Consider the following 113,148-nt stretch of genomic DNA (forward strand, 5'->3'; position numbering starts at 1 on the left):
GCTCCTGGCCGGGTTCATCGCCCAGACCGGCCTCATGATCTCCGAGCCGATGTAACGCTCGGCTTTCTCGCTCAGTAGTACACCGACACGTATCCGCCGGTGGCCCCGCTGTCCAGCCCCTTGATCGGGTAGGACTTCAGGAACGCGTAACTCGATCCGCAGCCGGGCCTGGCGGCGCTCGCCGCGCTCGCCGGGAGGGCGAACGTGGCCGACGCGCCGATGACGGCGGTCAGGGCGACGACGCCCGTAAAGAGTTTCTTCATGATTCCTCCCTGTAGGTCCGGTCCGGGCTTGACGGGATGGCCCACGTTCACCCCGTCCCGCACCCGGAGGTCAGCAACGCTCGCTCGTGGAGGCCTTCGGGTCGTTGGAGTCGGGGAACGGCCCGTACCCCTTCCAGCCGAGTGCCCGGGTGCACTGCGACAGTGTGCTCGCGCCGTGCGACCACAGTTCGGTGAACCGGCCGCTGTTACAGCTGGGGTCCTCCACGGTCGTTCCCCCCGAGGAGGACCGGGTGGTGACCGCGGCGCACGCGTCCCACGAACTGTGGCTGTTGCGCCAGTCGGTCCAGACGTAGACGTAGGCCCAGTTCTTGTTGCATCCCTTGAACTGCTTCACCGAGGCGAACGTCCGGCCGCCGGAGGTGACGTGGGCGGTCGTCCCGATCTGCGTCACGCTGGAGCAGCGGGGGTTGGTCTCGGCCTGGGCCGATCCGCTGAGACCGGCCAGCATCGGCAGGGCGAGGACGCTCACCGCGATGGCCTGGACGAGTTCTCTCTTCATCACGCGTACTTTCCGGTCGGGAGCGGGAGAGGCGCCTACCACCGTTCGCCGTCCGTACGACGGCGAGGCGGGGTGGGCAGAAGCAGCGTGGACCGGAACGCTTCACTTTTCCTGCACGGGGCGCCGGCGGGATCCTGCACGATCGCTGTACGCGTCACCGGCCGGTGAAGTCGCAAGTCAGGATCGTGGACGCTAGGGAACGACGTTCACGTCGAAAAAGATGCCGGACAGGTGAGGCATGAAGGGCACTCCCTGCGCGTCGATCATCTTCCAGTAGACCTTGCATCTTCCCGGCGTCGATCGCGCCTCGACGGACACGTTTATCAGCACCGGCTGGCCGGGGTCGGTGTCGCGGAGCGGTATCGAGGTCGGCGAGTCGCACCCGTCGGCTCCCGGCTGGAGCGGCTGGCGGGCCAGCCTGCGACCGCGCCAGGGGACCGAACCGGTGTTCGTGATCTTCCAGGTCTTCACGAACCGCTCCCCCACCTTGACCTCACTGCCGTCGGGGTAGGTGACGTCGGCGTCCAGCCGCGAGCTGTCGCCGGGAATGGGCCGTTTGGGACTGGGAGACTGCTGCGGGACGCCGGTCGCGACGGCCCCCGCGGGTGCGCCGGAGCGCGCCTGCTCCTGGAGCAACCAGTACCCTCCGGCCCCTCCGAGCCCGAGCAGGCAGGCGAGGCCGGCCAGGGTGACGGGAGAGAGCCGGCGGCGGGACGCCCCGGTCCGCTCGGGCGGCACGCGGCCGGGACCGAGGCCGGAGCCGGAGCCGGAGGCAGGGGCGGGGCCGGAGCCGGGGGCGAGGCCGGCGACATGCTCTTCGGAGGCCGCCGTCGCGTTTCCCCTCTCCGGCAGGAGCGTCACCGGCGCCGAAGGCCCCGCCACGTCCGCGCCGTGCTCCGCGACGATCTCAAGATGCAGGCGGCGGAGTTCGGGCCGGGGGTCGGTTCCGAGCTCGTCGGCGAGGGTCCTGCGGAGCCGTTCGTAGACCGTCAGCGCCTCGGCGGATCTGCCGATCATGTGCAGGGCCCGGACCAGCCGAAACTGCAGGGACTCGCGGAGCGGGCTCCGCGCCACCTCGTCCGCGAGCTCGGCGACCAGGGTGGCCGGGACGTTCGCCTCGTCGAGACAGAGGTCCGCGTACGACTCCATCGCGGACAACCTGAGTTCTTCCAGCCTCGCGACCTGGATCTCGACACAGGGGGTCGGCGGCACGTCGGAGAACGGCTTTCCCCGCCAGATCGCCAGTCCCTCCCGCAACGCGAGCGCGTCACCTCGGGAAAGGGTCTCCTCGAAACGCGCGACGTCCGTACCGGCGTGGTCGAGGTTCAGTTCGTACCCGCCGGAGCGGCTGACCAGGACCTGCCCGGCCACCTCCGCACGGGCGATGGAGCGGAGTGTCGCGCGCAGCCGCGAGGCCCTCACCTGGACGGCGTTCGCCGGATTCGCGGGAAGCCGATCCTGCCAGAGGACGTCGGCCAGGTGCTCGTTGGTGATCAGCCTGCCGGGATGGGCGAGCAGTTCGCCGAGAAACGCCCTGTCCTTGGCCGCGCTGGGAGCGACGGATCGCCCGTCGTGCACGATTTCGAGAGGCCCGAGTACAAGAAACTCCACGCCGGGAGTCTCCCATCCGGCGCGTCCCTGAAAAACCCTACGAAAACGGTGATGGCGGAGACGAATAATCGCCCCGCCATCACGCCCGGGTGGTTCAAGGGGACTCGGGAGACCCGGGGCGTTCGGGACGCTCGGGACGCTCGGGAGACGTGGAGCGCTCCGGAGGCTCGGGAGCCTCGGGCCGCCGGACGTAGACCGGGGTTCCCACCGGCGTCATGTCGAAGAGCGCCTTGGCGTTGTGGAGCGGGACCCGGATGCACCCGTGGGACGCGGGATGCCGGGGGACCCGCTCCGAGCCGTGGAAGCCGATGCCCTCGTTGAAATAGATGGTGTAGAACTGGTCTCCCAGTGGCCCGCTGGTCCATCCGGGTGTCCGGAACCAGGCGCGGAAGTCACCGGTGGGCGTGACGGCGACCCCGCAGTTTCCCTTCTTGCAGTAGTGCTCGCCGTTACCGGTCGAGATGTGCGAGACCAGCGCGGGCCTGCCGTCCCTCCACGCCGTGAGCAGCTGGCGGCGCAGGTCGATCTCCACCCTCGTGGGCGCCCCGTACGACACCAGCGGCCGCAGGCGCGCGGGGCGGGAGAGCGCCCTCCAGGTCTGCGGGTCGACCTGGTCGGCGGGAGGCAGCCCGTTCGCCTTCTGGAAGGCCCACACGGCCGCGCGCAGCGCGGGATGGTACTCGTCGCTGAGATCTCCCGGCTCGAATCCCAGCCGGTCGAGGCGCCGGTGGACCTCCCGGACCTGGGCGCTCCTGTCGCCGGGGCGAAGGAGGGGAAACCGTGACAGCGGGGTGTGCTCGGCACGGGGCGCGGGAGGGCGCTCATGGGGAATGGGCAGCCCGGAATGCCGCGACGACATGACACCGGTGTTCACGACACCGAATGGCAGGCACGCGGTGAGCACGAGGGCCGAGTTCGCGACCAGGAAGCACTTGATGGTTCTCCGCATTTTTAACGCCTATCCGCTCTCGGGCGCGATCCGTCAGAAGGAATACGAGTACTTGCGGTCCTCTATCGCTGCGCGCACCAGGCCGACGGCCTCCTGGGCGCAGCCCCAGGAGAAACTGAACCCGGCTCCGCCGTGCGCGAAGTTGTAGACGACCTGTTCCTCGTCGTCCCACTCAAGACAGACGTTCTCGTTCCGGAACGGCCGCAGCCCCACCCGTACCGGCTCGTCGGGATCCAGCCTGGCGTGTCGCAGCGCTGGCATGAAGGCCAGGCATCGCTCGTACATCTCCCGCACGGGCCGGTGGTTCTCCAGGTTGATTCCGGTGTCCCACTCGTCCTTCTCCGCCAGTCCCCCGAGAACGAGGAGCCTCGGATTGCGCGGCACGATGAAGACGATGTCCTGCTCGTCCTTGTTCTCCTCGTCGTGGGAGACGCAGTGGGCCTCGCGGATCCGGCGCCCGCGCAGCCCGTCGTTGCGGACCCGTACCAGCGCACCGCGCAGCGGGTACATGCCGATGCCGCGGAGCCCGGCGGTGCCGAGACCCGCGCAGCAGACGATCACCTCGGCGTCGAAGCGGTCGAGGAGCTCGGCCTTCCGCTCGGCCAGCAATCCCTCGACCCGGTACCGCTCGACCCGCACACCGTGGATTTTGACCTGCCGCATCAGCCAGGCCATGTACTGGTCGGTGTCGATCATGGGCGCCATGTGCGAGTACGCGTCGACCACGCCGTAGTCGGGGCTGACGCCGTTGCGCTCGGCGAGCGACGGGTCGCGGACGAAGCCGCGCACCTTCCCCGCGAGTTCCTGCATCTTGTGGAGATCGTGCGGGCTCTCCTCGACGGGGTGCTTGAAATAGAAGTTGGACCTTCGCATGGACACCCCGGGAACCCTGGCCCGGGCCAGCTTCTCGAACATCTCGTACGAGGTGACGCACCAGTTCTTGGAGCGGGCGAGCGAGATCTGGTCGTGGTGGTAGCCGCACACGGCGGGTGGCCACTCCCACAGCGCTCCCGCGACGACCGAGACGATGTCGGGGGCGAATCTCTCCGCGATGACTGTGACGCGGAACCCTTCCCTGGCCAGGCACAGCGCGCTGGTCAACCCGCTTACCCCGGCCCCGACGACAAGTATCTTCTCTGAATTCGCGCGCACCTGGGAACGCCTTCTTTCCGGATCCATCCAGCTCGATCACTTTTCGGCGTGACCGACCGCGGGAGGCCGTCACGACGAACGCTGAAACCCCTCCACAGTAAATCGGGCACCGGCGAATCCCAGAATGGCGGCGAACCCGGTATGGGAGAGGACCGGCCGCGAGCCGATGGGAAATCATTACCGATCGAGGAAACAATCTGGATTGAACGGGGAAAGGCAGCACTCGACCTGAATGCTCCTATGACGAACCTCTGGCCGCGTGCCAGATTTTCATCACCAATCCACCGATCCACCCGGGCGAATATTGACACCTCCTTCGTGGAGCCCCGGGTGTCACGGTGGGCCGACCGAGGTCACAGCGGGGTGAATTGCCTACGTTGCTCTGTGGGCTCGCCTATATGCCCTCGGTGGGATTGTTGAGGGCAGGTGAAGGGTCGAGTCGCACTTGTAATAGAACGTGGTGACTAAACAGTGGACAGTGATGACATATACCAATGCGCACGCGCCCTCCGGCACCCCTGCGGCCGGGCGAGGCGCACCCCAGGCCCTCGCGCGGGCCAGGTCTTTCCCATCGGCGGCGGACGGCCGCCGAAGCCACCCGCGAGAGATGCCCAGAAGCGGACATATAGCCTTATTGCCGACGAAATGTCGCGCCCAGCGCGACCGGCGCGAAAAGGGTATGACAGCGGCCCCGCGCGACGACAGGATGGGGCGCCATGACCGACACACGCGTTGACCCCGCCTTCGTCGCCGACGAGAGCACCATGCTGCACTCCTGGCTGGACTGGCACCGGGAGACCCTGGCCGTGAAGTGCGCCGGGCTCTCGGACGAGCAGCTCCGCATCCGTTCCGCCGAACCGTCCACGCTCTCCCTGCTCGGCCTGGTCCGCCACATGGCCGAGGTCGAGCGCAACTGGTTCCGCAACGTCCTCAACGGCGAGGGCGTCGCCCCGTTCTACTATTCCGACGACGATCCCGACGGCGACTTCGACACCCTGGAGACCAGCACGGCGGAGCAGGCGTTCGCCCGCTGGCGGGGCGAGGTCGCGCACGCGCGCGAGCTGTCCGCCGGGCTCCCCATGGACACCATCGGCAAGAGGCAACGCAACGACCACGACGTCTCGCTGCGCTGGATCCTCGTCCACATGATCGAGGAGTACGCCCGGCACAACGGTCACGCTGACCTCATCCGCCAGCGAATCGACGGGGTCACCGGCGAGTAGCGCCGCCAACCGGGCACGGACGCCCCGGTGAGGACGGGCCGGCGGGGAAACGGGAAGACGGCCGGGTCAGCCCGGGGCGGAGGTCTCCGCGAGAGTTCCGGCGAGTGTTTCGGCGATCGCCCGGTCGAGGCCGGCCAGGTTCGCCGGGCGGGCGATGGCGGCCTCGGCGAAACGGCCGAGAAGCCGGGCGAAGGCCTCGCGGTCCGGCTCGTCCCAGTCGGCCATCAGGCCGTCCAGGTAGGTGCGCCGGTGGCGGATCACCACCTCCAGCACGCGGCGGCCCCGCTCGCTCAGCACGAGCCGGGCCCGCCTGGCGTCCACGGCCGACTCCTCGCGCTCCACGAACCCCGCGCCGACCGCGTCGTTGACCAGCCTGCTGGCGGTGGAGGGATCGACGCCCAGCTGCTCGGCGACGGCGCCCACGGTCACCTCGGGCACGTCCAGGTCCAGCTTGTGCACGGCGTGCACGACCATCACGTTCGACATGTGCACCGGCCGCTGCGGCTCCCCGGCCCTGCGGGCGCGCAGTGGCCGCGACCAGATCCGGCGCAACCGGAACAGGGCCACGTCGACCACCGCTCCGGGCGTCCCCCCGCCCGCCGGGGCACCGGCGGCGTGGATGCCCGGCCCTTCGGAGCCTGGAGTGAACACGGAACGGGCGGGCATGCTGGTCTCCCGATTTTGTCGAATCCCCCGGCTTCGGGCAGGGGAGGATCTCAAGGCGTCACCCTAACCCCTGCGGGCGGGTGTCTCGCGCGGGACGTGCCGCGCCCGGGGGCGCCTCGTCGACCCGTACCGGGGCGGGAGGCGGTCAGCCGGACAGGCGGACCGGGTTGACCAGGTCGGCGTACATCAGCAGGCCCGCCATGATGATCATCAGGAAGGCGATCGCGTAGGTGAGGGGAAGCGCCTTGGCGATGTCGACGTGGCCGGGCGTGGGGCGGCGGGCGACGCGGGCGAAGCCGCGCTTGAGGCCCTCCCACAGGCCGCCCGCGATGTGGCCGCCGTCCAGGGGAAGCAGCGGGATCAGGTTGAACAGGCCGATCGCCAGGTTGAAGCCCGCCAGCAGGTTGATGAAGACGACGATCTTGTTTTCCAGCGGGATCGAGGCGGCGGCGATCTCACCGCCGATGCGGCTGACGCCGATGACACCGATCGGCCCGTTCCTGTCGCGCTCGTCACCGGAGAAGGCGGCGTGCCAGACGCCCACCATCTTCTCGGGGAACCTGAGCAGCGAGGCGGCGGTGGCCGAGGTGAGATCCCCCATGTGCGCTGCCACCGCGCCGAAGCTCTGCTGCTCGATGACGATCTTCGGGCTGACCCCGAGGTATCCGACACCCTTTTCGATCTTGCCGGGCTCGTCCAGCGACTCGCGGTCCTGGGCGATGAGGGCGGCGTTGACGGTCAGATCCTGACCGGCCCGCCTGATGCCGATCGCGATCGGACCCGCGCCGTGGTCGCGGATGGCCCGCGTCGCGGCGTCCCAGCTCGCGGCGGGCCTGCCCGCCACGGACACGATGACGTCTCCCGGCCTCAGCCCCGCCACGCTGGCCGGGCTGGGCCTGTCGGCCGCGGTGCACTCGGGGTTCTTGGCGTAGTCGGCGGCGGTCTTCACGCACTGCGGGATCGAGGCGATCTCGGTCTTCTGCGTGGGGATGCCGAACCCCATGAGCACGACGCCGAACAGGACGAACGCCAGCACGAAGTTCATCGCCGGGCCGCCGGACATGATGATGACCTTCTGCCACCAGGGCTTGCGATAGAAGACCCGGTCCTCGTCGCCCGGCCGCACGTCCTCGAGGGCCACGTCGCGGGCGTTCTCGATCAGGCCCTGCCAGGGGCCCGTGGAGACCGAGCGCACCTTGCCGGGGGCGTCGGTGGGCCGGGGCGGCAGCATGCCGATCATGCGGATGTAACCGCCGAGCGGGAGCCACTTGATGCCGTACTCGGTGTCGCCCTTGCGGCGCGACCACATCGTCGGGCCGAACCCCACCATGTACTGCGTGACCTTGACACCGAACAGCTTGGCCGGCACCAGGTGGCCGATCTCGTGCAGCCCGATCGACACCATCAGCCCCACAAGGAAGACGATGACCCCGACCACGGAGAGCCAGCTCACAGGTTCATACCCCCATCGCGGTTTCACCGACAATGCCCCATAAGAGGTTAGCCCAAGTATCCGGCCCCCACGCCGCCGCGGAAGGCGGCGTTCCCGGCCGCTCTACCGATCGGGCCGTTTGCGCTCTCTTCACCGATCGGACGCACTCCGTTGACATTCAGCGATCACACGAACACCCTGTGATGAAGGTGAGGCGGGAGAGAGGAGCGTTTTGATCGGGATCCTGGTTGCCGAGCATCTTCCCCTGGTCCGGCGCGGCCTGGTGGCGACGCTGGAGAACGAGAACGACATGAAGGTGGTGGCCGGCGTGGCCGCCGGACAGGACGTGCTTCCCGCCGTCCTGCGGCACGAGCCGGAGACGGCGGTCATCGATCTCGACCTGCCGGACGTCAGCGGTTTCACCGTCGCCCTCCGGCTGCACGAGGAGGCCCCCGGCTGCCGGATCCTCCTGCTGTCGCGCGACCCCAGCCCGGGGCAGGTCCGCCGGGCCTTCGCCGTCCACGCGCTCGGGTTCATGAGCCTGGAGGTCGGCTCCGAGCAACTGGCCCACGGCGTCCGCCAGGTGGCGGCCGGCCGTCGCGCGGTCGACTCCGAGCTCGCGGTGGCGGCCCTGAGGTCGGCGGACAACCCCCTGACCCGCAGGGAGCTCGACGTGCTCCGGCTGGTCGCGCAGGGGGCCAGGTCCAACGAGATCGCCGACCAGCTGTTCCTCTCCGTGGGAACGGTCCGCAACCACCTGTCGCGGATCATGTGCAAGACCCAGGCGCGCAACCGTCTCGACGCCGTACGCATCGCCGGCGACTCCGGGTGGCTCTGATCCCTCCTCGGCTCCCAAAGGCCCCGGGAGACGTGCCGTTCGGGAAAACGGTGAGACGCGCCGTTCAGGGGCGCCAGATGAGGATGAGGGCGCAGTCGTCGTTGTGGCCCGCCGACATGGAGGCGACCAGGTTGCGGGCGCCGTCGCGGAACCCCGAGGGCACCAGGCGCTCGGCCTCTCCCAGCAGGCGGTCGAGGCCCGCGTCGATGTCGCGTCCCGGCTGCTCGATCAGGCCGTCGGTGTAGAGCATGAGCGCGTCGCCCCTGCGCAGCATCCCCTGGTCGGCCTCGCAGTGCAGGTCGGGCACGACGCCGAGGACGACCCCCTTGGCCGGGGAGACCCGCCACGTCCCGGTGCCCGACTCGAACTTGACCACCGGGGGGTGACCGGCCGAGGTGATGACGTACTCGCCCGTGACGAGGTTGAGCCGCAGGTGGACCGCCGTGACGAAGCCCTCGGCCTCGCGCTGGCGGTGCAGGTAGGTGTTGCAGGCGGGCAGGAAGTCGGCGACCGAGCCGAGCAGCCCGCCGAAGGCGCCCGACAGCAGCAGTGCCCGGGTGCCCGCGTCGACGCCCTTGCCCGACACGTCGACCAGGGCGAGCTCCATCGTGTCGCCCTCGCGCACGGAGACCAGGAAGTCTCCACCGAAGGAGGAGCCCCCGGCCTGCTTGAGCACGACCTTGGAGCCCCACTCCTTGGGCAGCGGGGGCAGGTCGCTCTGGCTCTTGAGACGGTCGCGCAGCTCCAGCAGCATCGCGTCGCCGCGCAGGCCCTGCACGCCGAGCTTGCCGCGGGTGCGGGCCATCAGCGCGGCCAGCACCGCGGTGAAGCCGAAGGTGACCAGCAGGCCGGGACCGATGTGTCCCACCCCCCGCACCACGGCCACGTAGATCAGGGAGACCGCGACCGCGCACAGCAGCTTGACGAGACTGTTCAGCCGGAGCTGGAGCCCGGCCACAAGGGTGACCGGGATCATGAGCGCCGGGGAGAACCACTCCATGGAGACCCTTGCGGCCAGCCCGCCGATCAGCAGGGTCAGCAGGGTCAGGGTGATGAGCAGGTTCCGGTCGCGCGCCAGGGGGCCGCGCCGCAGGAAGCGCACGATGGGGACGAGAAGCGGGACACGGACCAGGAACGCGCGGAGCGCCGGAGGGAGCAGCGGCACCGGACGGGAACTCATGATGCGCTCGACTGTATCTGGCTATCCCCCCTTTGGGCAGCCCACTTGACCAACGCCTTGATCATTAAGCAGGGATATTAGATGGCCGGAACTGTTTGTCCCCTACTACCGTTTGGAAGATGACTCTCAGCCTGCGCCCGATCAGCGAAGCCGAATGGTCCGCTTGGAACACCGTGGACGAGGAGGCGTTCGGCGTCGCCGTCCCGGAACACCGGCAGGAGATCTTCAGGCGCAACCTCGAGTTCGACCGCTCGCTCGGCGTGTTCGACGGCGACCTGCTCGTGGGCACCACCGCGGTGTACAGCTTCAGCATGAACGTGCCCGGCGGCCCGATCCCGGTCGGCGGCGTCACCGCGGTCGGCGTGCTGCCCTCGCACCGCCGCCGGGGCGTTCTCTCCTCGCTGATGACCCGCCAGCTTTCCGACCTGCACGAGCGGGGCGAGGCGGTCGCCGCCCTCTACGCCTCCGAGGCGGCCATCTACGGGCGTTACGGCTACGGCAGGGCCGCGGACTGCATGGTCTTCCGGATCCCCACGGCCGACGCGGCCTTCACCCGGCACGCCCCGGTCGATCCCGCCCTGCGGCTGCGCGTCGTCAGGCCCGCGAACGCCAGGTCCGTCTTCGAGAAGATCTACGAGTCGGCGTTCGAGGAGCGTCCGGGACTGTACGCCCGCACGCCCGCACGCTGGGACGGGGTGCTGACCGACCACGAGTCCGACCAGGGCGGCGCCGGCCCGCTGCGCGCCGTCATCGCCGAGGACGACGGCGGCCCGCGCGGTTACGCGCTCTTCCGGATCAAGGCCTCCTTCGACGACCACGACCTTCCCGTCGGCGAGCTGCGGCTCAAGGAGCTGTTCGGCCTCGATCCCGCCGCCTACGCGCTGCTCTGGCGGCACGTCCTGGACCGCGACCTGGTCTCGCACGTCGCCGCCCAGAGCCGGCCCTCGGACGACCCGCTGATCCACCTGCTGGCCGAGCCGCGCAAGCTCCACGCGCTCTGGCTGGACGACCTGTGGGTCCGCGTCGTGGACGTCGAGCGGGCCCTTCCCGCCCGCCGCTACAGCGCGCCGGTGGACGTGGTGATCGAGGTCGAGGACGCCCTGTGCCCGTGGAACGCGCGCCGCTGGCGGCTGACGGCCGACACCTCGGGCGCCCGCTGCGCGCCCTCCGACGACCCCGCCGACCTGACCCTGCCCGTCTCCGTGCTGGGCGCCGCCTACCTGGGCGGGCGGCCGCTGGCGGCGCTGCTGGCGGCGGGGGTGGTACGGGAGACGCGTGCGGGGGCCCTGCGGGAGCTGTCCACCGCCATGTCGTGGGACCCCGCCCCCTGGGCCGGTCTGATCTTCTGACGACGCCTCAGGCGGCTCTTCCGATCTTCCGGCGGCGGCCACGACCACAGCCGTCCCGGCCGGAGCCGCTCAGACCCGCTCGGACCGATCGGACCCGCCCGGCCGGACCCTCTCGGGCGGGCCGGAGCGGGTTATGGTGGCTGGCATGGCACTGCAGAGCTTGCAGATCACCGCGATCACCGCGATGCGGGCGCGAGACGTCTCACGCCCGTCGCGGGATCAGCAGGAGGCCGCGGACCGCCGCCCCCTGCGCGACGAGACGCCCCGCAAGGAGCCCGCGCGCAACGGGGGCAACGGGGGGCGCCGGGAGCCGTCACGCGGGGAGCCCGCCCCCCGCGAGCGACACCGGTGAGGGCTACGGCAGCGAGGGGAGCTGGCCGATGGTCTCGTACGAGGTGAGCTGCGCGATCCTGCGGTTGTGCCGCTCGGCGCCGGAGTAGGTGGTGCCGAGGAAGACCTCGACGAACCGGATCGCCTCCTCGGGCTCGTGCATCCGGGAGCCGACGCTGACGACGTTGGCGTTGTTGTGCTCGCGGGCGAGTCTGGCGGTCTCCTCGCTCCAGGCCAGGGCGGCGCGGACGCCGCGCACCTTGTTGGCCGCGATCTGCTCGCCGTTGCCCGAGCCGCCGATGACGACGCCCAGGCTGCCCGGGTCCTCCACGACGCCCTCGGCCGCGCGGAGCACGAACGGCGGGTAGTCGTCCTCCTCGTCGTAGACGAAAGGACCGCAGTCCGTGACCTCGTGGCCGTGCTCCTTCAGCCAGGAGACGACACGGTTCTTGAGCTCATAGCCGGCATGGTCGGCACCGATGTAGACGCGCACCCGCCCAGTTTCGCAGGTACGCGCGGGCGGCTCTACCCGGCCCCCGGCTAGAGTAACAGCCGCAATGCTTACGTAACCCTTACAAGAGAGAGCCCCCACATGCGTGACATCCGAGTGGTCGGTGACCCTGTCCTGCGCACGCCCGCCGAGCCGATCACCGGCTTCGACCGCGACCTGCGGCGCATGATCGACGAGATGTTCGAGGTGATGTACGCCGCGCGGGGCGTCGGCCTGGCCGGTCCGCAGATCGGCGTGTCGAAGCGGATCTTCGTCTACGACTGCAGCAACCGCAAGGGTCATGTGATCAACCCGCAGCTGACCGTGGACGACGACGCCGAGGTCCTCGACGAGGAGGGCTGCCTGTCCGTCCCCGACCGCGGCACCGGCACCCCGATCTACGCCAGGACGCCCCGGGCCGCGGGGGTCACCGTGACCGGCCTGGACCGGCTGGGGCGGCCGATCCGGATCAGGGCCCGCGGCACGCTGGCGCGCTGCTTCCAGCACGAGACCGACCACCTCGACGGCAGGCTCTACGTGGACAGGCTGGCCAAGGACGCCGCCAGGAAGGTCCTGCTCCAGGCGCCCTGACCCCTCGCGGCCGCCGGGCGGCCGTCAGAGCTGGACGGCTTTGATCTCCAGATACTCCTCGAGCCCGAACTCGCCCAGCTCGCGGCCGAGGCCCGACTGCTTGTAGCCGCCGAAGGGCGCCCGCGGGTTGAACTGGCCGCCGTTGACCGCCACCTGGCCGGTGCGCAGCCGCCGGGCGACCGCGACCGCCCGTTGCTCGCCGCCCGCCCACACCGCGCCCGCCAGGCCGTACGGCGTGCCGTTGGCGATGGCGACCGCCTCGTCCTCGCCCCGGAGGTAGGGGATGATCGTGAGGACCGGGCCGAAGATCTCCTCCTGCTCGATCACCATCCCCGGCTCCACCCCGGCGAACACCGTGGGCGCGACGTAGAAGCCGCGCTCCAGGGGCCGGTCGGTGCCTCCGGCGACCAGCCGGGCGCCCTCCTCCTGGCCCCGGTTGATGTAGCGGACCACCCGGTCGCGCTGGGCCGCGGACACGAGCGGGCCGAGCCTGGTCCCCTCGTCGAAGGGGTCGCCGACGGTGTATCTGCCCGCGGCCTCGACGGCGAGACGGACGGCCTCGTCGTACTGGTCGCGATGGACGATCATGCGGGTCCATGCCGAACAGGTCTGGCCGGAGTTGATGAAGGCATTGGCCACCGTCGCCTTGACCGCCGTCCCCAGGTCCGCGTCCGGCAGGATCAGGCTGGCGGACTTGCCGCCGAGTTCCAGGGCCACCCGCTTGATCGTCTCGGCCGCGAGCACGGCGACCCGGCGCCCGGCCCGGGTGGAGCCGGTGAACGACACCATGTCCACCCCGGGATGGGAGGCCAGGGCCTCGCCCACCACCGGGCCGTGACCGCTGACCATGTTGAAGACCCCGGCGGGCAGTCCGACCTCGTCGAGGATCCCGGCGAGCGCGAAGGCCGCCAGCGGCGCCACCTCGCTGGGCTTCAGCACAACCGTGCAGCCCGCGGCGAGCGCGGCGCCCACCTTGCAGACGACCTGGTGGAGGGGGTAGTTCCAGGGGGTGATGGCGGCGACCACCCCGACCGGCTCCCTGAAGACGCGGGAGTTGCCGACCTGCCCGCCCTCGAAGTCGTAGGTCTCGGCCAGCTGGGCGTACGAGGCCAGCACCCCGGCGGGCATCAGCGTGTGCACCCTCATCGCCACGCCGTACGGGGCGCCCATGTCCGTGGCGATGATCCTGGCTATCTGGTCGGAGCGTTCTCGTATCAGGTCGGCGGCCGCGGCGAGAATTTTTCCCCGCTCGGCGGGGGCCGTCGCGGACCAGGAGGGGAAGGCCTCGCGGGCGGCGGCCACGGCGGCCTCGACGTCGGCGGGCGTCCCGGCGGGAACCCTGTCGATCAGCTCCTCGGTCGCGGGATTGATCACGTCGATGCTCTCGCCCGACGCGGACGACTGCCAGGCTCCGTTCAGATAAAGGTGACGCATGCCCTCATCCTGGCGTGCGTGCCGTTGTTACGCGAGGGCGAGCGTGGCGCGACTCCCATACAAAAATGATCTTTGTACGGGAGCACAGCGGGTCGCGCGCCGAGCCCGGCCGGAGCCGCCGCCCGCCGCGGTCGCGCACGGCGGGCGGAACGGATCAGTCGAAGATCGGCTCTCGGGTCCTGGAGCGCTTGAGCTCGAAGAAACCGTCGATGCCCGCCACCAGGCGCACACCGTCCCAGAGCTTGCCCGCCTCCTCGCCCTTGGGGGCCGGGGAGATGACCGGGCCGAAGAAGGCGACGCCGTCGACGGAGATCACGGGGGTGCCGACCTCCTGGCCGACCCGGTCGATGCCGTCGTTGTGCGAGGCGCGCAGTGCCTCGTCGAACTCCGTCGAGTCCATCGCGTCGGCGAAGGCGCGGTCGAGCCCCGCGGCCTCCAGGGCCTCCTCGACGGTCTCGCGGAGCGTGTCGAGCTCCCTGATCTTGCGCTGGTTGTGAAAACGGGTGCCAAGCTCGGTGTAGAGGCGGCCGACCGTCTCGGAGTCGTACTTCTCCTGCACGGCGGTGACCACCCGGACCGGGCCGATGGCCCTGGCGATCATCTCGCGGTAGGTGTCGGGGACGTCCTTGTCCTCGTTCAGCACGTTGAGGCTCATGATGTGCCAGCGCGGCTCGATCGGCCGCACCTTCTCGACCTCCAGCAACCAGCGAGAGGTCATCCACGCGAACGGGCAGAAGGGATCGAACCAGAGGTCGACAGGGGTCCGCTCAGTCATCTTTTCCGGCTTCCTGATCGTGAGGCTTCTTCGGTAGCGACAACCCGGATGGCGGAGTTCCCTATTCCACAGGTGGACTATTACCTTGACATGCCTCTTTATCCTCGGCCTTGGGTATCAGCCCGCAGACTGATGCGAAGCGGCGGTCCGCGGCCTTACATGGCAGGATTCAGTCACCCCTTAGCAATGGAGCGGGGGAAGTTGTGAAGAGGGAGCGGTAGTGGCAGGCAATCTGACCCGTGACGAGGCGCGCGAGCGCGCACGGCTGCTCAGCGTGCAGTCCTATGCGGTGGAGCTCGACCTGACCGAGGGTGAGGAGCGCTTCGAGAGCGTCACCACGGTCCGCTTCACCAGCACCCGCCCGGGTGCGGGGACGTTCGTCGATCTGGCCGGCGCCAAGGTGCGCAAAGCAGTTCTGAACGGCGTTGAGCTGGACGTGGACGGCTACGACCCGGAGACCGGGCGGCTGCCGCTGCCGGGCCTGGCCGAGACCAACGAGCTGCGCGTGGACGCCGACTGTTCCTACAGCCGCACCGGTGAGGGCCTGCACCGCTTCGTCGACCCGGTCGACAAGAGCGTCTATCTGCACAGCCAGTTCGAGACGGCCGACGCGCACCGGATGTACGCGTGCTTCGACCAGCCCGACCTCAAGGCGGCATTCGAGCTGACCGTGCTCGCGCCGTCCCACTGGGAGGTCATCTCCAACGCGGCGCCCGACGCGGCCGAGGAGCTGCCGGAGCACCGCGGCAGGCACGGCGCGCTCCAGGCGGCCAAGCGCTGGCACTTCCCGCCCTCCCCGGTGATGTCGACCTACATCACCGCGCTGTGCGCGGGGCCGTACCACAAGGTGACCTCCGAGCACGACGGCATCCCGCTGGGCCTGTACTGCCGGGCCTCTCTCGCCGAGCACCTCGACGCGGACAACCTCTTCGAGGTGACCAGGCAGGGCTTCGACTTCTTCCACAGGATCTTCGGCCTCCGCTACCCGTTCGGGAAGTACGACCAGCTCTTCGTCCCCGAGTTCAACGCCGGGGCGATGGAGAACGCGGGCTGCGTGACCTTCCTGGAGGACTACGTCTTCCGCTCGCGCGTCACCGACGCGGTGATCGAGCGCCGCGCCGAGACGATCCTGCACGAGATGGCGCACATGTGGTTCGGCGACCTGGTCACCATGCGCTGGTGGGACGACCTGTGGCTGAACGAGTCGTTCGCCACCTACGCCTCGGTGCTCTGCCAGGCCGAGGCCACCCGCTGGGGCCAGGGCGCGTGGACGACCTTCGCCAACGTCGAGAAGGCCTGGGCCTACCGCCAGGACCAGCTGCCCTCGACCCACCCGATCGCCGCCGACATCGTCGACATGCAGGCGGTCGAGGTCAACTTCGACGGGATCACGTACGCCAAGGGCGCCTCGGTCCTCAAGCAGCTCGTCGCCTACGTGGGCCTGGACAACTTCCTGGCCGGGGTCCGCGACTACTTCAACGAGCACGCCTGGGGCAACACCACGCTCGCGGACCTGCTGGGCGCGCTGGAGCGCACCTCGGGGCGCGACCTGTCCTCCTGGTCGAAGGAGTGGCTGGAGACCTCCTGGGTCAACACGCTGCGCCCGTCGTTCACCGTCGACTCCGAGGGCCGTTTCCTGGAGTTCGACGTACTCCAGGAGGCCCCCGCCGACTACCCGACGCTGCGCTCGCACCGCGTCGCCATCGGCCTGTACTCCACGCGGGACGGCGAGCTGGCCCGCGTCAAGCGGGTCGAGCTGGACGTCGTCGGCGCGCGCACGGCCGTGACCGAGCTGGTCGGCGAGGTCCAGCCGGACCTCGTCCTGATCAACGACGACGACCTGACGTACGCCAAGGTCAGGCTCGACGAGCGGTCGCTGCGGACCGTGACGGAGGGCGGCATCGGCAGGTTCACCGAGTCCCTGCCCCGCGCGCTGTGCTGGTCGGCCGCCTGGGACATGACCCGCGACGCCGAGATGACCACCCGCGACTACCTCACCCTGGTCATCTCCAACATCGAGTCGGTCACGGACATCACGGTCGCCCAGACCGTGCTCCGCCAGGTCCGCCTGGCCGTCCAGCAGTACGGCGCCCCCGCCCGGCGCGCCGAGGGCCTGGCCCGGCTGGCCTCCTCGCTGCGCGGCCTGGCCGCCGCGGCCGCGCCCGGCTCCGACCACCAGCTCGCCTACCTGAACGCGCTGTCGGCCGTGGCCACCTCCACCGAGGACCTGGCGTTCCTGAAGGGGCTGCTGGACGGCGAGACGGTGCTCGACGGCCTCACCGTCGACGCCGACCTGCGCTGGACGCTGACCGGCGCCCTGGTCTCCGGCGGCCTGCTCGGCGAGGAGGACATCGCCCAGGAGCTGCTGCGCGACGCCACCGCGACGGGCGAGCGCTCCGCCGCGCTCTGCCGCGCCGGGATCCCGACCGCCCAGGGCAAGGCGAACGCCTGGGCCGCGATCACCGAGGGCAAGCTGAGCGGCGCGGTGCTCCGCTCGACGATCGCCGGCTTCATGGACCCGCGCCACCCGGACCTGCTGGAGCCCTACGGGGCGAAGTACTTCGAGGAGATCGGCAGGATCTGGGCGTCCTGGAGCTCCGACAGCGCCCAGAACTTCGCGAACGGCTGCTACCCGGCGCTGAACATCTCCCCCGAGACGGTCGCCAGGACCCAGGACCTCATCTCGTCCACCCAGCCGCCGCACGCCCTCAAGCGCCTGCTGCTCGAAGGGGCCGACAGCATCGGCCGCGCCCTGCGCGCCCAGGCCAAGGACGCCTCGGCGGCCTGAACCGGTCGCGGGTCCGGTCACGGTGCCCGGCCAGGTCGCGAGACCGGTTCCCGCCCCGCGACCTGGCCCGGCCACCCGGCCGGGCCCGGTCACCGGGAGGCCGGGAGACGCACCACGCGGACGCCCCTCGCCGTCACGGCGAGGGGCGTTCCGCCGCCCGGGCCACCCGTGGTGAGGCCTTGAGTGGTTCCTGGGAAACACTGATAGAAATAGTCATCAAACGCGGGAAGCACCCCGCGTCTCGCTTTATGGAGACACCGGTCCTGTCGCTCATGGGTCATGAGAGGGTAATCACGTGGAATCGGCGCGTGACCTGCTCATCTCCCTGGCCCGGAGATACGCGTTCGGTGACGTCGGAGCCCTCGCCTCCGGCGTCGTGAAGGACGCGGGCAACATCGAGGCGGCGTGCGAGTTCGGCCAGCGGCTGCTCTCGCTCGACGCCGAGGACTTCGCCGCCGAGGCACGGGCCGTGCCGAGCGACCTGAGGCGGCGGGCGCGGGCCTGCACGATGCCGCAGACGCCCCGCGAGCAGCCGCGCGGCGCGCTGGAGTCGCTGCGGCCCGCGTACGGGCTGCTGCTGGAGGTCATCGCGGTCAGGTGGCACCGCCGCGAGCTGAGCCCGATGGTCGCCGCCGTCCACATCGCCAGCGAGTATCTCCCGCTGCTCGCCTTCGAGCCGGTGCTCGGCAGCGCCGGAGACCCGGTGCGCTGGCCGGAGGGGCTCACCGCGCCGGGCAGCAGGTTCGGGGTGATCGGCGACCGCGACTGCGACCACACGAGGGCCGAGCAGTCGGCCGTCAACCGGACCCTGCGCGTGGCCGGTGAGCCGGCCGAGGGGTGGCGCGCCTACTTCGACCGCCAGCACAGCCAGGTGGCCGGGGCGCTGGCCACCTGCGTGGCCGACTGCCGCAACCCCTGCACCGCGATGGACTGGGTGGAGCCGGGCCGCCGCGACGACCTCGCGCTGCGTTCCCGGGTGGCCCTGGCCTTCGCCGAGACCCCGCTGGTGCGGTTGCGCCACGCGGCCCCGGTGGGCCACGGGTTCGGGGTGCCCTCCCCCGAGGAGGTCACCGAGGCCTGGGAGCGCAGCCGGACCGTCCTGGCCAAGAACGGCGTGGGCGGAGAGGCGTCCGAAGACGACGGCTTCCCGCTGCCGGGGTTGCCCGCCCTGTTCTCCGCCGTCGCAGGCGCCCCGGTGAAGCCCTCGACGCTGCTGGCGGACATCAGCACCTACCTGGTGAAGCTTCTCCAGCCCTGATCGGGCGGGCCCTCAGAGGGCGTTTAGGTATGGATTGTGGCCATAAGTCGCTCTTGCGTCCGACGGCCTTCGGGTTGATTTGCACCTTACATGTGCCTTCGCGGCCTTCCGGGTGCCGACCTGCGTGCCCGTTTGATCCAGTTCTTGGCACTGGATTCCGTCTGGTTTGGCGATGGGGTGGAAGCTCCCAATTGATGGGAAGCTTCCAGGCATTTCAGGCCGTGCAGGTTGGTGATGAATACGACAAAGCACATCAAAATACCCATCGTAAATCGATGTCAAACGCCCACTCAGAGCCAGTTGTCGATGAGCACCGAGAGCGCGCAGCAGGTGATGGAGACCATCATGAGCAGGACGCTCCGGCGGATGTAGCGGTGCTTGGCGTCCCCGACGGCGTTGAGCCTCCTGATCTCCAGGACGATCAGGTCGACCCTGGCCTCGGCGTCGCGGCCGTGCGCGCCCGGCCCCACCCCGTATCCCAGCCGGGGGTCCGGCGCCGGCGGCGGCGTGTCGCCGGCGAACCCGCCGGGATAGAAGCGGCGCCGCTCCAGGGCTTTGCCCGCGAGCCCGGCGGTGCGGCGATAGAGGGCGCCGGCGAGCATGAGGATTCCCAGCAGCCAGAAGAACAGGCTCGTCCACCAGAGCCACTCGACCTTGCTGGACAGCTCGCCGGGCCTCCAGTGGCCGTTCAGCAGCCCGACGACGACGGCACCGGCGGCGGCACCCGTCGCGAACAGCAGGATGGCCGCCGTCTCGTCCTCCCCGCGGACCTTGCGGCGGGCGTCGGCGAGCGTCGCCTGGACGTAGTCGAGGATCCTGCCGGGCTCCCGATCCGCCGCGGACCTCCTGCGAGAACGACCCGTCAGCACGTCCCACATGATCCTCAGCACGAGCCGATTATCCGGGAAAACCATCCTCGTTCCGCCCGGACGGACCGCCCGCGAGATCACTTCCACCCGGCCGGGACCGGATCACGGGACCCGGTCGCGAGATCACCGGCGCCGCGACGCCTGGTCCGCGAGCAGCAGGACACCGGTGACCAGCCCGCCCACCAGGTCGCCCAGACCGAGCACCGCGGCCATCGACGTCGCCGCCACGCGGCACTCGGCGTCGGGCAGCCACCGCCTGGCCAGGGGGCCCGTGACGATCTCCAGGGCCCTGCCCCGCTGGTCCACGAAGACGAGCACGGCCCTGTCCGCGTCGGCGCCCAGCGCGGCGTGCAGCCGCTCGGAGAAGTGACGGCGCGGCCCGATCGCCGGCCCGAGATAGGCGGCGAAGCGCAGCCCCGTACGTCGTTCCGCGGTGCGCAGGGCCTCGCGGACATCGTCCCCCTGCGTCGAGGTCAGGGTGAGCATCTCCGTCACCTCACCTTCACCGGTTCAGCGATAGGTCGGCGATTCGCCGGTCGGCCGGGTCACCAGGCCGCCGACGCCCCTCCGGTGTGCCGTCCGGGCTCGGAGGTCTCCGCGAGCGAGACCCAGTCGACCTCCGGCGCCGGAGGCCGGGCCGGGCGCCGCTCGGTCAGCACGAGGACCGAGTCGGTGATCCCCCGCTCGCTGCCGAACGGTCCGCCCAGCCAGACAGCGCCCGCCGAGGTGCTCCTCGCGGCCCTGTCGCGCATCCTGCCGGGCATCGTCACGAGCAGGACGATGAGCAGGAACAGGCAGCCGGAGACTCCGACGAGAAAGCCGAAGACCTCGATCGCACTGTCCACATCTCAAAAGTAACCCGGCGCCGACCACCCGTCGAGAGCTACCAGACGGCGGGCCTGCGCTCGCCCCAGAAACCCCCTCGGGCGGCCTCGATCTGCGACGACACCGAGATCAGGGTGCCCTCGTCGCCGAACCTCCCGGCCAGCATCACGCCGATCGGGAGACCCTCGGCGCTCCAGTACAGCGGGAGGTTGACCGCGGGCTGGCCGCTGACGTTGTAGACGGCGGGGAAGGCGGCGAACCGCTTCATCCGCTCGAAGGTCTCCTCGGGGTCGTCGACGTCCTCGAACCAGCCCACGGGCCGGGGCGGCTGCGTCACGGTCGGGGTGAGCACCGCGTCGTACGGGTCGGTCGCCCGCAGGCCCAGCCGGGTGGCGAACTGCAGCGCCGACTGGGCCTGCAGGAAGTCGGGGGCGGGCGTGGCGAAGCCGCGCTCGCGCAGCCAGGCGGTCAGCGGCCTGAGCCTGTCCTGCTTGGTCAGGTCGACCGGGTGCATGCAGGAGAACGCGTACCAGAGCGTCACGAACCGCGGCACCATCTCGGGCCCGAACGGCGGGTCGATGTCGATCACCTCGTGCCCGAGCGCCGCCAGCTCCGCCGAGGCGTGCTCGTAGGCGGCGAGCACCTCGGGGTCCACCACGGCGCCGGGGACCAGCGGCTCGGCGTAGCGGGCGATCCGCAGGCGCCCGGGGTCGCGGCCCGCGTACGCCCCGAAGGAGCCGAGTTCGGGCGGCGGCGCGTGGTAGAGGTCGCCGGGGTTGTGGTGGGCCATCACGTCGAGCAGCGCGGCGGCGTCGGCGACGGTCCTGGTGATCGGGCCGTTGGCCGACAGGCCCGCCAGGTCGGGGATGACCGGCGCGAAGCTGATCCTGCCCCGGGAGGGCTTGAGGCCGAACAGCCCGCAGACCGAGGCGGGGATGCGGATCGACCCGGCGCCGTCGCTGCCCTGCGCGGCGGGGGCCAGGCCCGCGGCGACCGCCGCCGCCGCGCCGCCGCTGGACCCTCCCGCCGACCGGGAGAGGTCCCACGGGGTACGGCTGGGCGGGGAGACGGAGGTCTCGGTGTAGCACGGCAGCCCGAACTCGGGGGTCGCGGTCTTGCCCAGCATGATCGTCCCGGCCGCCCTGAGCCGCTCGACCAGGCTGTCGTTCACAGGTGCGACGAAGTCCTCGTAGGTGGCCGAGCCGAAGCGGATCGGCACGTCCTTGACGAGGTTGAGGTCCTTGATCGGGATGGGCACCCCGGCCAGGGGTGAGAAGTCCTCCCCCGCGAGCACCCGGGCCTCGACCTTGTGGGCCTGCTCCAGGGCGAGTCCGGGGGTAACCGTCACGTAAGCGCCGACCTGGGAGTCCAGGCGTGCGATCCGGTCGAGGTAGTGTTCGGTGATCTCGACGGGCGAGATCTCCCTGCGCCGCACGGCTGCCGCCTGCTCCAGGGCGTTAAGATCGTGAATGTGGGTCACGCCCCGCACAGTAGGCGCAGAGCACCCGGTTATCCAGAGCGAAAAGCCCCTAAGGTACCCGGTTCATAGCAGTGCCAAGCGGGTGACGGCGGTCACAAAAGTATGAGATACGCAATACTAGGCACCCCCAAGGACGTCAGCTACCGTGAGTTACGTGGATTCCGGTCAGGTACCAGAAGACGGTAACACTACGTCACCGATTTGGGTCAGTGACCGACAGGCCGAGGACCGGCCGACGTCTCGACCCGCCGCGCCAGCGTCTACGTACGCACCTGTCGAGCGCGCCTCGCTGCGCAGTCTCCTCGATCACCCGAAGTACCGCCACCTGCGCCGACGAGTGATCATCTCGGTCGGCGTCGGCGTGCTCGCGGGCGTCCTGCTGGCCAGCTGGCCGCTGGGCTTCACCGCCGCCGTGGTGGCCGCGATCGTCGACACGGTGCTTCGCGCCCGCTCCAACTCCTCGGTGCCCGCCTGGCGACGCGCCTCGGTCGCGGAGCGGCGCACGGAGATGCAGCTGAAACGGCTGGAGCGCGGGGGGTATCGCACCCTGCACGCCCGCGCGATCCCCGGTAGCGAGGCCCAGATCGACCATCTGGTCGTGGGCCCCACCGGCGTCTACGCGGTCGACTCCGAGAAGTGGGACAAGCGCCTGCCGGTCCGCGTCCAGTCGCACCGCAAGCTGTTCCACGGCCCGTTCAACCAGAAGCCCCGCCTCGACGAGGCCCGCTGGGAGGCCTCCCAGGCCGGAGAGCTGATCGGCGCCGAGCTGGGCCGCGAGGTCACGATCGTGCCGTCCCTGGCGATCTACGGCCCGGCCATTCCCTGGAAGGTCCTCAACGTCCGCGAGGTCGACGTATTCGACGGCAGTCGTGTCCGTAAATGGATCACCAAGCGGGAACGCTCACTCACCGACGCCGAGATCGACAGGATCTTCGAGGCCGCCGAGCAGGTTCTGCCCGCACGCTACCCGGAGAACTGATTCCGGCTGTCCCAGGAGCTCGTTTTCGCACGACCGCGCCTCCCCCGTCGGGACCGACGGGAGTCCGCCCCGCCACTGCGCCCCGGCCCGGCGACTCCCGTCTCCCCTCCCGCGCGTGCACCGGTCGCGGTCCGGTGCCCGCCTGGCGACGCGCCTCGGTCGTGGTGCGGGGCCGTGCGTGTGGGTCGTGGTGCGGGGCCGTGCGTGCGCGGGTCGTGGTGCCGGGGCCGTGTGCGCGGGTCGCGGTCCGGTTCCGTGTGCGCGAGTCGTGGTCCGGGGCTGTGCGCCGGTCGCGGTCCGGGGCGACGCCGGGTGCCCGGCTCCCCCGGTGGGACGTCGCGACACGCGGCGGGTGATCGAGGACCTTCCCTCGCGGGCGCCGCTCGCCCCGGGTTCGCCGGGCGCGGGGACCTTCGGTAGTGTCGGGGGACACCCTGGGCCCGTATCGGGCCCACCGGCCGCCGCCCCGGTGCCCACCCCGTGCCCCGTCGGCGTCCCGGAACCGTCCCGGTGACCAGCGCGGCGCCTCGCCGCCCCCGCCTAGCCGTCTCGTCTCGTCTCGTCTCGTACGTCGGTCACGCTCGCGACGGTGTTCACGAAACATCTGGTCACGGACCGGACGTCTCGCGGCATGGACAGGCGTCTCACGCACCGGGCGGTAGCCGTACCATTTGTAGACACGGTTTCGATGATGGGAGAAGCCTCATGCCCGCCCTCAGGTCTCGTACGGTCACTCACGGCAGGAATATGGCCGGGGCCCGGGCCCTGCTCCGGGCGACGGGCGTAGCCGGCGAGGACTTCGGGAAACCGATCATCGCCGTGGCCAACAGCTTCACCCAGTTCGTCCCCGGGCACGTCCACCTCCGCGAGGTCGGCGACGTCGTCGCCGGCGCGATCCGCGAGGCGGGCGCGATCCCGCGCGAGTTCAACACGATCGCGGTCGACGACGGCATCGCGATGGGCCACGGCGGCATGCTCTACTCGCTGCCCAGCCGCGAGCTGATCGCGGACGCGGTCGAGTACATGGTCAACGCGCACTGCGCCGACGCGCTGATCTGCATCTCCAACTGCGACAAGATCACCCCGGGCATGCTGCTCGCCGCCTTCAGGCTCAACATCCCCACGGTCTTCGTCTCCGGCGGGCCGATGGAGGCGGGCAAGACCCCCAACGGCAAGCTCGACCTGATCGATCCGATGATCGCCGCCGCCAACGACGCCGTCTCCGACGCCGAGCTGCTGGAGATGGAGGAGAACGCCTGCCCGACCTGCGGTTCGTGCAGCGGGATGTTCACCGCCAACTCGATGAACTGCCTCGCCGAGGCCATCGGCCTCGCGCTCCCCGGCAACGGCACGATCCTGGCCACCCACAAGGCGCGCAGGAAGCTGTTCGAGGACGCCGGGCGCCAGCTGGTGGAGATCACCCGCCGCCACTACGAGCAGGACGACGAGACGGTCCTGCCGCGCGCCATCGCGACCAAGGACGCGTTCGAAAACGCCATGGCGCTGGACGTGGCGATGGGCGGCTCGACCAACACGATCCTGCACATCCTGGCCGCGGCCCGCGAGGCCCAGGTCGACTTCGGGCTGAAGGAGATCAACGAGATCTCGCTGCGGGTGCCCTGCCTGTGCAAGGTCGCCCCCGCCACGGCGAAGTACCACGTCGAGGACGTCCACCGCGCGGGCGGCATTCCCGCGATCCTGGGCGAGCTCGACCGGGCGGGCCTGCTCCACCGCGACGCGTACACCGTCAACGGCGGCACCCTGGGCGACTACCTCGACGACTGGGACCCCCAGTCGCCGCGGGTGCTGCCCGAGGCGCTGGAGCTGTGGCACGCGGCCCCCGGCAACGCCCGCACCATCAAGCCCTTCTCCCAGGGCGCCCGATGGGAGGAGCTGGACCTCGACCGCTCCGAGGGCTGCGTCCGCGACTCCGAGCACGCCTACACCCGCGACGGCGGCCTAGCCGTCCTGTACGGCAACATCGCCACCGAGGGCTGCATCGTCAAGACCGCCGGGGTCGACGAGTCGATCTGGAGGTTCGAGGGCCCGGCCGTGGTCTTCGAGTCGCAGGATGACGCGGTCGAGGGCATCCTCAACAACAGGGTCAAGGCCGGTGACGTCGTGGTGATCCGCTACGAGGGACCGAAGGGCGGGCCAGGCATGCAGGAGATGCTCTACCCCACCTCGTTCCTCAAGGGCAAGGGGCTGGGCAAGGACTGCGCGCTGGTCACCGACGGCCGCTTCTCCGGCGGCACGAGCGGGCTGTCCATCGGCCACGCCTCCCCCGAGGCGGCCGAGGGCGGCACCATCGCCCTCGTCGAGGACGGCGACCTCGTCGCGATCGACATCCCCGGCCGTTCGATCGAGCTGAAGGTCACCGAGGAGGAGCTGGCGGCCCGCCGCGAGAGGCTCCTGGCCGACCTGGGCGGCTACCGGCCGCGCGACCGCCAGCGCCAGGTGAGCGCCGCGCTCCAGGCGTACGCCGCGCTCACGACCTCGGCCTCCACCGGCGCCTCGCGCGACCTGTCGCAGCTGTCACGCTGACCTGGGCTTCCTGTCGGGCAGAGATGCCTTACCCGACAGGAAGTTCGAAAAAATGTCGGTACTCAGACGTATTATCAGGGTATGGCTGATGTCATGAAGCTCACCGCCCCGCTGACGACCGCCGAGATCGCCGCCCTCGCCCTGTCGATGGCGCATCTGGGGTCGGGTCCGCAGGCCAACGCCGCCCGCAGCGGCCTGCGCCACGCCTTCGAGCAGATGGAGCTCGACGACGACATCGTCGCCACCACCCTGGCGACCCTCACCGAGCCGATGTCCGCCCCGACCGCCGACCGAGCCCGGACGATCGCCAACGCCATCACCTCGAACCTCGTCATCCGCCTTCACTACCAGGACGTCTCGGGGCGGGTCACCGTCCGCGACGTCGACCCGGTGACCTGCATGGTCCACCGCGAATACTGGTATCTCGTCGGGATGTGCCGCCTGCGCGGCGCGATCCGGGCGTTCAGGTTCGACCGGATCATCGCCACCGAGCCCACCTTCGTGCCGGCCCGACCGCACCGGGCCGAGGCGTTCCTGCCCTTCCAGGGCAAGCGCGCCGCATAGGCGGTCGCACGACGGCCGGGCGCGCGGCCGACCGCCGGGCAGGCGCGCGCCGGCCGGACTCATCCGATCTGCCACCCGGCGCCGATCGATCCGGGTGGCAGACCCCGGTGGCCGGTAGGGAGCCCGGCGGGGGCTCGGCCGATGGCGGTGCCTAACCGCAGCAGCCTCCGCCGCAACACCCGCCGCCGCCACCACCGGAGGGCCGGGGCGCGGCGGAGGAGCCCGCCGAACCGCCGGTCACGGCGACCGTGGAGAGCAGCTTGACGGTGTCGTCGTGGCCGTCGGGGCAGAGGGCGGGCTCGCCGGAGCGGGCCATCGGGCGGGAGATCTCGAAGGTGGACCCGCAGGCGCGGCAGCGGAAGTCGTATCGGGGCATGGCACCAAGGTTACCCAGGTTGCCCGGATCGCTCACGTGAAGGTGATGGAGGCGTAGTCGCTCACCGGCCGATAGCCGATCGCCTGATAGATCGAGTTGGACGTGGAATTGGACAGATCGGTGAAGAGCAGCACCTCGGCGGCGCCCTCGGCCCGGACCTTGGCGCTCACCGCGCTGGAGATCGCGGTGCCGTAGCCCTTCCCGCGAAACTCCGGGGGCGTGTAGACCGGGCCGACCCGCGACATCCCGCCGAGGGGTACGGAGGCCCCGGCGAACGCGACGGGTCGCCCGCCCGCCTCCCACACGACCAGCTCCCGCCTGGCGATCCGGCTGGCCACCAGCGCGGTCAGGTCGACGTGGGCGACGCCCTCGGCCTCGGCCTGGAACTCCTCGCCCCACCGGACCAGGAGGTCGAGATCGGCGGCGACGGCGACGCGGGAGGCCCCGTCCGCGTGGGAAACTGGGGAGACGAGCGCGTCGAGCCGGTAGAGGCGCTCGGCGCGGCGCCCGGCCTCGGGCCGCCACCACGAGGCGGCGAACGCCTCGGCCAGCGGGAGCGGCCCGCTCACCCCGGAGATCGCCCTCTCGGCCTCGATCAGCCGGGTGGCGAGGTCCGGCACGACGTCGGCGGGGATCGCGGGGAGCAGGAGGGCGTGGGGAGGCGTCTGGACGGCCGCCGCCACGACCTGGCCCTCGCGCTCCAGCCGCCCCAGCAGCGCGTCGTCGCCCCACAGGCCGCTGCGGATGGCACGCAGGACCGTGAGGGGAACGGTGTTGCGCACCGGATCCCGCAGCAGCCACGGCTCCACCACGCGCGTGTACGCCTCGACATCGGAGGTGAAGATCCATGTCATGAGGTGATTGTGCCGATCGGGGATCTTCTGTGCCAGCGGACACGGCCCGGCTGAACACGGACCGGCTGAACACAGGCCGACTGAACACAGGCCGGCTGAACACAGGCCGACTGAACACAGGCCGACTGAACATGAGCCGACGCCCGGCCATGGCGTGGCCGCCGCGGCCGGGCTCCGTAGGGTGGCCGCGGCGGCCCCGTCATCGGACCCCTGCCCTCAGGCCGCGCTCTCCGCGAGATAGGGCGCCCACTGGGGATCGCCGACGATGTGCGCGCCGATCAACCGCCAGTGGACGCCGCGTGGCACCACCGGGGCGACGTTGAGCGTCCATCCCAGTTCCTCCAGCATGCGGTCGGCCTTGCGGTGGTTGCACGTCGTGCAGGACGCGACGCAGTTCTCCCAGGTGTGGGGGCCGCCTCGCGAGCGCGGGATGACGTGGTCGATGGTCTCGGCCCGCTGGCCGCAGTAGGCGCACCGGTAGTCGTCCCGGCGCATCAGCGCGGTTCGGGTCAGCGGGATCCGCGACCGATAGGGGATCCGAACATATCTTCGAAGCCTGATCACCGAGGGAACGTCGAGCGTGCGGCTCGCCGAGCGGAACACGGCGCCCCGCCCGTCACGGTGCACGACGTCCGCCTTCTCCCTCAGCACGAGCACGACGGCCCGGTGCAGGGAGAGCGTGGTCAGGGGCTCGTAGGTGGCGTTCAAGAGCAGGACCTGGCGCATCAGCGGGCCTCTCCCGCCGCGCGACGCGTCAATTGAGGGGGCACGCCACTGCGTGCCCCGGCTGGCGGCCCCTCCTGGGGCCCGGGCGCTTCCGTCACGAGGACCTCCGCCGGACGGCCCAGCGGATGCTCACCACGGCACCGTCCTTCACCAAGTTTGGCTGCTGCAACGTAGTTCTCGCCACCCATAAATGACTGGAGAGACACCTGATACGTTTTATGCCCGCATTACCAGTTCTTAACTCCTCCTGCCGCAGATCAGATACGCCGCCCGCGCAATGGCGCCGTCTCCCGGCCCCGAGGTCGTAGGGTTCCAGCCATGACGCGACAGCCATACCCTCCAGCCAGCCGTCTTGAGCTCGTCGACGAGCTCCACGGTGTGCCTGTTTCCGACCCCTACCGGTGGCTTGAGGACCCGAACGATCCGGCGACGAAGGACTGGCTGGTGGGGCAGGAGAGACTGCTGGAGACCGAGCTGGACGCCCTTCCCCCGCGCGAGGGCTTCAAGGCCCGGATCGCGGAGCTGCTCGGGTCGGGGTCGATCGGCGCGCCGACGTGGCGCGGGGACCGGCGGTTCTTCATGCGGCGCACCCCCGGGCAGGAGCACGCCGTGCTCTACACCGTGGATCCCGACGGCACCGAGCGGGCGCTGCTCGACCCGATGGCGCTCGACCCGACCGGGCTGACCACCCTCGACTCCTGGCAACCCGACAAGGAGGGCCGCCTGCTCGCCTACCAGGTCTCGGTGGGCGGTGACGAGGAGTCGAGCCTTTACCTGATGGACGTCGCGTACGGCGACCGGATCGAGGGGCCGATCGACCGCTGCCGCTACTCCCCCGTGGCGTGGCTGCCGGGCGGCGAGTCCTTCTACTACGTGCGCAGGCTGCCCGCCACCGAGGTGCCCGAGGGTGAGGAGCAGTTCCACCGCCGGGTCTACCTGCACAGGGTCGGCACCTCCACCGAGGAGGACGTCCTGATCTTCGGTGAGGGCCTGGAGAAGACCAACTACTACGGCGTGGCGGTCTCCTTCGACGGCCGCTGGCTGCAGATCTCCGCCTCCAGGGGCACGGCGCCGCGCAACGACCTGTGGGTGGCCGACCTGCGGGCGTCCTCCCTCGCCTCGCCCGACCTGGTCGTCGTCCAGGAGGGCGTCGACGCCCAGAGCGCCCTGCACTTCGGCCGCGACGGCCGCCTGTACGTCTTCACCGACCGGGAGGCCCCGCGCGCCCGCGTCTGCGTGACCGACCCGTCCGACCCGCGGTTCGAGACCTGGCGCGACCTGATCCCGCAGGACCCCGAGGCCGTGCTGACGGACTTCGCGATTCTCGACGACCTCGACCGGCCGGTCATGCTCGTCGGCTGGACCCGCCACGCGATCAGCGAGATCTCGATCCACGACCTGGTCACCGGCGAGCGCGTCGGCGAGGTGCCGACCCCGGGGCTGGGCACCATCGGCGGCATCAGCGAGCGCCCCGAGGGCGGCCACGAGGCCTGGTTCGGCTACACCGACAACACCACGCCGCCGAGCATCCAGCGCTACGACGCCCGCACCGGCGAGACGACGCTCTGGGCGGCCTCCCCCGGCGCCGTCGAGGTGCCCGCCGTCAACACCGAGCAGGTCACCTACCGCTCGGCCGACGGTAGCGAGGTCCACATGCTGGTGATCTCCCCTCCCGGCGCCGAGGGCCCGCGCCCCACCATCCTGTACGGCTACGGCGGCTTCGGCATCTCGATGACCCCCGGATACTCGGCGTCCATCCTGAGCTGGGTCGAGGCGGGCGGCACGTACGCCATCGCCCAGCTGCGCGGCGGCGGCGAGCAGGGCGAGGAGTGGCACAGGGCCGGGATGCTCTCCAACAAGCAGAACGTCTTCGACGACCTGCACGCGGCGGCCGAGCACCTGATCGCCACCGGTGTGACCACGTCCTCGCAGCTGGCCATCTCCGGTGGTTCGAACGGCGGCCTGCTGGTCGGCGCGGCCCTGACCCAGCGCCCCGAGCTGTACGCCGCGGTGGTCTGCTCGGCGCCGCTGCTCGACATGATCCGCTACGAGCTGTTCGGCCTGGGCGCGACGTGGAACGTCGAGTACGGCTCCGCCGAGAAGCCCGACGAGTTCGCCTGGCTGCACTCCTACTCCCCCTACCACCACGTGCGGGAGGGCGTGTCCTACCCGGCGACGCTGTTCACCGTCTTCCAGTCCGACACCCGAGTCCACCCGCTGCACGCCTGGAAGATGTGCGCCGCCCTGCAGCACGCCCAGGCCTCGGATCGGCCGATCCTGCTCCGCAACGAGGCCGAGGCCGGTCACGGGGCCCGCGCGGTGAGCAAGACCGTCGAGCTGGCCGCCGACCAGCTCGCCTTCCTCGCCCACCACACCGGGCTGACCTCCTGAGGGCACGGGAGGACACGGCTCGGGCGGGCTTGGGGGCACCGGTCGGAGCGGGCGCGTCCGGGAGCCCGGGGCGCCCCCTCGACGGCCGCGACGGCCGGATTGTCGGGGGCGGCGGTTATGGTCGGGGCGTGCACGATGCCACGGTGGCCGAGGGCCTGACCTTCACGGAGAGTGAGCCGGGGGCCTTCCTGCGGCCCCACGTCACGCACCTGTCGGCCTACACCGAGCGTTACGCCGATCCCATGCCCCGGCGGCAGCCTCCGTTCGCCGGGGTCGTCATGATCTTCGGGTTCGGCGCGCCGCTCGCGCTGAGCGGCCCCGAGGGGTCCCGCCGGCTGGCCTCGTTCGCCGGGGGTCTGCACGACACCTATGTCGACACCACCACGGTCGGGATCGCCGAGGGGGTGCAGGTCAACCTCACACCGCTCGGGGCCAGGCGGCTGCTCGGGGTGCCCCTGCGGGAGCTGACCAACCGGGTGGTCTCGCTGGAGGAGGTGCTCGGAGGCTGGGCCACGGCCACGGTCGAGCGGCTGGCGGAGGCCTCCGGCAGGGCCGCCAGGATCGCCCTGCTGGACGAGGCGCTCAGCCGGCGCATCGGCGAGGCGCCGGTGTCCGACCGCCGCGTCGGCTGGGCGTGGCAGCGCCTGGTCGCCACCCGCGGCACGGTGTCCGTGGCCTCGATAGCCGCCGAGCTGGGGTGGAGCCACCGGCACCTGGTCTCCCGCTTCCACGACCAGATCGGGCTGGCGCCGAAGGCCGCGGCCAGGGTGCTGCGCTTCGAGCACGCCACCGGCCGCCTGCGGTCCGGCATGTCGCCGGCCGACACCGCCGCCGTTTGCGGCTACTACGACCAGGCCCACATGAACCGGGATTTCAGGGCCATGACCGGCGCCACCCCCCGGGGGCTGGCGTCGCCCCCGCGCGTCATCGGGTGATCAGGTCAGATTTTTCCAAGCCCCGCCGCTCCCGCCGGTGAGATCGTGGTGATCACCGCACGGGAGGAGAGAGCATGCGAACGGTGTATCCACTGGTCCGTTACCGCGACGCGGGCAAGGCCGTCGAATGGCTGGTCCAGGCGTTCGGCTTCGAGGTCCACGAGCTCGTCACGGCCGACGACGGGGGCGTCCGCCACGGTGAGCTGATCGTCGGCACCGGAATGATCATGACCGGTACGGGCGAGCCGGGTGGGCCGGGGATCTACGTCGTGGTCGACGACCCCGACGCCCACCATGCCAGGGCCGTCGCGGCCGGGGCGGAGATCACCAGCGGGCTGGCCGACAAGGACTACGGCTCGCGCGATTACGCCTGCAAGGATCCGGAGGGCAACGACTGGTATTTCGGAACCTACCGGCCCTGACGCCGCGACCTTTGTGCGGTGGTCCCGGCGCGGGGAGCGCGGCGCTTCCGGCGTAGCGCTTCCCGCACGGCACTTTCGGCGTGGCACTCCCCGCATGGTGCTTCCGGCGTGACGCTTTCGGCGTGGCGCTTCCCGCGCTGCGGCGACGTGCCGGTGTCAGGGCAGGCCGAGGGTGTCGCGGGCCGCGGCCACGGCGGCCTGGCCGAAGCTGATGCCGCCGTCGTTCGGCGGGACGGCGCGGTGGGTCAGGACCTGGAGGCCGCGGAGCCGGAGGGCCGCGGTGAGACCGTCCAGCAGCAGCCGGTTCTGGAAGACCCCGCCCGACAGGGCGACCGTGCCGAGGCCGGTGTCCTCGCGGAGCCGCCCGCACACCCGGGCTGTGGCGGTGGCGAGCCCGTTGTGGAAGCGGGCCGCGACGAGTGCCGGAACCGCCCCGGCGCGCGTGTCCTCGACGACCGCCCGGACGAGGTCCGCGACCTGGATCGTCACGAGCGGCCCCTCGTCGGCGATCCTGGCCGGGTAGGCGCCCCTCTCCGCGGGGTCGGCACACTGTTCCAGGGCGATCGCGGCCTGCCCCTCGTACCCGGCGGTGTCGCGGAGCCCGAGGATCGCCGCCACCGCGTCGAACAGGCGTCCGGCGCTGGAGGTGAGGGGGGAGTTCGTCCCGGCCTCGGCCACCGCGACCACCTCGTCCCAGCGCGAGCCGTGGCGGGCCCTGACCGGCAGGCCCTCGGGAAGCGTGTCGCCGTACGCCGCGTGCAGGTGGGCGGCCGCCATCCGCCAGGGCTGCCTGATCGCCGCGGTGCCGCCGGGCATCGGCACCGGCGCCAGACGCCCGGCACGGGTGAAGCCCACCAGGTCGGCCACCAGGAACTCGCCGCCCCAGATGGTGCCGTCGGTGCCGTAGCCGAGGCCGTCGAAGGCCACCCCGATGACCGGGCCGCTCTCCCGGTTGTCGGCCAGGCAGGAGGCGATGTGCGCGTGGTGGTGCTGGACCCCGGTCAGGTCCACCGATCCCGGCACCTCCAGGTCGAGGGCGTACTTGGTGGACAGGTATTCGGGGTGCAGGTCGTGGGCGACGAGCCTCGGGGTGATGCCGAGCAGGCGACCGAGGTGCTCGATCCCCTCGGTGAAGGAGCGCAGCGTCTCGTAGTTCTCCAGGTCGCCGATGTGGGGGGAGACGAAGGCGTGCCCCCGCCTCGCGAGGCAGAACGTGCTCTTCAGCTCGGCGCCGCAGGCGAGCACGGGCCGCGGGGCGGGCGGTGAGAGCCGCAGGGGCTCCGGGGCGTACCCCCGGGACCTGCGCAGCGGCAACGTCCTCCCCGGCGTGACGAGCAGCACGGAGTCGTCGGCGCGGACGTGGATCGGCCGGTCATGGGTCAGGAAGGCGTCCGCGACCCCGGCGAGCCGGACGAGCGCGTCGCCGTCGCGGTAGGCGATGGGCTCGTCGGAGAGGTTCCCGCTGGTGAGCACGTACGGGCGGGCGAGTTCGGCGGCGAGCAGGTGGTGGATCGGCGTGTACGGCAGCATGAGGCCGAGGCGGCGGTCGCCCGGCGCAACGGCTCCGGCCACCGCGGCGCCGGGTCGGCGGGGCAGCAGCACGATCGGGCGCTGAGGACCGGTGAGCAGCCGCTCGCCGTCGGCGTCCAGCTCGCACAGCGCCCGCGCGGCACGCAGGTCGGGGACCATCACCGCGAACGGCCTGTCCTGCCGGCGCTTGCGGGAGCGGAGCGTCCGGGCGGCCTCCTCGTTGGTGGCGTCGACGGCCAGGTGATACCCGCCGAGCCCTTTGACGGCCAGGACGCCGCCCGCTCGCAGCACCTTCACCGCCGCCTCGATCGGATCGGCGCCGCCGTTCGGGCCGGGGCCACGTGAGCCGTCACCATCCGGCCCACACGGGTCCGGATCGTCACCGGTACGACCGGCACCCGGGCGGTGAGCATCCGAATCCTCGCGGCGAAGGCCGCCGTCCAGCAGGCGGAGGACCGGGCCGCAGGCCGGGCAGCAGATCGGCTGGGCGTGGAACCTGCGGTCCGACGGGTCGAGATACTCCCTCTCGCACTCCCCGCACATGGCGAACCCGGCCATCGTGGTGGCGGGCCGGTCGTAGGGGACGTCCCGGATGATGGTGAACCTCGGCCCGCAGTTGGTGCAGTTGACGAACGGGTGGCGGTGACGCCGGTCGGCGGGGTCGAACAGCTCGGCCAGGCAGTCATCGCAGGTCGCGACATCGGGTGAGACGAGGGTGACGCGGTGGTTCCCCCCTCGGCTGGCCACGATGCGGAACCCCCGCTCCCCGCGTACCGGCATCGCGGTGGCCGTCACGCGGTGGATCGCCGCCAGCGGCGGGGCCTGGTCACGCAGGCTCACCTGGAAGCGCTCGACGTCACCGGGGTCCCCCTCGGCCTCGATGAACACGCCCCGGTCGTCGTTGCCCACCCATCCGGACACCCCCAGACGCCGGGCCAGGGAATGGATGTGGGGGCGGAATCCCACCCCCTGCACGATTCCCTCGATCCGGATCCCGACCCGGATCCGTGCCTGTCCCGTGCCCATCCCGCCTTCCTTCCCTCGCCCAACGGGAATGTCTCGGGGGCTTCCATGATCTGGACGGGAAGGTTACGTCAATGATCAGAGCTTTGCCGTTGGTTGTCGAGGCGAGGGTGTCGGGCCTGAAACGGCCAATCGTAATGTGGCGGCTACCGTGAAAAATACGGAGCGTCGATATGCCTGGCACACCGAGTACGCAAACAGCACCTCTTTCACCACCGGCCGTCATACCGGTCACGGAGGCGGCGGTCATCGCGGCCTTCGCGCGACGGGACCACGCCGGGCGCGCCCTGGCGGGTGACGTGGAATGTATCGCGTGTGCCGCCCGGGCCATGGCCGCCAGGTTCCACCTCGGCGGCAAGCTGATCGTGTTCGGCGACGCGGGTGCGGACGCCGCGCACATCGCGGTCGAGTTCATGCACCCGGTCGTCGTGGGCAAGAGGGCGCTCCCGGCGGTGGCGCTGAGCAGCGACGCCCCGGCGGCCGGAGGAGACGGCGGCGGGAGCGACGAGGACCGCCGGGACGGCAGGGGTGGCGCCGAGGTCTTCGCCCATCAGGTGCGCCACTGGGCGGACGCCTCCGACACGGCACTGGGGATCTTCCGCGACGGCCGGTGCCCGAGCGTCCTGCGGGGGCTGGAGACCGCCGGGGAACTGGGCCTGCTGACCATCGCCCTGACCGGCGACGCCGGCCGTAGTGGCGGCTCGGGTGGCGAGGCGACCGGCCCTCTCGCGGCCGATCGCACCACGACCGGGCATCAACCGGCCGGGCGCACCACGACCGACCACTTCTTGACCGGCCGGGTTCCGGCCGACCACGTCCTGGTCGCCGCGTCCGACGACCCCGCCGTGGTCAAGGAGGTCCACGTCACCGCCTACCACCTGCTGTGGGAACTGGTCCACGTGTTCCTCGACCGGCTCGGCCCGCCCGCGCGAGGGGCCGGCCGGTGAACGGGCCCGAGGACTGCACCGACGGTGTCTGCGTCACCTGCTCCGACCAGGCGCTGCCGATGAACGTGGTCAGGCTGCTGGAGGGAGAGCTGGCGATCGTCGACGCGGGCGGGGTCCTCGAAGAGGTGAGCGTGGCACTGGTCGACCCGGCGGTGGGCGACACCGTCCTCGTCCACGCCAGGGAGGCCATCGCCGTGATCGCGCACGGGAGTGCCAGGGGAAAGGACGACGATGAGCGCGCTTGACGGAACGCCCTCCGAGGGCATACGCGGCCTGTACCCCTTCCTGTACGACCGCACCGACCACAGCGAGCACGACGAGCACACCGGCCGGGCCGATGCCGGAACGGCGGAGGTGGCGGCGGAGGCCGTACGGTCGGCCGTGGAGAAGACCGGCGAGATCGTACGGCTGCGCGGGCGGATGGGTGCGGAGTCGGTGGCGGAGCTGGCGGCGTGCGCCGAGGAGATGGCCGCGCGGTTCGTCGCGGGCGGACGGCTGTTCAGTTTCGGCAACGGCGGGAGCAGCACCGACGCCCAGGAGGTCGCCACCGCGTTCCTGCATCCCTGCCGCGGCCCGGCCCTGCCCGCCCTCTGCCTGACCGGCGACGTCGCCGTGGTCACCGCGCTCTCCAACGACGTCGGCTTCGAGGTGGTCTTCGCCAGGCAACTCGCGGCGCTGGGCCGTCCGGGGGACATCGCCGTCGGCCTGTCCACGAGCGGCGGGTCGGCCAACGTCGTCCGGGCGTTCGAGGAGGCGGCCCACCGGGGCATGCTCACCGTCGGCCTGGCCGGGGGCGGGGGCGGCAGGCTGACCGAACTGTCCGGGCTGGGCGTCCTGGACCACCTGTTCGTGGTCCCGTCCTCCTCGGTGCACCGGATCCAGGAGGCGCAGACCACCCTCTACCACGTCCTTCGGGAGCTCACCTGGCACGCGCTCGGATCGGCGCCGATACCGCGGGCGCACAGCCCCGGGTGAGGGGCGACCCCCCATCCGCGCAAGCCCCCCTTCACGTTCCACAGACATTCACGAGGAGTGGGAGGGCGTCATGGCAGCGCCGACGGACGCAGCGAGCAGCAGACCTCAGGAGCGGGAAGAACCCGTCGTCCACATACTGTGGATCAACGCGGGGCTGAGCTGTGACGGTGACTCCGTCGCGCTCACCGCGGCGACCCAGCCGAGCATCGAGGAGATCGTGCTCGGCGCGCTTCCCGGGCTTCCCAAGGTGGCCGTGCACTGGCCGCTCATCGACTTCGAGTCCGGGCCGATGCAGGGCACCGACGTCTTCATCGAGTGGTTCTTCAAGGCCAAACGCGGCGAGCTGGACCCGTTCGTGCTGGTCGTCGAGGGCTCGATCCCGAACGAGGCGATCAAGCAGGAGGGCTACTGGTGCGGGTTCGGCAACAACCCCGAGACCGGCCAGCCGATGACGACCAGCGAGTGGCTGGACCTGCTCGCGCCCAAGGCGACCGCGATCGTGTGCGCGGGCACCTGCTCGGCGTACGGCGGCATCCACGCCATGGCGGGAAACCCGACCGGGGCCATGGGCGTGGCCGACTATCTGGGCTGGGACTGGAGGTCCAAGGCGGGGCTGCCGATCGTCAACGTGCCGGGCTGTCCGGTGCAGCCGGACAACCTCTCCGAGACGCTCCTCTACCTGCTCTACCAGGTCGCCGGGCAGGCGCCGATGATCCCGCTGGACGAGGCGCTGCGCCCGACGTGGCTGTTCACCCAGACCGTGCACGAGGGGTGTGACCGGGCGGGCTACTACGAGCAGGGCCAGTTCGCCACCGAGTACGGCTCCCCGAAGTGCCTGGTCAAGATCGGCTGCTGGGGGCCGGTCGTCCGGTGCAACGTCCCCAAGCGCGGCTGGATGAACGGCATCGGCGGCTGCCCGAACGTCGGGGGCATCTGCATCGCCTGCACGATGCCGGGCTTCCCCGACAAGTTCATGCCCTTCATGGACGAGCCCCCCGGCGCCCACGTCTCCTCGGCGGTGAGCGGCGCGTACGGGACGGTCGTCCGCGCGCTGCGCGGCATCACCCTGCGGACCGTCGACAAGGAACCGAAGTGGCGCCACAAGGGGCGCGAGTTGCTGACCGGACACAAGGCGTCCTGGAGCTGACATGACGACATCGGAGCAGAACCCCGACCTCGTGGAGATGGCCTGGGACCCCATCACCAGGATCGTCGGGAGCCTCGGCATCTACTGCAAGATCGATTTCAAGAACCGGCAGGTCGCCGAGTGCTACAGCACCTCGTCGATCTTCCGCGGCTACAGCATCTTCATGAAGGGCAAGGACCCGCGCGACGCCCACTTCATCACCAGCCGCATCTGCGGGATCTGCGGCGACAACCACGCGACCTGCTCGGTCTACGCGCAGAACATGGCGTACGGGGTGCGGCCCCCGGCCCTGGGCGAGTGGATCCTCAACCTGGGCGAGGCCGCCGAGTACATGTTCGACCACAACCTCTACCAGGAGAACCTGGTGGGGGTCGACTACTGCGAGAAGATGGTCCGCGAGACCAATCCCGGGGTGCTGGCGATGGCCGAGCGCACCGAGGCGCCGCACGCGGGCGACCACGGCTACCGGACCATCGCCGACATCATGCGCTCACTGAACCCGCTGGAGGGCGAGTTCTACCGCGAGGCGCTGGCGGTGAGCCGCCTCACCCGCGAGATGTTCTGCCTCATGGAGGGCAGGCACGTCCATCCCTCGACGCTCTACCCGGGCGGGGTGGGCACGGTCGCGACGGTGCAGCTGTTCACCGACTACCTGACCCGGCTGATGCGCTACGTCGAGTTCATGAAGCGGGTCGTGCCCATGCACGACGACCTGTTCGACTTCTTCTACCAGGCCCTTCCCGGCTACGAGGAGGTCGGCCGCAGGCGGGTGCTGCTCGGCTGCTGGGGAAGCTTCCAGGACCCCGAGCACTGCGACTTCACCTACGAGAACATGAGCCACTGGGGCCGCGAGATGTTCGTCACGCCGGGGGTGATCGTCGACAGCGGGCTCGTCACCAACGACCTGGTCGACATCAACCTCGGCATCCGGATCCTGCTGGGCAGCTCCTACTACGACGACTGGCAGGACCAGGAGCCGTTCGTCACCCGCGACCCGCTGGGCAACCCGGTCGACATCCGGCATCCGTGGAACCAGCACACCATCCCGCACCCACAGAAACGCGACTTCAACGACAAGTACAGCTGGGTCATGTCACCCCGCTGGTTCGACGGGGAGGACGCGCTCGCGCTCGACACCGGCGGCGGGCCCATCGCCAGGCTCTGGTCGACGGCGCTGTCGGGCAAGGTCGACATCGGCTACGTCAGATCGACCGGCCACAGCGTGCAGATCAACCTGCCGAAGACGGCGCTGAGGCCGGAGAAGACGTTCGAGTGGAAGATCCCCGAGTTCAAGGGGCAGCCGCTGTCCAACGCCCTGGAGCGCAACCGGGCCCGCACCTACTTCCAGGCCTACGCGGCGGCGTGCGCGCTCTATTTCGTCGAGCGGGGCCTGGCCGAGGTGCGGGCGGGCCGCACCCAGACCTGGGAGCCGTTCACGGTTCCCGACGAGGCGATCGGCTGCGGCTTCACCGAGGCCGTACGGGGCGTGCTCTCCCACCACATGGTGATCAGGAACGGGAAGATCGCCAACTACCACCCGTACCCGCCGACGCCGTGGAACGCCAGCGTCCGCGACGTGCACGGCACGCCGGGGCCGTACGAGGACGCGGTGCAGAACACGCCGATCTTCGAGGAGAACCCGCCCGCGGACTTCAAGGGCATCGACATCATGCGCACCGTGCGGAGCTTCGATCCGTGCCTGCCGTGCGGGGTGCACATGTACCTCGGCGGCGGCGAGGAGCTTCGCAGGGTGCACACCCCCCACGCCTTCGGCACCACGTGAGCCGACCGTTTCCCGGCACCGGAAAGGGGGCTCGGGCAGATGCCGCAAGCCCATGACGTCCGGGCGGCGGGCGATCGCGTCGAGGCGCTGATCGCCGACCTCGGCGCGCTGAGCGACGCCGTGACGCGCGCCAAGGCCGAGGATCTCGTACGGGCCCTCGTCGAGCTGTACGGCGCCGGTCTGGAACGCGTCGTCGAGATCGTCACCGAGGCCGAGGCCGCCGAGGTGCTGGGCCGCATGGTCGGCGACCCGCTCGTGTCCGGGCTGCTGGTGCTGCACGACCTGCATCCGCTGAGCACGGCCGAACGCGTCCGCGATGCCCTGGACACCGTACGGCCCTATCTGGGATCGCACGAGGGCGGCGTGGAGCTGCTCGACGTGGGCGAGGACGGGATCGTGCGGCTCCGTCTGGAGGGAGCCTGCCACGGCTGCCCGTCCTCGCTGGTCACCGTGACCGATGCCATCGAACGAGCCATCGCCCAGGCGGCGCCCGAGGTGTCGGGGGTGGAGGTCGAGGGGGTGACCGGCGGGCGGTCGGGGCTGCTGCAGATCCAGCGCCGCGCGCCCGGCCCGTGCCCGGTGTCGGAGCCGGTGTCGTGACGGCCACCGGGCTGCGCAGGTTCCGCGAGCCGCCCCCGGGGGGCCGGCCCGGCGGGCCGCCGGTGACGCTGTGCGAGCTGTGCGCGGCACCGGCGGGCGAGGAGCACGGCCACGTCGTGAACGTCGGGAACAGGGGACTGCTGTGCGCCTGCCGGGCCTGCTACCTGCTGTTCACCCGCGACGCGGGCGGCCGGGCACGCTACCGGGCCGTCCCTCGACGCTACCTTCACGCCCCGCGGTTCCTGCTGGACGCGGCCGACTGGGACGAGATGCAGATCCCGGTCCGCACGGCCTTCTTCTTCCGCAACTCCGCGATGGGCCGGACCGTGGCGTTCTACCCGAGCCCGGCCGGGGCCACCGAGTCGCTGCTCCCGCTGGAGACGTGGGAGCGCGTCCTGGCGGCCAACCCGGCGATGGCCGACGTCCAGCCCGACGTGGAGGCCCTCCTGGTGAACCGCCGCGCCGACGGGGGCTTCGCCTGCCACCTGGTGCCGATCGACGCCTGCTACGAGCTGGTCGGCCTGGTGCGGCGGCACTGGAAGGGCTTCGACGGCGGCCGGGAGGCGCGGGAGGCCATGGAGGGCTTCTTCGCCGGCCTGCGCGGGCGCAGCCGCACCGTACCGTCCGCCCGGGGCGGTGAGGACCGTGGATGAGCTCGCGTTCGACTGCGTGGACGTGCGGGCGGAGCCGTACGCGGCCTTCCCGACGCTGCTCTTCCGGCTGCGCGTCACCGAACCCTCCCCCGGCGGGGTGCACACCATCGCGCTGCGCTGCCAGATCCGGGTGGAGCCTCACCTGCGGCGCTACGGCGAGACCGAGGTGGAGCTGCTCGGCGACCTGTTCGGAGACCCGGCCCGATGGGGCGACACGGTGAAACCCCTGCGGTTCGCCGACGTCTCCGTCATGGTCCCGGCGTTCACCGGGAGCACCGAGATCGACGTACCGGTGCCGTGCGGCTACGACCTGGAGGTGTCGGCGGGCAGGTACTTCGCCGCCCTGGACGACGGCGAGATCCCGATGATCATGCTCTTCAGCGGCACGGTGTTCGCCAGGGCGCGGGACGGCTTCTCGGTGAGCCAGGTGCCGTGGCACCGCGAGGCCCGCTGCCGGCTGCCGGTGGCGGTGTGGCGGGAGCTGATGGACCGCTACTTCCCGGACTCGGGGTGGCTGCGGCTGCGCCGCGACACGCTGCGGGAACTCAGCAGGTTCAAGTCCGGGCGTGCCCTGGCGACCTGGGACGAGACCCTGGAACTACTGCTCAAGGAGACGCGGCGATGAGCGTTCCGATGGACATCGCGCGGCGGGTGGCGGACGCGGTGCTGTACGAGGGCTACCTTCTCTACCCCTACCGGGCCTCGGCGACCAAGAACCAGGTGCGCTGGCAGTTCGGGGTGCTCGTCCCGCCGGGGTTCACCGCGACCGCCGAGCATCCGGCCAACGTGACCGAATGCCTCCTCGAAGGGGCCGCGTACGCCGTGGTGCACCTGAACCTGCGTTTCCTGCACGTCAGGACGCGCGGCGTCGAGCGCGCCGAGGACGACGGCTACTGGCCGGTCCAGCAGCTGCGAAACGGCCACAGGACCTACCTCACCTTCGACGAGGCGACCGAGCGGGAGGCGGAGGTGATACTCCCCGTCGCCGGTCTGCTCAACGCCCCCGAGCGGGTGATCGAGATACGGATTCCCGGAGACCGCGTGGTCGAGCCGATCGTGGCGCCGTCCGGAGAGGTCATAGGACGCCTCGTCTCCGAGCACCTGCCGCTGCGCGCCGCGCTCAAGGTCTCCGCCGAGGAGATACCCGGCCCGTACGACCTGGTCAAGCTGCGCGCCCGGGTGGAGAACACCGACCCCTGGCAGCCGCTGGGCGCGCCGCGTGAGCAGGCGCTGCGGCACTCGTTGATCTCGGCGCACCTGCTCATCGCGGTGAACGCCGGGGCCTTCGTCTCCCTGCTCGACCCGCCGGAATGGGCGCGGCCCGCCGTGGAGACCTGCCGCAACGAGCACACCTGGCCGGTACTCGTGGGCGAGCCCGGCCACCGGGACGTGGTGCTGTCCTCGCCGATCATCCTCTACGACCACCCGGACATCGCGCCGGAGAGCCCCGGCCCCCTGTTCGATTCCACGGAGATCGACGAGATGCTCCACCTGCGCACGCTCACCCTCACCGACGAGGAGGCCCGGGAGGCCCGGGAGACCGACCCCCGGGTGGCCGAGCTCATCGACATGGTCGGCAGCATGCCGCCCGAGCTGCTGGAACGGCTCCACGGCGCGATCCGCTCGGTGGAGGCCGCCACCGGCCGGCAACCCTCCGCGCCCACGGAGGCGGGAGGCTCCCCGGACCTGGAGGAGACGCCCACCCCCTGGTGGGATCCGGCGAGTGACGCCACCGTCTCCCCGGAGACCGACAGCGTGACGGTCGCCGGAGTGGCCGTCTCCAGGGGCAGCAGGGTCAGGCTGGTTCCCGGTCGGCGGCGCGCCGACGCCCACGACATGTTCCTGACCGGCAGGACCGCCCACGTCGAGGCCGTGCTCCTCGACATCGACGGCGCCCACCACCTGGCCGTCACCCTCGACGAGGACCCGGGCGCCGACCTGCACCGATCGCACGGCCGCTTCCTCTACTTCGCCCCCGACGAGATCGAGCCGCTCACGGACGGATCGGCGCCGGGCGCTTCCACCGCCGCCGAGGTGACCGGGCACGGATCGACCGGGCACGGATCGGCGGCGGAACCGGCGACGGAACCCACGACGGAACCGGCGACGGGAAGGTCGGCCGCGGAGGGATCGGCCGGAGGGCCGCGGCTCGACCGCCCGCTCGGCGACGGGGAGGTGGGCGCGTGAGGATCCTGGTGGCCGGTGTGGGAAACGTCTTCCTCGGCGACGACGGCTTCGGGGTCGCGGTGGCCAGGCACCTGGCCGGTGCCGGTTCCGGCGACCTGCCCGGCGGGGTCGAGGTCAGGGACTTCGGCATCCGGGGCGTCCACCTGGCGTACGAGCTGACCGGAGGCGGGTACGACACCGCGATCCTGGTCGACGCGGTGTCGCGCGGCGGCCCGCCCGGCACCCTGTACGTCCTCGAACCGTCGGCGGGCGACGTACCGGGATCCTTCGTCGACGCGCACTCGATGACGCCCGAGACCGTGCTCTCGCTGGTGGGCGTGCTCGGCGGTAAGACCGGCCGCGTCCTGCTCGTGGGCTGCCAGCCCGCCGACATCTCGCCGGGCATGGGGCTCAGCGCGCCGGTCGCGGACGCCGTCGGCAGGGCGGCGGACCTGGTCGTCGAGCTCGCGGGACAACAGATCGCGATGGCGCTCGCCACCGCGGGCCACGAGGAGGAACGGACATGCTGAGACGTTTTCTGGCGGGGGCGCTGGTGGCGGGGGTGGCCGTACTGGTCTACCGGTCGCTCCCCGACATCAGGCGCTACATGAGGATGCGGAACATGTAGCGGACCCGCGCCCCGGACATCGTCCGGAGGACCGGGGACGCGCGGTTCGGCGGGACGGGCCGGCGCATGCCCCGGTGGACCCGTACGACCGCCGGACCATTTGGACGGCGGGGCCGGGCGGATCGCGTCCGATCACACCCCTGAGCGTTAGAGAGGAAACAATCGTGCACGAATTCGGGATCGCCGAGGCGATCCTCACCGCGGTGGAGAAGCGGGCGAACGGCAGACGGGTGCGGCGGGCACGCGTCCACGCGGGCGCCCTGCTGCGTATCACGGAACCGGCGATCAACCAGGCGTTCTCCTCGATCTCCCACGGGTCCGTGGCCGAGGGCGCCCACGTGGATCTGGTCATCGTCCCCGTGAGGATGACCTGCCGCTCCTGCGGGAGCACGTCCACCTCCGTCGACCCCTTCGCCCTCTGCGCGAAGTGCGGCGGCACCGATATCGACAGCGACGGCGGCGACGACCTCGTCCTCGAATCCATCCAGATGGCGGAGGCCTCTCATGTGCCTGGGAATTCCCGGCGAGATCGTGGAAATCCTGTCGGACCGTCCTGATCTGGCCATGGTCGACGTCTGCGGCGTCAAGCGCGCGATCAACATCGGCCTACTTGAGGACGAGCGCGTCGTACCCGGCGACTGGATCCTCATCCACGTCGGGTTCGCGCTGTCGAAGATCGACGAGGTGGAGGCCAGGGCCGCGCTCGACTTCCTCGAAAGCATCGGCCAGGCGTACGAAGACGAGATCGCGGCCCTCCGGGAATCCATGATCGAGGAGGGGTGAGGGCAGATGCGCTTCGTCGACGAGTACCGCGACGCCGGGAAGGCCAGGATGCTCGCCGCGCGGATCGCCGCGCTGTGCGAGCCCGGCCGCGACTACAAGTTCATGGAGGTGTGCGGCGGGCACACCCACACGATCTACAAGCACGGCCTGGAGGACTACCTGCCCGAGGCCGTCACCCTGGTGCACGGTCCCGGCTGCCCGGTCTGCGTCATCCCCATGGGACGGGTGGACGACGCCATCCACATCGCCGAGCAGCCGGACGTGATCATGACGTCGTTCGGCGACATGATGCGGGTGCCCGGCGGGAACGGCTCGTTCCTCGACGCCAAGGCGCGGGGAGCCGACATCCGGATGGTGTACTCCCCGCTGGACGCCCTGAAGATCGCCCGGCAGAACCCCGGCAGGCGCGTGGTCTTCATGGCCATCGGGTTCGAGACCACCGCGCCCTCGACGGCGATGACGGTCCTGCGCGCCGAGGCCGAGGGGATCGGCAACTTCTCGGTCTTCTGCAACCACGTGACGATCATTCCCGCCATCAAGGCGATCCTGGACTCCCCCGACCTGCGCCTGGACGGGTTCATCGGGCCCGGCCACGTCTCCACCGTGATCGGCTGCCGGCCGTACGGGTTCGTCGCGCGCGCCTACGGCAGGCCCATGGTGGTGGCCGGTTTCGAGCCGCTGGACGTGCTGCACACGGTCTACCGCATCCTCCTGCAACTGTCCGAGGGCCGTTCTGAGGTGGAGAACCAGTACTCCCGGGTGGTCCCGTGGGACGGCAACCTCAAGGCCCTGCGCGTCATCGGCCAGGTGATGGAGCTACGGCCGTACTTCGAATGGCGCGGGCTGGGCTTCATCTCGCAGTCGGCGCTCAGGGTCACGGAGCGGTACGCCGCCTTCGACGCCGAGCGGATCTTCCAGATCCCGGGCGGGCGGGTGGCCGACCCGAAGGCGTGCCAGTGCGGCGAGGTGCTCAAGGGAGTACTCAAGCCCTGGGAGTGCAAGGTGTTCGGCACCGCGTGCACCCCGGAGACGCCGATCGGCACGTGCATGGTGTCGTCCGAGGGCGCCTGCGCGGCGTACTACAACTTCGGCCGGTTCTCGCGCGAGCGCGTCAAGGAGGCGACCCGGAGGTGAACGGCGCGAAGGGCGGCACCGGGCGAGTCGAGGAGCACGACGTGCGGAAGATGGATCCTCCACGATCAGGCGACGGGGACCGGCAGATGCCCGACCTGAGGGAGGAACCACACGCCCCCCGGCGGACGCCGGACCTGAAAGAGGAGGCACGCGGCCGGGAGCAGCAGGTGCTGGACCGGATCGAGCGGGTGCGGCGGCGCGGGGCGCGCGTGCGGGAGGATCGCATCACCCTGGCGCACGGCGCGGGCGGCAAGGCCACGCACACCCTGATCGAGGCGGTGTTCCTGGAGTCGTTCCGCAACCCGATGCTGGAGACCCTGGAGGACGGCGCGGTCACCGGCGAGCTCGCCTTCACCACCGACGCGTTCGTGGTCACGCCGCTGTTCTTCCCCGGCGGCGACATCGGCGACCTCGCGGTCAACGGCACCGTCAACGACCTGGCCATGTGCGGGGCCCGCCCCCGCTACCTCTCGGCCGGGTTCATCCTGGAAGAGGGCTTCCCCGTCGCCGACCTGCGGCGCATCACCGCCTCGATGGCCGAGGCGGCGCGGGTGGCGGGCGTGTGGATCGTCACCGGCGACACCAAGGTCGTGGAGCGGGGCAAGGCGGACGGCTGCTACGTCACCACCTCCGGCATCGGGACGTTCGACCGGCCCGTCCGGCTGAGCGCGGCCCGCGCGCGGCCGGGAGACGCGGTCATCGTGTCCGGCCCGATCGGCGAGCACGGCATCACCGTCATGCTCGCCCGGGGAGAACTCGACATCGAGGCCGACCTGTACTCCGACACCGCTCCGCTCAACGCCCTCGTCGGCCTGCTGCTGGACGCCTGCGGCGGCGGTCGTGACGACGACGGACGTGACAGCGACGGGCGTGACGGTCACGGCGGCAGCGGTGCGGTGCGCTGCCTGCGCGACGCGACCCGGGGCGGGGTGGCGACGATCGTCAACGAGATAGCGGAGGCCTCGCGGGTCGCCGTCGTCCTCGACGAGGACGCGGTGCCGGTCCGTCCCGCTGTACGGGGGGCGTGCGAGCTGCTGGGGATCGACCCGCTCTACGTCGCCTGCGAGGGCCGGATGGTCGCGGTGGTGGCCGGGGACTCCGCCGAGGCGGCTCTGGCCGCCCTGCGCTCCCACCCGCTCGGCTCCGACGCGGCGATCATCGGGCGGATCAATGACGACCCGCCGGGACTGGTCCTGCTCAGGACCTCCTTCGGCGGCACCCGCATCGTCGACCTGCTGGTCGGCGACCCACTACCGAGAATCTGCTGACCACCGAGCGAACCCAGAGGTGCTGGACATGAACGACAGACGCGGATCCGGAAACAAGGGCCGGAGCGGCAAGGGCGAGACGAGGGAGCACGGCCACTCCCGCGACGTGGGCCACGCGAGCGAGGAGGTCGTACGCTCGGGCAACCGGGCCTTCGGCCCCCCTCCGGACGACAAGGGGCCGCCCCGCGTGGTGTCCGAGGCCGAGCGCAAGGGCGTTCCCCCCACCGACACCGAGGCCAGGTCCCCCCTCGGCGTCGGCACCAGCGAGAACCGCGGCGCCGAGAAGATCGCCTACCGGAGGAAGGAGAAGGGCCGGGAGAAGACCGGCACCGACGAGAGAGGACGCCCGTACGGTGTCTCCCACCCCGAGGACGTCACCGGCGTCAGCCCTCGGAAAGCCGGCAGGGAAAAATCCGTGAGCCCCTGAGTCCTCCTGCGGGTCTCACGGGTCTTGCGCCCGGGGAGCGGCCGGTCCCGAGACATCCGCCCGCTTCCTGGGCGAGACCCGGTCACCTCCGGCGTTCACCGGTTCCGGGAAACCTGTGCCGCCGGGCCGCGGGAAGACCCGGCCGCCGGTCGCGGTGACCGGTCGCCGCGCGCTAGCGGGGGAAGACGATCGTCTTGTGACCGTCGAGCAGGACGCGCTGCTCGGTGTGCCAGCGGACGGCACGCGCCAGGGCCTGGCACTCGACGTCGCGGCCGATGGCGGCGAGGTCGTCCGCGGAGTGGGTGTGGTTGACCCGGGCGACCTCCTGCTCGATGATCGGGCCCTCGTCGAGGTCGGCGGTCACGTAGTGCGCGGTCGCGCCGATCAGCTTCACGCCGCGGGAGTGCGCCTGGTGGTAGGGCTTGGCGCCCTTGAACGACGGCAGGAACGAGTGGTGGATGTTGATCACGTTGCCCGCGAGCTTGACGCAGAGGTCTTCTGACAGCACCTGCATGTAGCGGGCGAGGACCACCAGGTCGGCCCGGTAGTGGTCGACCAGGGTCAGGATCTCCTCCTCCTGCCTGGGCTTGGTCTCGGGGGTGATCGGCAGGTGGTGGTAGTCGATGCCGTACGACTGGGTCAGCGGCCGCAGGTCCGGGTGGTTGGAGACGACCGCGACGATCTCGATGTCGAGCAGGCCCGAGCGCATCCGATAGAGCAGGTCGTTCAGGCAGTGTCCGAACCTGCTGACCATCACCAGTACGCGCGGCTTGACGGAGATCTCGCGCAGCTTGAAATCCATGCCGAGCTCGGGGGCGAGCGCGGCGAAGGCCTCGCGCAGCTCCCCGTCGGGCAGCGGGGAGGCGAACTGCACCCGCATGAAGAACCGCCCGGCCACGGCGTCACCGAACTGCTGGCTCTCGATGATGTTGCATCCCCGCCCGGCCAGGAGACCGGAGACCGCGGCCACCACTCCGGGACGGTCCGGGCAGGACAGCGTCAACACAAACTCGGCCCTGGAACTCATGCCTTCACCCTTGAGCTTGAGAGGTCGGATCGTACGGTGCTTCCATCTGACCTGGGCAGAGTACAGCGAATCCCGCCGCCACACCCGGCCGTCCGGCACGTGGCGGACCAGGAGAACGCGGGCCACCGGAGGCACCGGGACGCCCGGGGCGCGGACCCGACGAAAGGACGGCGGTGGTACGGTCCCTGCCCTATGGACGCCCTTCAGCCGAACGACCGGCCCGCGGCCCGGGTGATCTGTGTGGACGGGTCCGGCCGGGTGCTTCTCATGCACTGGCGCGACCCCGTCGGCGGCCAGAGTCTCTGGGAGCCGCCGGGCGGTGGGATCGACCCGGGCGAGGCCCCCCTCGACGCCGCGCGGCGCGAGCTCACGGAGGAGACGGGCCTGCCGGGCGAGGCGGTGCTGGACCGGTGGGTGCCGGTGCGCCGGGCATTCCACTGGCTCGGCGTCCACTACGCCAAGACCGAGCGGTTCTACCTGGCCAGGTTCGAGGGCACCCCCGAGGTGGGCGCGGAGTCGTTCACCGCCGAGGAGGACATCACCTACCTCGGTTCCGGCTGGTTCTCACCGGCGGAGATGGCCGATCTCCCCGACTTCCTGGAGCCCCCGGACCTGCCGGATGTCGTCTCCCGGCTCACGCGGCTGGGGTGAACCGGCCGCCGGGTATGGGCAGACATGAATGGCCGGAGGCGGAAAACCGGTGCGGCCCTCGATCCCGCGGATCGAGGGCCGCGACCGTCAGAGGAAGATTCTCCCGGCAGGGAGGGATCTCATCCCTTGTGGATGGCGCTCGCGACGCCACCGAGTCTTGACACGCCGGTTTTGTGAACAATGATCTTTTTCATCGCACTCACCAGGGAATGGCGGTAGGTACGAAGAACAATTATTCGGATATCTCCGAAATAGGCAATACTTATTAGTAAAATATTCTAAAATAGAGATCACTTACTTAAAGAGGACATAGCGGCTATTAGGTCTTTTTCTCCGTAAATCACCACACACCCCCCTCGTTCTTCCCGGCGGATCTCGCGCCACCCGAACTTGCGATAGAGCTCCATCGCCGCGGGCTGATTCAGGGTGGTGTCACCACGAAGACGTACATAACCGAGTTCGATTGCCCGCGCCTCCAGCGCGAGGACCATCTGGGCACCGAAACCGCGCCGCTGGAACTCCGGATGGACCCGCATGCGGCACATCTCGGCGGTCTGGTCGTCGACGCGACGGAGACCGCCCATCGTGACGACACGCCCGGCGGGCATCTCACCCACGAGGAACTCCCCCCGGTCGGCCAGATAGATCTCGTGAATCCTCGGGAAGTCGTCCTCGTAGTAGACGCCGTCACCCGGCGCGAGACCGACCTGGGCCAGGCAGATCTGGTGGAGCGCCCAGACGGATTCGATGTCGGACCAGCGATAACGCCGAAGCCTCGGCTTCAACTGCCACTCCTGTCGGCCGTCGGATCGTCCGTCGACGCGCCGCGGTTGCGCAGCGACTCCATGTAGGTCTTGAGCTTGGGATGACCGGGGGCCTTCACCTCGACCTGCTTGCCCACCTCGTGGGCACGCTGCATGAGGATGTCGGGCCGGCACGCCTCGTCAAGGCCCGAGACCGTACGCTGGGCGATCTCCAGCGCCTCGTCCACGTCACCCTCAAGGATCTTGCACTGGGCCCGGTCGAACTTGATGAAGGTCGGGTCGAGCCAGTCGGTCGGGCCGTACTTGGTGAGCGCCTGCTCCAGGATGAGGTCTGCCTCCATCGCCTGCCCGAGCTTGACCAGCGCGTCCCCCTGGTGGAAGTAGAGCTGGCGCTCGGTGTAGCCGAAGGTCGAGTCGTCCTGGTCCGCGGCGGCCATCTGCGAGAAAGCGGCCCTGGCTCTCGACAACGCGCGCTTCGCCTGGTCGACCACCTCCTTCTTGCCCGACCCCGACATCATCGCCAGCGCGCGGGCCTCGACCACCGGGGCCATGGCCTGGGCCGCGCAGGGCGTCTGCCCGGCCAGGTCACGGCTCTTCTTCGCCAGGTTGAGAGCCTCGCGCGGGTCGCCGTAGTAGAGCGGGACCAGGGCCTCCCTGGCCGTGACCCACGCCCTCAGCGCCCGGTCGCCGGTCTCGTCCGCCGCGGTCCTGCCGGTCCTGAAGAAGGACCGGGCGAGCCTGTGGTCGCCGAGATTGACCATGATCATGCCGCTCAGACCGGCGAGCTGCGCCGCCATGCGGCACAACCGTTCCTGCAGGTCGACCGGCTGGCGTCGCTCCATGGCCTTGCGCACCGCGCCGAATTCGAGCATCACGTCGCACAGCAGCCTGAGCGGCGGGGTGTTCATGTACTGGCGGCCGAAGCCGATGGTGGATTCCTCCCACTGATCGAGCATCGCGGGCGAGACGGTGGCCGAGACCAGCGTGTCGTCCATCCTCCTGCGCATGCTCTCCACCGATCCGAGCACCTGCCCGTCCAGCGCGATGCCGCTGCCGGCCAGGAGCTGTAAGAGCGTCCTCCGTAGCACGTTCTCGTCCTCCTCGCCCCCGTCCGCGGAAGGGTCGACGCCGATCGGCTCGATCAGCAGCTCACGCGGACCAGGGGAAGTGTCGGGTCTTCCATCCTGGAGATCGCCTCGGACGACACCGGGCATCCTGTGGCCGTGGCCGCAGATGCACGGGCCGTCGTAGCCGAGGGAGGCGGGCTCGACCCGGTAGGCGGAGCACAGGTAGTGCAGGTATTCGGGGCCGGGACGCTTGAGCCCGCTCTCGTACGCGGACAGGAGCGTCTCACCGATGCCGGGGGCCGACTTGCCGTCGCGTTCGAACAGCGCCCGTATCTGTTCGATGACGTCCGCGAGAGCGACGCCGTGCGCGAGGCGGTGACCTTTAATCCGAGTGGTCCCGAATTGCGAACTACACTTTTCATAGATTTCCTCGGCTATCTGCGCCGAGGACTTCCCGGCTGCCAGGCCACGGGCCCGGACCTGCCGCGCTAACTCTGTCTCCCTGTGCTGCCTGCCGGACATACCGGCCCCTCTCTCGTGGCCGGCCGGGCTGGCTGGCACACTGGTCCCGACCGGTCCTCTCTCCCTTGACTCAGCGTGATCTTTTCGTCGCACTGCGCCTACGGAGAATGATGGACCACGTTTGACTCATCCGGAACACGCTAATAAAGCCGCTGGCTAAGAATCGTCCTCCGGAGGACTGTTTCTTTCAACCTACTTGGCACATCCCCCACCCTGAACTGGGTTTTCTCCGAATTGACCCGTGGGGCCACCGTGAGTCATCTTTGGCGAGCAGCACCGTAAGCGTGATCGAACGAACACGATTCGGTGCCGGCAAGCCGACCACGAGGAGGGACGAGGTGGGTGAAGACGATTTCCGGCACCTTGAGCGACTGGTGACGGAGCTTGACTGCCGCGGGCTGCACGCCCGTGTGGTGCGGACCCACTCGGGCCGTGCGTTCGTACGAGTGATCAATCCGAAGGCGACCAGCCTGGCGGAGAACGTCACCTGCAGGGCACAGGCCGCCCCCAGCCATCGGGATTGGTACTACTGGTGGTCCTGGGGTGAGCAGATGCACACGGTGGAGGATCCCGCCGGTGCCGCGACCAAGGTCGCACGCGTACTCGCCGCGGTAGGAGATTGAGGTGAGCGGCGCAACGGGCGTTCACCCGCCCGGTGCGCCGCGTCTGCCGCGGCTCGACGGAGCCGGCGGGGTGACCGGTGCGGAGCGTCCTCGGACGCTGGGCACCCCGCCGGCTCCGAATCGTCCGGCCCGCACCCGCGGGCCTGCACGCGCCGGCCTGCACGCACCGGCTCCCACCGGCCGAAACGTGGAGGCTCCCGCGAGCCGAAGCCAACGAACTGCTGTAAAGCACAGGCTGCCGTCCGGTCTCTCGTCCGGGCGGTGACCGGAGGGATCCCTCTCGGGAACGGCACGGGACACGCTTCCGGGTGCGTGCCCCGTCCGGGCCCCCCGTCACCGGGGCATCCGGGTCCGCCCCCGCGGCCCTAGACCAGGATGTCCCCGTCTTCCCCGGCGTAATGTGACGGAGGCCGGTTCGATCGGCAAGATGGGTTAGGTCGCATGACTTACCCAGTCAGCCCGTCGATCCGACCCGAGAGGGATCCACTCCGTGTTCCTGCTTTCCCCCACGCCCGTTCCCACCCCCAGCGCCACCCCGACCTCCGGTCCGGGGGTCGTCGTCGAGGACCTTCTCGACATGAGCGCGGGCCTGACACAGGGGTGCGGGAACGGCGGTGGGGTAATCTGCGACTTCGTGAAGATGCTCGTGCCCGCGGCCGTCGACTGGGTGGCCCCCGCGATCGCGGGCCTGATCGCCATCACGCTGGTCGTGGTCATCGCGCTGATCCTGCGCAACGTGGCGCACCGGCTGATCGGCCGGGTGGTGCGCCGGGCGTCCACCGAGCGCGCGTCCCTGGCGGGGCGGCTGCGCGGCAGGGAGACGGTCGCCCTCGAAGGCCTCGACGCGATCGTGGCCGAACGGCGCAGGCAGCGAGCCGAGACCATCGGCTCGGTGCTCAGGCACATCGCCTCGATCATCATCATGGGCACCGCCGTGCTGACCGTCCTCGAACGCCTCTCCGTCCCCATCGCCCCCCTGCTGACCAGCGTCGGCATCCTGGGCGTGGCGATCGGCTTCGGCGCCCAGGAGCTCGTCAAGGACTTCATCGCCGGCATGTTCATGCTCCTGGAGGACCAGTACGGCGTGGGCGACGTGATCGACGCGGGCGCCGCGATCGGCACCGTGGAGGCGGTCACCCTGCGCATCACCCGCCTGCGCGACAGCGACGGCCGGGTCTGGTACATCCGCAACGGCACGATCACCCGCGTCGGTAACGAGTCGCAGGGCTGGTCTCGCGCCACGGTCGACGTGCCGGTGGCCTACGCCTCCGAGATCCCCCTGGTCCGCGACCTTCTCAAGGAGGTCGCCGACGAGATGTGGAACGAGCCCGCCTTCCGCGACTCGATCATCGTCGAGGAGCCGCAGGTCTGGGGCATCGAGCAGATCTCCGACACCGCCGTCATCTTCCGGGTCAGCGCCAAGACCATCCCCTCCCGGCAGGCGGAGGTCGCCCGCGAGCTCCGTCTTCGGATCAAGTTCGCCCTCGACCGGGCCGACATCACGATCGCCGCCTGACGTCAATTAGGCTGGAGCACGTGTCCGCTACCCCCGAGGAATCCCAGACCTTCTACGACGCCGTCGGCGGCGAGGAGGCCTTCAGGCGTCTGGTGCACCGCTTCTACCAGGGGGTGGCGGCCGACCCGATCCTCCTGCCGCTGTACCCCGAGGACGACCTCGAAGGCGCCGAGGAACGGCTCCGCCTGTTCCTCATCCAATACTGGGGCGGTCCCAACACCTACAGCACCCAGCGCGGCCACCCTCGGCTGCGGATGCGGCACAACCCCTTCGTCATCCGCTCGGCCGAACGCGACGCCTGGCTCCGGCACATGCACGACGCGGTGGTCTCCCTGGAGCTCCACGACGACCTGGAGAAACGCCTCTGGGACTATCTCGTGTACGCGGCGCACAGCATGGTCAACGCCCCCGACGCATAGAACTCCGCGCGATCGGCGTCTCCGGCGCAAAACCATTGCATGGCCAGGGTCCGCGACGCATAAACACCGCCGAGCGGGGGCAACCCATGCACATGGAAACCCCCTGGTGGCGTGACGCCGTCGTCTACGAGATCTACGTTCGCAGCTTCGCCGACGCCTCCGGAGACGGCGTCGGCGACCTGCCCGGCATCAGGCAGCGCCTGCCCTACCTCGCCGAACTCGGCGTGGACGCGATCTGGCTGACCCCCTTCTACCGCTCCCCCATGGCCGACGGCGGCTACGACGTGGCCGACTACCGCGACGTCGACCCGCTCTTCGGCACGCTCGCCGACTTCGACGAGCTCGTCTCCGAGGCGCACCGGCTCGGGCTTCGGGTGATCGTCGACATCGTCCCGAACCACAGTTCCTCCGCCCACGAGTGGTTCCAGGCCGCGCTGCGAGGCGAGGGCCGCGACCGTTACGTCTTCCGCGACGGCGGGGACCTGCCGCCCAACAACTGGCAGTCGACCTTCAGCGGCCCGGCCTGGAGCAAGACGCCCGACGGGCAGTGGTATCTCCACCTCTTCGCCCCGGAGCAGCCCGACTTCAACTGGCGCAACCCCGAGGTGCACTCCGAATTCCTCGACGTGCTGCGGTTCTGGCTGGACCGGGGGGTCGACGGGTTCAGGATCGACGTGGCGATGGGCCTCTACAAGGCCGAAGGGCTGCCGGACACCCCGCCGGAGGGCCAGGCCTTCAAGGCCGAGTCGCCGATCTGGGGGCAGGCCGAGGTTCACGAGGTCTACCGCGACTGGCGCAAGGTGCTCGACTCCTACGACGGCGAGCGGATGGCGATCGGCGAGGTCTGGACCGACTCCGCCGAGGATCTGGCGCTGTACGTCCGCCCCGACGAGCTGCACCAGAGCTTCAACTTCGCCTGGCTGGAGGCACCCTGGTCCGGGCCCGCGTTCAAGAAGATCATCGATGACACGCTGGCCGCCGTGACCGCCCCCACCTGGGTGCTTTCCAACCACGACGTGGTCCGCCACGTGACCCGGTACGGCAACGGCCAGACCAACTCCACGACGGGCCTCGCCCGGGCCCGCGCGGCTCTGCTCGCCATGCTCGCCCTGCCGGGTTCGGCATACCTCTACCAGGGGGAGGAACTAGGCCTCCCCGAGGTGAAGGATCTTCCCCCGGAGGCCCGGCAGGATCCCATCTTCGCCCGCTCCAAGGGAGAGCTGCCCGGCCGCGACGGCTGCCGGGTCCCAATCCCCTGGTCCGGCGTGGCCGAGCCCTACGGCTTCTCGCCCGACGGGGCGCGGCCCTGGCTGCCCCAGCCGGTCGAGTGGGTCGTGCTCTCCGCCGAGCGCCAGTCGAACGATCCGGGCTCCACGCTGAGCTTCTACCAGGACGCCCTGCGCGCCCGCCGCGAGCTGCGCGGCACGCTGCCGGACGAGATCACCTGGCTGGACGCCCCCGAGGACGCCCTCATCTTCAGCCGAGGCCCCCTGACCTGCGTCATCAACTGCGGTTCCGGACCGGTCGGGCTACCGTCGCACGACCGCGTCCTGATCGGCAGCGCCCCGGTGGACGGCCACCTGCTCCTGCCGGACACCGCGGCCTGGCTCTACACCCCCGACGCCTGAGCGCTCCCGGTGGCGGGCGGCACCACCGGAGGGGTGGAGGTGCCACGGAGACGGCGGCACCCCGCAGGTCCGCGGGGAGGAGACGGCGGCGCCCACAGGTCCGCAGGCCCGTGAGAAGGGGCGAGGGCGCCTCGGGACGGCGGCGCGCTCCGCGGGGGCGTCGGGCACCTCACAGGTCCCGGGAGGGGTGGCGGGCGTCCAGGGCCGGCGACCCGCACCACGCGGCCTCAGTTCGCGGCGAACCTGCTCAGATAGGCGAGCTCATCCTGGTTGAACCGCCGGGGGGAGGCCCTCTCCACGTTGTAGGCCACGAGCACCGAGCGGGCCTTGACGAAGATCTCCTCGTCGTCACGGATCTCGTACGCGAGGGTGAATCGGACCGGCCGGATCTCCGTCACCCACGACTCCACCCGCACCGGGTCGGGGCGGAAGGTGAGGGGACGCAGATAGTCGACCTCGTGCCTGGCGATCACGAGTCCCTTGAACGGCTCGCCGCCCTCGCGGTGGGGGTCGATATGGAACAGCGCCAGCCGCGCGTCCTCCAGGTAGTCGAGAAACCGCACGTTGTTGACGTGTCCCAGCGAGTCGATGTCGGCGAACCTGACGGCCCTGGGGAACACGTGCCGGTGACCACGGCCGACGCCGTCCGCGATGCTCTGTTCAAACACACCCAGAACCGTAGCGAGCCCTTGGTGCCCCGCCGTACGGCGGGGCACCAAGGGCTCGTCGAGAGCGTTCCGGTCACGGCCGGGCGCGCCCGTGGCGGGCGGGCCCCTGTCAGGTGCGGCGCCCCGCCCGGAGACCGAGTCGATCTCCGGGAGGGTCGCCGAGCCGGGCTCCGGGACCGGGGTCAGTCGCGGGTGAGCTTGCGGTAGGTGACGCGGTGCGGCCGGGCCGCGTCGGCACCCAGGCGCTCGACCTTGTTCTTCTCGTAGTCGGCGTAGTTGCCCTCGAACCAGAACCAGTTCGAGCCCTCTTCCCAGGCGAGGATGTGGGTGGCGATGCGGTCGAGGAACCACCGGTCGTGCGAGGTGATGACCGCGCAGCCGGGGAACTCCAGCAACGCGTTCTCCAGGCTGGAGAGCGTCTCGGTGTCGAGGTCGTTGGTGGGCTCGTCGAGCAGCAGCACGTTGCCGCCCTGCTTGAGGGTGAGCGCCAGGTTGAGCCGGTTGCGCTCTCCGCCGGACAGGATGCCCGCCTTCTTCTGCTGGTCCGGGCCCTTGAACCCGAACGCGGCGATGTAGGCGCGGGACGGCATCTCGACCTGGCCGACCTTGATGTAGTCGAGCCCGTCGGAGACGACCTCCCAGACGTTCTTGGACGGGTCGATCCCGCCCCTGCTCTGGTCGGCGTAGGAGATCTTGACGGTGTCGCCGACGACGATCTCGCCGTCGTCGGGCGTCTCGCTGCCAGTGATCATCCGGAACAGGGTGGTCTTTCCGACACCGTTCGGGCCGATGATGCCGACGAGGCCGTTGCGCGGCAGATCGAAGGAGAGGCCGTCCATCAGGACGCGGTCCTCGAAGCCCTTGGTGAGCTTCTCGGACCGGATGACCGTGGTGCCCAGGCGCGGGCCCGGCGGGATCTGGATCTCCTCGAAGTCGAGCTTGCGGTGCTTGTCGGCCTCGGTCGCCATCTCCTCGTAGCGCTGGAGGCGCGCCCGGCTCTTGGTCTGGCGGGCCCTGGCGTTGGAGCGGACCCACTCCAGCTCCTCCTCCAGGCGCTTCTTGCGCTTGGCGTCCTTCTGGCCCTCAAGCTTGAGCCGCGCCGCCTTGGCCTCCAGGTAAGTGGAGTAGTTACCCTCGTAGGCGTGGCAGCGGCCCCGGTCGAGCTCCAGGATCCAGCCGGCCACGTTGTCCAGGAAGTAACGGTCGTGGGTGACGGCCAGGACGGTGCCCGGGTATTTCTCCAGGTGGGATTCGAGCCACTGGACACTCTCGGCGTCGAGGTGGTTGGTGGGCTCGTCGAGCAGCAGCAGGTCGGGCTGCTCCAGGAGCAGCTTGCAGAGAGCGACCCGGCGGCGCTCGCCACCGGAGAGCTGGGTGACCTCGGACTCCGGCGGGGGACAGCGGAGGGCGTCCATCGCCTGCTCCAGCTGGCTGTCGAGATCCCAGCCGTTGCGGTGGTCGAGGGCGTCCTGGAGCTTGCCCATCTCGTTGAGCAGCTCGTCGCTGTAGTCGGTGGCCATCAGCTCGGCGATCTCGTTGAAGCGGTCGAGCATCGCCTTGGTCTCGGCGACACCCTCTTCGACGTTGCCGAGGACGGTCTTGGATTCGTTGAGGGGGGGCTCCTGCTGAAGCATGCCGACGGTGAAGCCGGGCATGAGCCGGGCGTCGCCGTTGGACGGCTGCTCCAGGCCCGCCATCATCTTCAGCAGCGTCGACTTTCCGGTGCCATTGGGGCCCAGGACACCGATCTTGGCGCCCGGCAGGAACGACAGCGTCACGTCGTCAAGGACGACCTTGTCGCCATGCGCCTTGCGCACGCGCTGCAGTGTGTAGATGTACTCCGGCATGCCTTTAGTTTAGGGCCTGGGGAGTTCAGCTAGGGGCGGCCTCGGATCCGGGCCTGCGGGCCGGGGGCACAACGGTGGCGGACAGGCAGATCTGGTCGCGGCCGAGCTCCTTGGCCCGGTAAAGGGCCAGGTCGGCCGCTGCGAGAAGCTCGATCAGGTCGTCTCCGTGCACGCTCATGATCGCGACACCGACCGAGATGGTCACGGTGATCATGTTGTCGTCGGCGGGGACCGCCATCCGCCCCACCCGGGAGCGCAGCCGCTCGGCGACCCTGCGAGCCTCGGTCACGTCGGCCCTGGGCAGCAGGACGACGAACTCCTCGCCGCCGAACCGCCCCACCACGTCGTAGTCGCGCAGCTGGCTGCGGATGGTGTCGGCCACCCCGACGAGGACCTGATCGCCGATCAGGTGGCCGTAGGTGTCGTTGACCCTCTTGAAATGGTCGATGTCGACGATCAGCAACGCGAGCGTCTCCCCCGTGCGACGCGCCCTGACGATCTCGGTGTCGGCCTCCCGCTGCCAGGCCGCGGCGTTCAGCAGGCCGGTCTTGAGGTCGGTGCGGGCCGCCGCCTGGAGCTGGGCGTGGAGCAGGCTGCGCTGGAGCAGCACCACCGGGGGCAGCGCCAGGACCAGCAGGGCCAGGTTGAGCCCGCAGGTGATGGCGACGAGGACTCCGAGGCAGAGCTCGACGACGTCGAGGAGCAGGTTCTCCCGGTTCCACAGGACCTCCCGCCAGCGGCTTTCGGGGTCGGCGGTGTGCGCGGCGACGGCGATCAGCGCGGTGTTGATCACTGTGAACAGGACCGCGCAGCCGATGGCCACGAGGATCGGCCCTCCCTCTCCCCTGGTCAGCGCGTTCAGATCGCCGACCGCGGCGTGGAACAGCAGGGAGGCCGCGCATCCGGCCAGGCCGATCGCCGCCGAGCTGACGACCCGCCGGTAGACCACCGTCGCGCGCACCCGTTTCTGCAGCAGGAACTGGAGCGGGATGGGCGCCAGAAGCGCGTAGAGAGGTGGAAGGAGCAGCGCGGCGGGCAACCACCAGGCGGAAAGCAGATCACGGTAGACGCCCGCGGGCATGCCGAGTCTCCGCGTCGCCTCGATGCACACGGCTCCGCACATCATCAACGCGGTGAAGGTCAGCACGTCGGACCAGCGAAAAACACCGGAAATCGAGAAGAACACGATCGCGACAAGATCCAGCGCTACTATCCCGCAGAGGTAGGCGACCAGCGGTCGACGCTGCCCCAGCAAGGGCCACCGATCGACCAAGGGTGTTATGCCGTCGCGCGGTTTGACCGACGTGTGACTGGGAGCCGCCATGTCGTCCCCCTCTCCGACTAACGATGTGTAACACAATAGTTGCGGAGTGTGCGACGTGCGATGGTTACCGCTACCTTTGGCAGAGTGAGTCAGCCCACCGGCTGACCCACGACTTGGAAACCGCTCGCTCGCGAGCGGGCCGTGTGGGAAAGGAGCAAGCCATGCTGCGGGGCGTGACCTGGACCTAACAGGTGTCTCGGCATCTGACACGGGCAAGACCATCGGCCGGTTATCTCGGCGTCACCGCGCCGCCACGGCGAGACACCGACCGCGTCCGGCCGATGCCCCCTCACTCCGCCCGCACCAGGCTCCCTCTCCGTGCGAGGCTCCTGCCCCGTCAGACGCCCTGCCCTTGCGAAACCCCCGTCCCCCGATCTCCCCCATCCCCCACTCCTCGTCCCCTCCTCCTGTCCCGCCTCCCTACAGCACGTCTTTCCAGCATCCCCGCACCGGCGCTCCGGCCTTGAGCCCCGGTTGGCTGGGAGGCCCGCGGCCCGGACCTCCCAGAGGGAAACGGCTCAGGCCGCCACGGGCTCCCGCGTCGGCCAGGGCGTCTCATCGCCCGCACCCGGGTGGATCCTCATGGCACCCGGCACACCCCCTGCCGTCTCCTCCCCCGAGCCGGGGTTTCTCGTCCTCACCGCGTCTCGCCGCCTCGTCGTCGTGCTCTTCGCCGCCCTTCCCCGACTGTCCACGGCCTCCCCCTCCGCCGGTTCCTCCCCGGCCCCGGCGGAACCGTGGTCCTCCCTGGCGGGCTCGTGATCCGCCACGCGCGGCGGAACCTCGGCGGCGTCTCCGGGACGGGTGATGTCTCCAGGATCGGTGCTTCCGAGATCGGCGCCTCGGAGATCAGCGCTTCCGAGATCGGTGGCGTCTCCGGAAACCGGACCGTCCTCGGCCGTCTCACCTCCAGGCGTGACCTCCCCCTCGCGCGGCGCGGACGTCTCGTCGTCGAACCCGGTCTTCAGCAGGGACAGGGCACCGAGAGCCCCGGCAGCGACGGGGGCGCCACCGCTCATGGCCCAGTCGGAGGTCTCGCGGTCAAGCTCGATCCGCTCCGCGCTGCCGAGAGCCGCGACCGGCCCGCCGCGCTGCGGCTTGCTGAAGCTTCCGAGCCCCCAGCGCAGGTCGTGACCGAGCGAGTTGGCCTCCACCTCGGGCATGAACCGGCGCTCCCCCTCGTGGGCGAACTCGCGGATCCGCAACCGCCCCTGGACCACGACCGGCTGGCCCAGATGGACCGACTGGGCGACGTTGTCGGCGAGCCCGCGAAAGCAGCGGACGCCGAAGTAAGTCGTCTCGCCGTTGCGCCACTGCTGGTTCTCCCGATCGAAGTAACGGCTCGTCGAGGCGATCTTGAGCGAGGTCACCCGGGAGCCGTCGGGGAAGGTGTGCTGGCGCGGCGGGGCCGCGACGTTACCGGTCAGCGTGACGTAGATGTCGTTCATCGTGCCTCCCATGAGAGCCGGCTGAGTGCCGGCGGCGTGAAAGACACGATGGCCTGGCCCGTCCCCCGCACGGGTTACCGAATCACGCTCTGTGGAAAAGCCCGGGGCACGCGAAGAAGCTGTGGATAACCCGGCCACCGACCCCGGGCAGCGCGCATCGCCCCTCTCCAGCGAGGGCCGGGAACCAAAAGGCAAGGCCCGTCCGTACGAGGAAAGCGGGATCGGACCGGCGTTCCCGGACGGCTCAAGGAGACGATGCCCCACATGAGCAGGGGGAGGAGTCAGCCCCGTAGGCCCCGCATGGCCGAGTAAAACTCGTTGTAGCGGGTCAGCTCCCGTTCCACCGGCTCGATCACCATGCTCTCGGCGACCCCGGAGACCCGGCGGCGCATCTCGCGCTCCAGCGCGTCACGCTCGTTGCCCGCGCCGAGCACGACGAAGTTGCGGCTGGCCATCGCGGTGAGCAACCCGAGCCCCAGGACGGAGAAGACCATCAACCCGACCCACGGTAGCGAGGCGGCGTCGCCGAACACCTCCAGCCCCTCCGGCGGGCTCCCGGCGCCGAACACGCCATAGGTGAGAGCCGTACCGACCCAGGCCAGGCCCGCGACGAAGAGCAGGACCAGAAGGTACTGCCAGACCAGGAGCAACCGCCACCAGCCGGGAACCCTGTCCAGGCGGGGTGCGACCTCCGACAGCTCCTCGGAGAGCACCTCGGGCAGCTGCGACGAGCGGGAACGCGTGGCGTCCCTGATCCCGTTCTGCCACGCCTCGTGCATGCCCGAGGTCAGGCCGTCGGCGAGTGCCTGGACGGCGGTGTCCACCTCGGCGGGCTGCGCGCTGACCGAGCCGCCGGTCAGGCCGTGGATCTCGTCTCGCAGGTCGCCCAGACGCAGGCTGTTCAGCGGATCGGGGCGGAGCTTGGCGGCCCAGCGGGTGTAGGGCCAGCCGACCCACTCGCCGGACCGCGCGGCGTACACGTTCTCCATCGCCTCACCGATCGCGGGGACGCCGACCGCGTCGCAGAGGGCGTCGGTGAGACCGATCCTGCGGGCGTCGTCGATGGAGGAGGGCGGGGCGGAGGCGTTGTCGGCGGGCATGACCTTCGCGAGGCGGAGCGTCAGCCGGCCGAGGTCGGCCTCCAGCCGCTGGGTCGCCGCCCTGCGCTTGGAAACGGTCTCGGCGAGGACGGCCTTGAGGTCGTCGACGCCCCTGCCCGTGATCGCCGAGGTGGTGACGATCACGGGGTGCTCGACCCCCTCGCGACGGAGCAGGCCGTCCAGGTCCGTGACGCACTCGGCCAGTTCGTCCTGGTCGAGCCGGTCGGCCTGGTTGAGCACGAAGATCGTCACCGCCTCGTGCCCGGCCAGATCGGTCACGTAGCGCCGGTGCGTGGAGGCGTCGGCGTACTTCTGCGGGTCGAGCACCCACACGACGAGGTCGGCGATCTGGATCAGCCGGTCGGCCTCGGTGTCGGTCAGCGCCCGGATGGAGTCGTGGTCGGGCAGGTCGAGCAGGATCAGTCCGTGGAGCTGGCTCTCGCCCCGGTCCAGGGCGCTGGCCCGCGCGAAGCGGTGGCGCCACTGGATCTGCAGCCAGTCGAGCAGCGGGCCCGCGCCGTCCAGGCCCCAGACGCAGGCGTGGGTACGGGCCGTGGTCGGGCGGCGTACCCCCGTCGGCGACAGTTCCAGGCCGGAGATCGAGTTGAACAGCGTCGACTTGCCGCTGCCCGTACCCCCCGCGAGCGCGACCACGGTGTGGTCGGAGGAGAGCTTGAGCCTGTCACCGGCGCGCAGCAGCAGCTGGCCCGACTCGGTGAGGAGCTTGGGCTCGACCCTGCCCGGCCCCAGCTCCACGATCCGAGCCAGCGCGGCGAGCCGGCTGCCGAGACCCTGGCGTGACTGGGTGGTGCCAACACTCATCGGGCGACCTCAAGGTTGTACGTTGCCTGGTAAAGGCGGGTGGCGGCGGATTCGTCAGGTATGCCCGCACCGTCGAGAGCCTGGGCGTAACGCGCCATCTCGTCGTCGAAGAGCATGCCGATCCGGGCTCGGAGATCGCTCCGGGCCTTCACGCCGATGTTGCGCAGCGACTCCGCGCCGAGCAGCGCGTGCACCAGCCGTTGCGGTAGTGCCCCGGCGCCGTTCTGCGCGTCCGAGGAGCCGTAACCGAGCAGCCCGATGGTCAGGATCAGCGACAGGGACTCGACGTCGAACGAGATCACCCTGGCCACCGACCGCTTGGTCACCCCCTCGGTGCGTATCAGCTCGATGATGTGCTCCTGCCAGGCCGCGATGGTCCGGCCGACCTTGCGCAGAAGCTCGTCTGAGGCGCGGCCGAGATCGGGTGTCGCCGCCAGGGCCTCCTGCGCGCCCGGACGGTTCAGCCAGCGCGAGGCGGCCTCCTCCGACGCCCGCTGCGCCGCCGAGACGATCACCGACTCCAGCCCCGCCCGCAGCGCGGACTTCAGGGCGCTGAGCCGCTCGGGCGCCTGCTGGCCCGCCTTGCCGCCGAAGCGGCTGGGCCTGCGCAGGTGGAGGGTACGCATGAGGTCGCCGGACCCGGCGAAGTCCTGCCAGCGGGCGAGCACCTCGCCCCGGAGCAGCGAACCGTCGGCGGTGCTCTTGTCGATATCGGCCAGCGCGCGGGCGTAGGCGCCGTCCACGTCGCCGCGCAGGTCCCTCCGGAAGGCGACCTGGACCTCCAGTTGCTTGGCCAGGGCGGGGACACGGGTGCGGAAGCTGTTCAGCACCCCGTCCAGGGTCGCCCGTACGGCCTGCGCGCGGCGCCGGTCGTCGACCGACAGCTCGGTCAGCCAGAGACGCAGCTCGCTCACCTCGTGATCGGGGAGCATCCCGTCGGTGACCCTGCTCTCGTTGATGACGAACCGGTCGACCTCGCCGAGACCGTACTCGGTGAGCATCCTGACGAAGTGCTTGGTGATCACCTCTCGGGACCTGGGCGGCACCCGGGAGAGCACGATGGCCAGCCGGGCTCCGCGCTCCTTGGCCAGGCGCAGCAACCGCCAGGCCGGGGCGTCGGCGTACCGGGCCGCGGTGGTGACGAAGATCCACAGATCGGCCGCGTCGAGCATGCGGTGGGCGATCTCGTGGTGCTCCTCGACGACCGAGTCGATGTCGGGGGTGTCGAGCAGGGCCACGCCGGGAGGGAGGCGCTCGGTGGAGACGAGCACGAGGCCCCCGGAGGCGAGCTCGGGATCGGGCTCGCTGAGCCGCCGGAGGCTGCCGAGCAGGTCGCCCTTGGCGAACCACTCGTGGTCGTCGGGGTGGCAGGCCAGGACGGGCGTGCCGGTCGTCGGGCGGCGCACGCCGGTCGCGCTGACCTTCGCGTTGGCCAGGGTGTTGAGGAGTGTGGACTTGCCCGCGCCGGTGGAGCCCGCGACCACGACGAGCGCGGGCGCGGTGCTCGTGTGGACGCGAGGGATCACGTAGTCGTCGAGCTGGGCCAGGATCTCGCTCTGGACCCGCCTGGCCTCCTCCGCGCCGGGGAGGTCCAGGCCGAAGCTGAGGTCGGTGACACCGGTGCGTACGGCGGTGAGCGCGTTGCTCAGGGCCTCGGAGACGGCCTCGGGAAGCGGGGTCTCCCGCACCCGGCCGCCCGGCGACCCGGCGTCCTTCTCGTCCCGGGTCTCCTCGCTCGCGGGCTGCGCGTCGCCGTCGACGGTTCCGGTCTCGTCCCGGGCTCCGTCATCGGCCCCGCCGTCGCCCTCGCCCTTGCCCTCGTTCTCGTCTTCGCCTCGCGTCTCGTCAGCGGTCCTGGAGAACTCGGTCTCGCTCCGGGTTCCGCCCTCGGTGCCGACAGCGCCGCCGGTGCCGGTGATGTCAGCGGTACCGGCATCTCGCCGGACCTCGCCGCCGCTCTCGTCGCCCTCGCCGATCCCGGTGGGTTCGGCGTCGCGCCGGGCCTCTTCGCCGGTCTCGACGGCCTGCGGTGCCCTGTCGCCGGTCTCGGCGTCATCGGTCTCCGTGCCGCGACGGGTCCTGTCATCGTCGTCGATCTCGGCGGGCTCGTCCTCGTCCCGGGACACGAGATCGCCACGGCCGTCGCTCCCGGCACCGTCCCGGAGAACATCATCGGCTCGCGAGGTGTCACCGGTCTCGCCGTCCGCGCGGGGCCCGCCGTCGGCCGGGGTCCGCCGCGCGGCCTCGCCGTCGTCCTCGACGTGGCCGGCGCCCGGCGTGCCGCCGTCACTCCCCGCGCTGTCGGCGAAGTCGTCGCGGCGCTCCTCAGGGGTCGTGCCGGAAACGACGACCTCATCCGGTTCCGCGTCGTTCTCGGACCGTTCTCGCCTCTCCCCGGTCCCGTTCGCGCGAAGGGGCGGAGCGCCTTCGGCGCGAGTCCGCTCGTCCTCACTCCCGGGACTCCCGGGCCGAGGGGGAGTGCCTTCGGCGGCCGTACGGGAGGCGCCGGCGTCTTCCCGGGGGACGGGACCCGGAGCTTCCTGGGGGACGGGAGCCGGCGCGCCACTCCCGGCGGTGCCGGGCGGGGGCGTGGTGGGACCACCTGTGTGAGGAGCGCTCGGGGGAACGGGGGCACCCGGGCGGAACAGCGCACCCGGAGCGGCCTCGGCGGCGTCACCACGAGGAGCACTCGGAGAAACAGGAGCACCAGGAGCACCGGAGGAAGGCTTGGCGGGGCCACCTGCGTGAGGAGCACTTGGGGGAACGGGGGCACCCGGGCGGAACAGCGCACCGGGAGCAGCCTCGGCGGCGCCGCCACGAGGAGCACTCGGAGAAACAGGAGCACCCGGCCGAAAAGTCGCACCGGGACCAGCTGAAGAAACAGGACCAGGAGCACCGGAGGAAGGCCTGGCGGGGCCACCGGTACGGGGAACACTCGGGGGAACGGGGGCGCCGGGAGCCCCCTGCCCTCGGGGAACGCCCGGAGGAGCCGTGGGGGTGCCCCCACGGGGAGCGCCCGGATGAGCGGGGGCCCCGGGTCCGGAGGCGCCGCCACGAGAAACGGGGGCGCCCGGGTAAGCGGGAGCACTCGGCGAGGCGGAGGCACCTCGAGAGGCGGGAGCCCCGGGACCGGGAGAAGCGGGGGCGCCCCCGCGGGAGGCGCCCGGGGAGGCGGGAGCGCTCTGGCCAGGGGCATGACCAGGGGCCGCACCGGGCGGAGCCGCGGCGGGGCCGCCCCGCGAGGGGCCCGCCGGACGGCCACCCTGGGCACCCGGAGCACCTGGGGCGGCGGGCTTGGAGGCCGCGTCCCGGGAGGTGGTGATGGCGGCGATCTTGGCCTGGGCCGCGGCGGCGGCGGCGCGGAAGGCCGCCATCGCCTCCTCGGAGGCGGGCGGCGCGTCGGGGTCGCTCGCCCCGGCCGGAGTCGCGGGCCCACCGGCCCGGCCCGGCCTGGCGGGGCCCGCCGTCCGGCCCGAGGGCGCGGCTGGACCGGTCCCGCCGCTCGGGGCCGCGGGATTCGCGGCCCGGCCCCGAGGCGCGACGGGGCCGCCGGCCGCTCCGGGAGCGGTCGTCCCGGGGGGGTGGGTGCGGGCGCGGATGGAGGCCGCGTCGTCGTCGGCGCGGATCGCGCCGAAGGTCACCGTCTGCTCGCCGGGGGATTCCTTGTCATCCGACGAGGTGTCGTCGGGTGGCTCCTGGGGGGTGCCGGCAAGGCGAGGGTCACGGCCACCACCCGAATGGGGGGGCCTGTTGGAAGCCGATTTCACGGTACTCGCTCCGCTCGAACCATCTCGACCTCCTGGCCGACCTTCACGACATCGCCGACGATCACGATCGCAGGTGGCCGAATCCCAGCCGCGCTCACGCGCTCCGCCACAGTGGATAGCGTGGCGTAAAGAGCGCGTTGGGTGGGAAGAGTACCGTCCTGTACCACCATTACGGGAGTTTCCGGCGAACGTCCGTCATGGATCAGCGTTTCGGCGATCGCTCCGATCCGTTCGACCGCCATCATAAGCACCAACGTGCCGCCGGATCTGGCCAAATTGGGCCAGTCGACGGTGGATCTCTCGTCGCCCGGCGGAACATGTACGGAGATCACGTGGAATTCCTGGCTCACGCCACGATGTGTCACCGGCACGTTGGCGGCGGCGGGCACCGCGACCGGGCTGGTGATGCCGGGAACCACGATGACCGGGATGCCCTCGCGGGCGCAGGCGAGCATCTCCTCGCCGCCCCGGCCGAAGACGAACGGGTCACCCCCCTTGAGCCGCACCACGAACTTGCCCTGCTTGGCGTGCTCGATCAGCAGCTCGTTGATCCTCTCCTGGGCCATGTAGCGGCCGTAGGGGATCTTCGCGGCGTCGATCAGCTCGACGTCCGGGGAAAGCTCGTCGAGCAGGGCCTGCGGGGCGAGGCGGTCGGCGACGACCACGTCGGCCTGGGCCAGCAGCTGCCGCCCGCGGACCGTGATCAGGCCGGGATCACCGGGCCCGCCGCCGACCAGGGCGACGCCCACCGGCTTGGTGCGGTTGCGCCTGGCGTCGACCGTACCGTCCCTGAGGGCTCCGACGACGGCGTCCCTGATCCCCGCGGCGCGGCGGGGATCGCCTCCGGCGGTGATCGCCACGCTGATCTCGTCCACCTTGCCGCTGGCCGGGGTCCAGGCCGCCGAGGCGTCCTTGTCGTCGGCGCGTACGCACCAGATCCGCTTGGCCTCGGCCTCCGCGGCCACCGCGGCGTTCACCGCGCGGTCGTTCGTACAGGCCTGCACCAGCCAGGCCCCGTCGACGTCGCCGACCTGGTAGCGCCTGGCCTCCCAGGTCACGCGGCCGGTGGCGATGAGGTCGTCGAGAGCGTGCGTGACGCTCGTCGAGACGATGGTGACCAGGGCGCCCGCGCCGAGCAGCGCCGGCACCCGCCGCTGGGCGACGCGCCCTCCACCCACGACGAGCACTCGCCGCCCGGAGAGGCGCAAGCCAAGCAGGTAGGGCGACATGGCGACAGATCTCCCGTTCGCGAGGAATTGTGAAGCATGGCGTGCTAAGAGGTAAACCTACCGGCTAACGGCCCTCTCTTCGCTGCTCCCGTGTTAACAGCTGTCAAGGAAGGGCTGACCGCTGTCAACCCGCCGGCTTAAGACTTGCGTAGATCAGGCTTCCTTGTCCGTCACACCGGCGGAATCGAAGGTCGCGACCTCATGCATCACCCTGACGGCGGCGCAGACGAGAGGGTGGGCGAGCAGCCCGCCCGTGCCCTCGCCGAGCCGGAGCTCCAGCTCGACCAGGGGTCGCAGCCCGAGGTGGTCCAGCGCGACGGCGTGGCCGGGCTCGGCCGAGCGGTGTCCCGCGACGCAGTGGTCGACGACCTCCGGGGCCAGCGCCGCCGCCACCAGAGCCGCCGCCCCGGCGATGACGCCGTCCAGGATGACCGGTACGCGAAGAGCCGCCCCGGCGAGGACGAACCCGGCGATCGCCGCGTGCTCCAGGCCGCCGACCGCGGCCAGCGTCTCCAGGGCGGACACCCCCGAGGCGCCGTCCTGCCCGCCGCGCTCCAGGCCGTTCGCCCGGAGGCCCTCGCGGACCACCTCGACCTTGCGCGCCAGGGTCTCGTCGTCGACACCGGTGCCCCTGCCGGTCACCACGGCCGCGTCGTGCCCGGTGAACGCGCAGATCAGCGCGGCGGAGGCGGTGGTGTTGGCGATGCCCATGTCCCCGGTGATCAGGCAGCGGGCGCCCCCCTCGACGAGGTCGCGGGCCACGGCCATCCCGGCCTCCAGGGCCGCAACCGCCTGCTCGGGGGTCATCGCCGGCCCGCGGGACAGGTCGGCCGTGCCGTACGCGACCTTGCTGATCGTCAGGCCGGGCGCGGGGGCGAGGTCGGCGGCCACGCCGACGTCGACGACCGTCACCGAGACACCGGCCTGGGCGGCGAAGGCATTGGCCACGGCACCGCCCGCGAGGAAGTTGCCGACCATCTGCAGGGTGACCTCCCTCGGCCACGGGGTCACGCCCCTGGCGTGGACACCGTGGTCGGCCGCGAAGATCGCCAGAGCCGCGGGGACCGGGAGCGGCGGCGGGCTGACCGCGGCGGCTCCCGCCAGCCGTACCGCCACGTCCTCCAGGGCGCCCAGCGCGCCGCGGGGCTTGGTCAGACGGTCCTGGTGGGCTCGGGCCTCGGCGACGGCCGCCGGGTCCGCAGGACGGATCGCCGCGATGGTCTCCTCAAGGATGGTCATGTGATCAGTCTCCCTTGGAAACGGCTTTTCGGGAAAAGCATGGAAAAGCCGTACAGAGCCACCGGAGGACGTCCTGAACCGGCGACGCGGGAGATCACCAGGCGATGCCGCTGAGCGCCTCCTCGTAGCGCTCGATGACCACGTCGGCCAGGCCCTCGCAGTCGCCGATGACGTCGGCGCAGCGGACGTCCAGGTTCGAGTGGCCCGCGGCGTAGGCCATGGCCTGCGCCCAGACGCGGTCGAGCAGGCCACCGGCGAACAGCAGGTACGGAACGACGATCACGCGCTTGGCGCCGAGGCGGCGGCAGCGCTCGATGCCGCCGGGGACGCCGGGCGGGGTGAGGGAGACGAAGGCCGTCTCCACGGTCATGTACTCGTGGGCGTGGGTCTCCCAGAAGAGACGGGAGACCCGGTGCACGTCGGCGTTCGTCTCGGGACTGGTGGAACCGTCGCCGACCAGGACCACGGCGGTCTCGCCGATCTCGATGTGCTCGGGCTCGTCGTCGAACGCCCCGGCGGCGGCCGGGACCAGCCGGAGGCTGGCGACCTCGGCGGCCGCGTCGGCCAGGCGCTCGGCGAGCAGTGCGAGGATGCGGGGGTCGGAGCCCAGGGGGCGGCCGTAGTCGCAGGTCAGCATGGGGTGCCTCTCCTGCTCTCTGGCCATCGCGGAGGGGATGTCCGCGCCGAGCCACACGTCGCCGGTGAGGCTCATCGGCTGGGCCACCATCCGGTGGTGCCCGCGCGCGACCAGCGACGCGACGGAGTCGCTGAGGCGCGGCCTGGCCCTGGCGATGTAGCCGCCGGAGACGTCCGCGGCCGTCTGATCCAGACGGCAGCGGAGCCGATGGACGAACCTACCGAATTCAGCAGATCCATTGTCGTCGTGCGAGCCCTGCCCGATGAGCAGCAGCGGCGGTTTCATGGAAACAGGACTCCAATGACCTTGACCTGGGGTTACGCAGTGGCGACTCGCGACAATATCCGATAACGGCACTACATGGACAGGTAACGGATCGGTAAATTCTGTCTTTTCTCGCACGGGTGTGACGGGTGGCGAGGATCGGATCGAACGACGGCTGATGCTTCCTCACCGGCCGTACCGTCTGGATCACACGCCATGGCACGGTAGCCGGGCTCGCGGAGGACGTCCAGCACGGCCACGCCCGTGTCGCACGCCTCACGCGGTCCGTCCCGCCCGCTCACCCCTCCCGACCAGGAACGTCTTCCATCGTGTCGCCCGCGACGCGAGAATCCGGCGTGGATCAGGACAGATCACTCCGGAGCATCCCGAACACCACGATGTCGCGCGGGCCGTCCTCCCCCAGCTCGGCGGCGCGCAGCACACCCTCCCGGACGAAGCCGGCCTTCTCCGCGACCCGGAGGGAGGCGGTGTTCCCCCGGTCGGCGCGGAGCTCGATCCTGCGCATCGCGGTGGTCTCAAACACCCAGCGCGCCACGCCGCGCACGGCCTCGGTGGCGTACCCCCGGTCCCGATGCAGCGGGTGGACCCCGTATCCGACCTCGGTGGTCCCCGCACCCCAGAGGGTCTTGAAGAGGCTGATCGCGCCCACGACCAGCCCTTCGGTCTCCATGGCCAGGTGCACGCCCTGGCCGGAGCGGTGCAGCTCGTGCACGCCGTGGGAAAGCCACTGGGAGACGCCCGACGGATGCCCGGGGGCGCCTGGCGGCAGGAACCTGTCGCGCGCCCTGATCACCGAGTGGACGCGGGCGGCGTCACCGGGGCGGAAGGGCCGGATCACGAGCCGGCCGGTCAGGATCGGCGGATCGGGGGCGAAGGCGGTCACGCGCCCTCCTTGCCGAGGGATGCCGGGGATGCCGGGGATGTGAGGCCCCAACCTCCCCCAGCGGGGCCCGCCCGCGCAAGATCCCAACCGGGCCCGCCGACGCGATCCGGATGTTTGCCCAGTACAAGGCGGGTAAGGCTCCCGATCCAAGACTGAAAGGGGTGAGAAGCATGGAACGGGGCAGCGCCAAGCACGGCCCACGCCTGGACGACGAGGAGAAGCACGAGACCGAGGGCATGGTCCGGGGAGGGGGCCCCACCCACGCCGAGGAGTGGACCGAGACCGAACCGCTCCCGGTGCCGGGCGAGGAAGGACTGACACCCCCGCCGTACCCGCCCGGCCGCGAGCCGGGCTCCCCGGAGGGCCTGAGCCCGGAGGAGGTGGAGCTCCGCAGCACCCTGGCCATATGGATCAGCGGCGTTCACGCGTTCCCCGCCGAACGCGCCACCCTGCTGGCCCGCGCCAAGGAGCGGGCCGCGCCCGATTCGGTGATCGCCACCCTGCGGTCGCTGCCGGACGCGACCTTCGGGAACCTGGAGGAGGTCATGGAGGCTCTCGGGTACGGCACCGGGCAGAGAGGCTAGGGGGAACCCGGCGGGATCGCCGCGCAGAGGGGCGGGGCAGAGAGGCAGGGCAGAGCGCCGGGCCGGCGGACGCGACCCGGCGAACACCACCTCGGGACCGGCTGACGCGCACAAGATCCTGGGGACGCGGCTCAGCGGATGATGACGACCTCCAGCGTGCGCGGGCCGTGCACGCCCTCCACCCGGTTCAGCTCGATGTCACTGGTCGCGGAGGGGCCGCTGATCCAGGTCAGCGGCCTGGAGGGGTCGAGCCGGCCGACGGCCTCCGGGACGCCGGCCACGATCTGCCCGGCCCGCACCACGCACAGGTGGTAGTCCGGGACCAGGGTCAGCGCCCGCCGCCCCTGCCCGGGGCCGGCGTCCAGCACGATGGTGCCGGTCTCCGCGATCGCGACCGCGCATCCGGTGACGACCCCGTCCACCCCGTCCAGCTCCACCGCGCTCAGCGGGGGGTCGTCGGTGACCGGGTCGTCCGGGGCCCACTCCGGTGGCAGGCCGTCCGGGACGACCAGCCGGACGGCGCCCCGCCGGGCCAGCGCCGCCGCGATCGTCGTGGCCGCCTCGGCCTCGTCCACCACGTGCACGACGGCCCGGTAGTCGGCCACCCGCTCGGCGAGCAGCTCCACCGCGCCTTCCAGGTCCTCCGGGGCGTCCGGGATCGGTGAGGTGCGGTAGGCGCGGATGATCTCGACGTCGGGGGCTCCGGCGACGGCGGAGCGAATTTTCGACAGGATCCGCTCCCTGCTGCCCGTACGGGAGACACCGCCCGTACCGGAGACGCCGCTCGTGCCGCTCGTACCGGCGGAGGCACCACCCTGACCGGCGGAGACGCCGCCCGCATCGGACAGGCGCCCGGGGTCGCCGGGCGCGGGGGTGGCTGCTCCGGCGGTCATCGGGCGCCTCCGTCGGTACGGTTCCACCAGTCACGGAAGGACTCGGCGGGAATGTCGGGAATGTCGCGGGTGTCGGTCCAGGCCGACAGCGGCCCCGGCAGGCGCCCGGGGACGAACCTGCGCAGGCGCCCGCCGAGCCGCTGGGCGCGTGCCAGCCGCGCGGGACGGTTGAACACCCACCCGGCGGCGCGCATGCCCACGCGCTCGGCGCGCGCGTGGCGGACCTTGCCGCGCAGGTGGACCAGGACCTCGGGGATGTCGATCGCGACCGGGCAGGCGTCGAAGCAGGCGCCGCAGAGGGTGGAGGCGTACGGCAGCGAGGCGTCCAGCTCCGAGGCGGTCCCGCGCAGCTGCGGGGTGAGGATCGCGCCGATCGGCCCCGGATAGACCGAGCCGTACGCGTGGCCTCCGGCGCGCTCGTAGACCGGGCAGACGTTGAGGCAGGCGGAGCAGCGGATGCAGCGCAGCGCCTGGCGGCCGACCTCGTCGGCCAGCACGTTCGTGCGGCCGTTGTCGAGCAGCACCAGGTGGAACTCCTGGCCCTCGACCGCACCCGTCCAGGTGGACGTGTAGGGGTTCATCCGCTCGCCGGTGGAGCTCCTGGGCAGCAGCTGGAGGAAGACCTCCAGGTCCCGCCAGCTCGGCAGCAGCTTCTCGATGCCGACCACGCTGATCAGCGTCTCGGGCAGGGTGAGACACATCCGCCCGTTGCCCTCGGATTCCAGCACCACCAGCGTGCCGGTCTCGGCGATCATGAAGTTGGCTCCGGAGATCGCGACCCTGGTCGACAGGAAGCGCTCGCGCAGGTGGAGCCTGGCGGCCTCGGCGAGGTCGCGGGGCTCGTCGGACAGGTCCTCGGGCGCCGCGCGGCCCCAGTCGGCCATCTTGTCCTGGAAGATCTCGCGGATCTCCGAGCGGTTGCGGTGGATCGCCGGGACCAGGATGTGCGACGGCCAGTCGTCACCGAGCTGGACGATCAGCTCGGCCAGGTCGGTCTCGTACGCGGTGATGCCCTCCTCCAGGAGAGCCTCGTTGAGGCCGATCTCCTGGGTGGCCATCGACTTGACCTTGACCACGCTGGTCTCGCCGGTGGCCTTGACCAGGCCCGCGACGATCCTGTTGGCCTCCTCGGCGTCGGCCGCCCAGTGGACGTGGCCGCCCGCCGCGGTGACGGCCTCCTCCATCCGGAGGAGGTAGCGCTCCAGATTGCGCAGGGTGTGGTCCTTGATCTCCTTGCCCGCCCGGCGGAGCTCGGCCCAGTCGGGCAGCTCGCCGACCACGGAGGCCCGCTTGCCGCGGATCGTGTGGGTGGCCTTGCGGAGGTTGTATCTGAGCTGTGAGTCCTGCACGGCGACCGCGGCGTTCGCCGGGAAGGCGGGCATGCCCAGGAACGTGCCGCTCACCGGCGGGCCATCCTCTCGTCAACCCTCTGCTCAACGGCCGGGACGCTCATCGGGTGGCCTCCGTGGCGGCGAGGATCTCGGCGAGGTGCATGATCCGCACGCCGGTGCGCTGGCGCTTCAGGGTGCCGCCGATGTGCATCAGGCAGGAGTTGTCGGCGGCGCACAGCACCTCGGCGCCGGTGGTCGCCACGTTGTGCACCTTGTCGGCGCACATCGCCGCGGAGATCGCCGGGTTCTTCACCGCGAAGGTGCCGCCGAAGCCGCAGCACTCGTCGGCCCCCGGGAGCGGGACCAGCTCCAGCCCCCTGACCTGCTCCAGCAGGCGGGTGGGCCGGTCGCCCACCCGGAGGATGCGCATCGAGTGGCAGGTCGGGTGGTAGGTCACCCGGTGCGGGAAGTAGGCGCCGACGTCGGTGACGCCGAGGACGTCGACGAGGAACTCGGAGAGGTCGTAGACCTTGGGCACCAGCTCGGCCACCTCGGCGGCGAAGGAACCGGACGCGTCTCCCGCCGCGGGGGCCTCGACGGTCCCGGTGATCAGGCCCGCCGGGGTTCCCCGCCCGGCCATGGCGGGGGCGGCGGGGGTGCGGGCGAGCCGCGGGTACTGCTCGCGGACCATCGCGGCGCACGATCCCGACGGCGCGACGACCGCGTCGTACCCTGCGAAGACGTCCACGAAGTGCCTCGCGAGCCGCCTGCCCTCCTCGGGGTATCCCGTGTTGACGTGCATCTGGCCGCAGCAGGTCTGCGCCCGGGGGAAGTCGACGTCACATCCGAGGCGGCGCAGCAGCGTGACGACCGCCCGCCCGGTGCCGGGAAACAGTGTGTCGTTCACGCAGGTGATGAAGAGGGCGACGCGCACGGCACTCCTTCCTATCAATGGTCCGACCACAGTATGGTCTGACCACATTCCCCCACAAGAGGAGGACCTCTTGAGCGGTTGGCAGCCGGTCCGGCGCACCCGGGCGTTCGAGGACGTGATCGCCCAGATCGAGCGGCGCATCGCGGATGACGGGCTCAGGGTCGGGGACCGCCTGCCCGGTGAGCGGCAGCTCGCCGAGCAGCTGCGGGTGAGCCGGTCGTCGGTACGCGAGGCGATGCGAGTGCTGGAGACGCTGGGAGTGGTGTCGTCGCAGGTCGGACGGGGCCCGGACGCGGGCGCCTTCCTCATCTCCAGGCCCGCCGAGGCCCTGAGCGACCTGCTCAGGCTGCACCTCGGACTGTCGAACCTGTCGCTGGAGGAGGTCGTCGACGCCCGGCTGATGATCGAGAAGTGGTCGGCCTCGCACGCCGCCGTCCACGGGGCCGACCTCTCGGCCCTGACCGCCGCGCTGGAGCGCATGGACGCCACGACGACGGCCGAGGAGTTCGTCGAGCACGACACGGCCTTCCACGTGGCCATCGCCGAGGCCTCGGGCAACAGGCTGACCACCGCCATGATGCTCTCCCTGCGCGACTCGCTCCGCCGCTACGCGGTCGAGGCGGTCGAGCGCCTCGGCGACACGGCCGGGCTCATGGCCGACCACCGCCGGATCCACCGGGCCATCGCCACCGGGGACGCGGCGGAGGCCTCGGCCGCCGTCGAGGACCACCTGCGGCGGGCCTACCCCGGCATCTCACGTCCCCCACGGGCTGAGGATGACGAGGGGCTTGAAAGGCAGCGTGGGCGGTCTGACCGAGTCGGCTGAGCGGCAGGTGGCGCCCGAGCAGGAGACCAGGGCGTCGAGCTGCCGGTTGAACTCGGCGATCACGGGGAGCGGTGTCTCGGCGGCGAGGTTGCGGAGCTGGTACGGGTCCCTGACGAGGTCGTAGAGCTGGTACTCGCCGGTGGAGTAGCGGACGAAGGTGCTCTGGGCGGTCCGCATCCCCTGGTACGCCGGGACCGGGGTCTGGCGGGCCGAGCCGGGACTGGTCGGGCGATAGAACTCCAGCAGCACGTTCTGGCGCCACGAGGGCGGCCTCTCACCCCGCAGGAGCGGCAGCAGGGAGCGGCCCTCGGCGAAGTCGGGGAGCGCAGCCCCGGCGAGCTGGGCGAACGTCGGGGCCAGGTCCACGTTCGCGGCCACGTCGCCGATGACGCGGCCCGCCTGCACGCCGGGCCCCCTGACCAGCAGCGGCACCTTTATCGACTCGTCGAAGGGCGTGGTCTTGCCCTGGGGGAGCCGGTGCTGGCCCAGGTGGAACCCGTTATCGGAAGCGAAAAAGATATACGTTTCGTCCAGCTTGCCGGAGGCCCTGAGGGATTCGACGAGGGCACCCACCATGTCGTCCACGCCGAGCATCGCCCGGAGCCGGTCGCGGTAGTGCCGGTCGATTCTGCGGGTCTTCGCGGCGTCGAGCGGCGGGAGCGACCTGAGCCAGAGGGGCTCGGCGCTGACGTCCTGCTGGTTGAAGGACGGGGTGCGCGGGGCCACCGCCCCGGCGAAGGCGCCCGCGTGCCGGAGGGCGTAGTTGGCCGGGTTGTGCGGGGCGACCGGGGCGAGGTAGAGGAAGAACGGATCCTGGCTGGGCTGGGTGACGAACGCCCTGGCCTTCGCGCTGAGCACGTCGGTCAGATAGTCGTGCGGCGCGAAGCCGTAGGTCCGCAGCGTGCCGTTCTCGTTGAGCGTGTAGCCGTACTCGTCGTACAGCCTGCGCACCGGCACGTCCCACTCGTCCCAGCCCGGAGGCACGTGGGTGGCGGAGGTCGTGCCGCCGGGATAGTGGTTGAGGTATTTGCCCATCAGGCCGGTGCGGTATCCGGCGGACTTCATCCACGTGGCGATCGTGGAACGTTCCAGACCGGACATGTAGTACTTGGTGAACCCCCCCTCGGGGGCCGTGTTGGTCAGCACGCCGTGGCTGTGCACGTACTGGCACCGCATGATCGACGCGCGCGAGGGGCAGCACCAGGAGTTGGACACGAAGAACCTGTCGAAGCTGGTGCCGCCCTGGCCGAGGAGACTCCAGATGTTGGGAAATTTCCGTAGATCACCCGCATCCAGGTCGTCGACGAGGACCAGCACGATGTTGGGCCGCCCCTCCGCGTGCGCCACGGCCGGGATCGTTCCCATGGCGGCGAGGGCGAGGAGCGACATCAGGGAGAGGAGTTTGCGAGCGGCGTTGAGCACAAATTCACGCTTCCCGAAAGACCGAATTTCGACACCTCACACTCGACCGACCAATATAGAACGTGTTCTAATTGCGGGGCCTGTCCGGCGTCACGTCGCGAGGAGAACCCCGTGAGCAACGACCTGAAGCTCGGCCTGAACCTCGGCTACTGGCAACGGAACGCCGACGACGCCACCGAACTCGTCCAGACCGCGGAGCGGCTGGGATACGAGTCCGTCTGGACCGCGGAAGCCTACGGTAGCGACGCCTTCACCCCCCTGGCCTGGTACGGCGCGCGGACATCCCGCATCAAACTGGGCACGTCCGTGGTGCAGATCTCCGCCAGGACCCCGGCGGCGACCGCGATGACCGCGATGACCCTGGATCATCTCACCGGCGGGCGGCTGCTGCTCGGCATCGGCGCGTCGGGGCCCCAGGTCGTCGAGGGCTGGTACGGAAGGCCGTTCCCCAAGCCGCTCGCCCGCACCCGCGAGTACGTCGAGATCATGCGTAAGGTGTGGCGCCGCGAGGAGCCGGTGACGAGTGACGGCGAGCACTACCCCCTCCCCTACCCGGGGGGCGCGAACCTCGGCAAGCCACTGAAGCTGATCACCCACCCGCTGCGCGCCGAGATCCCCCTCTACCTGGGCGCGGAGGGCCCGAAGAACGTGGCGCTCGCCGCCGAGATCGCCGATGGCTGGCTGCCGCTGTTCGTGTTCCCCGAGAAGGTCGAGCGGATGTACGGCCCCTCGCTCGCCGGAGCCGGTCCCGGCTTCGACATCGCCGCCATGGTCATGACCGTGATCACCGACGACGTCAGGGCGGCGCTGGACGGGGTGAAGATGATGCTGACCCTCTACATCGGCGGCATGGGGGCCAAGAGCCGCAACTTCCACGCCGACATCATCGGCAGGATGGGCTACGCCGAGGCCGCCGAGGAGATCCAGGCCCTCTACCTGGCCGGGCGCAGGGACGAGGCGTTCAGCGCGATCCCCGACGAGCTGGCCGACGGCATCTCCCTGGTCGGCCCGGTGGGCCGCATCCGCGAGCGGCTGGAGCTGTGGCGCGCGAGCCCGGTGAGCAACCTCCTGGTCATGGGCCCCCGCGACGAGGCCTCCTTGAAGACCATCAGGGACCTGGTCCTGGGCTGACCCGCCGCCCCCGGTGAGACGGCGGGGCGGGGATCACTTCCTGGCGCCGGGTTCGCCGACCCAGCCGGAGTCCTCGTACGCGATCCTGAGGCCCTTGCGGAAGGGGACGTACACGGAGCGGTCGCCGGTGCGGGGCCTCTCGTGCGGCCCCCGGTAGGCGAAGGACAGCAGGCGTGACCCCGACTCGTCGACGATCAGGGTGCGGTGGCCGTCGGCCGTGGTGACGGCGGAGCCGGTGCGGCCAAGCGGGTCGAGGACGCCCTTCTCCAGGACGAGCCCGGGCTGGGCGGCGAGGAGGCGCAGCGTCGCGGCGCGCGTGGCCGGGCTCGCGGGTGAGGCGAGCAGGTAGCGGGCGGTGTCGAAGACGAAGGCCGGGAACGGCCCGTCCCGGTGCACCGAGCGGAGCCACCGCTCCAACCTCCCGGCGTCGCCGGGCAGCTTCCGCACCTCGTCCATGGTCAACGTTTCGGTACCGACCCGCCATTTCAGGGAGAGCCGGGAGAAGTTCCTGGTTCGCGGTCCCGGCCATAGGGACGGGGACCCCTTCGCCTTCCACGCCGCCTCCGCGGCCTCGGTGGCGAAGGTGATCCGGACGTCCTGGTTGGCCGCGATCCGCCCGGCCCAGCCGTCGTACCAGGACTCGTCGGTGTGGGCGACGGTCGCCCCGGATCCGACGGGTTCGAAGGTCCTGGTGCGCTCGAACCAGTACCGGCCTTCGGGAGCGGTCTCGCGCGCCGCCGTCTCCGCGCCCGCCAGCAGGAACGACCGGGCGTCGAGCGTGACCACCGGCGTGCCGGGGGTGACGTCCGGGAGGGAGCCGGAGGTCGCGGAGGGCCGCGCCGGGGAGGTGCCGGAGATCGGGCCGGAGATCGGGCCGGAGGAGGTGATCGCCGCGGTCCGGCCGCCGCCCGGCCCCCGTAGCCCGATCGTCCCCGTCATGACGGCGGGCACCGTCACGGCGGCGGCCAGCCCGATCAGGGCACCGGTCAGCGCGAGCCTGGGGGGGAGACGGAACGTGCGGCGGGACGCGTCGAGGGACACGGGATCGGACGTGCGGCCGGACCGGGAGGACCGGGACACGTCCGTCGCGAAGGCTCGGGCGAGGTCGGCGTCGCGGCGGCGCCGGTAGGCGTCCTCGGTCAGCGCGTCCGGGCGCAGCGCGCGGACGCGCTCGTCGACGTCGTTCAAGATTGCTCCTGCAAGGTAGTGGCCGGGGTGAGGTCGAGTGCCTGGGACAGGCGGCGGCGGGCGCGATGCAGGCGGACGGTGAAGGCCCGGGCCGAGCAGCCGGCGAGCCTGGCGGCGTCGGCCGGAGCCAGGCCGTACCAGCTGGCCAGGATCACCGCCTCGGCGTCCAGCTCGGACAGCCCGGCGAGCGCCGCGAGAGCCGCCTCGCGCTCGGCGACCTGCTCGGCGACCTGTTCGGTCACGTCGCCCGCCGAGGACAGCTCCGCCAGCCGTTCCACCAGCGCCTGCCGCCGCAGCCCGGACCGCCGCTGCTCGCGCAGCAGGTTGCGGGCGATGCCGAGCAGCCAGGGCAGCGGCGCCTCCGGCAGCCGCTCCAGCTGCCGCCAGGCGATCAGGAACGTCTCGCTCGCGATGTCCTCGGCCGCCTGCCGCTCGGCGCGCAGCAGCGTGTAGCCGAGCACGCCGCGATAGTGCCGGTCGTACAGCGCGGTGAATCGCGCTTCTGGATCATCCACACCGAGTAGTGCCTTTCCCGGCCCCCCGATCACCGGCAGGGAGGAAGAAATTTATCTGTATGTCCCGCTTTCTCACCCCACCGCCCCGATCCCGCGGAACCGGCCGAAAGAACGCCTCGCCGTCGTCCGCCGCCGTCCGCAGTTCGCCGGCACATCGGCCGGATGCCCGATCCGGGCCCGCCCGCGGGCTGGCACAATCCATCAGGTGACGATTCGGGTGCTCATCGCCGACGACCAGGAACTGGTACGGACCGGGTTCCAGATGATTCTGGACGCCCAGGAGGACATGGAGGTCCTGGCGACGGCCGCCAACGGGGCCGAGGCGGTGGAGCTGGCGCGGAGGCTGCGGCCGGACGTGTGCCTGCTCGACATCCGGATGCCCAAGCTGGACGGCCTGGAGGCCACCCGCATCCTCGCGGGGCCCGGGGTGCAGGACCCGATGAAGGTGGTCATCGTCACCACCTTCGACCTCGACGAGTACGTCTACGGGGCGCTGCGCGCCGGGGCTACCGGTTTCCTGCTCAAGGACAGCGGGCCGACGCTGCTCATCGAGGCGATCCGGGCCGCGGCGGTCGGGGACGCGCTGGTGTCGCCGTCGGTGACCGTGCGCCTGCTCGAACACCTGTCCCACCCCCGGACGGGTGCCGTCCGGCCGCCCAGCGAGCCGCTCACGGAGCGCGAGCTGGACGTCGTGCGCCTGGTGGCCAGGGGACGCACCAACCAGGAGATCGCCGCCGAGCTGTTCGTCTCGCTGTCGACCGTGAAGACGCACCTGGGAAGCATCCAGACGAAGCTTGGCGCCAGGAACCGGGTGGAGACCGCCGCGTGGGCCTGGGAGTCCGGCACCGTCGGCTGAGCGGGTCGTTTGGGCTGATTAGCGAGAGAGCGGACGGGATAGAAAAAGGGGGCAGGTCCTCGGCGCATGGCGGGGGGAGATTTACATGCGCTCTATCCCATCTCTACAGAAAAGGTCGGCTTCGGCCGTCTATGCCACCCTCACCGCACTGGTGATCGCGACCGCCGCCCTGGCGGTGTTCGAACAGGCCCGTGGCCGGCGCCTCGTCCTGGAGATATCCAAGCTCGGCGGCGACCCCCGCGCCCCCGGCGCCGACGCGGTCTTCGGCGCGGTCACCGTCTTCGCCATCCTGATCATGTTCTTCGCCGCGACCGCGATCGCCGCCGTCGCCGCGTACCTGAACTGGCTGATCCGCGCCCGGCAGGGCGCCGACCGGCCCGCGGTGGCGCCGGTCCTGGTGAGCTGGTTCGTGCCGGTGGTCAACCTGGTCGCGCCCGCCGTGCTGGTCGACCGGCTGTGGTGGGCCTCCCGCCCGCCGCTGGACCGCCGCCTCCGCTGGACGGCGCTGCTCACCGCCTGGTGGCTGAGCTGGCTGGTCGCGTCCGCCCTGGTGCTGGCGCGGCTGTGGCCCGGGGCGTCCCAGGGGGGCACGAACCTGACCGGTTTCGGCCTGACCGAGCTGATCGCCGTCGCGGTCGCCTCCCTGCTGTGCGCGGCGACCGTACGGCAGATCACCGGGATCCAGGCCGCGGGGTCCCGGCACCGACGGCGGATCCAGGCGGAGCGCCACCTCCCGCCGCCCCCCGCGGAGCCGGCCCCGCACCCGCTCGCGAGAAACTCCCGGCGCCTCTCGCCCGCCTCCGCCGAGGCGCCCCCGCCGGAGGTCTCCGAGCAGGACCAGTCTCAGGAGGTCCACCCCGCCGGGCAGTGAGCGAGGACCGCCCCGCCCGGCGGAGGACACGCCGGAGCGGGGCACCGGTCCCGCGTCTCACCCGTGAACAACGCGCAGGACGGGGCGCCGATCCCGCGTCTCGCGCACAGACGACGCGCCTCACGTACGGACGACGCGCCTCACGTACGGACGACGCGCCGGGAGGGGCGCGAGCTCCCGGAAGGCGCGCGTGGACGGGACGCCGGCCTCGTGGAAGGCGCGTGGGCGGGGCGTCAGTCCCATGCCCTGATCAGCAGCCAGCCCTCGCCCGCGGTGTCGAACCGGAGCTCGTAGGTGCCGACCTGACCGCCCGAGGCGGCCTCGGCCCGCCAGAACCGGCGCTCGCCGGGATCGCTGTCGGAGATCTTCCACCACTCGCGCGCGACGACCCAGTGGTCGAGGACCCTGCGGACGGTGTAGAGGCGGTCGCGCCAGACGAACTGGATGGGCTGCCCGTCGCGGATCCACACCTCGATGGGGTCGCCGTAAAGTCTGCTCAAGACGCTTCTTCTCCCGCGGCTTTCGGATGAGCACCCGGGGGAAGTCGGGCCTGGCGTATCGAACATACGTTCTCACGGGGCCGGGCGCAAGTCACCCATCTGCCGTACGAGCGGGTTGGCGTCCACCGAGTTGCGGATGCTGAAGGTCACGCTGCCCGCGCGGTAGCGGTCGTCGGACCACTCGACGGGCCGCCCCTCGTGGGTGGTGGTGACCCGGCGCTGGCGCAGCAGCGGGCTGCCCCTGCGCACGGCCAGCAGCCCGGAGTCCTGGACGCCCGCGGCCACCGCGTCGATGAGGTGCTCGCCGTAGGCGAAGACGAGGCCGACGCTCTCGTAGAGCGCCTGGGTGACCGACTCGCAGTCGGGTTCGAGGCGCTCGACGGCCGGGGCGATCCACCCGGCGTAGACCGTGCGCTCCACCATCACCGGCTCGCCCTCCAGGGAGCGCAGCCGCAGCACGGAGAGCACCGGTTCGCCCGGCTGGAGCGCCAGCCGTACGGCCTCGGTGGCGCCGGCGCCCCTGCGGCGCTGCTGCAGCACCTGCCCGCTGACCCGGTAGCCCATCGCCCGCGCCCACTGGGCGAAGCTGTGCAGCTCGGCGAAGCTCTGGCTGCGCTCGCGGCCGAGCACGATGCGCCTGGCCCCCTGCCGGGACCCGACCAGGCCCTCGGTGGCGAGCACGGCGACCGCCTGGCGGATCGTGCCGCGCGAGGCCGCGAAGCGGGCGGCCAGGTCGGCCTCGGAGGGCAGCTGGGCGCCCACGGGGTACTCGCCTCGCATGATCGCGTCGCGCAGCTCCTCCGCGATGCCCATGTACCGGGTCGTCACCCCCTCCCCCCTTCCGGCGCGCCCGCGAATTCCAGGGCTCTTTCCCACGCGTTCGCGAACACCCGGTGACCGCGCAATCTCGCCTCGCTTCTCAAGCTGTCCTCTCGCACCCGGCCCGGAGCGCGTCAGCGGGATCCCTCGCTGCGCGCACCGGGCGTCCGGCCCAGCCTCACCCTAAACAAGGATTAATGACTCACATAGCCCGGGTTCGCGCATTTCACCGGCGTACTCCACCCGTTCACCAAACAGCAACTGATTCACGACACAGGGGGTCTAGCTTGTTTGTACAAGTTCGTCTACTTTCGTGAAATATTACGCGACACCCCCTTGGGAGACACAGTGATCGCATCCCGAGTTCGCTTTGCAGGCCTGGCCGCCTTCCTCCTGGTGGGCGCCACCGCGTGCGGAGCCGCCCCCACCACGGCGGCACCGTCGGCGGGCGCCTCCGACGGCGGCTCCGCGGCCGGAGTGGACGCCAGAACCGCCACCTCCGCGGCCGACTTCGGCGGGCTGGACAAGCTCGTCGAGGCCGCCAAGAAGGAGGGCAAGCTCCACGTCATCGCCCTCCCGCCCGACTGGGCCAACTACGGAAAGATCATCGAAGCCTTCAAGGCGAAGTACGGCATCGAGATCGAGAGCGAGACCCCCGACGCCGCCAGCGCCGACGAGATCAACGCGGTGAAGACCCGCAAGGGCCAGGACCGCGCCCCCGACGTGCTCGACCTCGGCCAGTCCTTCGCGATCAGCGGTGCCGCCGAGGGCCTGTTCGCGCCGTACAAGGTCCAGACCTGGGACAAGATCCCCGAGAACCAGAAGGAGGCGAGTGGCCTCTGGTTCAACGACTACGGCGGCTACGTCTCCATCGGCTGCGACGCCAAGAAGATCGCCAAGTGCCCGGAGACCTACGCCGACCTGCTCAAGCCCGAGTACAAGGGCAAGATCGCGCTGAACGGCAACCCGACCAAGTCGGGCTCGGCGTTCGCAGGCGTGTACGCGGCGGCCCTCGCCAACGGCGGCTCCTTCGACGACATCCAGCCTGGCCTGGACTTCTTCAAGAAGCTGAAGGAGGCCGGAAACTTCAACCCCGTGGAGACCACCCCGGCCACCATCGAGAAGGGCGAGACCCAGATCAGCATCGACTGGGACTACAACAACGCCGCCTACGCCCCCAAGATGGCCGAGAAGGGCCTCGACTGGAAGACCGTCATCCCCAGCGACGGCAAGTACTTCCAGCTCTACGCCCAGGCCATCAACAAGGACGCCCCGCACCCGGCCGCCGCGCGCCTGTGGCAGGAGTTCCTCTACAGCCCCGAGGGCCAGAACCTCTACCTCGGCGGCTTCGCCCGCCCGGTGCTGCTGCCCGCGATGAAGGCCGACGGCACGGTCGACGCGGCCGCCGAGGCCAACCTCCCGCCGGTCGAGGGTGAGCCCACCTTCCCGACGGAGGAGCAGGTCAACAAGGCCAAGGAGGTCCTGGCCGGAGGCTGGGGCGCCGCGGTCTCGGGATGACCGTCCCGGCTGTCACGGCCGCCGCCCCGCGCGGCGGCGGCCGTCCTCGATCCAAGAACTGGCTGGGAGCCCTGCCGCTGCTGGTCGTGGTGGCGGTGGCCTTCGGGATCCCGGCGCTCACGCTGCTGGCCGGCGCGTTCACCGTCAAGGACCCGGCGACCAAGGTGTCCTCCCTCGGCACCGCCAACCTGGCCAGGAGCCTCCAGGGCCCCTACCTGAACGCCCTGCTCAGCAGCGTCCAGTTGTCGGCCGTGGTGGCGGTCGCCGCCGCGGTCGCCGGGACGTTCCTGGCCCAGGCCGTCATCACCTCCCGTTTCACGGCGCTGCGCGAGGCCGTGCTGACCTTCTCCGGCGTGCTGTCCAACTTCGGCGGCGTGCCCCTGGCCTTCATCTGGATCGCCACCCTGGGCAACTCGGGGGTGATCACCACCGCGCTGGGCCTCGGCCCGGGGGTGCTGTACAACTTCTGGGGCCTGGCCCTGGTCTACATGTACTTCTCGGTGCCGCTGATGGTGCTCGTGGTGACCCCGGCGCTGGACGGCCTGCGCCCGCAGTGGCGGGAGGCGGCGCAGAACAACGGCGCCACCACCTGGCAGTTCTGGCGCTACGTCGGCATCCCGGTGCTGACCCCGGCCCTGCTCGGCGGCGTCGTCCTGCTGTTCGGCGGCGCGTTCGCCGCCTACGCCACCGCCTACGCCATGGTCGGCAGCACGGTCCCGCTGGTCACCCTGCAGATCGCCGAGGCCCTCACCGGGGACGTCCTCATCGGGTACGAGAACGTCGCGCTCGCGCTGAGCCTCGACATGATCGTCATCGCGCTGCTGGTGATGGCGGTCTACCTGCCGCTGCAGAAGAGGAGCTCCCGATGGTTGCGGTAGCGACCCTGCCCGACGTCACCCCGGGCCCCGCCACCGCACGCCCCGGGCAGCGGCGTGCCTGGCGGGGGATCGTGCTGTTCGTCGCGGCGCTCTACTTCGTCGTGCCGATGGCGGTGTCGTTCTGGTTCACCGTCTACTCGGAGGGCCAGGGCTTCTCGCTCGCCGCCTACGGGCGGATCCTGTCGGCGCCCGGTTTCATCCCCAGCCTGCTGGTCTCCCTCGCGCTGGCCGCCGCGACCATCGTCGCGGTGCTGCTGCTGACCCTCCCGGCGATGCTGGCCGTACGGCTCGGCGCGCCCCGGCTGCGGCCGGTGCTGGAGCTGATCTCCACGCTGCCGCTGGTCGTACCGCCGATCACCTACGTGGTCGGCATCAGCACGGCGCTGCGCGACGGCGTCGAGGCGCTGGCCGCCACACCGTTCTGGGCGACGCTGATCGCCATCCAGGACGAGAGGTTCCCGTTCGTCCTCGTGCTCGCGTACGTGATGCTGACGCTGCCGTTCGCCTACCGGTCGCTGGACGCCGGGCTGCGCGCGATCGACGTGCGGACGCTGGTGGAGGCGGCCCGCAACCTGGGCGCCTCGTGGCCGTACGTGCTGTTCCGGGTGATCATCCCCAACATCCGCTCCTCCATCGCCAGCGCCTCGTTCCTCACCCTCGCGCTGGTGCTCGGCGAGTACACCGTCGCCGCCCTGCTCGGCTACGAGACGTTCCCGGTCTGGATCGTGACCATCTCCGGGAACGACGGGCAGCTCTCCGTCGCCCTGTCGATCATCAGCCTGCTCCTCATCTGGCTGCTGCTGCTCACCCTCTCGGGTGCGGGAAGGAAACGCCGATGACCGTCGAGTTCCGGGGGCTGCGCCGCGCGTTCGGCCGTACGGTGGCCCTGGACGGCCTGGACCTCACCGTCGAACAGGGCGAGCTGATGGCCCTGCTCGGCCCTTCCGGCTGCGGGAAGACCACGGCGCTGCGCTGCGTCGCCGGCTTCGAGCACCCCGACGCCGGAGCGGTGCTCGTGGACGGCAAGGACATCACCCGGGTCCCCGCCAACCGGCGGGACGCGGGCATGGTCTTCCAGTCCTACAGCCTGTTCCCCAACCTCAGCGCCAGGGACAACGTGGCCTTCGGGCTGCGGGTGCGCAAGGTGCCGACCGCCAAACGGCACGCGAGGGCGGACGAGCTGCTGGAGCTGGTCGGCCTGCCGACGCACGCCCAGCGCTACCCGCACGAGCTGTCCGGCGGCCAGCAGCAGCGCGTCGCCCTGGCCAGGGCGCTGGCGCTGGAGCCGCGCGTGCTGCTGCTCGACGAGCCGCTGTCCGCGCTGGACGCCAAGGTCCGCGTCTCGCTGCGCGAGGAGATCCGGCGGCTCCAGCTCGAACTGGGCATCACCACCATCTTCGTCACCCACGACCAGGAGGAGGCCCTGTCGGTCGCCGACAAGGTCGCGGTGCTGCGCGCCGGGCGCCTGGAGCAGTGCGGCCCGCCGGCCGAAGTCTACGACCGGCCCGCCACACCGTTCGTCGCGGAGTTCGTCGGCGCGATGAACCACGTCCCCGGCCGGCTGTCCGGCCAGGAGGTGACCGTCATGGGGCAACTCATGCCGGTGGACGGCCCCCTGCCGTCCTCGCCCGACGTCGACGTGCTGGTACGCCCCGAGGCCGTGCTGGTCACCCCCTCCCCCGACGGGAACGCCACGATCGTGGCGTCGTCCTTCCGCGGCTCCACCGCGCGGCTGCGGGTGCGGGTGGGCGAGCTGGAGGTCCTCAGCGACGTGCCGGGACACGACGCGATACGCCTGGCGCCGGGCACGCGGGTGGACGTCACCCTCGTGCAGCGGCCCGTGCTCGTCGCCGCGAGCACCGCCCCCGCTCCCGCCCCTACCCCCGCGGATCCCCCGAGGGCAGCCGAGTCGGAGGACGTCGCGGGTGTCGGGTGAGCTCGGAGCCGTCCTGTTCGACATGGACGGCACGCTCGTCGACACCGAGGGAATGTGGTGGCAGGCGTGCGTGGCGGTCGCCGCCGAGCTGGACCTTGAGCTGACAGCGGCCGACGCCGGCCGCGTCCTCGGCCTCCCGGTCGAGGACGCGGCCGTCTACCTCGCGCGCCGCGCGCCCGCCCCGCCCGGTGTGGAACGGGTCGGGGCGCGGCTCACGGAGGCCTTCGCCGAATGGATCTCCGGCGGGGTGACGCCGCTGCCCGGCGCGATCCGGCTGCTGGACGACCTGGGGGCGGCGGGCGTGCCCACGGCGCTGGTCAGCGCCTCACCGCGGCTCATCGTGGACATGGTGCTGCACAGCGTCGGGGCGGAGCGGTTCGCCCTTGTCGTGGCCGCGGAGGACACCGCGCGCGGCAAGCCGCTGCCTGACCCGTACCTGCGGGCGGCCTCCGGGCTCGGCCTCGACCCCGCCGACTGCGTGGCCGTGGAGGACAGCCCGACCGGCCTCGCGGCGGCCCGCGCGGCGGGATGCCGGGTGGTGTCGGTCTCCGGCGCTCCGGTGGCGGGAGACGTGCTGACCGTGGACAGCCTGGAAAAAGTGGACGTGCCGCTGTTGCGACTGCTGGCGAGCGGCAAGAGATCGATAGGCTGAACCACTCATGTGACGCCGTATGCGGTTAGGTACAAAGGTGAACAACCTCAGTCCCGACGATCCCCTGCAGATAGGCCGATACCGCGTGCTCAGCCGGCTGGGCCGGGGCGGGATGGGCACGGTCTATCTTGGCGAGTCCCCTGACGGGCAGCAGGTCGCCATCAAGGTCATCAATCCGGAGTACAGCCAGCACGAACGGTTCCGGATGCGCTTTCGCAGGGAGGCCGACGCGGCACAGCGGGTCCGCAGGTTCTGCACGGCCGCGGTCATCGAGGCGGCGCTCGACGGCGACCAGCTCTACGTCGTCACCGAGTACGTCACCGGCCCCAACCTCGAGGAGGCCGTCGACTCCGGCGGGCCGCTCCGCGGCTCCAGTCTCGACGCGCTGGCCGTCGGGGTGGCGACCGCGCTGACCGCCATCCACGGCGCCGGAGTGGTGCACCGCGACCTCAAGCCGTCCAACGTGCTGCTCTCCCCCGTCGGCCCGCGCGTGATCGACTTCGGCATCGCCCGCGCGCTGGACACCCTCGGCGGGATGACCGGGACCGGCGAGATCCTCGGCACCCCCCGCTACATGGCGCCCGAGGTGCTGCGCGGCGAGCCGGTCTCGGCCGCCTGCGACGTGTTCTCGTGGGGCTGCCTGATGGCCTTCGCCGCGAGCGGGCGGGCGCCGTTCGGCGGCGAGGCGCTGCCCGCGGTGCTGTACCAGGTGCTCAACACCGAGCCCTCCCTGGAGGGCATGGAGCCCGCGCTGCGCGAGCTGGTCACCTACGCCCTGACCAAGGACCCGCGGAACAGGCCCACCTCGCAGCAGCTCCTCGACCACCTGGTGGGCCGCTCGGCCGCGCCCGAGCAGGCCGCCCACTCGGTCCAGGCCTCCTGGCAGGAGCCTCGGGCGACACCCGGCGCCGGCACCGGGACCGGACCGGCGGGCCCTCCCGGCGGACCCGCCGACACGCCCTCCGACCCCGGCTGGGCTCACCCGGCGCGAAACCCCGCCGGTCACGGGCAGAACGCCGACCTCGGCTGGAGCCACCCGGGGCAGAACGCCGACCCCGGCTGGGGGCACCCGGGACAGAACGCCGATCCCGGCTGGGGGCACGCCCCCACCGCGCCGTCCGCGCGAGGTGGTCACCCGGCCTCCGGCCCCTCGCAGCCTGGTCCCGGCCACACCCCGGCCGGCGCCGCCTTCCACGACGGTCCCGGCCACACCCTCGCCGGACCGCCGCGGGGCGACACCGGGTCCTCCCCGCGCGGCCAGGCGACCAGGCGGCGGAAACTGATCGTCGGGATTGTCGTGGCGGCCCTGATGGCGGCGATCGGAGGGCTCGGCCTGCGGCTCGCGCTCGCCCCCGGCGGCCCGCCGGAGAACCTCACCCTGCTCTACCAGGACGACTTCACCCAGAGCGGCACCGGCTGGAGCGGCGGCACCTACAGCCCGATGACCGGCACGTACGGTTACGCCCCCGAGGGTTACTACGCCGTCGACGTCAGCGGTTACTCCCCCATCAGGCGGGAGCAGGCCCCCATCCCCTTCGTGCCCGTTCCCCCGGCCACCCCCGACCCCACGGCCAGCCCCACGCCGATCACACCGACCCGCATCCTGCTCGGCTCCGACATCACGATCCGCTCCGGCACCACCGGCATGGGCGAGTACGGGCTGTTCTGCCGGGGCGAGGACGACAACAAGGCGACCCGGTACGAGTTCCTGCTCGACACCGCGGGAAACGCCCGCATCCGCAAGACCGTCAAGAACGCCGGGGGCGAGCTCACCAAGCCCGTCAGGGTCGACCTGCCCAAGGGCAAGGTCCGGCTCACGGCCGAGTGCACCGGGGTCGAGGGGGGCGTGCAGCTCACCATGTGGGTCAACGACGAGCAGGCCCAGTCGGTCCTCGACACCAACCCGCTGCCCAACGGGCTGGTCGGCGTGATCGCCCGGGTGGGCGAGAACAGCAACGCCGTCCTCAGAGCCGCGTTCGACAACTTCACCCTGCACGGCCCCGCCTCCACCAAACAGCCCTGACGGCGAGTGATCCGTACGGCATCGGGGACGATCAGGGCACCTGACCGACCAAAGGAGTTCAGCACGATGCGCGCCATAGTCGTCTCCGCCACCGGCGGCCCCGAGGCTCTCGCCTACACCGACGATTACCCGGACCCCGAGGTGAACCCCGGCGACGTCCTGGTCGACGTCGCCGCCTCCGGGGTGAACTTCATCGACGTCTACCACCGGATGGGCCGCTACCCCCTCTCCCTGCCCTTCGTCCCCGGGGAGGAGGGCGCGGGCACCGTCGCCGCGGTCGGCGAGGACGTCCGTGACGTCGCCGTCGGCGACACCGTGGCGTGGTCGAGCGTGCCGGGCAGCTACGCCTCCAGGACCGCGGTGCCCGCTTCCAAGCTGCTCGCCGTCCCCGAGGGGGTCACGGCCGAGGTCGCGGCGGCCGTCACCCTCCAGGGGCTGACCGCCCACTACCTGACGCACTCCACGTACGAGGTGAAGGCGGGCGACGACGTCCTGGTGCACGCCGCCGCCGGGGGCATGGGCCTGCTGCTCACCCAGATCGCCAAGCTGCGCGGCGCCCGGGTGATCGGCACGGTCTCCACCGAGGAGAAGGAGATCCTGGCCCGCCAGGCGGGCGCCGACGAGGTGTTCCGCTATCGGGGCTTCGCCGACGCGGTCCGCGACCTGACCGGTTCCGGCGTGCACGTCGTCTACGACGGCGTGGGCGCGGCCACCTTCGACGAGAGCATCGCCTCGCTGCGCCCGCGCGGCATGATGGCGCTGTACGGCCAGGCCAGCGGCCCGGTCCCCCCGATCGACCCGCAGATCCTCGCCAGGAACGGCTCCCTCTTCCTGACCCGCCCGACTCTGGGCTCCTACATCGCCACCCGCGACGAGCTCGCCTGGCGCGCCTCCGACCTCTACGGCTGGGTGGCCTCCGGGCAGCTGCGGGTGCACATCTCCGAGCGCTACCCGCTCGCCGAGGCGGCCCGCGCCCACGAGGACCTCGAAGCCCGCCGTACGACCGGCAAGGTGCTTCTGATCCCGTAATCGCGCGGCGGTCAGCGCAGCGGGTGGGCGGGCCAGTCCAGGAGGCGGGCGCCCAGGACCGCCGTCTCCAGGGTGAAACGCTGGGTGGGTTCGTCCGGTGAGAACCCGGTGAGGCGGCGGATCCGCTCCAGCCGGTAGGTCACCGCGCGGGTGCTGACGCCGAGCCTGCGCGCGGCGGCGGTCTGGTTGCCCTGGGAGGCGAAGACGGCCTCCAGCGTGGCGAGCAGCGGCTCGGGACCGCCCCGCCCCGCCAGCAGCGGGCTCAGCACGCTCGTCACCAGGTCCTCGATGGCCGCGCGGTCCCGCAGCAGCACCGGGAAGACCAGCAGGTCGGCGGCCTTGAGCACGGGGGCGCGCAGCCCCAGCCGGTCGCCGAGCTCGATGGCGTTGGCGCCCTCCCGGTAGGAGGTGACCACTCCGCCGGGTCCCCGGTGCGCCCGTCCGAGCCCGACCCGCCAGCCGGGCGCGAAGGTCTGGCGCACGTGGTGGGTGAACTCGCCGTTCGCGACGGTGAGACTGCCCGGCGCGACGCACACGAGCGTCCCGTCGCGGACCGCGACCAGCACGTTGTGCGAGCCGAACCGGGCGACCAGCGCGTCCTCGATCCGCCGGGCCGTCCCCTCGGCCTCCCCCGCGAGCCCGCCGTCCCCCGGAGCCGCCGTGGAGGCGGTGGCGGCCCTGGCCGCGGGGCGGGCGACGGCGACCACGTACGTCTCGGCCAGGCGGAGCCCGAAGTGCTCGGCCCGCTCGGCGAGCCTGTCGGCGCGGCCCTGGAGCAGGTCGTGGACGAACTCCCTGCGCGCGGCCTCCTCCTGGCGCAGCGCCGCCCGCTGGGCGTTCTCGTACCCCTCCATCAGGGCGGAGACCGTACGCCGCAGGGCCGGGAGCGGGGTGGGGCTCACCGACTCGGCCATCGCCAGGGCGGCCTCGACCAGGGCCCGCACGGAGGCGCCCCGCTCGGCGGCCAGCGCACCGGCGGCGCGGCAGTCGTCGAGCTCGGCCCGGCCGGGCAGCCTGCCGGTGGCGGCCGCCTCCCGCAACATCCGGAGATGGCCGCCGAGCAGCTCGTCCATCAGACTCCCACGTCACGCCTGTCGAAGGCCGATATCGCGACCAGGACCAGCGCGACGGTCGCCCCGGCCAGCACGAGATAGTCCCATGCCGGGAACCCCAGCTGGATCGGCCGTCCGTCGAGGTAGTAGTGGAACGGCGAGATCCAGCGCAGCCAGGACACACCGTCCACGTCCTTGCCCATGGTCTCGACGACGTATCCGCCCACGGCGACCACCCCGACCACGGCCAGGGCGACCCCCTTGCGGCCCGTCGCGGCGCCGACCGTCAGGGAGAGCGTGCCGAAGAAGAGGGCGAGCAGGAGGACGCCGACGTGACCGGCCAGGATCCTGTCGGCGGGGACGCCCATGCCGACGGCCGTCACCAGGCCCAGCACGACGAGGAAGGTGGCCGCCGCCACGCCGAGCAGCGCGAGGGCCAGGGCGGCGAAGCGCTCAAGGACCAGCCGCCTACGGTCGATCGGGAGGGTCAGGACCAGCTCCAGCGTGCCCGACTCCTCGGGCTGGGCGATCGCCCGGTTGCCGATCACCGCGGCGCACATGATGAACAGCAGCGGCCCGAACAGCTGGTAGACCAGTGCCTGCAGGAAGCCGGAACCACTGGTGAAGCCGCCCTCCAGGCCGCCCATGAGGTCGCGCATGGCCCCGGGGAACTTGGTCAGCGCCACGTCACCGTAGAGGTCGGGGTTGCTCTGGATCGTCGGGTAATAGGACAGGTACAGCGTGAAGAACGCGCTGATCCCGAGGGTCCAGCCGAGCAGCGCCCGCCGGTAGTCACGCAGGCTCTTCGACACCAGTGTGGGCATCGCGCACCTCCCCTTCCTCGCTCTGGCCGTAGTAGGTCAGGAAGATCTCCTCCAGGTCGGGCTCGGCGCTGACCATATGCACCACGGTGAACCGCGCCGCCGCCTTGATCAGCGCGTCCGGGCGGCCGTCGATGGTGCAGCTCAGCCCGGCCCCCTCCACCCGCAGGTCCCGTACGCCGGGCAGATTCTCGAACGCCTCGCGAGGCACCGGGGCGTCGAAGTGGAACTCCACCCGGCGCACCGCCTTCTCCCTGAGCGCGGAGATGTCCTCCACCGCGACCAGCCTGCCGCCGCGCACGATGCCGACCCGGTCGGAGACGTCCTCGACCTCGGCCAGCACGTGGGAGGACATCAACACGGTACGGCCCGAGGCGCGGACCTCGCGGACCATCGCCAGGAACTCCCGCTGTACCAGCGGGTCCAGGCCGCTGGTCGGCTCGTCGAGGATCAGGAACTCCGGCTCGTGCATGAAGGCCTGGATGAGGCCGACCTTCTGCCTGTTGCCCTTGGAGAGCTTGCCCATGGGCACCGACAGGTCGGCCTCCAGCCGCTCGGCCAGCCCCTCGATCCGCCCCTTGGACACGCCGTCGCGCACCGCGCCGAGGAAGGCGAGGAAGTCCCCGGCCTTCTCCCTGCCCTCCAGGGCCAGCTCCCCCGGCAGGTAACCGATCCGGCTCCGCACACCCGCCTCGCGGGGGTCCCTGCCGAGGACCGTCATCCGGCCCCTGGTGGGGCGGATGACGTCCAGGAGCAGCCTGATCGTCGTCGTCTTTCCCGCGCCGTTCGGGCCGAGATACCCGAACACCTCTCCTGGCCGGATCTCCAGGTCGAGGTCCTCAAGCCCCCGGCGCCCGCCGTAGAACTTGGTGAGCCCTTCGGTCTCCACTACCGCTGTCATGCGTCAGATCGTGCCCTCTCGCCACCGCCGGGACCATGGTCGGATCCGGACAGCTGGCCGCCCTTTCGTTGCGCGGGTCCGGAAACCGCCTGTCTCGCTGCGCGGGCTTGAAAGCCGCCTGTCCCGATGCACGGGCCCGGAACCCACCTGTCCCGATGCACGGGCCCGGAACCCGCATGGCCACGCGGGGCTATGGTGAGCCCATGAGCCTGGACACTGCCTTCGTACTCGGTGGCGGGGGCGTCCTCGGCGCCCACGAGGTGGGCATGCTGCGGGCACTCGACGAAGCGGGGATCAAGCCCGACGTGATCGTCGGCACGTCCGTGGGCGCGCTGAACGGCGTCGTGCTCGCCGCCTCCCCCGGTGACGCGGTCGCGCGCCTGACCACACTGTGGGCCTCGGACATCGTCCGTACCGCGTTCGCCGGGTCCTGGGTGACCCGGCTGTCCACCCTCGCCAGGAGCGGCACCCACCTGCACTCCTCCGCGCCGCTGCGCGACCTGCTGGCCCGGACGCTCCCGGTCTCCCGCATCGAGGAGCTCGCCGTGCCGTTCCAGTGCGTGGCCGCCTCCGTCGAGCGCGCCGCCGCGCACTGGTTCACCGAGGGCCCCCTGGTCGACGCGGTCCTCGCCTCCTGCGCCGTTCCCGGGCTGCTGCCGCCCGTCCGCGTCGGCGACGACCACTATCTCGACGGCGGGCTGGTGCACAGCATCCCGGTCGGCCGGGCCGTCGCGCTCGGCGCCCGGCGGGTCTACGTGCTGCACGTGGGCAGGATCGAGCGTCCCCTGGTGGTGCCCCGGCGCCCGTGGGAGGTCGGCATGACCGCCTTCGAGATCGCCCGGCGGCACCGCTTCACCGAGGAGATGGCCACCCTGCCGGACGAGATCGAGGTCCACGTGATGCCCTCCGGGGGCGAATCCCGTCCGGGAATGGATCTCTCTCAGCTGCGTTACCGGGATTTATCGCATATATCTGAATACATTGATCGTGCGTACCGGGCCTCGTCCGACTACCTGGCCCAGCACTCGTCCCCCTGAGCCGTCCGTCCACATCAACACCGACATAAACCGTTATACGTCCATATTTGGGTAGTTAAAGGGATACATCACACCAGCGCCCACACGCGCACCACCCGCACATGCCCACAGGCAGGAGCCGCTCGTGCTGCCTCCTCGCATCATCCGCCGCCTGGTCCTGGCCCCGCTCGTCATCGTGCTCACCGTCGCCGCGGTGCTCACGCTCCCGATCTGGCTGCTGGTGGTGACCGCGGCCTCGCTGCGCCTGCCGCCCCCGCAGCGACGCGGCACCCGGCTGGTCTGGTTCGCGATGGCGTGGCTGACGCTGGAGTCCATGGCGCTGTGCGCCTGCCTGTGGCTGTGGGTGACGAACGGCCTGGGCGGCCGGCTCAACCGCGACGAGTACCAGGAGCGGCACTACGAGCTGATCCAGTGGCTCCTGTCCAAGATCTACGAGGCCGCGGTGCGGATCTTCCGCCTGACCGTCGAGATCGACGAGCCCCCGCCGACCTCCGAGGAGATCTCCCGCCGCCTCACCCGCCCCGTCATCGTCCTGTCCCGCCACGCGGGCCCCGGCGACTCGTTCCTGCTCATCTACCACCTTCTCTCCCGGTACGGCAGGCGCCCGAGGATCGTGATGAAGGCTGCCCTGCAGTTCGACCCCTCGCTGGACGTGGTGATCAACCGCCTCCCCAACGCCTTCGTCCCCAGCAAGATCGCCGAGAGCGGGATTCTCAGCGAGATCCACCGCCTGTCCTCCGACATGGACGCCGACGACGCCCTGGTGATCTTCCCGGAGGGCGGCAACTTCACCCCGAAGCGCCGCTGGCGGGCCATCCTGCGGCTGGAACAGAAGGGCCTGGCCAAGGAGGCCGCCCGGGCCCGCAAGCTGGAGCATCTGCTGGCCCCCCGCCCCAACGGGGCCATCGCCGCCATCGAGGCCTGCCCCGAGGCGGACGTGGTCTTCGTCGCACACACCGGCCTCGACGACCTGGTCACCTTTGGGGACATCTGGACCCGTCTCCCGCTCAGCGCCCGGATCAAGGCCAAGTGGTGGCGGGTCCAGGCCGCCGACGTGCCGCGCGACCGCGAGGACCAGATCCGCTGGCTCTTCGACCAGTGGGAGGAGATCGACGCCTGGATCACCGCGAACCAGCCGGCCCCCGCCTCCGCGCCCTGACCACGGCCGGCGGGTCTACCAGTCCTGGGAGAGGCCCGACATGCGGCGGAGGTATTCGTCCTCGTCGATCTCGCCGGCCGCGTAACGGCGCTTGAGGATCTCGCGGGGACTGTCGGCGACGGACTTGCGTGCCGTGTGGGCACGGACCGCCATGGTCACGCCGAGAGCCACCACCGCGATCACGGCGATGACGAAGAGCAACACCAGGATGCGGGACATCGTCGGCCTCCCATACCTCCCCATCGGATCCGGTGGGGGGAATATCAAGTTTACCCGGCGGGACGAACCTTCCCTTTTCCGTCATCTGACGGGATTCATCCGCCCTCGCCCCTTGTAGAAGGCGAACGGATCCATGGGAGGCGGACGGATCGCTTCCCTCAACCGGCGGAGGGGGCACCGGCCGAGAAATCCGGGGCCTCGCGCGAGCCCCCGCCGGGCGGCAGCGACGGCAGCCCCCGAGGAGCCCCGTCCTCCAGCAGCCGGAGCAGGGCGCCGGTGTCGACGTTCCGCTCGATCAGGTCGCCGAGCGCGTCCAGCCTCTCCTCCCTCAGCGCGGCGAACGACACGTCCGGCGCCGGGGTGAAGTCACGGCCGGAGACGGCCGCCACATCGGCGAGGAAGGCCCGGCGAAAGCCGTCGTTCTCCAGGGCGCCGTGCCAGGTGGTACCCCACACCGAGCCGTCACGGCAGCCGTCCAGGAACGGCTCGCCGCCGTCGGCCGTCACCACGCCGTGGTGGATCTCGTACGCGGAGACCTGGCAGCCGTACGCGGCGCCGACAGGGCGGCCCAGCGTCTTGTCCGCGGCGAACTCCACCGACGCCGGCAGCAACCCCAGCCCCTCGACCAGGCCCGCCCCCGACTCGACGTCGTCGCGAATGGTCCTGGCGAGCATCTGGTAGCCGCCGCAGATGCCCAGCACCGCCCGTCCCGGCAGGGCCGCGGCCAGGCCGGTGGCACGGAGCCACGCCAGGTCGGAGACCGTGGCCCGGGAACCGGGCAACACCACCAGGTCGGCGTCCTCCAGCTCGCCGGGGGAGGTCACGAAGCGGACCGCCACCCCGGGCTCGGAGGCCAGCGCGTCCATGTCCGTGAAGTTGGAGATCCGCGGCAGCCGCACCACCGCCACCCGCAGGGTCTGCCTGCCGTACGGGACACGCGCCCCGATCGCGGGCCGGTTGTCCAGGGCCAGGGAGTCCTCGACGTCCAGCCAGAGGCCGTCCAGCCAGGGCAGCACCCCGTACACCTCGCGGCCGGTCAGCTCCCTGATCATGTCCAGCCCCGGTTCGAGGATCTCGGGCGCCCCCCGGAACTTGTTGATCACGAACCCGGCGACCAGCGCCTGGTCGGCGGGCTCCAGCAGCGCCACCGTCCCGTACAGCGCGGCGAACACCCCGCCCCTGTCGATGTCGCCGACCACGATGACCGGCAGGTTCGCGGCACGGGCCAGGCCCATGTTGGCGATGTCGCCCCTGCGCAGGTTGATCTCCGCCGGGCTGCCCGCCCCCTCGCAGACCACCACGTCGTACGTGCTCCGCAGCCGCTCCAGCGCGTCCACCGCGACCTGGCGGAGCCGCTCCTTGACGTCCCAGTACTCCATCGCGTCGACCTCGGCCATCGGCCTGCCCATCACCACGACCTGGCTGCGCCGGTCGCTGCCCGGCTTGAGCAGGATCGGGTTCATGTCCGCGCTGGGCTCCAGCCCGCACGCGGCGGCCTGCATCGCCTGGGCCCGGCCGATCTCGGCGCCGTCGGCGGTGACGAAGGAGTTGAGCGACATGTTCTGCGCCTTGTACGGCGCGACCTTCACCCCCTGCCGGGCCAGCCAGCGGCAGATCCCGGCGGTGACGACGCTCTTGCCCGCGTCGGAGGTCGTCCCCGCGACCAGCAGCGCCCCCTTCACGCCCTCGCTCCGGCCCGGGAAGCGGCGAACCCGGCACGACACGCGACATCGGGACAGATCTGAACCACGGGCGGTTCTGCGGGGGAATCAACCATCATGCCGACCAGCATGCCGCCCCGGCGGCCACACCGCCCACCCGGACTCCCGGAGATGCCCCGGCGTCCGCCCCCCTGAGCCCTTCGATCCCCTCGGCGCGGTTCCTGTGCCCCTCACCCGGCCCTCCCGGTCCCTCGGCGCGGTCCTTGTGCCCCTCGCCCGGCCCTTCGGTGTCCCCCGTCCGGCGTCCGGCCGCCCCGAACCCCTTTGCGGCGGAGGCCTACCGGCGCCGCAGGACAGCCAGGACCGCCAGAGCCGCGGCCCCCAGGCCCACCGCCCGCGCCAGCCGTACGGACCGGCGGATGTCCGCGACCGAGGGTTCGGGCCCGTCACCCATCTCCGGCCGGTGTTCCACACGGGTGCCGTACACGTTGACCCCTCCCAGGGTCAGGTCCAGCGCGCCCGCGAAGGCGGCCTCGCAGCGGCCCGCGTTGGGGCTGGGGTGGCGGTGGCCGTCCCTGCGCAGCACCGACACCGCCCGCCGTGCCGAACCCCCCACCAGGGGGGCGCCGAGCGCGGCGAGCAGTCCGGTGATCCGGGCGGGCATGAAGTTGGCGACGTCGTCGAGGCGGGCCGCGGCCCACCCGAAGCGCTCGTAGCGCGCGTTCCGGTGACCGACCATCGCGTCCAGCGTGTTGACGGCCCGGTACGCGAGCAGGCCGGGCACCCCGGCCACCGCCCCCCAGAACAGCGGCGCCACCACCGCGTCCGAGGTGTTCTCCGCGATCGACTCGACGGTGGCCCTGGACAGCCCGGCCTCCCCGAGCCCGGACGGGTCGCGCCCGCACAGGTGCGACAGCCTCCCCCGCGCCCCCGCGAGATCGCCGTCCTCCAGGAATCCGGCCATGGCCGCGCCCTCGCGGCCCAGCGTCGTACCACCGACGACCGCCCACGTCGCCGCCGCGCTCAGCGCGGCCCGCACCACCGGGCTGCCCGACCGGGCCGCGAGGTGGCCGAGCAGCGCCACCGGGACGACGCACAGGGCCACGTGGAGGACCCCCCGGGCCCGGCGGTCGCCGTACACCCGCCGCTCCACCCCGGCGGCGGCGGTGCCGAACAGCGCGACCGGGTGCCCGCGCCGGGGATCGGCGAGCACGGCGTCGATCGCGACCCCGGCGAGCATCCCCACCCCCTCGGCCACTCCAGGCCGCCTGCCCCGCACAGTGGCCACCGTCCGCCTAAACGAGATGCTCATGGAGCTCATCCTGGTGGGTCTCCAGCCACACGCGGGCCCGCCGGATGCGCTCCCCCGCCCCACCGGCCCACATCCGGGCCCACCCGCCGCCCCCGCCCTGCGCCTCGGCCTTGACCCGCATCGCGTGGTACGAGCGGTCGAAGCGGAGCCGGGCGAGATCCAGCAGGCGGCGGCGGTCACGAGGCGCCAGGCCGTACGCGTCGCAGAACAGACGGAGCCGGGGGCCCACATCAAGGCGGCGCTGGAGCGGCTCCAGATCGAGGGGATCGGCGATCGGCGCCCAGTGGCGCAGCGTGGTCACCACGTCGAACAACCGGGTCGTCGGCCTGGCCATGTCGAAGTCGATCAGCGCGGCGGGGAGCCCGTCACGGAAGATCACGTTGTCGAGGTTGACGTCGCAGTGCCCGATCAGTCGCGGTGCCGCGTCGTCGTTGGACCCGGCCTCCCAGACGGCCCCCCGCGGCGGGACGAAACCCTCCGCCGCGTCGTGGAACCCGCGCAGCAGCCGCGCCAGCGCGGCCAGCGACTCCCCGGTGAGCGCGTACGAGGGCAACGGCCTGGCCGCGGACTCCCCCTCGACGTAGCTCAGGATCTCCCTGCCCCGCTCGTCCACCCCCAGGGCTCGGGGAGCCCCCTCGAACCCGGAGCGCTCCAGATGACGCAGGAGCGCGTGCACCGAACCCGTGGAGGCCCTGCTGGGCCGTCGGACGGTGTCCCCGACCCGTACCACCCCGTCGGTGACATCACCGCCCAGAAGGGGAATCTCCTCTTGGACCGTGGCGACGAACATGGCATACGAGCCTAGACCGCCTCGCCTCCTCAGGAGAACGATTCGGGCAGACCGCCCCCACCGGACAGCTCTCCGAAGGCCCGCCCCCGCCCGGCTCCTCCGAACACACGCCCCCGCCGCGCCCGGCGGAAGAACACCCGGACCACCCTGACGGAGGAATCCTCCACCGCCACGGTTCCCCCACCCCGAAGGGCCACCACCCACCTGGACCGGAGCAGGTGAGCGCTCACCCCCTCCGGGGAACGAGGGGTCCACAGAGTGATCCTCACGACACCGGCCCAAAACCGATACGTGGGCACTCCCCGGATCATGCACAATTGAGCGGGAGCACCCTTAGCTCAGCTGGATAGAGCATCGGACTTCTAATCCGACGGTCGCAGGTTCGAATCCTGCAGGGTGCGCTGCCAAGACCAGGTCATCTACGCGTTGACCTGGTCTTTTGCTTGTCCGGGGTCCGCCCCCCTCATGCAGCCGCAGGCGGCCGAAAGCAGCCGTATGCCACCGGTCGCGGAACATACGCGGAATGGCCGAGGCCCCGTTTTCCCAGGTGAGCCCGAGGATTCCGGAGCCCCGAGGGGCGATTCCGGGGCCGGAACGACGAAGGACCCCGAGGTGTCCCGGGGTCCTTCATGGAGCATGATCCGCATCATGTGACGAGCGCTGCCAAGATTCTTTGGTTCGCCACCTCGCGCTGGCCGTCGATGCACTTGGCGTAGACCCTGAGCATCACGTCCACCCGTGACGCGACGACACGACCAAACGAGGCCCGCCGTGCCGCCGCGCCTGCCTATCGGGCCTCCCCGGAGAGCAACGCCCTCCATATATCGCCGGCCTGCCGAATCGGCCATCGATAGGTCTCGCGAACTTCCGGACTACCGTCCAGTCGGAGCGTGCGCCGGATGAAGCCCTGCCTTCCGGCCTGGCACAACTCGTACAGCGTGGCTCGGCACCGGCAGGTCCAAGTGATCACACGCAGGCGCGCCATCCCCCTGTCAGGGGTCAGCCAGACCAGGCGTGTGTGGCCACCCTGCGGTGCGGGCACGTGGGGACTCAAGCAGCCCGTCAGCTCGATCATTACGGAGCACACCCGTTCGGGCCGGGAACCGGAACCGGCCCCCGCTCGCGAAGCTCAACACAACGACTCGCCACCCGGCGAGCAGCCGTCACCGGATCTCCCGCGGGGCAGAAGGCGTAGCGCCGAAGGCGGGCCCGCCCCGTCTCCTGTCCGGCCCACCAGCGGAAGACCTGGCCATCGGTCCACACGACCAGCCCGAACCAGACCGACACCAGCGCCAGCCCGTACCCGTCGTGAACGTCCGAGGCGATGTTCAACGCGGCCAACTCATCGCGCAGTCGCCGCGCGGCCCGTACCGGGGTGATCGCTTTCTGCCGGCTGATGGCCGAAATCTCATCTCCGCTCATCACGCCGCCTCCAGCGGAACTCGACAGCGGCACGACTTCGGTGGATCCACCACGAACGTGGTGGAACCCACGACCCTCATCGTCGGCTCACTCATGGATCAAGGGTCGCCATCTGGCCTTACGCGCCCCATCCCGAGCCGCAATACTCCGGCTGGATAACCGATATCCCTTGACGGGATCACCCTCGGTGACAAGCGTTGGATATCCAGAAGTCAAGTCTCGAAAGGGGGAGGCCCATATGCCTGCAGATGCGACCGAACCAGTCGTTATCCTGCCGGAGCTATGGCAGCGCCCGGAAACGCTGGCAGCTCTCCGCGACCGCGATATCGGGCAACTCTTCCAGCTGATCCGTCAGCACACCGGCTTCAGTCAGACCCGCATCGGCGTCGCGGTGAATCTCAGCCAGGGCAAGATCAGCGAGATCATGAAGGGGGCCGTTCAGGTCACCTCATTCGAGGTGATCGAGCGCATCGCCGACGGCTTGGACATGCCCGACCATGCCCGGCTGGCTCTCGGGCTGGCACCGCGGCGGCTCTCCGCAGCCAGCTCACAACCTCGGCACACACCGACCTCGCCACCGTCCGATCAGTCGGCGTCGAGGGCGGGCCTGCCGACTCGATACCTCGCCAGCCTGACCAGCGCATCCAGCCGCTCCGTCATCTCCGGACTCCGGCACGTCCTCACCGGTCACATCCAGGCCGAGGCCATCATGGGGCCACTCCTCTTGGTCAGCGCGGTTCAGGACCAGGTGCCCGTAGTCGGGCAACTCTGCCAAGTGACCCGAGGAGCCGACCGCACTGAAGCCCTGAATTTGGCCAGCGAACTGCTGGAATTCTGCGGGTGGCTCCATCAGGACCTGGGCGATTTCATCCACGCCACGATGTGGACCAGCAAGGCCCTGGACTACGCCATGGAGTTGGGCGACCAGCGCGTCATCTCCTACATCCTCATGCGCAAAAGCATCATCGCCATCGAGGCCGGCGACTACGGCCACGGTCTTGGGTTGGCGAATACGGCCCTGGCCAACTCCGATGCCCTCACTCCCAGGCTCAGAGCGGTCGTTCTCAGAACACGCGCGACAGCGAACGCCCACCTCGGAGAGGCAACGGACTCCGCCCGCGATTCGGAGATGGCTCTGGTCGAAGCCGCTGCAGGGATGGCGCAGAGCGAGGGCGACCGTGCTCCGTACTGCACTCCCGCCTACATCGCCATGGAGACAGGCGCGATCCGCGTCCTGCTGGGCCAGGCCACCGCGGCCATCCCGATGTTCGAGGCCAATCGCTCCCAGTGGCCCGAATCCAGCCAGGCGCGCGATCACGTCCTGTTTTTGACCCGTATGGCGACCGCCTACGCCATAGCGGGCGAACGCGAGCAAGCCTGCGTAGTGACCGAAGACGCCCTCTCCCGCATGCAGGCTCTTCGCTCCAGCCGAGTTACCAGCCAGCTCACAGCACTGCGTGGTCATCTGGCCCGATGGGCGGCAGACCCCTCCGTGGCAGACTTGCTCACCAGGCTCGACATCCTCTCGGAGTCCTTCTTCCTGACAGCACCCCAGCCACAAGGAGACCGGTGACCACCCTGCTGCCCACCGCGACCACCACCGAGGAACGAGACCGCAACGCCCAGGTCGCGATCCTCCCCGTCGGCAGCTTCGAACAGCACGGTGACCACCTGCCCCTCAGCACCGACACCATCGTGGCCACCCTGATCGCCCGCCAGATCGCCGATGCTCACCCCGTCCTGCTGCTCCCGCCCGTGACGATCTCCTGCTCACATGAACACAGTGCCTGGCCGGGAACCGTCAGCATCTCCGCGCGGACCCTGCACGCGATCGTCACTGACGTCTACGCCTCGGTCACCCGCTCCGGCCCCACCGCCTTGGTCGTCGTCAACGGCCACGGAGGCAACTACGTCCTGAGCAACGTCATCCAGGAGGCCAACGCCGAAGGCCGCCGCATGGCGCTGTTCCCCTCTCGCGAGGACTGGAACGAAGCCCGAGCCGCCGCCCGGCTCACCAGCTCCATGCACGAGGACATGCACGCCGGAGAACTGGAGACTTCCCTCCTGCTGCATGCCTGCCCCGAGGTCATCCGCCCCGGCTACCAGTCCGCCGACTGGATCGCCGACGACCGCCGCCATCTCCTAAACAAGGGCATGCAGGCTTACACAGACAGCGGAGTCATCGGCCGCCCATCCTTAGCCACTGCCGAAAAAGGCAAAGCCCTCCTCGCCAGCCTCACCACCGGCTTCAGCGACGTGCTCAACCTCTTCACGAAGTCCTGAGCAACAGCACACCAGCCGATCACGAGCTGAGTAACTGCCGAATTGTTCTGAGTAGGTATCAAGGCGACGGCGCTCCGCGCCGACGCACGGCCCGCCGCCCGCCCGCCAGCCGGGCATGCGGCGTGGGCGCCGGTCCCAGCCGGCGGCGGGACTCAGGGCCGCGCGCCGCACCCAGCACCCGCCCCACCCGCCGTAGGTGGGCCGCACCGCCGCCACCCATGCACCCCCCGGCCGCCATGCGACGTTCGACATCTCACACAGCCAAGAGTCTGCCGTCATAATCCGACCCGTGAGACTCGAAATAGACCCAGAACGCAAGGTCCACACAGGAACCTGCGACTGCTGCGGAACCCCCTTCGAACGCGTAACAGGGTTCATCAACAGCGACGAGGGCGCCTACGCCATCTATTACGCCTCCTGCTACCACCACGATGGAATGGATCGATGTCGTCTTTGACGACGCATGGGACCCAGACGACCCCGTAACCCCAACCGGCTCCAACCGCGTCACCTTCGGATGCCGCGTCGGCCCCGTCGCGAACAACCCCAACCCCGCATGCACCCTCGTTCCAGCCGCCTCTGTCGCACCCGACAAACCTCTCTACGGCCACAAGCTCAATCGCGACGAAGCCCTCCAACACCCCTGGCTCCCCGCCTACTGGCACACCGTCGACCACATCCTCGAACACGACACCACCATCCGGCAGCACCTCTACGGGGCCCCCGCAGACGAGCAGTGACAAGACCAAGAAGCCTCCGGCAGGGGGCTCAGACTCCGGGATGATCCAGGTTTCAAAAGCAAGGTCCGTAGGTGGAGAGGGCCGGATCTTCCCGTCGCCGTCGTCCCAGGGCAAGCCGAGCAGACCAGGGCCAGGGCGGGGCGTGCGCAGGTGCGCAATCCATGCCACTCTGCGCCTATGCTCACCGTCCGCCAGCTCCTCGACTACCTCACCGGCTTACCCGACGAAACCCCAGTCGTGATCGACGTCAATGCCGGGGACTGGTACCTCCGTGTGGAGGAGGTCAATGTCACCACCGCCCAAGACGCCACAGCGGGCGGAGATCCCCACGAAGGCACCGAGGTCGAGATCTTCTGGGAACCCGGCCAACACGGCTGGACCGTGAACGGCCCTTCCAAAACGCTCTTCACCCTGGATGACGTAGAGAAGCTGATCTCCGAGCGTGACGCGCTCCGCCGACAACTGAAAGAGCTTCGCTCGTCGGGGCATTAGCGGGCCATTAACCAGGGTGACGAGGGGTCAACCACGGTCACTCACGACCGGCCGAACGCCCAGCTCAGCCACTCTACAAGGCGTGATCAATGCACTTCCCAAGCTGACAGCGCGGGTTTGACGCCCTCGCCCATTTCAAGCTAAAAGCCCCAGGTCAAGGGGTGATTCCCGATCCGTGTATTGATCATTTTTAGGCGTCCTCGACCTCCCCTAGGGTCTGATCCGCTCCCTAGAGGGTGAGCCGACGGCGGACGGGATAACCAAGCAGACTGGATCTCTCTGGTTCGCGCACCTACGATTTAGACAAATGACCCAGCACGAGGCAGACCCAATAGCTCATGACCCGCCATGGTCCTACGAGCTGGGGTGCCGCGAGTGCGGAGAGCAGTACCGCATGGGCTCTCGTGGGGAAGGCGGACCGTTTCACTTCTGGGCAATGTGGATGAGCGCAGGGCCGGGGGCCAATGTCAGAATCCATGGTCACTGGCGTTCCGGAGACTGGAATCCAGGCGAGACCCTTGAACTCCGGCGACGAGACGGATACAGACTCACGATCATCGGTGCTCAGATGGAGCCGGCTATCGGTGAAATGGCCGAGATCAGAGGACAACGAAGCCTCTTGGTGCCGGAGCACCGGTCGCTCCAACCTGGCTGCATTTGGGCAGTGCCTTCGGGTGATGAGACTGATTAAACAAGAGCAAGATCCGGAACATGCGCGGAACGCCAGCTTCTCACCAAGGGTGATCACATGCGTTGACCACAGGTCAAGACGTTGTCCGATGGAAGAGCAGCGCTCCACTTCTAATCCGACGGTCGCAGGTTCGAATCCTGCGGGGTGCGTTAGTGATCAAGGCTTGACCTGCATGTTCTGCCCTCACTGAAAACCCGAAGGGTCAGCGAGGGCAACGAGGGAGACCAAAAGGGGACCGCCGGTTCCCTCCCCCACCGCGACTGCCTGCGGTACCAGAGCGGCATTCGCTTCCGCCGCCTCGTGAGCCACCTCCGACAGAACCGATGTGTACGTGTCCGCCGTGATCGCGTGATTCGCGTGCCGCAGCATCGCAGACACGATCTTCATGTCAGTCCTGGCCGCGAGCACCAACGCCGCCGCCCCGCGCAGAGGGTCATGTAGCCGGATCGGCAAGAGCCCCGGCCTCGAAGGCGAGACGCGAGAAGAGATCACTTACTCACGCCGGGTGAAGTTCCGCACCGTCTTCCCGCGTGAATATTCGGCCCGCCTCCTGCCACGCCTCACCCCATGCGAGCCGCTCAGCGTTCTGTCGGGCCCGATGCGCCCTCAGAACGGCCACGGCGCCCTGTCGAGTGCGATCACCGCATCGCTCGCCTCTGTCTTCGGATCGCCCTCCTCGAACTCCCAGCCGAGGTGTACGGCAAGGCCTGGTGGTGGAATCCGGCCTACGGTCCAGTGAAGGGCGATCCGAACGACAGCGAGGCCACGTCGATCTTCTTTGCCGGAGAGAACACCGTTGCCGAGGTCTGGACCGAAGTCGGCCCGCACATCGCTCGCCACGATCCCGGCCGGGTGCTTCGTGAGGTTGCGGCGAAGCGGCGGATCCTGGCCAGGCACACCGGCCAGCACGCCTGCCCGGTTCCAGCCGAAGAACCGAAGGCCTGGGAGGTTGTGATCGACGTCGACGACCTCCAGCAGGAGCAGGCCACCCAGGTGATCCCGCGGGGTGACCTACGTGATCCAGCTAAGCCGTATAGCAGCCACGAGGGTTACCGACAGGGGTGGGAATCGTAACCCTCGACACGCTCCTCCACCTCACCCCTAGCTAGAGTAAGAGCATGGGTAACACTCCGCGCATGACGCTGCCCACACAGCTCGTCCTCCGCGCCATGCTCGAAGACCCCACCCGCGAGCTGTACGGACTAGAAATCTGCCGGGCCGCCGGTCTGGCCAGTGGCACCATCCACCCGATCCTCGCTCGACTGGAAGGCATCGGCTGGCTCGAATCGCGATTCGAAGAGGTCGATCCTCGCGAGCAAGGGCGCCCCCGCCGCCGGTACTACCGGTTCGCCCTAGGCGGCGCCGAGCAGGCTCGAATTGCCATGACTCAAGCTCACACCAAGGTAAACGGGCTGCCTGGGCTGCGCCGCAGATTCGCCGACGGTGACATATGAGGGACGCTTCTTCTCACGTCAGCGCCCACAGTGTGGCCCTTGACCTTGTTCGCGCCCGTAACCGTACCCTTGAACTCGCCCTTATCCGTGACTACGCCTGTGCCGTTGACCTGGTGAACAGCGTTGATCACTTTCCTTTTTTTGATCCCGCCCCGACTCGCGCCAAGGTCCACGCCGTTGGCTTCGTCCGAACCCTCGCCCGCGCCAGTGCCACCGCTCATCTTCTTACGCTCATCCTCGATCGCGCCCAGGAGCAGGCCTTCGGCCTCGCGCATGCCCCTACCCTCGATCGCGCTCGAGGTCTGATAGTCGACCTCGACTCTGCCCTTGACCTCGTCCGCATACTCGAACACGATCTCGCCGGCGCTCTCACCTTTGATTGCGACCGCGACCGCGACTCCATCCGCGCTCTCGCCCACGAGATCACCCACCTCCTTACCTCTGACTACGTCCTTACCTTTGCTTTTGAATGTGATCTTGGCCTTGTCCTTGATCATGCTCGCACGCTCACCTTTGACTACACTCGCACCCGCAATCGCGCTGGTGACCTCATTGACGCCCTCACCGTTGAGCACCAGCAGAGCAACCAGATATCGGCGGCAGATCAAGATGAAGTGCTCCCTCGTGTGACTGTCGCGGTGCTGGCAGGGCAACTGGTCGATCTCGCGACGCAGGTACTGCCTGCGGCGCACCGGAGGCGTTACGCCGAGGAACTACGTGCTGAGTTGTGGGATCTAGCAGTGGCGAAAGCCACTCCGTCCATGCAGGTGCTGTATGCGATACACCAGTTGGGCCGGGTGTGGCAGTTGCGCTACGAGCTGCAGGCTCCTGGGCGACGCCGAGTTGAGGTGCTACGGCAGGCGGCGTGCTGGGTGCTGGCCTCCCAGGCGTGGACGTGGGGGCTGATCGGCTTTCTGACGGTCGCGGCACTGTTCGATGTCGTCGTGCAGCAGGGGCCCGGGTCGGCGTTCTTCGCGGTTCCCACCCTTGTCGGGTTCCACGCCGGCGTGGAGTGGTTGCGGAAGCGTTGGAACGTGGAAGTCCGGCGGCAGAAGAAGAGTGCCGAGTGACAGAGGAGGGCATGGCGGACATCGTGGGCGGCCCGGGGCAGAGCCGAGGTGGATGCCCCGGCCGCGGCTACCAAGGAGAACCCCGTGACCCACGCCAGCCTGATCGTCATCTACACCGACCGACTTGACGCCTGCCACGCCTTCTACACCGGGCTCGGCCTCACCTTCATCAAGGAGCGGCACGGCGCCGGCCCAGAACACTACGCCGTCCCCCTCGGGGGCACCGTGTTCGAGCTCTACCCCGCCAGCAGCAGCCGCCCCACCACCGGCGGCCTGCGCCTCGGCCTCACCATCCCGGCCGGCTCCGCCGCCCAGGCTCTCGCGCCTGGCCGGCACATCCTCACCGACCCTGACGGCCGCGTCGTCGACCTGCACATCATCCAGGAGAGGGCGATGCCCTCACCCTCGCCTGACGGGCAACAGCTGTAGCCGATCGCGCGCCGCCCCTGCGTTGTCGCGTCCTGGCACCCCAACAGAACGACGTTCACCGGCCAACCCGTGGACACCCTCGACCGTCCCCACCTACCCGTCCGCCACAGCACAGGAGCGCCCGCATGAGAATCATCAGCTCGATCGCCGCCGTGTTCGTCGCTCTCGCCGGGTGCGGGACGGGTGCGGAAACCGCAGCGCCCGTTGTAACCGTCACCGCGTCGCCGCCCGCGGAAAAGACCTCCGAGCCGAGCGAGCAGGACGACCAGGAGCCCACTCCCACCCCGGCCGAGGAGAAGGAAGAGGCGGCGGAGAAGAAGGTCCTGCCGAACGTCGTCGGGATGAACCTGCAGGAAGGGCAGGACACCATGCAGGCCGCCGGGTTCTACATCCTGAACGACAAGGACGCCACCGGGCAGAACCGCTTCCAGGTGTCCGACCGCAACTGGGTGGTGACCAAGCAGACGCCCGCCGCCGGGCGAAAGGTGACGGTCGATACGCTGATCACCTTGTATGCGAAAAAGATCGGTGAGTAAGGCTGAACCTCACGCCGCCCCTGCCCTTTCCGGGCGGGGGCTTTCTGCTGTTCCATGCCGTCCTGTTATGGCCGGTAACCCGTGAGGTGTCTGATGCGATCGCTGATCGTCGGTTCCGCCTCCGGCGAGGGGAGCCGGGGCCAGTCACCCCATTTTGCCGGATCTTTCCCTCTCACTAAGTTGATCTCATGCGCGCCTTCCCCTCGGCGGTGCTCTCCGGCGTGCTGGCGAGCCTCCTCCTCACTGGCACAGCCGCAGCCGGCACCCACCAGCTCCGACCGATCCCCACAGGCGCAGCCGCCCTCACGGCCAACCCGATCTACAAAACCGGCGAACTGAAATCGGCTACCTGTCCGGAGCGGCCAGTTCGCGACGGTGACTTCAAAGGAGCCACCAACTACCTCAACAGCGTCCTCCGCTGCCTCAACACCGGTTGGAAGCGCCAGTTCGCAGCAGCGAAACTGCCTTTCGCCGTGGCGAAGCTGCGGACCATACGCCGCTCCGGCATGAAAACCGGCTGCAGAACGTTCCCCAGGGACGCCCAGGCGATCTACTGCTCGAAGGACAAGACCATCGTCTTTCAGCTCGACAAGAACGTCCTCACCGGCACGAGCGACCTGTTTCTGCTCGAGGCCATGGCCCACGAGTATGGCCACCACGTTCAGCAACTCTCCGGAATCATGACTACCTTCGACTCGCGCAGGTACCGCACCGAGCAGGACTACAACGCCGCCTCGCGCCGCCTCGAACTGCAGGCCGACTGTCTGAGCGGTGCTTTCATCGGCAGCGTCTGGTCCTCCCTGAAGCGACCGGAGTCGGACTTCGCCTACCTGCGGCGCATCGCGACGAATTCCCCGACCCATGGCAAGGCCGCGAACTACTCCTACTGGCTGAACCGCGGCTTCCGGGCCAAGGGACCTGGCGCCTGTAATACCTTCGCCGCCAGGTCCAGGGTGTCTTGACCGCTGCCCGCTTCGGGCGACGAGGCCACTGGGGCAGCCTCACGGTTGCCCTGCCACCAGGGGGCCATGACAGCTCGAAGAAGGCAGTGGGCTGTGGCTCGACACCAGGTCTTTATACGGAGCAGTGGCTCGACACCGGGTTTTTATCAGGTGGCATCGTCTTCCGCACCTACGAGATCATGCTCTCGCAGACGATGGGTGCGGGCGGAGATCGCGCAACGGGGAGACCAGGTGGATTGGGGAAACATTCCGCATGACCCGCAGGGGTGTGCCGACCAGGTCGACGCCGCCTTCGAGCGAGGCGATCCTCTGGTCGGGGTGGCCGTGCTCGGATTGTCCCTGTGTCATGACGACGCCGAGGTCATCGCTCCCCGGGCTCGTAGAGCCATCGCCTCCGGTGAGAGGCAGCTTCGCTGCCAGGGGTTGACCGCCGTTTCGCACATGGTCCGCCGTACCGGTGAGATCGACGATGTGACGCTGGAGACTCTCCGGCCGCTTCTGCGTGACCCGAACCCTGTGGTTCGCGAACATGCGGGCAGCATCGTCGCCGATGTGTGGATCTTCGTTCCGCATCCCCGCCTACCGGGTTGGTTGAGCAGGCGACAAAGGCTACAGAGCGTCAAATGGTGGTTCGTGATGGGGTGGACCGACATCAGCCTGTACTTCCGCCGCCCTTGATCGGACGCCCCCTGCCGTTGATCTCACGAAAAGCGCTCTTCGAGATCCGGAACACGTGCGGATTGACCTCCGTCCTCCAACGAGGAGCGCCTGATTCGCCGACAGGCCAACGTACCGCCACACCGAAAAGCGGCGCTCCGCCTCTCATCCGGCGGTCGCGGGCATCCCATCCGCCTAGGGCGTCAAGTCCGTCATGCGGTCCGCGGGCGTGGGATCAGTCCGGTGCGTCACGTCGTCGATTCCCGGCCCTGGGAGCGCTGTGGGCGGTTGGCGTAGCCGGCCGTCCAGGTCTCCAGGAGGCGGATGATCTCGGCGTGGCCGGTGCCAAGCCGTGACTCCGAGCGGAGGCCGCCCGTGTTGTCACGCACTTCGGCCACGATCCGCACATCGCCCCCTTCGGACTCCTCGCGACGGACGGTGATCCGCGCTCCCTGTGGGGCGTGTTCCGTGGCCCGCGCGAGCACCTCCGCCTCGATGTCACAACCGGCATAGCGCCGGGCGAGATCGAGGGGGCTCCGGCCCTGGCCGTCGGCCGACACGGGGTTCGCCCCATGGTCGAGCAGGGTCCTGACCACGGCCGTCGCACCGCGCTCGGCGGCGTGGGACAGGGGGGTGCGCCCGGCGGAATCATCGAGGTCGGGGTCGGCGCCCCGGCCGAGCAGCGTTCTCATGACGGCCAGGTGCTCGTTCGACGCCGCCCAGTGCAGGGCCGTCATCGCGGTCCTTTCGATGTCCTCTCGCCGGTCGGGATCGGCGTCGGCGTCGAGCAGCGCGACAACAATCTCGACGTGCCCCCAGCATGCGGCGGCGCACAGGGGCAACCCTTCGCTGTCGCCCCCGCTCTCCCGATCGGGATCGGCGCCGGCCGCCAGCAACATCCGCACGATGCCCGCGTCTCCCTGTACGGCGGCCCGATAGAGGGCCGTGCTGCCGTCCTCGTTGGGCTCATCCGGGTGCACAGCGCCGTCCAGCAGCCTCCTGACCTCCTCGACCTTCCTGATCGTCGCCGCCGACACCAGGTCGTCTTCCATCACGCGGTTCAGTCTGTACGGCGGTGACCTGGTGATCCACCGGTTTTCGCGGGCGGAAGGCCTCGCCGGCGGCCTGAGCAAGGTCATCGGCGGGCCGCGTCCGGCTGCGACACCAGGGCCTGCGCCTGGTGGCCGGGCGCTTCCTCGACCAGCGGGAGCCCGCGAAACCGTTCTTCGCGAAAGAGCGCCCGCAGCCGCTCAGCCCGGCCCGCCGCGTTGCGTTTCGCCGGCGCCCGCCGCGCGCGAGCCGGCCTGAAGCCGCCGTGACCCCTCGACGCAAGTGGCGAACCTACCCCTTTCAGGTTGTTTGCGGTCAATACAGCTGGTTTGGAATGATCAAGATGAGTTGAGTTGACTGAATCCGTCAACGGATTTCTGACAGAGGGAGAAACCGGTGAAGACAGTGATCCACACGGGGAATCTGCCGGTGGAAGAGCGGTTCGATTCCTGGCTCGATCACATGTTCCGGCAGGTGGTGGCTCCCATGATGATCACCTGTGACGATCCCGAGGGCTTCCAGGGAAGCATTGAATCGATAGATCTGGGCGCCGTCCACGTTTCCGCGGTGGAGGCCTCCCCCTGCGAGGCGTACCGGACACCTCAGATGATCCGTCAGTCCGATCCCGAACTGTTCCAGCTCGCGTTCAACCTGCGCGGAGAGACCTCGATAACGCAGGACCGCAGATGCGCTCTGTCGCAGCCGTCGGACATGGTGCTCTACCACACCTCGCGCCCCCACCGGATACGGACAGGGTTCGACGAGGGTGCCACCCGCGGCGTGATGGTGGTGTTTCCCGCCACGCTGCTGCCGCTGCCCCCGCACAAGGTGGAGCGGCTCACCGCCACGTCACTGTCAGGCCGTGAGGGAGTCGGCGCACTGGTGTCGGGATTCCTCACCCGTCTGATCAACGGCACCGACCAGTACGGGACATCCGATCGCTCACACCTCGGGACCGTTCTGGCCGATCTGCTCACCGCACTGCTCGCCCACCACCTCGACGCCGACGCGACCCTGCGGCCCACCACCCGCCAGCGCGTCCTTCTGCTGCGGGTCCACGCCTTCATCCAGCGGCACCTGGCCGACCCGCGCCTGTCCCCGGCCACGGTCGCCGCCGCCCACGGCGTCTCCGTCCGCACCCTGCACCGTCTCTTCCAGACCCAGGACGCCACCGTCGCCGAATGGATCCGCACCCAGCGGCTGGAACGCTGCCGACGAGACCTCTCCGACCCCGCCCTCGGCGACCGGCCGATCCACGCCATCGCGGCCCGGTGGAGCTTCCCCGTCGCCGCGCACTTCACCCGCACCTTCACCGCCGCCTACGGAGTCAACCCTCAGGAGTATCGGCGTCGGCACCGGTCCGGCCACTCACTCCATTGGCACGCGTAGCCAACGAGTTCTTCCCGGACACCGACCCCGCCCGCCGGAGAGGGCGGGGTTTGTCATTCCGCCCGGAGATTTCTCCCTCTTCACCGCACGCCCCTCTTTCCCGAACCGCGCCGTGCCGACCCTCCGCGAGCCCGAGCCACCCGGTGGTCTCACCGACCGCTCGCGGTCAACGGTCCGCGTGGCCGGGTTTCCGGGCCGCGAGCCGTTCGATGATGCCGAGTTTGAAGCGCTCGTGACGCTCGACGGTGAATCCCATCGCGCGTACCTCGCGCACCGGCCTGCGGCGATAGTGCTCCCCGGACAGCGGCACGGTGACCGCGTCCACCAGCCCCTGCAGCATCCGGACCGGCCACGCCGACGATGCCACGTGATCGGCCAGGAGCAGCAACCCGCCCGGTCGCAGGACCCGTGCCATCTCGGCGAGCGCCACCCGCTCGTCGGGGAACCCGCACATCGCGAACGTGCACACGACCGTGTCGAAGCTCCCGTCGGCGAAGCGCAGCGCCCGCACGTCACCTTGCCGCAGGTCGACCGCCCGGCCGAGGTCGTCGGCGTGACGCCGGGCCATCGCCAGCATCGGGGCGCTCCACTCCACGCCGGTGAGCCGCACGTCGTCGGGATAGTGGGCAAGGTTCAGACCGGTGCCGACGGCCACCTCCAACGCGTCGCCGACCGCCTGCCCGCACAGCCAGGGACGGGTGTCGGCGAAGAAACGGCGCTCGGCGAGCGCCATCCGCCGGTCGTAGGATTCGGCCTGCCGATCCCAGTAGC

The 113,148-nt window shown here is 70.4% G+C and carries 111 protein-coding genes and 1 tRNA gene (1 of these 112 only partly in view); 61 read left to right on the forward strand and 51 right to left on the reverse strand.

Translation table 11 applies throughout. The features are described from left to right. Positions 1-71 precede the first annotated feature (71 nt). The 5 genes from ACSDR0_RS00005 to ACSDR0_RS00025 all read right to left on the reverse strand — a co-directional run bounded on the left by ACSDR0_RS00005 (position 72) and on the right by ACSDR0_RS00025 (position 4,495). Positions 72-263, reverse strand: coding sequence for a hypothetical protein (locus ACSDR0_RS00005; RefSeq protein WP_435286573.1), 192 nt, complete (start codon positions 261-263; stop codon positions 72-74). A gap of 70 nt (positions 264-333) precedes the next feature. Then, positions 334-783, reverse strand: coding sequence for a hypothetical protein (locus tag ACSDR0_RS00010; protein ID WP_435286574.1), 450 nt, complete (start codon positions 781-783; stop codon positions 334-336). Positions 784-975: 192 nt separating this feature from the next. Then, positions 976-2,394 (reverse strand): BTAD domain-containing putative transcriptional regulator, encoded by a 1,419-nt coding sequence (locus tag ACSDR0_RS00015; RefSeq protein ID WP_435286575.1) that lies wholly within the window; start codon positions 2,392-2,394, stop codon positions 976-978. 94 nt (positions 2,395-2,488) lie between these two features. Next, the gene (locus ACSDR0_RS00020; protein WP_435286576.1) at positions 2,489-3,343 is read right to left on the reverse strand and encodes a L,D-transpeptidase family protein; all 855 of its coding nucleotides are present in this window, start codon (positions 3,341-3,343) and stop codon (positions 2,489-2,491) included. A 33-nt stretch (positions 3,344-3,376) separates the two neighbouring features. Then, a complete protein-coding gene (locus ACSDR0_RS00025) occupies positions 3,377-4,495 on the reverse strand; it encodes an FAD-dependent oxidoreductase (RefSeq protein ID WP_435286577.1) in 1,119 nt (372 codons plus the stop codon). A gap of 716 nt (positions 4,496-5,211) precedes the next feature. Here ACSDR0_RS00025 and ACSDR0_RS00030 point away from each other — a divergent pair. Next, positions 5,212-5,718, forward strand: coding sequence for a DinB family protein (locus tag ACSDR0_RS00030; RefSeq protein ID WP_435286578.1), 507 nt, complete (start codon positions 5,212-5,214; stop codon positions 5,716-5,718). Positions 5,719-5,784: 66 nt separating this feature from the next. On the opposite strand, the gene ACSDR0_RS00035 is transcribed toward ACSDR0_RS00030, so the two are convergent. Together ACSDR0_RS00035 and ACSDR0_RS00040 are read right to left on the reverse strand one after the other, a co-directional pair. After that, the gene (locus tag ACSDR0_RS00035; protein WP_435286579.1) at positions 5,785-6,384 is read right to left on the reverse strand and encodes a MarR family winged helix-turn-helix transcriptional regulator; all 600 of its coding nucleotides are present in this window, start codon (positions 6,382-6,384) and stop codon (positions 5,785-5,787) included. A 145-nt stretch (positions 6,385-6,529) separates the two neighbouring features. Then, on the reverse strand, positions 6,530-7,837 hold the full coding sequence (locus tag ACSDR0_RS00040) for a M50 family metallopeptidase (protein WP_435286580.1): 1,308 nt from the start codon (positions 7,835-7,837) through the stop codon (positions 6,530-6,532). Positions 7,838-8,048: 211 nt separating this feature from the next. On the opposite strand from ACSDR0_RS00040, the gene ACSDR0_RS00045 reads away from it, so the two are divergent. Next, entirely contained in the window at positions 8,049-8,654 is a 606-nt protein-coding gene (locus ACSDR0_RS00045; RefSeq protein WP_435286581.1) for a response regulator transcription factor, read from the forward strand. A 64-nt stretch (positions 8,655-8,718) separates the two neighbouring features. On the opposite strand, the gene ACSDR0_RS00050 is transcribed toward ACSDR0_RS00045, so the two are convergent. Beyond that, complete coding sequence (locus tag ACSDR0_RS00050) at positions 8,719-9,834, reverse strand: PP2C family protein-serine/threonine phosphatase (RefSeq protein WP_435286582.1); 1,116 nt, start codon at positions 9,832-9,834, stop codon at positions 8,719-8,721. 119 nt (positions 9,835-9,953) lie between these two features. On the opposite strand from ACSDR0_RS00050, the gene ACSDR0_RS00055 reads away from it, so the two are divergent. Both ACSDR0_RS00055 and ACSDR0_RS00060 read left to right on the forward strand, forming a co-directional pair. Then, positions 9,954-11,183 (forward strand): GNAT family N-acetyltransferase, encoded by a 1,230-nt coding sequence (locus tag ACSDR0_RS00055; protein WP_435286583.1) that lies wholly within the window; start codon positions 9,954-9,956, stop codon positions 11,181-11,183. Between the two features lie 145 nt (positions 11,184-11,328). After that, a complete protein-coding gene (locus ACSDR0_RS00060) occupies positions 11,329-11,535 on the forward strand; it encodes a hypothetical protein (protein WP_435286584.1) in 207 nt (68 codons plus the stop codon). Between the two features lie 3 nt (positions 11,536-11,538). Here the strand turns inward: ACSDR0_RS00060 and ACSDR0_RS00065 are convergent, their stop codons facing one another. Beyond that, on the reverse strand, positions 11,539-12,006 hold the full coding sequence (locus tag ACSDR0_RS00065) for a ribose-5-phosphate isomerase (protein WP_435286585.1): 468 nt from the start codon (positions 12,004-12,006) through the stop codon (positions 11,539-11,541). A 99-nt stretch (positions 12,007-12,105) separates the two neighbouring features. On the opposite strand from ACSDR0_RS00065, the gene def reads away from it, so the two are divergent. Continuing rightward, a complete protein-coding gene (gene def / locus ACSDR0_RS00070) occupies positions 12,106-12,594 on the forward strand; it encodes a peptide deformylase (protein WP_435286586.1) in 489 nt (162 codons plus the stop codon). A 24-nt stretch (positions 12,595-12,618) separates the two neighbouring features. Here the strand turns inward: def and ACSDR0_RS00075 are convergent, their stop codons facing one another. Together ACSDR0_RS00075 and ACSDR0_RS00080 are read right to left on the reverse strand one after the other, a co-directional pair. After that, on the reverse strand, positions 12,619-14,028 hold the full coding sequence (locus ACSDR0_RS00075; RefSeq protein WP_435286587.1) for an aldehyde dehydrogenase family protein: 1,410 nt from the start codon (positions 14,026-14,028) through the stop codon (positions 12,619-12,621). Positions 14,029-14,182: 154 nt separating this feature from the next. After that, on the reverse strand, positions 14,183-14,803 hold the full coding sequence (locus ACSDR0_RS00080; RefSeq protein ID WP_435286588.1) for a mycothiol-dependent nitroreductase Rv2466c family protein: 621 nt from the start codon (positions 14,801-14,803) through the stop codon (positions 14,183-14,185). Between the two features lie 220 nt (positions 14,804-15,023). On the opposite strand from ACSDR0_RS00080, the gene pepN reads away from it, so the two are divergent. Together pepN and ACSDR0_RS00090 are read left to right on the forward strand one after the other, a co-directional pair. After that, a complete protein-coding gene (gene pepN, locus ACSDR0_RS00085; RefSeq protein ID WP_435286589.1) occupies positions 15,024-17,591 on the forward strand; it encodes an aminopeptidase N in 2,568 nt (855 codons plus the stop codon). 295 nt (positions 17,592-17,886) lie between these two features. Further along, on the forward strand, positions 17,887-18,849 hold the full coding sequence (locus ACSDR0_RS00090; RefSeq protein WP_435286590.1) for a hypothetical protein: 963 nt from the start codon (positions 17,887-17,889) through the stop codon (positions 18,847-18,849). Between the two features lie 290 nt (positions 18,850-19,139). Here ACSDR0_RS00090 and ACSDR0_RS00095 read toward each other — a convergent pair whose 3' ends face one another. The 4 genes from ACSDR0_RS00095 to ACSDR0_RS00110 form a co-directional block, all read right to left on the reverse strand. Next, positions 19,140-19,739: a hypothetical protein gene (locus ACSDR0_RS00095; protein WP_435286591.1), complete on the reverse strand. Its 600-nt coding sequence runs from the start codon at positions 19,737-19,739 to the stop codon at positions 19,140-19,142. Positions 19,740-19,841: 102 nt separating this feature from the next. After that, complete coding sequence (locus ACSDR0_RS00100) at positions 19,842-20,213, reverse strand: DUF5130 family protein (protein ID WP_435286592.1); 372 nt, start codon at positions 20,211-20,213, stop codon at positions 19,842-19,844. Positions 20,214-20,263: 50 nt separating this feature from the next. Further along, on the reverse strand, positions 20,264-20,563 hold the full coding sequence (locus ACSDR0_RS00105; protein ID WP_435286593.1) for a hypothetical protein: 300 nt from the start codon (positions 20,561-20,563) through the stop codon (positions 20,264-20,266). A gap of 38 nt (positions 20,564-20,601) precedes the next feature. Continuing rightward, entirely contained in the window at positions 20,602-22,023 is a 1,422-nt protein-coding gene (locus ACSDR0_RS00110) for an amidase (RefSeq protein ID WP_435286594.1), read from the reverse strand. Between the two features lie 337 nt (positions 22,024-22,360). Here ACSDR0_RS00110 and ACSDR0_RS00115 point away from each other — a divergent pair, with 337 nt between their 5' ends. The 3 genes from ACSDR0_RS00115 (at position 22,361) to ACSDR0_RS00125 (ending at position 26,110) form a co-directional block, all read left to right on the forward strand. Further along, a complete protein-coding gene (locus ACSDR0_RS00115) occupies positions 22,361-23,002 on the forward strand; it encodes a nuclease-related domain-containing protein (protein WP_435286595.1) in 642 nt (213 codons plus the stop codon). Between the two features lie 705 nt (positions 23,003-23,707). Further along, positions 23,708-25,546 (forward strand): dihydroxy-acid dehydratase, encoded by a 1,839-nt coding sequence (gene ilvD, locus ACSDR0_RS00120; protein ID WP_435286596.1) that lies wholly within the window; start codon positions 23,708-23,710, stop codon positions 25,544-25,546. 81 nt (positions 25,547-25,627) lie between these two features. Beyond that, positions 25,628-26,110 carry a helix-turn-helix transcriptional regulator gene (locus ACSDR0_RS00125; protein ID WP_435286597.1) on the forward strand — a complete coding sequence of 161 codons (483 nt, stop codon included), beginning with the start codon at positions 25,628-25,630 and terminating at the stop codon, positions 26,108-26,110. Positions 26,111-26,261: 151 nt separating this feature from the next. Here the strand turns inward: ACSDR0_RS00125 and ACSDR0_RS00130 are convergent, their stop codons facing one another. From ACSDR0_RS00130 to ACSDR0_RS00140, 3 genes are all read right to left on the reverse strand, one after another. Next, positions 26,262-26,486: an FmdB family zinc ribbon protein gene (locus tag ACSDR0_RS00130; RefSeq protein ID WP_435286598.1), complete on the reverse strand. Its 225-nt coding sequence runs from the start codon at positions 26,484-26,486 to the stop codon at positions 26,262-26,264. A 32-nt stretch (positions 26,487-26,518) separates the two neighbouring features. Beyond that, on the reverse strand, positions 26,519-27,340 hold the full coding sequence (locus ACSDR0_RS00135) for a GNAT family N-acetyltransferase (protein WP_435286599.1): 822 nt from the start codon (positions 27,338-27,340) through the stop codon (positions 26,519-26,521). Positions 27,341-27,556: 216 nt separating this feature from the next. Further along, positions 27,557-28,066, reverse strand: a complete 510-nt coding sequence (locus ACSDR0_RS00140) for an HNH endonuclease (RefSeq protein WP_329084484.1) — start codon at positions 28,064-28,066, stop codon at positions 27,557-27,559. Positions 28,067-28,384: 318 nt separating this feature from the next. On the opposite strand from ACSDR0_RS00140, the gene ACSDR0_RS00145 reads away from it, so the two are divergent. From ACSDR0_RS00145 to ACSDR0_RS00155, 3 genes are all read left to right on the forward strand, one after another. Next, positions 28,385-30,457 (forward strand): prolyl oligopeptidase family serine peptidase, encoded by a 2,073-nt coding sequence (locus tag ACSDR0_RS00145; protein WP_435286600.1) that lies wholly within the window; start codon positions 28,385-28,387, stop codon positions 30,455-30,457. Between the two features lie 128 nt (positions 30,458-30,585). Continuing rightward, entirely contained in the window at positions 30,586-31,392 is an 807-nt protein-coding gene (locus tag ACSDR0_RS00150) for a helix-turn-helix domain-containing protein (RefSeq protein ID WP_435286601.1), read from the forward strand. Between the two features lie 74 nt (positions 31,393-31,466). Continuing rightward, positions 31,467-31,814, forward strand: coding sequence for a VOC family protein (locus ACSDR0_RS00155; RefSeq protein ID WP_435286602.1), 348 nt, complete (start codon positions 31,467-31,469; stop codon positions 31,812-31,814). A gap of 156 nt (positions 31,815-31,970) precedes the next feature. Here the strand turns inward: ACSDR0_RS00155 and hypF are convergent, their stop codons facing one another. After that, entirely contained in the window at positions 31,971-34,370 is a 2,400-nt protein-coding gene (hypF, locus tag ACSDR0_RS00160) for a carbamoyltransferase HypF (protein ID WP_435286603.1), read from the reverse strand. A gap of 326 nt (positions 34,371-34,696) precedes the next feature. On the opposite strand from hypF, the gene ACSDR0_RS00165 reads away from it, so the two are divergent. From ACSDR0_RS00165 to ACSDR0_RS00240, 16 genes are all read left to right on the forward strand, one after another. Continuing rightward, complete coding sequence (locus tag ACSDR0_RS00165) at positions 34,697-35,314, forward strand: phosphoheptose isomerase (protein ID WP_435286604.1); 618 nt, start codon at positions 34,697-34,699, stop codon at positions 35,312-35,314. After that, entirely contained in the window at positions 35,311-35,559 is a 249-nt protein-coding gene (locus ACSDR0_RS00170; protein ID WP_435286605.1) for a HypC/HybG/HupF family hydrogenase formation chaperone, read from the forward strand. Before ACSDR0_RS00165 ends, ACSDR0_RS00170 begins: the two co-directional genes overlap by 4 nt. Further along, the gene (locus tag ACSDR0_RS00175; protein ID WP_435286606.1) at positions 35,546-36,289 is read left to right on the forward strand and encodes a D-sedoheptulose-7-phosphate isomerase; all 744 of its coding nucleotides are present in this window, start codon (positions 35,546-35,548) and stop codon (positions 36,287-36,289) included. Before ACSDR0_RS00170 ends, ACSDR0_RS00175 begins: the two co-directional genes overlap by 14 nt. Before the next feature lie 70 nt (positions 36,290-36,359). Next, positions 36,360-37,436, forward strand: a complete 1,077-nt coding sequence (locus ACSDR0_RS00180) for a hydrogenase expression protein HypE (RefSeq protein ID WP_435286607.1) — start codon at positions 36,360-36,362, stop codon at positions 37,434-37,436. A gap of 1 nt (position 37,437) precedes the next feature. Then, positions 37,438-39,219 carry a nickel-dependent hydrogenase large subunit gene (locus ACSDR0_RS00185; protein ID WP_435286608.1) on the forward strand — a complete coding sequence of 594 codons (1,782 nt, stop codon included), beginning with the start codon at positions 37,438-37,440 and terminating at the stop codon, positions 39,217-39,219. Between the two features lie 39 nt (positions 39,220-39,258). Beyond that, positions 39,259-39,819 (forward strand): NifU family protein, encoded by a 561-nt coding sequence (locus ACSDR0_RS00190; protein WP_435286609.1) that lies wholly within the window; start codon positions 39,259-39,261, stop codon positions 39,817-39,819. Beyond that, a complete protein-coding gene (locus ACSDR0_RS00195) occupies positions 39,816-40,472 on the forward strand; it encodes a DUF5947 family protein (RefSeq protein ID WP_435286610.1) in 657 nt (218 codons plus the stop codon). Before ACSDR0_RS00190 ends, ACSDR0_RS00195 begins: the two co-directional genes overlap by 4 nt. Continuing rightward, positions 40,465-41,097, forward strand: a complete 633-nt coding sequence (locus ACSDR0_RS00200) for a DUF6084 family protein (protein ID WP_435286611.1) — start codon at positions 40,465-40,467, stop codon at positions 41,095-41,097. Before ACSDR0_RS00195 ends, ACSDR0_RS00200 begins: the two co-directional genes overlap by 8 nt. Then, on the forward strand, positions 41,094-42,659 hold the full coding sequence (locus ACSDR0_RS00205; protein ID WP_435286612.1) for a hypothetical protein: 1,566 nt from the start codon (positions 41,094-41,096) through the stop codon (positions 42,657-42,659). Before ACSDR0_RS00200 ends, ACSDR0_RS00205 begins: the two co-directional genes overlap by 4 nt. Next, positions 42,656-43,168: a hydrogenase maturation protease gene (locus ACSDR0_RS00210; RefSeq protein WP_435286613.1), complete on the forward strand. Its 513-nt coding sequence runs from the start codon at positions 42,656-42,658 to the stop codon at positions 43,166-43,168. The genes ACSDR0_RS00205 and ACSDR0_RS00210 overlap by 4 nt, the downstream gene beginning before the upstream one ends. Beyond that, the gene (locus ACSDR0_RS00215; RefSeq protein ID WP_435286614.1) at positions 43,162-43,266 is read left to right on the forward strand and encodes a DUF6893 family small protein; all 105 of its coding nucleotides are present in this window, start codon (positions 43,162-43,164) and stop codon (positions 43,264-43,266) included. Before ACSDR0_RS00210 ends, ACSDR0_RS00215 begins: the two co-directional genes overlap by 7 nt. Positions 43,267-43,430: 164 nt before the next feature. Beyond that, entirely contained in the window at positions 43,431-43,823 is a 393-nt protein-coding gene (locus tag ACSDR0_RS00220) for a hydrogenase maturation nickel metallochaperone HypA (protein WP_435286615.1), read from the forward strand. Further along, the gene (locus ACSDR0_RS00225; RefSeq protein WP_329084500.1) at positions 43,798-44,049 is read left to right on the forward strand and encodes a HypC/HybG/HupF family hydrogenase formation chaperone; all 252 of its coding nucleotides are present in this window, start codon (positions 43,798-43,800) and stop codon (positions 44,047-44,049) included. The genes ACSDR0_RS00220 and ACSDR0_RS00225 overlap by 26 nt, the downstream gene beginning before the upstream one ends. A gap of 6 nt (positions 44,050-44,055) precedes the next feature. Beyond that, positions 44,056-45,183, forward strand: coding sequence for a hydrogenase formation protein HypD (gene hypD, locus ACSDR0_RS00230; protein ID WP_435286616.1), 1,128 nt, complete (start codon positions 44,056-44,058; stop codon positions 45,181-45,183). Next, positions 45,180-46,451, forward strand: coding sequence for a hydrogenase expression/formation protein HypE (hypE, locus tag ACSDR0_RS00235; protein WP_435286617.1), 1,272 nt, complete (start codon positions 45,180-45,182; stop codon positions 46,449-46,451). The genes hypD and hypE overlap by 4 nt, the downstream gene beginning before the upstream one ends. A gap of 28 nt (positions 46,452-46,479) precedes the next feature. Beyond that, positions 46,480-46,878: a hypothetical protein gene (locus tag ACSDR0_RS00240; RefSeq protein WP_435286618.1), complete on the forward strand. Its 399-nt coding sequence runs from the start codon at positions 46,480-46,482 to the stop codon at positions 46,876-46,878. Between the two features lie 172 nt (positions 46,879-47,050). Here ACSDR0_RS00240 and purU read toward each other — a convergent pair whose 3' ends face one another. Continuing rightward, entirely contained in the window at positions 47,051-47,905 is an 855-nt protein-coding gene (gene purU, locus ACSDR0_RS00245; protein ID WP_435286619.1) for a formyltetrahydrofolate deformylase, read from the reverse strand. 192 nt (positions 47,906-48,097) lie between these two features. Here purU and ACSDR0_RS00250 point away from each other — a divergent pair, with 192 nt between their 5' ends. After that, entirely contained in the window at positions 48,098-48,556 is a 459-nt protein-coding gene (locus ACSDR0_RS00250; protein WP_435286620.1) for an NUDIX hydrolase, read from the forward strand. A gap of 290 nt (positions 48,557-48,846) precedes the next feature. Here the strand turns inward: ACSDR0_RS00250 and ACSDR0_RS00255 are convergent, their stop codons facing one another. Then, positions 48,847-49,341, reverse strand: a complete 495-nt coding sequence (locus ACSDR0_RS00255; protein WP_435286621.1) for a GNAT family N-acetyltransferase — start codon at positions 49,339-49,341, stop codon at positions 48,847-48,849. Further along, a complete protein-coding gene (locus ACSDR0_RS00260; RefSeq protein ID WP_435286622.1) occupies positions 49,338-50,909 on the reverse strand; it encodes an XRE family transcriptional regulator in 1,572 nt (523 codons plus the stop codon). Before ACSDR0_RS00260 ends, ACSDR0_RS00255 begins: the two co-directional genes overlap by 4 nt. 338 nt (positions 50,910-51,247) lie before the next feature. Here ACSDR0_RS00260 and ACSDR0_RS00265 point away from each other — a divergent pair, with 338 nt between their 5' ends. The 4 genes from ACSDR0_RS00265 (at position 51,248) to ACSDR0_RS00280 (ending at position 55,095) form a co-directional block, all read left to right on the forward strand. Next, a complete protein-coding gene (locus ACSDR0_RS00265) occupies positions 51,248-51,532 on the forward strand; it encodes a hypothetical protein (protein WP_435286623.1) in 285 nt (94 codons plus the stop codon). 490 nt (positions 51,533-52,022) lie between these two features. Next, on the forward strand, positions 52,023-53,048 hold the full coding sequence (locus tag ACSDR0_RS00270; protein ID WP_435286624.1) for a mechanosensitive ion channel family protein: 1,026 nt from the start codon (positions 52,023-52,025) through the stop codon (positions 53,046-53,048). A gap of 20 nt (positions 53,049-53,068) precedes the next feature. Beyond that, the gene (locus ACSDR0_RS00275; protein WP_435286625.1) at positions 53,069-53,467 is read left to right on the forward strand and encodes a globin; all 399 of its coding nucleotides are present in this window, start codon (positions 53,069-53,071) and stop codon (positions 53,465-53,467) included. 86 nt (positions 53,468-53,553) lie between these two features. Next, positions 53,554-55,095 carry a glycoside hydrolase family 13 protein gene (locus ACSDR0_RS00280; protein WP_435286626.1) on the forward strand — a complete coding sequence of 514 codons (1,542 nt, stop codon included), beginning with the start codon at positions 53,554-53,556 and terminating at the stop codon, positions 55,093-55,095. Between the two features lie 227 nt (positions 55,096-55,322). On the opposite strand, the gene ACSDR0_RS00285 is transcribed toward ACSDR0_RS00280, so the two are convergent. From ACSDR0_RS00285 to ACSDR0_RS00330, 10 genes are all read right to left on the reverse strand, one after another. Continuing rightward, the gene (locus ACSDR0_RS00285) at positions 55,323-55,763 is read right to left on the reverse strand and encodes an acyl-CoA thioesterase (RefSeq protein WP_435286627.1); all 441 of its coding nucleotides are present in this window, start codon (positions 55,761-55,763) and stop codon (positions 55,323-55,325) included. Positions 55,764-55,945: 182 nt separating this feature from the next. Beyond that, entirely contained in the window at positions 55,946-57,610 is a 1,665-nt protein-coding gene (gene ettA / locus ACSDR0_RS00290; protein WP_435286628.1) for an energy-dependent translational throttle protein EttA, read from the reverse strand. 25 nt (positions 57,611-57,635) lie between these two features. Beyond that, positions 57,636-58,865, reverse strand: coding sequence for a GGDEF domain-containing protein (locus tag ACSDR0_RS00295; RefSeq protein ID WP_435286629.1), 1,230 nt, complete (start codon positions 58,863-58,865; stop codon positions 57,636-57,638). A gap of 587 nt (positions 58,866-59,452) precedes the next feature. Further along, positions 59,453-60,382, reverse strand: coding sequence for a single-stranded DNA-binding protein (locus ACSDR0_RS00300; RefSeq protein ID WP_435286630.1), 930 nt, complete (start codon positions 60,380-60,382; stop codon positions 59,453-59,455). 281 nt (positions 60,383-60,663) lie between these two features. Next, positions 60,664-62,304 (reverse strand): GTP-binding protein, encoded by a 1,641-nt coding sequence (locus tag ACSDR0_RS00305; protein WP_435286631.1) that lies wholly within the window; start codon positions 62,302-62,304, stop codon positions 60,664-60,666. Continuing rightward, positions 62,301-64,430, reverse strand: a complete 2,130-nt coding sequence (locus ACSDR0_RS00310; protein ID WP_435286632.1) for a GTPase — start codon at positions 64,428-64,430, stop codon at positions 62,301-62,303. Before ACSDR0_RS00310 ends, ACSDR0_RS00305 begins: the two co-directional genes overlap by 4 nt. A gap of 1,637 nt (positions 64,431-66,067) precedes the next feature. Then, positions 66,068-67,300, reverse strand: coding sequence for a uroporphyrinogen-III C-methyltransferase (gene cobA, locus ACSDR0_RS00315; protein WP_435286633.1), 1,233 nt, complete (start codon positions 67,298-67,300; stop codon positions 66,068-66,070). 153 nt (positions 67,301-67,453) lie between these two features. Beyond that, on the reverse strand, positions 67,454-68,539 hold the full coding sequence (cobT, locus tag ACSDR0_RS00320) for a nicotinate-nucleotide--dimethylbenzimidazole phosphoribosyltransferase (RefSeq protein WP_435286634.1): 1,086 nt from the start codon (positions 68,537-68,539) through the stop codon (positions 67,454-67,456). 94 nt (positions 68,540-68,633) lie between these two features. Then, positions 68,634-69,461, reverse strand: coding sequence for a sirohydrochlorin chelatase (locus ACSDR0_RS00325; protein ID WP_435286635.1), 828 nt, complete (start codon positions 69,459-69,461; stop codon positions 68,634-68,636). Positions 69,462-69,801: 340 nt separating this feature from the next. Further along, the gene (locus tag ACSDR0_RS00330) at positions 69,802-70,344 is read right to left on the reverse strand and encodes a GNAT family N-acetyltransferase (protein WP_435286636.1); all 543 of its coding nucleotides are present in this window, start codon (positions 70,342-70,344) and stop codon (positions 69,802-69,804) included. Between the two features lie 170 nt (positions 70,345-70,514). Here ACSDR0_RS00330 and ACSDR0_RS00335 point away from each other — a divergent pair, with 170 nt between their 5' ends. Beyond that, positions 70,515-70,928, forward strand: a complete 414-nt coding sequence (locus ACSDR0_RS00335) for a DUF2795 domain-containing protein (RefSeq protein WP_435286637.1) — start codon at positions 70,515-70,517, stop codon at positions 70,926-70,928. 131 nt (positions 70,929-71,059) lie between these two features. Here ACSDR0_RS00335 and ACSDR0_RS00340 read toward each other — a convergent pair whose 3' ends face one another. From ACSDR0_RS00340 to ACSDR0_RS00350, 3 genes are all read right to left on the reverse strand, one after another. Next, on the reverse strand, positions 71,060-71,662 hold the full coding sequence (locus ACSDR0_RS00340) for a LutC/YkgG family protein (protein WP_435286974.1): 603 nt from the start codon (positions 71,660-71,662) through the stop codon (positions 71,060-71,062). A 155-nt stretch (positions 71,663-71,817) separates the two neighbouring features. Then, complete coding sequence (locus ACSDR0_RS00345; RefSeq protein WP_435286638.1) at positions 71,818-73,224, reverse strand: lactate utilization protein B; 1,407 nt, start codon at positions 73,222-73,224, stop codon at positions 71,818-71,820. Between the two features lie 46 nt (positions 73,225-73,270). Then, a complete protein-coding gene (locus ACSDR0_RS00350) occupies positions 73,271-74,086 on the reverse strand; it encodes a (Fe-S)-binding protein (RefSeq protein WP_435286639.1) in 816 nt (271 codons plus the stop codon). Positions 74,087-74,156: 70 nt separating this feature from the next. Here ACSDR0_RS00350 and ACSDR0_RS00355 point away from each other — a divergent pair, with 70 nt between their 5' ends. Continuing rightward, positions 74,157-74,912, forward strand: a complete 756-nt coding sequence (locus ACSDR0_RS00355) for a FadR/GntR family transcriptional regulator (RefSeq protein ID WP_435286640.1) — start codon at positions 74,157-74,159, stop codon at positions 74,910-74,912. On the opposite strand, the gene ACSDR0_RS00360 is transcribed toward ACSDR0_RS00355, so the two are convergent. Continuing rightward, positions 74,841-76,334, reverse strand: a complete 1,494-nt coding sequence (locus tag ACSDR0_RS00360; RefSeq protein ID WP_435286641.1) for a sulfatase family protein — start codon at positions 76,332-76,334, stop codon at positions 74,841-74,843. The genes ACSDR0_RS00355 and ACSDR0_RS00360 overlap by 72 nt on opposite strands. A gap of 111 nt (positions 76,335-76,445) precedes the next feature. Here ACSDR0_RS00360 and ACSDR0_RS00365 point away from each other — a divergent pair, with 111 nt between their 5' ends. Continuing rightward, positions 76,446-77,465 carry an LLM class F420-dependent oxidoreductase gene (locus ACSDR0_RS00365; RefSeq protein ID WP_435286642.1) on the forward strand — a complete coding sequence of 340 codons (1,020 nt, stop codon included), beginning with the start codon at positions 76,446-76,448 and terminating at the stop codon, positions 77,463-77,465. 33 nt (positions 77,466-77,498) lie between these two features. Here the strand turns inward: ACSDR0_RS00365 and ACSDR0_RS00370 are convergent, their stop codons facing one another. After that, positions 77,499-78,653, reverse strand: coding sequence for a hypothetical protein (locus ACSDR0_RS00370; RefSeq protein ID WP_435286643.1), 1,155 nt, complete (start codon positions 78,651-78,653; stop codon positions 77,499-77,501). Continuing rightward, entirely contained in the window at positions 78,650-79,168 is a 519-nt protein-coding gene (locus tag ACSDR0_RS00375; protein ID WP_435286644.1) for an RNA polymerase sigma factor, read from the reverse strand. Before ACSDR0_RS00375 ends, ACSDR0_RS00370 begins: the two co-directional genes overlap by 4 nt. Positions 79,169-79,373: 205 nt before the next feature. Between ACSDR0_RS00375 and ACSDR0_RS00380 the strand changes: the two genes are divergently transcribed. Next, entirely contained in the window at positions 79,374-80,024 is a 651-nt protein-coding gene (locus ACSDR0_RS00380; protein WP_435286645.1) for a response regulator, read from the forward strand. Between the two features lie 85 nt (positions 80,025-80,109). Then, positions 80,110-80,895, forward strand: a complete 786-nt coding sequence (locus ACSDR0_RS00385; RefSeq protein ID WP_435286646.1) for a DUF4328 domain-containing protein — start codon at positions 80,110-80,112, stop codon at positions 80,893-80,895. Positions 80,896-81,128: 233 nt separating this feature from the next. Here ACSDR0_RS00385 and ACSDR0_RS00390 read toward each other — a convergent pair whose 3' ends face one another. Together ACSDR0_RS00390 and ACSDR0_RS00395 are read right to left on the reverse strand one after the other, a co-directional pair. Then, positions 81,129-81,395: a DUF6504 family protein gene (locus ACSDR0_RS00390; RefSeq protein WP_435286647.1), complete on the reverse strand. Its 267-nt coding sequence runs from the start codon at positions 81,393-81,395 to the stop codon at positions 81,129-81,131. A gap of 72 nt (positions 81,396-81,467) precedes the next feature. Further along, positions 81,468-82,223, reverse strand: coding sequence for a GntR family transcriptional regulator (locus ACSDR0_RS00395; RefSeq protein WP_435286648.1), 756 nt, complete (start codon positions 82,221-82,223; stop codon positions 81,468-81,470). A 339-nt stretch (positions 82,224-82,562) separates the two neighbouring features. On the opposite strand from ACSDR0_RS00395, the gene ACSDR0_RS00400 reads away from it, so the two are divergent. From ACSDR0_RS00400 to ACSDR0_RS00430, 7 genes are all read left to right on the forward strand, one after another. Beyond that, the gene (locus ACSDR0_RS00400; RefSeq protein WP_435286649.1) at positions 82,563-83,732 is read left to right on the forward strand and encodes an ABC transporter substrate-binding protein; all 1,170 of its coding nucleotides are present in this window, start codon (positions 82,563-82,565) and stop codon (positions 83,730-83,732) included. Further along, on the forward strand, positions 83,729-84,610 hold the full coding sequence (locus ACSDR0_RS00405) for an ABC transporter permease (protein ID WP_435286650.1): 882 nt from the start codon (positions 83,729-83,731) through the stop codon (positions 84,608-84,610). Before ACSDR0_RS00400 ends, ACSDR0_RS00405 begins: the two co-directional genes overlap by 4 nt. Further along, positions 84,598-85,449, forward strand: coding sequence for an ABC transporter permease (locus ACSDR0_RS00410; RefSeq protein ID WP_435286651.1), 852 nt, complete (start codon positions 84,598-84,600; stop codon positions 85,447-85,449). The genes ACSDR0_RS00405 and ACSDR0_RS00410 overlap by 13 nt, the downstream gene beginning before the upstream one ends. After that, a complete protein-coding gene (locus tag ACSDR0_RS00415) occupies positions 85,446-86,546 on the forward strand; it encodes an ABC transporter ATP-binding protein (RefSeq protein ID WP_435286652.1) in 1,101 nt (366 codons plus the stop codon). The genes ACSDR0_RS00410 and ACSDR0_RS00415 overlap by 4 nt, the downstream gene beginning before the upstream one ends. Then, entirely contained in the window at positions 86,536-87,198 is a 663-nt protein-coding gene (locus tag ACSDR0_RS00420) for an HAD family hydrolase (protein WP_435286653.1), read from the forward strand. Before ACSDR0_RS00415 ends, ACSDR0_RS00420 begins: the two co-directional genes overlap by 11 nt. Positions 87,199-87,235: 37 nt before the next feature. Continuing rightward, positions 87,236-89,221: a serine/threonine protein kinase gene (locus ACSDR0_RS00425; RefSeq protein WP_435286654.1), complete on the forward strand. Its 1,986-nt coding sequence runs from the start codon at positions 87,236-87,238 to the stop codon at positions 89,219-89,221. 66 nt (positions 89,222-89,287) lie between these two features. Continuing rightward, positions 89,288-90,250 (forward strand): quinone oxidoreductase family protein, encoded by a 963-nt coding sequence (locus tag ACSDR0_RS00430; protein ID WP_435286655.1) that lies wholly within the window; start codon positions 89,288-89,290, stop codon positions 90,248-90,250. An 11-nt stretch (positions 90,251-90,261) separates the two neighbouring features. Here ACSDR0_RS00430 and ACSDR0_RS00435 read toward each other — a convergent pair whose 3' ends face one another. From ACSDR0_RS00435 to ACSDR0_RS00445, 3 genes are read right to left on the reverse strand one after another with little or no spacing between them, the layout of a single operon-like run. Further along, a complete protein-coding gene (locus ACSDR0_RS00435; RefSeq protein WP_435286656.1) occupies positions 90,262-91,323 on the reverse strand; it encodes a PucR family transcriptional regulator in 1,062 nt (353 codons plus the stop codon). Further along, on the reverse strand, positions 91,323-92,126 hold the full coding sequence (locus tag ACSDR0_RS00440; protein ID WP_435286657.1) for an ABC transporter permease subunit: 804 nt from the start codon (positions 92,124-92,126) through the stop codon (positions 91,323-91,325). The genes ACSDR0_RS00435 and ACSDR0_RS00440 overlap by 1 nt, the downstream gene beginning before the upstream one ends. Beyond that, positions 92,095-93,024, reverse strand: a complete 930-nt coding sequence (locus tag ACSDR0_RS00445; RefSeq protein ID WP_435286658.1) for an ABC transporter ATP-binding protein — start codon at positions 93,022-93,024, stop codon at positions 92,095-92,097. Before ACSDR0_RS00445 ends, ACSDR0_RS00440 begins: the two co-directional genes overlap by 32 nt. A gap of 203 nt (positions 93,025-93,227) precedes the next feature. Here ACSDR0_RS00445 and ACSDR0_RS00450 point away from each other — a divergent pair, with 203 nt between their 5' ends. Then, a complete protein-coding gene (locus tag ACSDR0_RS00450; protein WP_435286659.1) occupies positions 93,228-94,061 on the forward strand; it encodes a patatin-like phospholipase family protein in 834 nt (277 codons plus the stop codon). Positions 94,062-94,185: 124 nt separating this feature from the next. Continuing rightward, complete coding sequence (locus tag ACSDR0_RS00455) at positions 94,186-95,220, forward strand: 1-acyl-sn-glycerol-3-phosphate acyltransferase (protein WP_435286660.1); 1,035 nt, start codon at positions 94,186-94,188, stop codon at positions 95,218-95,220. Positions 95,221-95,235: 15 nt separating this feature from the next. On the opposite strand, the gene ACSDR0_RS00460 is transcribed toward ACSDR0_RS00455, so the two are convergent. From ACSDR0_RS00460 to ACSDR0_RS00475, 4 genes are all read right to left on the reverse strand, one after another. Then, complete coding sequence (locus ACSDR0_RS00460; protein ID WP_435286661.1) at positions 95,236-95,439, reverse strand: SHOCT domain-containing protein; 204 nt, start codon at positions 95,437-95,439, stop codon at positions 95,236-95,238. A gap of 158 nt (positions 95,440-95,597) precedes the next feature. Beyond that, complete coding sequence (locus ACSDR0_RS00465) at positions 95,598-97,121, reverse strand: cobyric acid synthase (protein ID WP_435286662.1); 1,524 nt, start codon at positions 97,119-97,121, stop codon at positions 95,598-95,600. A gap of 316 nt (positions 97,122-97,437) precedes the next feature. Continuing rightward, entirely contained in the window at positions 97,438-98,412 is a 975-nt protein-coding gene (locus tag ACSDR0_RS00470) for a cobalamin biosynthesis protein (RefSeq protein WP_435286663.1), read from the reverse strand. Then, positions 98,396-99,202 (reverse strand): phosphotransferase enzyme family protein, encoded by an 807-nt coding sequence (locus tag ACSDR0_RS00475; protein WP_435286664.1) that lies wholly within the window; start codon positions 99,200-99,202, stop codon positions 98,396-98,398. Before ACSDR0_RS00475 ends, ACSDR0_RS00470 begins: the two co-directional genes overlap by 17 nt. Before the next feature lie 327 nt (positions 99,203-99,529). Between ACSDR0_RS00475 and ACSDR0_RS00480 the strand changes: the two genes are divergently transcribed. Further along, a tRNA-Arg gene (locus tag ACSDR0_RS00480) sits at positions 99,530-99,603 on the forward strand. 673 nt (positions 99,604-100,276) lie between these two features. Here the strand turns inward: ACSDR0_RS00480 and ACSDR0_RS00485 are convergent. Beyond that, positions 100,277-100,624 (reverse strand): hypothetical protein, encoded by a 348-nt coding sequence (locus ACSDR0_RS00485; RefSeq protein WP_435286665.1) that lies wholly within the window; start codon positions 100,622-100,624, stop codon positions 100,277-100,279. A 238-nt stretch (positions 100,625-100,862) separates the two neighbouring features. Between ACSDR0_RS00485 and ACSDR0_RS00490 the strand changes: the two genes are divergently transcribed. The 6 genes from ACSDR0_RS00490 (at position 100,863) to ACSDR0_RS00515 (ending at position 106,284) form a co-directional block, all read left to right on the forward strand. After that, positions 100,863-102,197, forward strand: a complete 1,335-nt coding sequence (locus ACSDR0_RS00490) for a helix-turn-helix domain-containing protein (protein ID WP_435286666.1) — start codon at positions 100,863-100,865, stop codon at positions 102,195-102,197. Then, positions 102,194-102,907 carry a creatininase family protein gene (locus ACSDR0_RS00495; protein ID WP_435286667.1) on the forward strand — a complete coding sequence of 238 codons (714 nt, stop codon included), beginning with the start codon at positions 102,194-102,196 and terminating at the stop codon, positions 102,905-102,907. The genes ACSDR0_RS00490 and ACSDR0_RS00495 overlap by 4 nt, the downstream gene beginning before the upstream one ends. 431 nt (positions 102,908-103,338) lie before the next feature. After that, positions 103,339-103,647 (forward strand): hypothetical protein, encoded by a 309-nt coding sequence (locus ACSDR0_RS00500; RefSeq protein WP_435286668.1) that lies wholly within the window; start codon positions 103,339-103,341, stop codon positions 103,645-103,647. Positions 103,648-103,824: 177 nt separating this feature from the next. Then, positions 103,825-104,139 carry a hypothetical protein gene (locus ACSDR0_RS00505; RefSeq protein WP_435286669.1) on the forward strand — a complete coding sequence of 105 codons (315 nt, stop codon included), beginning with the start codon at positions 103,825-103,827 and terminating at the stop codon, positions 104,137-104,139. 1,384 nt (positions 104,140-105,523) lie between these two features. Next, entirely contained in the window at positions 105,524-105,904 is a 381-nt protein-coding gene (locus ACSDR0_RS00510) for a DUF6221 family protein (RefSeq protein WP_435286670.1), read from the forward strand. Positions 105,905-105,966: 62 nt separating this feature from the next. Beyond that, positions 105,967-106,284, forward strand: coding sequence for a PadR family transcriptional regulator (locus ACSDR0_RS00515; protein ID WP_435286671.1), 318 nt, complete (start codon positions 105,967-105,969; stop codon positions 106,282-106,284). On the opposite strand, the gene ACSDR0_RS00520 is transcribed toward ACSDR0_RS00515, so the two are convergent. Further along, a complete protein-coding gene (locus ACSDR0_RS00520) occupies positions 106,224-106,781 on the reverse strand; it encodes a hypothetical protein (protein ID WP_435286672.1) in 558 nt (185 codons plus the stop codon). The genes ACSDR0_RS00515 and ACSDR0_RS00520 overlap by 61 nt on opposite strands. A gap of 129 nt (positions 106,782-106,910) precedes the next feature. On the opposite strand from ACSDR0_RS00520, the gene ACSDR0_RS00525 reads away from it, so the two are divergent. The 5 genes from ACSDR0_RS00525 (at position 106,911) to ACSDR0_RS00545 (ending at position 109,959) form a co-directional block, all read left to right on the forward strand. Further along, positions 106,911-107,354: a hypothetical protein gene (locus tag ACSDR0_RS00525; RefSeq protein WP_435286673.1), complete on the forward strand. Its 444-nt coding sequence runs from the start codon at positions 106,911-106,913 to the stop codon at positions 107,352-107,354. 84 nt (positions 107,355-107,438) lie between these two features. Beyond that, entirely contained in the window at positions 107,439-107,783 is a 345-nt protein-coding gene (locus tag ACSDR0_RS00530) for a glyoxalase/bleomycin resistance/dioxygenase family protein (RefSeq protein ID WP_435286674.1), read from the forward strand. 152 nt (positions 107,784-107,935) lie between these two features. Continuing rightward, positions 107,936-108,319 carry a PASTA domain-containing protein gene (locus ACSDR0_RS00535; protein ID WP_435286675.1) on the forward strand — a complete coding sequence of 128 codons (384 nt, stop codon included), beginning with the start codon at positions 107,936-107,938 and terminating at the stop codon, positions 108,317-108,319. Between the two features lie 188 nt (positions 108,320-108,507). Next, positions 108,508-109,281: a neutral zinc metallopeptidase gene (locus ACSDR0_RS00540; protein ID WP_435286676.1), complete on the forward strand. Its 774-nt coding sequence runs from the start codon at positions 108,508-108,510 to the stop codon at positions 109,279-109,281. Between the two features lie 231 nt (positions 109,282-109,512). Beyond that, complete coding sequence (locus tag ACSDR0_RS00545; protein ID WP_435286677.1) at positions 109,513-109,959, forward strand: hypothetical protein; 447 nt, start codon at positions 109,513-109,515, stop codon at positions 109,957-109,959. Positions 109,960-110,186: 227 nt separating this feature from the next. Here the strand turns inward: ACSDR0_RS00545 and ACSDR0_RS00550 are convergent, their stop codons facing one another. After that, positions 110,187-110,990 carry an ankyrin repeat domain-containing protein gene (locus tag ACSDR0_RS00550; RefSeq protein ID WP_435286975.1) on the reverse strand — a complete coding sequence of 268 codons (804 nt, stop codon included), beginning with the start codon at positions 110,988-110,990 and terminating at the stop codon, positions 110,187-110,189. Positions 110,991-111,384: 394 nt separating this feature from the next. On the opposite strand from ACSDR0_RS00550, the gene ACSDR0_RS00555 reads away from it, so the two are divergent. Beyond that, entirely contained in the window at positions 111,385-112,377 is a 993-nt protein-coding gene (locus ACSDR0_RS00555) for a helix-turn-helix domain-containing protein (RefSeq protein WP_435286678.1), read from the forward strand. A 166-nt stretch (positions 112,378-112,543) separates the two neighbouring features. On the opposite strand, the gene ACSDR0_RS00560 is transcribed toward ACSDR0_RS00555, so the two are convergent. Beyond that, positions 112,544-113,148 carry the 3' portion of a class I SAM-dependent methyltransferase gene (locus ACSDR0_RS00560; protein ID WP_435286679.1) on the reverse strand. It continues 37 nt past the right edge of the window, so 605 of the gene's 642 nt are visible here — the last part of the coding sequence; the start codon falls outside the window, past its right edge; its stop codon occupies positions 112,544-112,546.

Origin of the sequence: Streptosporangium sp. G11, from assembly GCF_051192615.1 — a bacterium.
In the GTDB taxonomy this organism is placed as follows: domain Bacteria; phylum Actinomycetota; class Actinomycetes; order Streptosporangiales; family Streptosporangiaceae; genus Streptosporangium.

What these genes read in the sequence shown, in the direction of transcription:
- cobA (WP_435286633.1), bottom strand. Translation starts at nt 67,300, where the DNA reads ATGTCGCCCTACCTGCTTGGCTTGCGCCTCTCCGGGCGGCGAGTGCTC.
- ACSDR0_RS00385 (WP_435286646.1), top strand. Translation starts at nt 80,110, where the DNA reads ATGCGCTCTATCCCATCTCTACAGAAAAGGTCGGCTTCGGCCGTCTAT.
- ACSDR0_RS00490 (WP_435286666.1), top strand. Translation starts at nt 100,863, where the DNA reads ATGCCTGCAGATGCGACCGAACCAGTCGTTATCCTGCCGGAGCTATGG.
- hypF (WP_435286603.1), bottom strand. Translation starts at nt 34,370, where the DNA reads ATGGGCACGGGACAGGCACGGATCCGGGTCGGGATCCGGATCGAGGGA.
- ACSDR0_RS00190 (WP_435286609.1), top strand. Translation starts at nt 39,259, where the DNA reads ATGCCGCAAGCCCATGACGTCCGGGCGGCGGGCGATCGCGTCGAGGCG.
- purU (WP_435286619.1), bottom strand. Translation starts at nt 47,905, where the DNA reads ATGAGTTCCAGGGCCGAGTTTGTGTTGACGCTGTCCTGCCCGGACCGT.
- ACSDR0_RS00180 (WP_435286607.1), top strand. Translation starts at nt 36,360, where the DNA reads ATGGCAGCGCCGACGGACGCAGCGAGCAGCAGACCTCAGGAGCGGGAA.
- ACSDR0_RS00060 (WP_435286584.1), top strand. Translation starts at nt 11,329, where the DNA reads ATGGCACTGCAGAGCTTGCAGATCACCGCGATCACCGCGATGCGGGCG.
- ACSDR0_RS00325 (WP_435286635.1), bottom strand. Translation starts at nt 69,461, where the DNA reads ATGAAACCGCCGCTGCTGCTCATCGGGCAGGGCTCGCACGACGACAAT.
- ACSDR0_RS00215 (WP_435286614.1), top strand. Translation starts at nt 43,162, where the DNA reads ATGCTGAGACGTTTTCTGGCGGGGGCGCTGGTGGCGGGGGTGGCCGTA.
- ACSDR0_RS00460 (WP_435286661.1), bottom strand. Translation starts at nt 95,439, where the DNA reads ATGTCCCGCATCCTGGTGTTGCTCTTCGTCATCGCCGTGATCGCGGTG.
- ACSDR0_RS00080 (WP_435286588.1), bottom strand. Translation starts at nt 14,803, where the DNA reads ATGACTGAGCGGACCCCTGTCGACCTCTGGTTCGATCCCTTCTGCCCG.
- ACSDR0_RS00435 (WP_435286656.1), bottom strand. Translation starts at nt 91,323, where the DNA reads ATGGACGAGCTGCTCGGCGGCCATCTCCGGATGTTGCGGGAGGCGGCC.
- ACSDR0_RS00175 (WP_435286606.1), top strand. Translation starts at nt 35,546, where the DNA reads ATGAGCGCGCTTGACGGAACGCCCTCCGAGGGCATACGCGGCCTGTAC.
- ACSDR0_RS00035 (WP_435286579.1), bottom strand. Translation starts at nt 6,384, where the DNA reads ATGCCCGCCCGTTCCGTGTTCACTCCAGGCTCCGAAGGGCCGGGCATC.
- ACSDR0_RS00140 (WP_329084484.1), bottom strand. Translation starts at nt 28,066, where the DNA reads ATGCGCCAGGTCCTGCTCTTGAACGCCACCTACGAGCCCCTGACCACG.
- ACSDR0_RS00515 (WP_435286671.1), top strand. Translation starts at nt 105,967, where the DNA reads ATGACGCTGCCCACACAGCTCGTCCTCCGCGCCATGCTCGAAGACCCC.
- ACSDR0_RS00020 (WP_435286576.1), bottom strand. Translation starts at nt 3,343, where the DNA reads ATGCGGAGAACCATCAAGTGCTTCCTGGTCGCGAACTCGGCCCTCGTG.
- ACSDR0_RS00185 (WP_435286608.1), top strand. Translation starts at nt 37,438, where the DNA reads ATGACGACATCGGAGCAGAACCCCGACCTCGTGGAGATGGCCTGGGAC.
- ACSDR0_RS00130 (WP_435286598.1), bottom strand. Translation starts at nt 26,486, where the DNA reads ATGCCCCGATACGACTTCCGCTGCCGCGCCTGCGGGTCCACCTTCGAG.
- ACSDR0_RS00280 (WP_435286626.1), top strand. Translation starts at nt 53,554, where the DNA reads ATGCACATGGAAACCCCCTGGTGGCGTGACGCCGTCGTCTACGAGATC.
- ACSDR0_RS00550 (WP_435286975.1), bottom strand. Translation starts at nt 110,990, where the DNA reads ATGGAAGACGACCTGGTGTCGGCGGCGACGATCAGGAAGGTCGAGGAG.
- ACSDR0_RS00475 (WP_435286664.1), bottom strand. Translation starts at nt 99,202, where the DNA reads ATGTTCGTCGCCACGGTCCAAGAGGAGATTCCCCTTCTGGGCGGTGAT.
- ilvD (WP_435286596.1), top strand. Translation starts at nt 23,708, where the DNA reads ATGCCCGCCCTCAGGTCTCGTACGGTCACTCACGGCAGGAATATGGCC.
- ACSDR0_RS00075 (WP_435286587.1), bottom strand. Translation starts at nt 14,028, where the DNA reads ATGCGTCACCTTTATCTGAACGGAGCCTGGCAGTCGTCCGCGTCGGGC.
- ACSDR0_RS00440 (WP_435286657.1), bottom strand. Translation starts at nt 92,126, where the DNA reads ATGCCCACACTGGTGTCGAAGAGCCTGCGTGACTACCGGCGGGCGCTG.
- hypD (WP_435286616.1), top strand. Translation starts at nt 44,056, where the DNA reads ATGCGCTTCGTCGACGAGTACCGCGACGCCGGGAAGGCCAGGATGCTC.
- ACSDR0_RS00485 (WP_435286665.1), bottom strand. Translation starts at nt 100,624, where the DNA reads ATGAGCGGAGATGAGATTTCGGCCATCAGCCGGCAGAAAGCGATCACC.
- ACSDR0_RS00050 (WP_435286582.1), bottom strand. Translation starts at nt 9,834, where the DNA reads ATGAGTTCCCGTCCGGTGCCGCTGCTCCCTCCGGCGCTCCGCGCGTTC.
- ACSDR0_RS00300 (WP_435286630.1), bottom strand. Translation starts at nt 60,382, where the DNA reads ATGAACGACATCTACGTCACGCTGACCGGTAACGTCGCGGCCCCGCCG.
- ACSDR0_RS00430 (WP_435286655.1), top strand. Translation starts at nt 89,288, where the DNA reads ATGCGCGCCATAGTCGTCTCCGCCACCGGCGGCCCCGAGGCTCTCGCC.
- ACSDR0_RS00415 (WP_435286652.1), top strand. Translation starts at nt 85,446, where the DNA reads ATGACCGTCGAGTTCCGGGGGCTGCGCCGCGCGTTCGGCCGTACGGTG.
- ACSDR0_RS00240 (WP_435286618.1), top strand. Translation starts at nt 46,480, where the DNA reads ATGAACGACAGACGCGGATCCGGAAACAAGGGCCGGAGCGGCAAGGGC.
- ACSDR0_RS00125 (WP_435286597.1), top strand. Translation starts at nt 25,628, where the DNA reads ATGGCTGATGTCATGAAGCTCACCGCCCCGCTGACGACCGCCGAGATC.
- ACSDR0_RS00135 (WP_435286599.1), bottom strand. Translation starts at nt 27,340, where the DNA reads ATGACATGGATCTTCACCTCCGATGTCGAGGCGTACACGCGCGTGGTG.
- ACSDR0_RS00500 (WP_435286668.1), top strand. Translation starts at nt 103,339, where the DNA reads ATGGAATGGATCGATGTCGTCTTTGACGACGCATGGGACCCAGACGAC.
- ettA (WP_435286628.1), bottom strand. Translation starts at nt 57,610, where the DNA reads ATGCCGGAGTACATCTACACACTGCAGCGCGTGCGCAAGGCGCATGGC.
- ACSDR0_RS00005 (WP_435286573.1), bottom strand. Translation starts at nt 263, where the DNA reads ATGAAGAAACTCTTTACGGGCGTCGTCGCCCTGACCGCCGTCATCGGC.
- ACSDR0_RS00250 (WP_435286620.1), top strand. Translation starts at nt 48,098, where the DNA reads ATGGACGCCCTTCAGCCGAACGACCGGCCCGCGGCCCGGGTGATCTGT.
- ACSDR0_RS00055 (WP_435286583.1), top strand. Translation starts at nt 9,954, where the DNA reads ATGACTCTCAGCCTGCGCCCGATCAGCGAAGCCGAATGGTCCGCTTGG.
- ACSDR0_RS00450 (WP_435286659.1), top strand. Translation starts at nt 93,228, where the DNA reads ATGAGCCTGGACACTGCCTTCGTACTCGGTGGCGGGGGCGTCCTCGGC.
- ACSDR0_RS00155 (WP_435286602.1), top strand. Translation starts at nt 31,467, where the DNA reads ATGCGAACGGTGTATCCACTGGTCCGTTACCGCGACGCGGGCAAGGCC.
- ACSDR0_RS00010 (WP_435286574.1), bottom strand. Translation starts at nt 783, where the DNA reads ATGAAGAGAGAACTCGTCCAGGCCATCGCGGTGAGCGTCCTCGCCCTG.
- ACSDR0_RS00335 (WP_435286637.1), top strand. Translation starts at nt 70,515, where the DNA reads ATGGAACGGGGCAGCGCCAAGCACGGCCCACGCCTGGACGACGAGGAG.
- ACSDR0_RS00405 (WP_435286650.1), top strand. Translation starts at nt 83,729, where the DNA reads ATGACCGTCCCGGCTGTCACGGCCGCCGCCCCGCGCGGCGGCGGCCGT.
- ACSDR0_RS00305 (WP_435286631.1), bottom strand. Translation starts at nt 62,304, where the DNA reads ATGAGTGTTGGCACCACCCAGTCACGCCAGGGTCTCGGCAGCCGGCTC.
- ACSDR0_RS00260 (WP_435286622.1), bottom strand. Translation starts at nt 50,909, where the DNA reads ATGTCCGGCAGGCAGCACAGGGAGACAGAGTTAGCGCGGCAGGTCCGG.
- ACSDR0_RS00540 (WP_435286676.1), top strand. Translation starts at nt 108,508, where the DNA reads ATGCGCGCCTTCCCCTCGGCGGTGCTCTCCGGCGTGCTGGCGAGCCTC.
- ACSDR0_RS00410 (WP_435286651.1), top strand. Translation starts at nt 84,598, where the DNA reads ATGGTTGCGGTAGCGACCCTGCCCGACGTCACCCCGGGCCCCGCCACC.
- ACSDR0_RS00520 (WP_435286672.1), bottom strand. Translation starts at nt 106,781, where the DNA reads ATGATCAAGGACAAGGCCAAGATCACATTCAAAAGCAAAGGTAAGGAC.
- def (WP_435286586.1), top strand. Translation starts at nt 12,106, where the DNA reads ATGCGTGACATCCGAGTGGTCGGTGACCCTGTCCTGCGCACGCCCGCC.
- cobT (WP_435286634.1), bottom strand. Translation starts at nt 68,539, where the DNA reads ATGACCATCCTTGAGGAGACCATCGCGGCGATCCGTCCTGCGGACCCG.
- ACSDR0_RS00165 (WP_435286604.1), top strand. Translation starts at nt 34,697, where the DNA reads ATGGCCGCCAGGTTCCACCTCGGCGGCAAGCTGATCGTGTTCGGCGAC.
- ACSDR0_RS00445 (WP_435286658.1), bottom strand. Translation starts at nt 93,024, where the DNA reads ATGACAGCGGTAGTGGAGACCGAAGGGCTCACCAAGTTCTACGGCGGG.
- ACSDR0_RS00030 (WP_435286578.1), top strand. Translation starts at nt 5,212, where the DNA reads ATGACCGACACACGCGTTGACCCCGCCTTCGTCGCCGACGAGAGCACC.
- ACSDR0_RS00205 (WP_435286612.1), top strand. Translation starts at nt 41,094, where the DNA reads ATGAGCGTTCCGATGGACATCGCGCGGCGGGTGGCGGACGCGGTGCTG.
- ACSDR0_RS00145 (WP_435286600.1), top strand. Translation starts at nt 28,385, where the DNA reads ATGACGCGACAGCCATACCCTCCAGCCAGCCGTCTTGAGCTCGTCGAC.
- ACSDR0_RS00470 (WP_435286663.1), bottom strand. Translation starts at nt 98,412, where the DNA reads ATGAGCATCTCGTTTAGGCGGACGGTGGCCACTGTGCGGGGCAGGCGG.
- ACSDR0_RS00505 (WP_435286669.1), top strand. Translation starts at nt 103,825, where the DNA reads ATGCTCACCGTCCGCCAGCTCCTCGACTACCTCACCGGCTTACCCGAC.